This is a genomic window from Actinoplanes sp. NPDC051859 (assembly GCF_044452725.1).
Taxonomy (GTDB): domain Bacteria; phylum Actinomycetota; class Actinomycetes; order Mycobacteriales; family Micromonosporaceae; genus Actinoplanes.
In genome coordinates this window covers 172412-287754 of sequence record NZ_JBITBX010000006.1, presented here as the reverse complement: position 1 = coordinate 287754, position 115343 = coordinate 172412, and the positions used below count along the sequence as shown (strand labels likewise).

The 115343-nt window shown below is 68.5% G+C and carries 100 protein-coding genes, 2 tRNA genes and 2 pseudogenes (2 of these 104 running past the window's edge); 36 read left to right on the top strand and 68 right to left on the bottom strand.

Features of this window, described 5'->3' with window-relative positions; translation table 11 throughout:
• Nucleotides 1–956, top strand: partial view of a hypothetical protein gene (locus ACIA1L_RS18015; protein ID WP_396073856.1) — the end only. 2386 nt of this gene lie to the left of the window's left edge; the window shows 956 of its 3342 coding nt (coding positions 2387–3342); its start codon lies beyond the left edge, outside the window; it ends in the stop codon at nucleotides 954–956.
• On the opposite strand, the gene ACIA1L_RS18010 is transcribed toward ACIA1L_RS18015, so the two are convergent.
• Both ACIA1L_RS18010 and ACIA1L_RS18005 read right to left on the bottom strand, forming a co-directional pair.
• Nucleotides 953–1420, bottom strand: coding sequence for a hypothetical protein (locus tag ACIA1L_RS18010; protein ID WP_396073855.1), 468 nt, complete (start codon nucleotides 1418–1420; stop codon nucleotides 953–955). The two genes, ACIA1L_RS18015 and ACIA1L_RS18010, sit on opposite strands and share 4 nt — an antisense overlap.
• Nucleotides 1421–1586: 166 nt before the next feature.
• The gene (locus ACIA1L_RS18005) at nucleotides 1587–2861 is read right to left on the bottom strand and encodes a CynX/NimT family MFS transporter (protein WP_396073853.1); all 1275 of its coding nucleotides are present in this window, start codon (nucleotides 2859–2861) and stop codon (nucleotides 1587–1589) included.
• Between the two features lie 22 nt (nucleotides 2862–2883).
• On the opposite strand from ACIA1L_RS18005, the gene ACIA1L_RS18000 reads away from it, so the two are divergent.
• A complete protein-coding gene (locus tag ACIA1L_RS18000; protein ID WP_396073852.1) occupies nucleotides 2884–3552 on the top strand; it encodes a FadR/GntR family transcriptional regulator in 669 nt (222 codons plus the stop codon).
• Here the strand turns inward: ACIA1L_RS18000 and ACIA1L_RS17995 are convergent.
• From ACIA1L_RS17995 to ACIA1L_RS17985, 3 genes are all read right to left on the bottom strand, one after another.
• Nucleotides 3549–4862: an MFS transporter gene (locus ACIA1L_RS17995; protein WP_396073850.1), complete on the bottom strand. Its 1314-nt coding sequence runs from the start codon at nucleotides 4860–4862 to the stop codon at nucleotides 3549–3551. The two genes, ACIA1L_RS18000 and ACIA1L_RS17995, sit on opposite strands and share 4 nt — an antisense overlap.
• A gap of 73 nt (nucleotides 4863–4935) precedes the next feature.
• Complete coding sequence (locus ACIA1L_RS17990) at nucleotides 4936–5379, bottom strand: MarR family winged helix-turn-helix transcriptional regulator (RefSeq protein WP_396074079.1); 444 nt, start codon at nucleotides 5377–5379, stop codon at nucleotides 4936–4938.
• A 75-nt stretch (nucleotides 5380–5454) separates the two neighbouring features.
• Nucleotides 5455–6888, bottom strand: coding sequence for an NCS2 family permease (locus ACIA1L_RS17985; RefSeq protein WP_396073848.1), 1434 nt, complete (start codon nucleotides 6886–6888; stop codon nucleotides 5455–5457).
• 241 nt (nucleotides 6889–7129) lie between these two features.
• Between ACIA1L_RS17985 and ACIA1L_RS17980 the strand changes: the two genes are divergently transcribed.
• Complete coding sequence (locus tag ACIA1L_RS17980) at nucleotides 7130–7342, top strand: DUF2530 domain-containing protein (protein ID WP_396074078.1); 213 nt, start codon at nucleotides 7130–7132, stop codon at nucleotides 7340–7342.
• A 252-nt stretch (nucleotides 7343–7594) separates the two neighbouring features.
• On the opposite strand, the gene ACIA1L_RS17975 is transcribed toward ACIA1L_RS17980, so the two are convergent.
• A complete protein-coding gene (locus ACIA1L_RS17975) occupies nucleotides 7595–8470 on the bottom strand; it encodes a DUF3027 domain-containing protein (protein ID WP_396073847.1) in 876 nt (291 codons plus the stop codon).
• 105 nt (nucleotides 8471–8575) lie between these two features.
• Here ACIA1L_RS17975 and ACIA1L_RS17970 point away from each other — a divergent pair, with 105 nt between their 5' ends.
• The 4 genes from ACIA1L_RS17970 to ACIA1L_RS17955 all read left to right on the top strand — a co-directional run bounded on the left by ACIA1L_RS17970 (nucleotide 8576) and on the right by ACIA1L_RS17955 (nucleotide 14148).
• Complete coding sequence (locus ACIA1L_RS17970; protein ID WP_396073846.1) at nucleotides 8576–10723, top strand: MFS transporter; 2148 nt, start codon at nucleotides 8576–8578, stop codon at nucleotides 10721–10723.
• Entirely contained in the window at nucleotides 10720–11694 is a 975-nt protein-coding gene (mqnB, locus tag ACIA1L_RS17965; RefSeq protein WP_396073845.1) for a futalosine hydrolase, read from the top strand. Before ACIA1L_RS17970 ends, mqnB begins: the two co-directional genes overlap by 4 nt.
• 104 nt (nucleotides 11695–11798) lie before the next feature.
• The gene (locus ACIA1L_RS17960) at nucleotides 11799–12608 is read left to right on the top strand and encodes a 1,4-dihydroxy-6-naphthoate synthase (protein WP_396073843.1); all 810 of its coding nucleotides are present in this window, start codon (nucleotides 11799–11801) and stop codon (nucleotides 12606–12608) included.
• 361 nt (nucleotides 12609–12969) lie between these two features.
• Nucleotides 12970–14148: a DNA cytosine methyltransferase gene (locus ACIA1L_RS17955; RefSeq protein ID WP_396073841.1), complete on the top strand. Its 1179-nt coding sequence runs from the start codon at nucleotides 12970–12972 to the stop codon at nucleotides 14146–14148.
• On the opposite strand, the gene ACIA1L_RS17950 is transcribed toward ACIA1L_RS17955, so the two are convergent.
• The 4 genes from ACIA1L_RS17950 to ACIA1L_RS17935 form a co-directional block, all read right to left on the bottom strand.
• The gene (locus ACIA1L_RS17950; protein WP_396073839.1) at nucleotides 14117–14815 is read right to left on the bottom strand and encodes an HNH endonuclease; all 699 of its coding nucleotides are present in this window, start codon (nucleotides 14813–14815) and stop codon (nucleotides 14117–14119) included. The two genes, ACIA1L_RS17955 and ACIA1L_RS17950, sit on opposite strands and share 32 nt — an antisense overlap.
• Before the next feature lie 297 nt (nucleotides 14816–15112).
• Entirely contained in the window at nucleotides 15113–15499 is a 387-nt protein-coding gene (locus ACIA1L_RS17945; protein ID WP_396073837.1) for a cold-shock protein, read from the bottom strand.
• Between the two features lie 61 nt (nucleotides 15500–15560).
• Nucleotides 15561–16172 carry an HAD family hydrolase gene (locus tag ACIA1L_RS17940; RefSeq protein ID WP_396073835.1) on the bottom strand — a complete coding sequence of 204 codons (612 nt, stop codon included), beginning with the start codon at nucleotides 16170–16172 and terminating at the stop codon, nucleotides 15561–15563.
• Entirely contained in the window at nucleotides 16169–16378 is a 210-nt protein-coding gene (locus ACIA1L_RS17935) for a hypothetical protein (RefSeq protein ID WP_396073834.1), read from the bottom strand. The genes ACIA1L_RS17940 and ACIA1L_RS17935 overlap by 4 nt, the downstream gene beginning before the upstream one ends.
• An 83-nt stretch (nucleotides 16379–16461) precedes the next feature.
• Between ACIA1L_RS17935 and ACIA1L_RS17930 the strand changes: the two genes are divergently transcribed.
• Nucleotides 16462–18894 carry a helicase-associated domain-containing protein gene (locus ACIA1L_RS17930; protein WP_396073833.1) on the top strand — a complete coding sequence of 811 codons (2433 nt, stop codon included), beginning with the start codon at nucleotides 16462–16464 and terminating at the stop codon, nucleotides 18892–18894.
• Nucleotides 18895–18944: 50 nt separating this feature from the next.
• Complete coding sequence (locus ACIA1L_RS17925; RefSeq protein ID WP_396073832.1) at nucleotides 18945–20606, top strand: DNA repair helicase XPB; 1662 nt, start codon at nucleotides 18945–18947, stop codon at nucleotides 20604–20606.
• Nucleotides 20607–20610: 4 nt separating this feature from the next.
• Here ACIA1L_RS17925 and ACIA1L_RS17920 read toward each other — a convergent pair whose 3' ends face one another.
• Together ACIA1L_RS17920 and ACIA1L_RS17915 are read right to left on the bottom strand one after the other, a co-directional pair.
• Nucleotides 20611–21099 carry an NUDIX domain-containing protein gene (locus ACIA1L_RS17920; RefSeq protein WP_396073830.1) on the bottom strand — a complete coding sequence of 163 codons (489 nt, stop codon included), beginning with the start codon at nucleotides 21097–21099 and terminating at the stop codon, nucleotides 20611–20613.
• 13 nt (nucleotides 21100–21112) lie between these two features.
• Nucleotides 21113–22018 (bottom strand): Ku protein, encoded by a 906-nt coding sequence (locus ACIA1L_RS17915; RefSeq protein ID WP_396073829.1) that lies wholly within the window; start codon nucleotides 22016–22018, stop codon nucleotides 21113–21115.
• A gap of 92 nt (nucleotides 22019–22110) precedes the next feature.
• On the opposite strand from ACIA1L_RS17915, the gene ligD (ACIA1L_RS17910) reads away from it, so the two are divergent.
• From ligD (ACIA1L_RS17910) to ACIA1L_RS17895, 4 genes are read left to right on the top strand one after another with little or no spacing between them, the layout of a single operon-like run.
• Entirely contained in the window at nucleotides 22111–23058 is a 948-nt protein-coding gene (ligD, locus tag ACIA1L_RS17910) for a non-homologous end-joining DNA ligase (protein WP_396073828.1), read from the top strand.
• Complete coding sequence (gene ligD / locus ACIA1L_RS17905) at nucleotides 23051–23962, top strand: non-homologous end-joining DNA ligase (RefSeq protein WP_396073827.1); 912 nt, start codon at nucleotides 23051–23053, stop codon at nucleotides 23960–23962. The genes ligD (ACIA1L_RS17910) and ligD (ACIA1L_RS17905) overlap by 8 nt, the downstream gene beginning before the upstream one ends.
• A 32-nt stretch (nucleotides 23963–23994) precedes the next feature.
• Complete coding sequence (locus tag ACIA1L_RS17900; RefSeq protein ID WP_396073826.1) at nucleotides 23995–24336, top strand: PadR family transcriptional regulator; 342 nt, start codon at nucleotides 23995–23997, stop codon at nucleotides 24334–24336.
• Complete coding sequence (locus tag ACIA1L_RS17895) at nucleotides 24333–25484, top strand: HAAS signaling domain-containing protein (RefSeq protein WP_396073825.1); 1152 nt, start codon at nucleotides 24333–24335, stop codon at nucleotides 25482–25484. The genes ACIA1L_RS17900 and ACIA1L_RS17895 overlap by 4 nt, the downstream gene beginning before the upstream one ends.
• Nucleotides 25485–25572: 88 nt before the next feature.
• On the opposite strand, the gene ACIA1L_RS17890 is transcribed toward ACIA1L_RS17895, so the two are convergent.
• Together ACIA1L_RS17890 and ACIA1L_RS17885 are read right to left on the bottom strand one after the other, a co-directional pair.
• A complete protein-coding gene (locus ACIA1L_RS17890; protein WP_396073824.1) occupies nucleotides 25573–26112 on the bottom strand; it encodes a type 1 glutamine amidotransferase domain-containing protein in 540 nt (179 codons plus the stop codon).
• A gap of 27 nt (nucleotides 26113–26139) precedes the next feature.
• The gene (locus tag ACIA1L_RS17885) at nucleotides 26140–26610 is read right to left on the bottom strand and encodes a DUF2231 domain-containing protein (protein ID WP_396073823.1); all 471 of its coding nucleotides are present in this window, start codon (nucleotides 26608–26610) and stop codon (nucleotides 26140–26142) included.
• A gap of 507 nt (nucleotides 26611–27117) precedes the next feature.
• Here ACIA1L_RS17885 and ACIA1L_RS17880 point away from each other — a divergent pair.
• Both ACIA1L_RS17880 and ACIA1L_RS17875 read left to right on the top strand, forming a co-directional pair.
• Nucleotides 27118–27558 (top strand): DUF6232 family protein, encoded by a 441-nt coding sequence (locus ACIA1L_RS17880; protein ID WP_396073822.1) that lies wholly within the window; start codon nucleotides 27118–27120, stop codon nucleotides 27556–27558.
• Between the two features lie 528 nt (nucleotides 27559–28086).
• Nucleotides 28087–28284, top strand: coding sequence for a DUF397 domain-containing protein (locus ACIA1L_RS17875; RefSeq protein ID WP_396073821.1), 198 nt, complete (start codon nucleotides 28087–28089; stop codon nucleotides 28282–28284).
• A 57-nt stretch (nucleotides 28285–28341) separates the two neighbouring features.
• Here the strand turns inward: ACIA1L_RS17875 and ACIA1L_RS17870 are convergent, their stop codons facing one another.
• The 6 genes from ACIA1L_RS17870 to ACIA1L_RS17845 form a co-directional block, all read right to left on the bottom strand.
• Nucleotides 28342–29472, bottom strand: a complete 1131-nt coding sequence (locus tag ACIA1L_RS17870) for a geranylgeranyl reductase family protein (RefSeq protein WP_396073820.1) — start codon at nucleotides 29470–29472, stop codon at nucleotides 28342–28344.
• A 38-nt stretch (nucleotides 29473–29510) separates the two neighbouring features.
• Nucleotides 29511–30104 carry a DUF6226 family protein gene (locus ACIA1L_RS17865; protein WP_396073819.1) on the bottom strand — a complete coding sequence of 198 codons (594 nt, stop codon included), beginning with the start codon at nucleotides 30102–30104 and terminating at the stop codon, nucleotides 29511–29513.
• 62 nt (nucleotides 30105–30166) lie between these two features.
• Nucleotides 30167–30367 carry a DUF397 domain-containing protein gene (locus ACIA1L_RS17860; protein WP_396073818.1) on the bottom strand — a complete coding sequence of 67 codons (201 nt, stop codon included), beginning with the start codon at nucleotides 30365–30367 and terminating at the stop codon, nucleotides 30167–30169.
• 183 nt (nucleotides 30368–30550) lie between these two features.
• Nucleotides 30551–30769: a DUF397 domain-containing protein gene (locus ACIA1L_RS17855; protein ID WP_396073817.1), complete on the bottom strand. Its 219-nt coding sequence runs from the start codon at nucleotides 30767–30769 to the stop codon at nucleotides 30551–30553.
• Between the two features lie 30 nt (nucleotides 30770–30799).
• Nucleotides 30800–31669: a helix-turn-helix domain-containing protein gene (locus ACIA1L_RS17850; RefSeq protein WP_396073816.1), complete on the bottom strand. Its 870-nt coding sequence runs from the start codon at nucleotides 31667–31669 to the stop codon at nucleotides 30800–30802.
• 216 nt (nucleotides 31670–31885) lie between these two features.
• Nucleotides 31886–32326, bottom strand: a complete 441-nt coding sequence (locus ACIA1L_RS17845; RefSeq protein ID WP_396073815.1) for a DUF6232 family protein — start codon at nucleotides 32324–32326, stop codon at nucleotides 31886–31888.
• Between the two features lie 702 nt (nucleotides 32327–33028).
• Here ACIA1L_RS17845 and ACIA1L_RS17840 point away from each other — a divergent pair.
• Nucleotides 33029–34120 (top strand): helix-turn-helix domain-containing protein, encoded by a 1092-nt coding sequence (locus ACIA1L_RS17840; RefSeq protein ID WP_396073814.1) that lies wholly within the window; start codon nucleotides 33029–33031, stop codon nucleotides 34118–34120.
• Between the two features lie 77 nt (nucleotides 34121–34197).
• Here the strand turns inward: ACIA1L_RS17840 and ACIA1L_RS17835 are convergent, their stop codons facing one another.
• From ACIA1L_RS17835 to ACIA1L_RS17815, 5 genes are all read right to left on the bottom strand, one after another.
• Nucleotides 34198–35184: a peptidoglycan-binding protein gene (locus ACIA1L_RS17835; RefSeq protein ID WP_396073813.1), complete on the bottom strand. Its 987-nt coding sequence runs from the start codon at nucleotides 35182–35184 to the stop codon at nucleotides 34198–34200.
• Nucleotides 35185–35283: 99 nt separating this feature from the next.
• Nucleotides 35284–36291, bottom strand: coding sequence for a peptidoglycan-binding protein (locus ACIA1L_RS17830; protein ID WP_396073812.1), 1008 nt, complete (start codon nucleotides 36289–36291; stop codon nucleotides 35284–35286).
• A 20-nt stretch (nucleotides 36292–36311) separates the two neighbouring features.
• Complete coding sequence (locus tag ACIA1L_RS17825; RefSeq protein WP_396073811.1) at nucleotides 36312–37301, bottom strand: penicillin-insensitive murein endopeptidase; 990 nt, start codon at nucleotides 37299–37301, stop codon at nucleotides 36312–36314.
• A 36-nt stretch (nucleotides 37302–37337) separates the two neighbouring features.
• Complete coding sequence (locus ACIA1L_RS17820) at nucleotides 37338–37736, bottom strand: hypothetical protein (protein ID WP_396073810.1); 399 nt, start codon at nucleotides 37734–37736, stop codon at nucleotides 37338–37340.
• Between the two features lie 273 nt (nucleotides 37737–38009).
• A complete protein-coding gene (locus ACIA1L_RS17815) occupies nucleotides 38010–38405 on the bottom strand; it encodes a hypothetical protein (protein ID WP_396073808.1) in 396 nt (131 codons plus the stop codon).
• 244 nt (nucleotides 38406–38649) lie between these two features.
• Between ACIA1L_RS17815 and ACIA1L_RS17810 the strand changes: the two genes are divergently transcribed.
• Entirely contained in the window at nucleotides 38650–42024 is a 3375-nt protein-coding gene (locus ACIA1L_RS17810; protein WP_396073807.1) for a TIR domain-containing protein, read from the top strand.
• A gap of 10 nt (nucleotides 42025–42034) precedes the next feature.
• Here the strand turns inward: ACIA1L_RS17810 and ACIA1L_RS17805 are convergent, their stop codons facing one another.
• Entirely contained in the window at nucleotides 42035–43219 is a 1185-nt protein-coding gene (locus ACIA1L_RS17805) for a methyl-accepting chemotaxis protein (protein WP_396073806.1), read from the bottom strand.
• A gap of 210 nt (nucleotides 43220–43429) precedes the next feature.
• On the opposite strand from ACIA1L_RS17805, the gene ACIA1L_RS17800 reads away from it, so the two are divergent.
• Nucleotides 43430–44308: a glutamate ABC transporter substrate-binding protein gene (locus ACIA1L_RS17800; RefSeq protein WP_396073805.1), complete on the top strand. Its 879-nt coding sequence runs from the start codon at nucleotides 43430–43432 to the stop codon at nucleotides 44306–44308.
• Between the two features lie 83 nt (nucleotides 44309–44391).
• On the opposite strand, the gene ACIA1L_RS17795 is transcribed toward ACIA1L_RS17800, so the two are convergent.
• Together ACIA1L_RS17795 and ACIA1L_RS17790 are read right to left on the bottom strand one after the other, a co-directional pair.
• Complete coding sequence (locus ACIA1L_RS17795; RefSeq protein ID WP_396073804.1) at nucleotides 44392–45843, bottom strand: S8 family serine peptidase; 1452 nt, start codon at nucleotides 45841–45843, stop codon at nucleotides 44392–44394.
• 198 nt (nucleotides 45844–46041) lie between these two features.
• Nucleotides 46042–46115: transfer RNA gene (locus tag ACIA1L_RS17790), tRNA-Thr, on the bottom strand.
• A 105-nt stretch (nucleotides 46116–46220) separates the two neighbouring features.
• Between ACIA1L_RS17790 and ACIA1L_RS17785 the strand changes: the two genes are divergently transcribed.
• Complete coding sequence (locus ACIA1L_RS17785; protein ID WP_396073803.1) at nucleotides 46221–46379, top strand: hypothetical protein; 159 nt, start codon at nucleotides 46221–46223, stop codon at nucleotides 46377–46379.
• 716 nt (nucleotides 46380–47095) lie between these two features.
• Complete coding sequence (locus ACIA1L_RS17780; RefSeq protein WP_396073802.1) at nucleotides 47096–47263, top strand: transposase; 168 nt, start codon at nucleotides 47096–47098, stop codon at nucleotides 47261–47263.
• A gap of 1146 nt (nucleotides 47264–48409) precedes the next feature.
• Here the strand turns inward: ACIA1L_RS17780 and ACIA1L_RS17775 are convergent.
• Nucleotides 48410–49228 carry a hypothetical protein gene (locus ACIA1L_RS17775; RefSeq protein ID WP_396073800.1) on the bottom strand — a complete coding sequence of 273 codons (819 nt, stop codon included), beginning with the start codon at nucleotides 49226–49228 and terminating at the stop codon, nucleotides 48410–48412.
• Nucleotides 49229–49764: 536 nt separating this feature from the next.
• Nucleotides 49765–49835 (bottom strand) — tRNA-Thr (locus tag ACIA1L_RS17770).
• A gap of 105 nt (nucleotides 49836–49940) precedes the next feature.
• Between ACIA1L_RS17770 and ACIA1L_RS17765 the strand changes: the two genes are divergently transcribed.
• Nucleotides 49941–51695, top strand: coding sequence for a metallophosphoesterase family protein (locus ACIA1L_RS17765; protein ID WP_396073798.1), 1755 nt, complete (start codon nucleotides 49941–49943; stop codon nucleotides 51693–51695).
• Nucleotides 51696–51699: 4 nt separating this feature from the next.
• Here the strand turns inward: ACIA1L_RS17765 and ACIA1L_RS17760 are convergent, their stop codons facing one another.
• Complete coding sequence (locus ACIA1L_RS17760) at nucleotides 51700–52536, bottom strand: stage 0 sporulation family protein (RefSeq protein ID WP_396073797.1); 837 nt, start codon at nucleotides 52534–52536, stop codon at nucleotides 51700–51702.
• A gap of 714 nt (nucleotides 52537–53250) precedes the next feature.
• Between ACIA1L_RS17760 and ACIA1L_RS17755 the strand changes: the two genes are divergently transcribed.
• Nucleotides 53251–54891 (top strand): hypothetical protein, encoded by a 1641-nt coding sequence (locus tag ACIA1L_RS17755; protein ID WP_396073795.1) that lies wholly within the window; start codon nucleotides 53251–53253, stop codon nucleotides 54889–54891.
• A gap of 3 nt (nucleotides 54892–54894) precedes the next feature.
• On the opposite strand, the gene ACIA1L_RS17750 is transcribed toward ACIA1L_RS17755, so the two are convergent.
• The 5 genes from ACIA1L_RS17750 to tmk all read right to left on the bottom strand — a co-directional run bounded on the left by ACIA1L_RS17750 (nucleotide 54895) and on the right by tmk (nucleotide 59892).
• Nucleotides 54895–55512 carry a hypothetical protein gene (locus ACIA1L_RS17750; protein ID WP_396073794.1) on the bottom strand — a complete coding sequence of 206 codons (618 nt, stop codon included), beginning with the start codon at nucleotides 55510–55512 and terminating at the stop codon, nucleotides 54895–54897.
• Nucleotides 55512–55808 (bottom strand): hypothetical protein, encoded by a 297-nt coding sequence (locus tag ACIA1L_RS17745; RefSeq protein ID WP_396073792.1) that lies wholly within the window; start codon nucleotides 55806–55808, stop codon nucleotides 55512–55514. The genes ACIA1L_RS17750 and ACIA1L_RS17745 overlap by 1 nt, the downstream gene beginning before the upstream one ends.
• 2 nt (nucleotides 55809–55810) lie before the next feature.
• Entirely contained in the window at nucleotides 55811–56134 is a 324-nt protein-coding gene (locus tag ACIA1L_RS17740) for a YbaB/EbfC family nucleoid-associated protein (RefSeq protein WP_396073791.1), read from the bottom strand.
• Nucleotides 56135–56242: 108 nt separating this feature from the next.
• Nucleotides 56243–57433: a DNA polymerase III subunit delta' gene (locus ACIA1L_RS17735; RefSeq protein WP_396073789.1), complete on the bottom strand. Its 1191-nt coding sequence runs from the start codon at nucleotides 57431–57433 to the stop codon at nucleotides 56243–56245.
• Nucleotides 57430–59892, bottom strand: a complete 2463-nt coding sequence (gene tmk, locus ACIA1L_RS17730; RefSeq protein ID WP_396074077.1) for a dTMP kinase — start codon at nucleotides 59890–59892, stop codon at nucleotides 57430–57432. Before tmk ends, ACIA1L_RS17735 begins: the two co-directional genes overlap by 4 nt.
• A 242-nt stretch (nucleotides 59893–60134) precedes the next feature.
• Between tmk and ACIA1L_RS17725 the strand changes: the two genes are divergently transcribed.
• The gene (locus ACIA1L_RS17725; protein ID WP_396073787.1) at nucleotides 60135–61340 is read left to right on the top strand and encodes an amino acid deaminase/aldolase; all 1206 of its coding nucleotides are present in this window, start codon (nucleotides 60135–60137) and stop codon (nucleotides 61338–61340) included.
• A gap of 91 nt (nucleotides 61341–61431) precedes the next feature.
• Here ACIA1L_RS17725 and ACIA1L_RS17720 read toward each other — a convergent pair whose 3' ends face one another.
• Nucleotides 61432–62061, bottom strand: a complete 630-nt coding sequence (locus tag ACIA1L_RS17720) for a TetR/AcrR family transcriptional regulator (protein ID WP_396073785.1) — start codon at nucleotides 62059–62061, stop codon at nucleotides 61432–61434.
• 218 nt (nucleotides 62062–62279) lie between these two features.
• Here ACIA1L_RS17720 and ACIA1L_RS17715 point away from each other — a divergent pair, with 218 nt between their 5' ends.
• Together ACIA1L_RS17715 and ACIA1L_RS17710 are read left to right on the top strand one after the other, a co-directional pair.
• Nucleotides 62280–63593 (top strand): D-arabinono-1,4-lactone oxidase, encoded by a 1314-nt coding sequence (locus ACIA1L_RS17715; RefSeq protein ID WP_396073784.1) that lies wholly within the window; start codon nucleotides 62280–62282, stop codon nucleotides 63591–63593.
• A gap of 105 nt (nucleotides 63594–63698) precedes the next feature.
• Nucleotides 63699–65033: a TolB family protein gene (locus tag ACIA1L_RS17710; protein WP_396073783.1), complete on the top strand. Its 1335-nt coding sequence runs from the start codon at nucleotides 63699–63701 to the stop codon at nucleotides 65031–65033.
• A 6-nt stretch (nucleotides 65034–65039) separates the two neighbouring features.
• On the opposite strand, the gene topA is transcribed toward ACIA1L_RS17710, so the two are convergent.
• From topA to ACIA1L_RS17680, 6 genes are all read right to left on the bottom strand, one after another.
• The gene (topA, locus tag ACIA1L_RS17705; RefSeq protein ID WP_396073782.1) at nucleotides 65040–67865 is read right to left on the bottom strand and encodes a type I DNA topoisomerase; all 2826 of its coding nucleotides are present in this window, start codon (nucleotides 67863–67865) and stop codon (nucleotides 65040–65042) included.
• A gap of 200 nt (nucleotides 67866–68065) precedes the next feature.
• Nucleotides 68066–68896: a hypothetical protein gene (locus ACIA1L_RS17700; RefSeq protein ID WP_396073781.1), complete on the bottom strand. Its 831-nt coding sequence runs from the start codon at nucleotides 68894–68896 to the stop codon at nucleotides 68066–68068.
• Complete coding sequence (locus ACIA1L_RS17695; protein ID WP_396073780.1) at nucleotides 68887–69417, bottom strand: hypothetical protein; 531 nt, start codon at nucleotides 69415–69417, stop codon at nucleotides 68887–68889. Before ACIA1L_RS17695 ends, ACIA1L_RS17700 begins: the two co-directional genes overlap by 10 nt.
• Before the next feature lie 74 nt (nucleotides 69418–69491).
• A complete protein-coding gene (locus ACIA1L_RS17690; protein ID WP_396073779.1) occupies nucleotides 69492–71858 on the bottom strand; it encodes a sodium-translocating pyrophosphatase in 2367 nt (788 codons plus the stop codon).
• A gap of 686 nt (nucleotides 71859–72544) precedes the next feature.
• The gene (locus ACIA1L_RS17685; protein WP_396073778.1) at nucleotides 72545–72985 is read right to left on the bottom strand and encodes an ATP-binding protein; all 441 of its coding nucleotides are present in this window, start codon (nucleotides 72983–72985) and stop codon (nucleotides 72545–72547) included.
• Nucleotides 72982–73353, bottom strand: a complete 372-nt coding sequence (locus ACIA1L_RS17680) for an STAS domain-containing protein (RefSeq protein WP_396073777.1) — start codon at nucleotides 73351–73353, stop codon at nucleotides 72982–72984. Before ACIA1L_RS17680 ends, ACIA1L_RS17685 begins: the two co-directional genes overlap by 4 nt.
• A gap of 141 nt (nucleotides 73354–73494) precedes the next feature.
• Between ACIA1L_RS17680 and ACIA1L_RS17675 the strand changes: the two genes are divergently transcribed.
• Complete coding sequence (locus tag ACIA1L_RS17675; protein ID WP_396073776.1) at nucleotides 73495–75933, top strand: DEAD/DEAH box helicase; 2439 nt, start codon at nucleotides 73495–73497, stop codon at nucleotides 75931–75933.
• Here ACIA1L_RS17675 and ACIA1L_RS17670 read toward each other — a convergent pair.
• The 7 genes from ACIA1L_RS17670 to ssd all read right to left on the bottom strand — a co-directional run bounded on the left by ACIA1L_RS17670 (nucleotide 75891) and on the right by ssd (nucleotide 80889).
• Nucleotides 75891–76262: an Rv3654c family TadE-like protein gene (locus ACIA1L_RS17670; protein ID WP_396073775.1), complete on the bottom strand. Its 372-nt coding sequence runs from the start codon at nucleotides 76260–76262 to the stop codon at nucleotides 75891–75893. The genes ACIA1L_RS17675 and ACIA1L_RS17670 overlap by 43 nt on opposite strands.
• A gap of 17 nt (nucleotides 76263–76279) precedes the next feature.
• Entirely contained in the window at nucleotides 76280–76678 is a 399-nt protein-coding gene (locus tag ACIA1L_RS17665; protein WP_396073774.1) for a TadE family type IV pilus minor pilin, read from the bottom strand.
• Nucleotides 76675–76851 (bottom strand): DUF4244 domain-containing protein, encoded by a 177-nt coding sequence (locus ACIA1L_RS17660; RefSeq protein ID WP_396073773.1) that lies wholly within the window; start codon nucleotides 76849–76851, stop codon nucleotides 76675–76677. The genes ACIA1L_RS17665 and ACIA1L_RS17660 overlap by 4 nt, the downstream gene beginning before the upstream one ends.
• Nucleotides 76852–76939: 88 nt before the next feature.
• Nucleotides 76940–77599 carry a type II secretion system F family protein gene (locus tag ACIA1L_RS17655; protein WP_396074076.1) on the bottom strand — a complete coding sequence of 220 codons (660 nt, stop codon included), beginning with the start codon at nucleotides 77597–77599 and terminating at the stop codon, nucleotides 76940–76942.
• Nucleotides 77600–77738: 139 nt separating this feature from the next.
• The gene (locus tag ACIA1L_RS17650) at nucleotides 77739–78560 is read right to left on the bottom strand and encodes a hypothetical protein (RefSeq protein ID WP_396073772.1); all 822 of its coding nucleotides are present in this window, start codon (nucleotides 78558–78560) and stop codon (nucleotides 77739–77741) included.
• The gene (locus tag ACIA1L_RS17645) at nucleotides 78554–79804 is read right to left on the bottom strand and encodes a TadA family conjugal transfer-associated ATPase (protein WP_396073771.1); all 1251 of its coding nucleotides are present in this window, start codon (nucleotides 79802–79804) and stop codon (nucleotides 78554–78556) included. The genes ACIA1L_RS17650 and ACIA1L_RS17645 overlap by 7 nt, the downstream gene beginning before the upstream one ends.
• The gene (gene ssd / locus ACIA1L_RS17640) at nucleotides 79801–80889 is read right to left on the bottom strand and encodes a septum site-determining protein Ssd (protein ID WP_396074075.1); all 1089 of its coding nucleotides are present in this window, start codon (nucleotides 80887–80889) and stop codon (nucleotides 79801–79803) included. Before ssd ends, ACIA1L_RS17645 begins: the two co-directional genes overlap by 4 nt.
• Before the next feature lie 262 nt (nucleotides 80890–81151).
• Here ssd and ACIA1L_RS17635 point away from each other — a divergent pair, with 262 nt between their 5' ends.
• Both ACIA1L_RS17635 and ACIA1L_RS17630 read left to right on the top strand, forming a co-directional pair.
• Entirely contained in the window at nucleotides 81152–81505 is a 354-nt protein-coding gene (locus ACIA1L_RS17635; RefSeq protein WP_396073770.1) for an STAS domain-containing protein, read from the top strand.
• Nucleotides 81506–81861: 356 nt separating this feature from the next.
• A complete protein-coding gene (locus tag ACIA1L_RS17630; RefSeq protein ID WP_396073769.1) occupies nucleotides 81862–82662 on the top strand; it encodes an HAD family hydrolase in 801 nt (266 codons plus the stop codon).
• A 288-nt stretch (nucleotides 82663–82950) separates the two neighbouring features.
• On the opposite strand, the gene ACIA1L_RS17625 is transcribed toward ACIA1L_RS17630, so the two are convergent.
• Both ACIA1L_RS17625 and ACIA1L_RS17620 read right to left on the bottom strand, forming a co-directional pair.
• On the bottom strand, nucleotides 82951–83424 hold the full coding sequence (locus ACIA1L_RS17625; RefSeq protein ID WP_396073768.1) for a PH domain-containing protein: 474 nt from the start codon (nucleotides 83422–83424) through the stop codon (nucleotides 82951–82953).
• A 64-nt stretch (nucleotides 83425–83488) separates the two neighbouring features.
• Complete coding sequence (locus ACIA1L_RS17620; protein WP_396073767.1) at nucleotides 83489–84232, bottom strand: oxidoreductase; 744 nt, start codon at nucleotides 84230–84232, stop codon at nucleotides 83489–83491.
• Between the two features lie 158 nt (nucleotides 84233–84390).
• Here ACIA1L_RS17620 and acs point away from each other — a divergent pair, with 158 nt between their 5' ends.
• The 5 genes from acs to ACIA1L_RS17595 all read left to right on the top strand — a co-directional run bounded on the left by acs (nucleotide 84391) and on the right by ACIA1L_RS17595 (nucleotide 93105).
• Nucleotides 84391–86376 carry an acetate--CoA ligase gene (gene acs, locus ACIA1L_RS17615; protein ID WP_396073766.1) on the top strand — a complete coding sequence of 662 codons (1986 nt, stop codon included), beginning with the start codon at nucleotides 84391–84393 and terminating at the stop codon, nucleotides 86374–86376.
• Between the two features lie 267 nt (nucleotides 86377–86643).
• Entirely contained in the window at nucleotides 86644–88983 is a 2340-nt protein-coding gene (locus ACIA1L_RS17610; RefSeq protein ID WP_396074074.1) for an immune inhibitor A domain-containing protein, read from the top strand.
• A gap of 215 nt (nucleotides 88984–89198) precedes the next feature.
• Nucleotides 89199–91544 (top strand): immune inhibitor A domain-containing protein, encoded by a 2346-nt coding sequence (locus ACIA1L_RS17605; RefSeq protein ID WP_396074072.1) that lies wholly within the window; start codon nucleotides 89199–89201, stop codon nucleotides 91542–91544.
• 131 nt (nucleotides 91545–91675) lie between these two features.
• Entirely contained in the window at nucleotides 91676–92161 is a 486-nt protein-coding gene (locus ACIA1L_RS17600) for a hypothetical protein (protein WP_396073765.1), read from the top strand.
• 23 nt (nucleotides 92162–92184) lie between these two features.
• Nucleotides 92185–93105 (top strand): alpha/beta fold hydrolase, encoded by a 921-nt coding sequence (locus ACIA1L_RS17595; RefSeq protein ID WP_396073764.1) that lies wholly within the window; start codon nucleotides 92185–92187, stop codon nucleotides 93103–93105.
• Between the two features lie 20 nt (nucleotides 93106–93125).
• On the opposite strand, the gene ACIA1L_RS17590 is transcribed toward ACIA1L_RS17595, so the two are convergent.
• From ACIA1L_RS17590 to ACIA1L_RS17575, 4 genes and pseudogenes are all read right to left on the bottom strand, one after another.
• Nucleotides 93126–93488: a hypothetical protein gene (locus ACIA1L_RS17590; RefSeq protein WP_396073763.1), complete on the bottom strand. Its 363-nt coding sequence runs from the start codon at nucleotides 93486–93488 to the stop codon at nucleotides 93126–93128.
• A 610-nt stretch (nucleotides 93489–94098) separates the two neighbouring features.
• Nucleotides 94099–96555 (bottom strand): annotated as a pseudogene (locus ACIA1L_RS17585) (SseB family protein); the annotation flags it as partial.
• 320 nt (nucleotides 96556–96875) lie between these two features.
• Nucleotides 96876–97172: a WXG100 family type VII secretion target gene (locus tag ACIA1L_RS17580; protein WP_396073762.1), complete on the bottom strand. Its 297-nt coding sequence runs from the start codon at nucleotides 97170–97172 to the stop codon at nucleotides 96876–96878.
• A gap of 17 nt (nucleotides 97173–97189) precedes the next feature.
• The gene (locus ACIA1L_RS17575; RefSeq protein WP_396073761.1) at nucleotides 97190–97519 is read right to left on the bottom strand and encodes a WXG100 family type VII secretion target; all 330 of its coding nucleotides are present in this window, start codon (nucleotides 97517–97519) and stop codon (nucleotides 97190–97192) included.
• Between the two features lie 643 nt (nucleotides 97520–98162).
• On the opposite strand from ACIA1L_RS17575, the gene ACIA1L_RS17570 reads away from it, so the two are divergent.
• The 3 genes from ACIA1L_RS17570 (at nucleotide 98163) to rarD (ending at nucleotide 101439) form a co-directional block, all read left to right on the top strand.
• Nucleotides 98163–99716 (top strand): type VII secretion protein EccE, encoded by a 1554-nt coding sequence (locus ACIA1L_RS17570; RefSeq protein WP_396073760.1) that lies wholly within the window; start codon nucleotides 98163–98165, stop codon nucleotides 99714–99716.
• A gap of 219 nt (nucleotides 99717–99935) precedes the next feature.
• Complete coding sequence (locus ACIA1L_RS17565; protein WP_396073759.1) at nucleotides 99936–100316, top strand: phage holin family protein; 381 nt, start codon at nucleotides 99936–99938, stop codon at nucleotides 100314–100316.
• A 181-nt stretch (nucleotides 100317–100497) separates the two neighbouring features.
• Nucleotides 100498–101439 (top strand): EamA family transporter RarD, encoded by a 942-nt coding sequence (gene rarD, locus ACIA1L_RS17560; RefSeq protein ID WP_396073758.1) that lies wholly within the window; start codon nucleotides 100498–100500, stop codon nucleotides 101437–101439.
• A gap of 24 nt (nucleotides 101440–101463) precedes the next feature.
• Here rarD and ACIA1L_RS17555 read toward each other — a convergent pair whose 3' ends face one another.
• The 12 genes and pseudogenes from ACIA1L_RS17555 to ACIA1L_RS17500 all read right to left on the bottom strand — a co-directional run.
• On the bottom strand, nucleotides 101464–102180 hold the full coding sequence (locus ACIA1L_RS17555) for an anti-sigma factor family protein (protein ID WP_396073757.1): 717 nt from the start codon (nucleotides 102178–102180) through the stop codon (nucleotides 101464–101466).
• A pseudogene (locus ACIA1L_RS17550) lies at nucleotides 102177–102398 on the bottom strand (sigma factor-like helix-turn-helix DNA-binding protein); the annotation flags it as partial. The gene ACIA1L_RS17555 and the pseudogene ACIA1L_RS17550, both read right to left, overlap by 4 nt.
• A 188-nt stretch (nucleotides 102399–102586) precedes the next feature.
• Nucleotides 102587–103381 (bottom strand): IclR family transcriptional regulator, encoded by a 795-nt coding sequence (locus tag ACIA1L_RS17545; RefSeq protein WP_396073756.1) that lies wholly within the window; start codon nucleotides 103379–103381, stop codon nucleotides 102587–102589.
• 225 nt (nucleotides 103382–103606) lie between these two features.
• Complete coding sequence (locus tag ACIA1L_RS17540; protein ID WP_396074070.1) at nucleotides 103607–104599, bottom strand: polyprenyl synthetase family protein; 993 nt, start codon at nucleotides 104597–104599, stop codon at nucleotides 103607–103609.
• A 221-nt stretch (nucleotides 104600–104820) separates the two neighbouring features.
• Nucleotides 104821–106353, bottom strand: a complete 1533-nt coding sequence (gene nuoN / locus ACIA1L_RS17535; protein ID WP_396073755.1) for an NADH-quinone oxidoreductase subunit NuoN — start codon at nucleotides 106351–106353, stop codon at nucleotides 104821–104823.
• 2 nt (nucleotides 106354–106355) lie between these two features.
• Nucleotides 106356–107894 carry an NADH-quinone oxidoreductase subunit M gene (locus ACIA1L_RS17530; RefSeq protein ID WP_396073754.1) on the bottom strand — a complete coding sequence of 513 codons (1539 nt, stop codon included), beginning with the start codon at nucleotides 107892–107894 and terminating at the stop codon, nucleotides 106356–106358.
• Nucleotides 107894–109822 carry an NADH-quinone oxidoreductase subunit L gene (gene nuoL / locus ACIA1L_RS17525; protein WP_396073753.1) on the bottom strand — a complete coding sequence of 643 codons (1929 nt, stop codon included), beginning with the start codon at nucleotides 109820–109822 and terminating at the stop codon, nucleotides 107894–107896. The genes ACIA1L_RS17530 and nuoL overlap by 1 nt, the downstream gene beginning before the upstream one ends.
• A gap of 12 nt (nucleotides 109823–109834) precedes the next feature.
• Nucleotides 109835–110134, bottom strand: a complete 300-nt coding sequence (nuoK, locus tag ACIA1L_RS17520) for an NADH-quinone oxidoreductase subunit NuoK (RefSeq protein ID WP_023357573.1) — start codon at nucleotides 110132–110134, stop codon at nucleotides 109835–109837.
• On the bottom strand, nucleotides 110131–110898 hold the full coding sequence (locus tag ACIA1L_RS17515) for an NADH-quinone oxidoreductase subunit J (RefSeq protein ID WP_396073752.1): 768 nt from the start codon (nucleotides 110896–110898) through the stop codon (nucleotides 110131–110133). The genes nuoK and ACIA1L_RS17515 overlap by 4 nt, the downstream gene beginning before the upstream one ends.
• Nucleotides 110895–111491 (bottom strand): NADH-quinone oxidoreductase subunit NuoI, encoded by a 597-nt coding sequence (gene nuoI / locus ACIA1L_RS17510; RefSeq protein ID WP_396073751.1) that lies wholly within the window; start codon nucleotides 111489–111491, stop codon nucleotides 110895–110897. Before nuoI ends, ACIA1L_RS17515 begins: the two co-directional genes overlap by 4 nt.
• Nucleotide 111492: 1 nt before the next feature.
• A complete protein-coding gene (gene nuoH, locus ACIA1L_RS17505) occupies nucleotides 111493–112881 on the bottom strand; it encodes an NADH-quinone oxidoreductase subunit NuoH (RefSeq protein ID WP_396073750.1) in 1389 nt (462 codons plus the stop codon).
• Nucleotides 112878–115343, bottom strand: the 3' portion of a protein-coding gene (locus ACIA1L_RS17500) for an NADH-quinone oxidoreductase subunit G (RefSeq protein WP_396073749.1). 57 nt of this gene lie beyond the right edge of the window; the window shows 2466 of its 2523 coding nt (coding positions 58–2523); its start codon lies off the right edge, out of view; the stop codon is at nucleotides 112878–112880. Before ACIA1L_RS17500 ends, nuoH begins: the two co-directional genes overlap by 4 nt.

Genomic DNA, 115343 nt, shown 5'->3' with positions numbered 1-115343 from the left:
AGTGCGGCAACTACAGCAACGTATACGCAAACCTGTCCTACACGGACAGCTTGACGAAGTGGTACGGAATCAGTTACAGCTACATGTTCTGCGTGCTGGATGCATCGTGTTCCGACTGGATCCGTATCAACGATCCGCATAGCCCGAAGATCGCTTCCTCCGGCTACCACACCTGCATGGTGGGCGTATCTTCGGCATCGTCGGGCGCGGCATGTTGGGGAGTGGATCACGATACCGGTGCGGCAACGATTCCATCGAGCCTGAGCTCGATACGTGCGATTTCCGCCGGAGTGGACCAAACCTGTGCCCTCGCTTCCACTGGGAAGGCGACGTGCTGGGGGGACACGTCGAACGGCGACATCAGTCCGGGCTCGAGCACGCTTTCGGCCATTGCCGTCGGCGCCGACTTCGCCTGCGGCATCAACGTCGCGGACAACAAGACTCGCTGTTGGGGCCCAGCGTCCACAGCGCCACCCGCCACGCTGAAGTCGACCATCCAGCTGGCAGTCTCGGACCATGTCGCATGCGCGGTCGACGTCTCCGGCTCATTGCGATGCTGGGGAGACGACTCCAGCACCATCGTCAGCGGCACACCATCCGGCACTTTCGTCGCCGTGGCGGTGTCTGACTCCCACGCATGTGCGGTGAAGAAGACGGACGGAAATGTCACGTGCTGGGGCAAAGCGATCTCCGGAAATCCCCAGTCCGTCCCCTCCGGCCTGGGGGTGGTCGCCTCCGTGACGGTCGGCTACTACCACTCCTGTGCCCGCAAATTCGACAACTCGGTGACATGTTGGGGACTCAGCGATCTTCTCAAGCAGCCGTCGGGAATGGGGAGCGTCACCGAAGTCTCCGCGAGTGCCATTCACACCTGTGCCGTCAAAGCGAACGGTCTACCCACGTGCTGGGGGCTCGATGTGGGACAGCTCACCATTCCCAAGTCCGTCTCCGGTTAGCGGAGCCGCATCCCCGCGGCTCGCAGCTTCTCCTCCACCCGGATCCGCTCCAGCTCCCGGTCCATCCCGTCCAGCGTGGTCAGATGCTGAGGCAGGCCGAAGGCCTCGCTGGCCAGCAGCAGCCGGCGGTCGTAAGCCCGCACCACCGCGTCCAGCCATACCGTGGACTGCACGGTGGGACCGCCGCCGCGCTGCCGGCTCAGCCGCCGCAGATCCGCTTCCAACTCAGCGACCGAGGGACCGCACGGTGTGGGTGGCACGGGCGGACCGCCGGAGCTGACGGGCGGACCGCCGGAGCTGAGCAGCCGGTCGAGGCGGCGCAGCGCCCGGGCCTCCTGCCGGGCGGCACGGCCGTGCAGCCGCCCGGTAAGCCCGTCCGCGCAGGCCACAATGGCTACCGCGCAGGGAAGGAACAGCAACGCCAGCAGCGTAGCCGTGACCACGACGAGGTGCGTGATGCCCACCCCGACGACGCTAGGCCGTCCCGGCAAGCCGCGACGAGGGCCGTTCGGATGACCCCTAGTGCCAGCTTTCCCCGCCCCGAAAGCCGCCAGCTTTCCGCGCCCGAAAGCCGCCCCGAGCGCCGAGCTGACCAAGAACCTGACCGCACCAGAACCGGGCCCGGGGTGGTCAGCCGACGCGGCGGTCGCGGCCGGCGAAGTAGCCCGCGATCATCTGCGGCACCATCAGGACCACCATGAGCGTGAGGGGGATCCGCCAGCCTCCGGTGTGTTCGTAGAGCACGCCGACGATGATCGGGCCGGGGATCGACAGCAGATATCCGGCGCTCTGCGCGAAGGCGGACAGTTTCACCACGACCGCGGAGTCCCGCCCGCGCAGCGCGATCATGGTCAGTGCCAGCGGGAACGCGGTGTTGGAGATGCCGAGCAGGACGGCCCACAGCCAGGGCGCCGAGGCGGGGGCAAACGCCAGGCCCGCGAACCCGACCAGGCCGAACAGTCCGAGGGTGACCGCCAGCGCACTCTGCCGCGGCATCCGGCCGGCCACCGCGGAGAGCCCGAATGACAGTGGCACCCCCAGCAGCGCGATCACCGCGAACAGCAGCCCGGCGGTGCCCGCCGAGAGTCCCGCATCTCGGAAGAACTGCGGGAGCCAACCCATGATCACGTACGCGTTGGTGGACTGCAGTCCGAAGAAGACGGCCAACGCCCAGGCGACGGGTTCGCGCCACAGCTTCAGCGCAACCGGCCGGGCCGGCTTCGGGGCCGGGCTTGCGGCGACCTGCGGGGCGGGGTTGCGGGCGAGTCGGAACCACAACGGCAGGGAGACGACCGCCGCCAGCGCCCACACGCCGAGGCCGAGCCGCCAGTCGCCACCGAAGGCACCGGTCAGCGGCACGGTGACCGCGGCCGCCGCCGATGCGCCGAGGTTGAGAGCGACCGAGTACAGGCCGGTCATGGCGCCGACGCGGTCCGGGAACCACTGCTTGACGACGACCGGCAGCAGGACGTTGGCGAGAGCGATGCCGGCGAAGGCGAGCGCGGTCAGGGCCAGGAACAGCGGCGTGCCGCCGGCCCACGGCCGGACTGCGAGCCCCAGGGCCAGCGCCGTCGCGCCGACCGCGATCGCCCCGGCGGGACCCCATCGACGCGCGAGGAACGGCGCGGTCGCACCGACGATCGCGAAGCACAACGCCGGTACGGAGGTGAGCAGCCCGGCAACCGTGGCGCTCATGCCGAGGCTGTCGCGCACTTCAGCCAGCACCGGCGACAGGCTTGCCACGGCGGGGCGCAGGTTGAGTGCCATCAGCACCAGAGCCGCGATCAACAGGCCTCGCCCGCGCAGCGAGCGGCGCAGGGGCGCACCGACCTCCACCGGACCCGCGGTGGGGGTCTCGATGGAACTGCCGCGAACCGCAGTGCGGCCGGTACTGGTCAACGTCATGGCCCCATCATAGAATCATGGGATGAATTTGGGTCCGGTCCCGAGAGCCGAATCACTATCCGGCCGCGTCATCGCTGAGCTGCGCCAACAGATCACCTCGGGCGCCTGGCCGGTCGGCGAGCGGATCCCGACTGAGCCCGAGCTGGTCGCTCAACTCGGGGTCGCCCGCAACACGATTCGGGAAGCGGTCCGGGCATTGGCGCACAACGGACTGCTGGACATTCGGCAGGGCTCGGGCACCTATGTCGTGGCGACCAGCGAACTCGCCGGGGTCATGCAGCGCCGGTTCGCCACCGCCGACCCCGACCACGTCCGCGAACTGCGCGGCACGCTGGAAACCGCTGCGGCGGCGTTCGCGGCCCGCCGCCGCACCGATGACGATCTGGCCCGACTGGAAGCCCTCTATGCCCGGCGCGAGGAGGCTTGGGCCACCCGTGCCCGAGACGCCTTCGTCGAAGCCGACGTCGCGTTCCATCAAGCCGTCGTGGCAGCCTCCCACAACGAGGTGCTCATCGAGCTCTACGCCGACCTCGGCCAGGTGATCCGAGAATCCCTCCGCGGCCACTTCGGCCCCGAACTGACCCCTGAGGGCTACCTGGAGCACCACACGCTGCTGGCGGCGATCCGTGCCGGAGATTCCGTGACCGCTACGGCAGAAGCGTCCTCGTACACATCGACCTGCGAAAGCTAGGCAGCGAGGGCCCGGGGCAGCTCCTGCTCTTCTTCCTCCGGCATCCGGACCAGGGTCAGCCGAGGCCGCGGGTCGATGTGCATGCTGAGCCGGTCACCGGTGCTGCGGAGTTGCCAGAGCAGGGTCGCAGCCGTGGCGATCAGGCAGAGGATGCCGGCCGCCCAGATGCTCGACGGCACTCCGAAGTGCTCGCCCCACCAGCCGGCCAACGACGCGCCGATCGGCGTCGTGCCGAGGAAGACCAGGACGTAGAGGGCCATCACCCGGCCCCGGTAGCGCGCGTCCACGCCCATCTGGACCCGGTGGTTGCACGCCTGCGCCAGATAGATGGAGAAGAAGCCGGTCGGTACGAGCAGGATCATCGCGACCGCGAAGGTCGGGGCGAAGCCCACGGCGATCTCGAAGACGCTGAAGGCCGCCGCGGCGCCAAGCACCCGGTACGCGCCGGGTCGAGTGCGCCGCCCGCTGCCGGCCAGCGCCCCGACCAGCGCGCCCGCGGCCAACGCCGTGGTGAGCAGCCCGAAGGACGAGGGGCCGGCGTGGAAGTGAATCTTCGCGAGTGCGGCCAGGGTGACCGGGAAGTTGAAGCCGATCATGCCGATCGCCGCCATCAGCCCGATGGGCAGGAGCAGGTCTTGGCGCTTCCACACGTACCGAAGACCGTCAATGATCTTGGCATCGCCCGCCTTGACGGGCGTCCCGGAGCGGTAGAGCTCCGCCGGCCGCATCCGCCAGTAACTGAACACCGGCGCGATGGCCAAGGCCGTTGCCAACAGGAACACCGGGCCGGTGCCGAACAACGCGAGGGCAACCCCGGCCAGGGCCGGGCCGCCGATCCGGGCCGTGTTGAACGTTGCCGCGGAGAGCGCGAGCGCGTTCGGCAGCAGTTGCAGCTCCACCAGCTCGGAGACGAACGCCTGCCGGACCGGCGTCTCGATCGCACTCGCGGCGCCGAGCAGCAGAGCGAACAGGAACACGTGCCAGAGCGCCACGACGCCGGCGGCCACGATGCCGGCGAAGACGACCGCGGTGACCGCGAAGACCGCGTTGGCGACGATCAGCAGTGTGCGTTTGTCGTGCCGGTCCGCGAGCTTGCCGCCCCACAGCGTCAGCGCCAGCACCGGCAGGAACTGCAGGGCGGTGACCAGGCCAAGAGCGCCCGGCGAGTTGCCGGAGAGGTCGAGCACGAGCCAGTCCTGCGCCGTGAACATCATCCAGACGCCGACCAGCTTCACCAGCTGCCCGGTCGCGAAGACTCGGTAGTTACGAACTTGCAGGGACTTGAATGTCGTGCTCAGCACTGCCCGCACTCGGCTGCGCCTCCTCCTCCGGTCGTACACGTCATCGCCAGGTGACGGAACGACGGCGGAGGCGGTGCCCGGGTCAGGACCGGGCGACCTGCTGCAGGATCCGCGCTGCCTGTTCGAGCGTGTCGCGTTCCTCGGGACTCAGCCCAGCCAGCTTGCTCGCCAGCCACTCGTTGCGCGCCTCTTCGAACTGCGCGAACACGACCCGGCCCCGCTCGGTCGCCATCAGGAAAACCTGCCGGCGGTCGGTGGGGTGGGGCGTCCGCGCCACAAGGCCGCGCTCCTCCAGCTTGCCGACGATCTTGGTCATCGTCGGCGGCTGGACCCGTTCGACATCGGCCAGCTCACGAGGAGTCAGCGGCCCGGACAGCTGAAGACTGGTCAGCGCCGAGAGCTGGCTGAACGTGAGATCACCGATCGGGCGGGTCTGTCGCACCCGCCGGCCGAGCCGGGTGATCGCCTCACGCAGCGAAACGGCCAGTTGCTCGGCTGTCATGCGCTCCGCCACCGACCGCTCCATCACGTTGGTTAGCTTAACTAATGAGCTTGGCTAACGACATCGCTTACGCCTATGACCGTAGTCACGGGCACCCGCTCACAGAAGCACCGACTCCAGCGGACCCCGAAGGAAGTACAGGACGAAGAGCACGGCCACGCCGGCGAGCAACGGGTGCACCTCCCGGGCCTTACCCACGGCCAGCTTGATCACGACGTACGAGACGATGCCCGCGCCGATGCCGTTCGAGATCGAGTAGGTGAACGGCATCACCGTGATGGCGAGGAAGGCGGGAATCGCGATCTCCGGATCCGCCCAGTCGATCTGCCGCACCGCGGTCATCATCAGGAACCCGACCACCACCAGCGCCGTCGACGCCGCCTCGAACGGCACCACCGTGACCAGCGGGGCCAGGAACATCGCCAGCAGGAACAGGGCGCCGGTCACCAGGTTGGCCACGCCCGTACGGGCACCCTCGGCCACACCCGACGCACTCTCGATGAACGATGTGTTGCTGGAGACACTCGCCGCGCCGCCCGCCGCCGCAGCGACCGAATCGACCAGCAGGATCTCCTTCGTCCGCGGCGGCATCCCCTCGGCGTCGAGCAGGCCACCCTCCTGACCCACCGCCACCATCGTGCCCATCGTGTCGAAGAAGTCCGTGATCAGCAGCGTGAAGACGAACATGACGACGACCAGCCACCCGGCCCGGCTCCACGAATCCAGCACGTTGAACTCGCCCAACAGCGACAAATCCGGCAGACCCACGATCTTGTCCGGCAGCGTCGGCACGTTCAGCGACCAACCGCCCGGGTTCGGTTTGCCATCGACGAACGACGGCCCGACCTGCGCGACCGCCTCCACGAGGATCGCGCCGACCGTGGTCACCAGAATGCCGATCAGGATCGCGCCCTTCACCTTGCGCACGAACAGCACCAGCGTGAACAGCAGACCCAGGCAGAACACCAGCAGCGGCCAGCTCGCCAGCTTGCCCCCGATGCCCAGTTCCACCGGCACGGTGGTGCCCGCCGCGTCCGGCACCCGCCGCACGAACCCGGCATCCACCAAGCCGATGATCATCAGGAACAGGCCGATCCCCACCCCGATCGCCGTCTTCAGCGGCGTCGGCACCGCCCGAAACACCGCCGTGCGCAGCCCGGTCAACACCAAAACCGCGATCACCAGACCTTCGATGACCACCAGACCCATCGCGTCGGCCCAGGTCATCTCCGGAGCGATTTCGTACGCGACCAGCGCGTTCACGCCCAACCCCGCGGCCAACGCCAACGGGAACCGACCCACCACGCCCATCAGGATCGTCAGCAGTCCCGCCACCAGGGCCGTACCGGCGGCCAGGGCGGCCACCGGCAGCTTCGCGCCGGTCGCATCCACGCCCGCGGCCAGGATCAGCGGGTTGAGCACCACGATGTAGGCCATCGTGAAGAAGGTGGCGAAGCCGCCCCTGATCTCCCGGCCCACCGTCGAGCCCCGGGCCGAGATCTCGAAGTACCGATCGAATCCGTTGGTCGTCATCGGTGCCCTTTCACGCAGGGGTGTCCAGCGCATCGAAGCAGACCGACGGGCTCGGCAGAAGATCCGGACTGTTACAACTGTCACGACTCCCCATCAGGGGACGCCCGGGACGTACCCTCATTCCGTGGCAGACCTGTCCCCCGCCCCGCACGCCGCCGCTCCCCGCGTCGAGGAGCCGCACGTGCCCGGCCTGGACGCGGTGACCGGCACCAAACCCCGCCCCGAGCCGCTCGACCCGCCCATGGTCCCGTTCGCTCTGTCCGGCATCGCATCCTTCGCGCTGGCCGGCGTGATCCTGCTCGTGGCCGACGCACCGGACGCCTGGCTGTGGACCTGCCTGTCGGGCCTGCTCCTCGGCATCCCCGGCCTGCTCACCATGATCCGCCACGACGCACACCGACGTCGCCGGCGCGCATTGAGTCACCCCGAGTTCTCGGTCACCGCCGAGAGCTGACGTCCCGCGCGTTCTCTGCAGCCCGGGACCGCCGCTGTCTTCAGCTTTTATTGCTCGGGACCGCCGCTGTCTTCAGCCTTTATTGCTCGCGACCGCCGCTGCTTTCAGCCTTTGTTGCTCGCGACCGCCGCTGCCTTCAGCCTTTGTCGCTCGGGACCCGCCGCTGTCTTCGGCCTTTGTCGCTCGGGACCGCCGCTGGCTTCAGCCGGCTGGGTGTGCTCAGCCGGCACGCTCTACCCGGGCCGGGCTTGCTCAGCTGTGGCCGTAATCCTCGCCGGGTTCGCTGGACTCCACCGAGCCATGACCGCGGCTGACCGCCACCGCCTCGACCTCGCTGTCGTCGTAGACGGTCGGCAACTCCTCGACCGGCTGCTCCGACGAGCCGAGCAACGCCTCGGAGTGGGCACCGCAGCCGTGGTCGGCGCTGACCGCCCGAGCGTCGTCCGGGGCGTAAAGGTTGCCGCAGACGCCGAACATCGACCGCAGCGCACCGGCCAGCGGCAGATAGAAGCCGCAGGTGCCGCAGCGGGCGTTGCGCGGGGCGGCGGTGGCGATCGGGGCTTCCGGGCCGGAGTCGCCCTCGTACCAGCGTTGGGCGGTTTCGATCCGGCCCTCCCGCGACATCACCCGGGACCGGCCAAGGCCGAGCTCCCAGGAGACGCTTTCGACGGCGGCGTCATCGCTGAGCACATAGCCGGGCGAGAGCCGATCGTCGTCGGGCGCGGTCGGCATCAGGTCGCCGACACCCAGGTCGCCCGGCTGCACCCGCTCGTTCCACGGCACCCAGCCCGGCGCCATCAGCGCGTCCGGGCCGGGCAGCAGGACGGTCTCGCACACGGTGACATGCCGGGACCGCGGCACCCGGGTCACCGTGACCGCCCACCGCCAGCCGCGATAGCCCGCCAGGTGGCTCTCAAAGAAATGCGTTACGACCCGGTCACCGTCGGCCACCGCTTCGAGGTGGTCGCCGATATCGGTCGGGTCCACATCGGTGATGGCCCCCCGCGCCACACCGACCGCATCGGCGCAGACCTGGTCGAGTCGGGCGGCACGGTTCGTGGTGGTCCTGGTCGTCACCGATTCATTGTCCCCCACCGACCGACCCGCGTGACAACGACTCCCCCACATCGGGGAAACACCGCACGGCTTCCTGGTGGTCGCGGCGACGAGGTTCGGGGCACACTGCGGGCACGGGAGGCGACGCCGGGTGCTTCGATGCGACAGGATGGGACGATGCCGCTGCTTCCCACGATCGGACGCGCTGTCGGCACCGGAGTCCGGACGATGCGGATGCTGGTGCGCGGCGGGCTGCGCGGGAGCGCCTGGGCAACCCGGCGAGTAGGCGACGCCCGGGCCCGCGGCGCAGCCGGTGAGACCGGCATGATCCGACTTTTCGACCTGCACGCCCTGTCCTGCGCCGGCGACACCCTGATCGCGATCGGCCTGGCCGGCACCATCTTCTTCAACGTGCCGCTAGGCGAGGCCCGCAGCAAAGTGGCGCTCTACCTGCTGATCACGATGGTGCCGTTCGCCCTGCTGGCGCCCGTGGTCGGGCCGCTGCTCGACCACTTCCGGCACGGCCGCCGCTATGCCCTGGCCGCCGCGATGCTCGGTCGCGCCTTCCTGGCGTACGTCATCTCCGACAATTTGCTCGGCTGGGGACTCTATCCGGCGGCGTTCGGCGTGCTCGCGCTCTCCCGGGCGTACGGTGTGGCCCGCTCCGCAGCCGTGCCCCGCCTCCTACCGGAAGGCGTCGGTCTCTCCCAGGTCGGCGCCCGAGCCAGCGTGTACGGCACCTTCGCCGGCGCGGTAGTGGCCCCGATCGGCCTCCTCGCCTTCAAGATCGGTCCGCAGTGGCCGCTGCGCGTGTCCTCCATCCTGTTCCTGGTCGCCATGGTGGTCGCCCTACGTCTGCCGCCTCGAGCCGACTCGGACCCGCCAGAGGAGGTGCCCCGCCCGTTCCGCACGATGCTGCGGCTGCGCCGCGGTCCCGACCGTCCGCTGTCGGGAAACCTCGTGGTGGGCACCCTGATCGGCGCCGCCAGCTTCCGCTGCCTGTACGGCTTCCTCCTGCTCTATCTGGCATTCGCGGTCAAGGCGGGCGGCCTGAGCACCGAAGTCTTCGGCCGCGACATCGGCAGCCAGGGCGCCGTGGCGGTGGTCGGCGGTGCCCTCGCAGTCGGCACGTTCCTCGCCACCGCGATCGGCACCCGCCTGCGCATTCACCGGCCGGCAGCCCTGCAATCCGGCGGCCTGACCGTCACCGCCATCGTGGCCGTTCTGGCTGCGATCTTCTTCACGCTGCCGATGGTGGCCCTGTTCTCCCTGGTGGCCTCGGTATTCAGCGGCATCTCCAAGCTCGCCATCGACGCCAGCATCCAGGAACGCGTGCCCGAACGGCTCCGCGCCAGCGCCTTCGCCCACTCCGAAACCGTCCTCATGATCGCCTGGGTCATCGGCGGCGCGGTCGGCATCATCCCGCTCACCGGACGCCTCGGCATCATCCTGGCCGCCGTCTTCGCCCTAGCCGCCGCCATCCGCGGCGTGATCGCCGCCGGGCGCCTCCGCAAGGAACGTCTCCACGGCCGCCCCGACATCGCCGCCGACGAGAACCCGCCGCCAGCCGACACTGCACCCAGCACCGAAGCCCGACACCAGACCAGCAGCGCGCCGAGCGCCGAGACCGGGACTGAGCGCAGGGCCGGAGCCGGGCACCGCAGCATCCCGGACGCAGGCGCCGATGGTGCACCTCGACCCGCCGCCGAGCCGGTCGACCCCTGGCCGGACTCTCCGACCTCAACCGACGGGTGGCCCGGGCCGGCTGCGCATCCCACTGCTCGACGAAATGACGCGACAGGGAGCGCAGCCGTTAACGGCACCGGACCGCAGCTCGCACCCACGCGAGAATTCCCCGCAACGGCCGAGCCGCCGACCGCGCAGCTGCCCCATGCGCTGAATGAAGCCCGCCCGGCCGCGCCACCGCCGCGCGAGCCGACCAGCCGCAAGCGCCGCTTCTTCTCCCGGTCGCACACCGCGACCGGCGAAGCCGCCGCGCTGTCGCAGCCAGCCCAGCCCCATTCCCGGCCCACCCAACCGCAGCCCAACCAACCGCAGCCGGCCCAGCCCACCCAACCGCAGCCGATGCGGCAGCCGGGGCCGGAGCAAGCGACGAGCCCACACCCACAGGCCGGGCGATCCGGGCCGTCTTCACCGCAGCCTGCGGCCGGGCCGCCTTCACCGCAGCCTGCGACCGCGCCGCCTGCACCGCAGCCTGCGGCCGGTCAGCGCGACGACGACCAGCTCGCCCCGCCGGGCTTCCACATCTATCGGCCGTCCTCCGCCACCAACGACACCACCCATCCCGACGAGGCCAGCCGATGACCGCCCAGCAGCGGCTCCTTGTCGTCACCGCGGTTGAAGCCGAGGCCGCCGCATTCCGGGCCGGTGCCGATCCCACCACCGTCGACGTCGTCCCGGTCGGTGTCGGACCCGCCGCCGCAGCCGCCGGAACCGCACGACTGCTCGCTCTGGCCGAGGCCCGCGGCGTCCCCTACCGCGCGGTGCTCAGCGCGGGCATCGCGGGCGGTTTCGTCGGTCGAGCGGAAGTCGGCGCCACCGTCCTCGCCACCCGCAGCATCGCCGCCGACCTCGGCGCCGAAACACCCCCGCTCACTGACACACCGCCGATCGCCGCACCCGCGTCGACCGAAGCGCCTCCGCCAGCTGACCTACTCCTGCCCGCCGCCGCACCCGCGTCGACCGAAGCGCCTCCGCCAGCTGACCCACTCCTGCCCGCCGCCGCACCCGCGTCGACCGAAGCGCCTCCGCCAGCTGACCCACTCCTGCCCGCCGCCGCACCTACGTCAGCCAAAGCACCCCCTTCACCCCCTCCTGCTGACGCACTCCCGTCCGCGTCCGTCGAACCAGCCCGGACCGGCAGCGCTGAGCAGAGTCATGGGCGTCGACCTCAACCGGCAGACGCAGGCATCGGACAGCCCGGGTTCATACCCATCGAGGAGCTCGGTTTCGGCAGCAGCGTCGCCGAAACCGATCCCACCCTGTTGGCCGCCCTGGTGGCCGCCCTGCCGCACGCCGTCGTCGGGGACGTGCTCACTCTCGCCACGGTCACCGGCACTTCCCCGACAGCCTCCGCGCTGAGCAGCCGTTTCCCGGCCGCCGTGGCCGAGGCGATGGAGGGCTTCGGGGTCGCCTGCGCGGCTCGGGACGCGGGCGTGCCGTTCGCCGAGCTGCGGACGATCTCGAATCCGATTGGCCCTCGGGACCGAGCCTCCTGGCGGCTCCAAGAGGCATTCTCCGCGCTCACCACAGCCGCCGCGAAGGCCTGTGGATAACTCTGTGGACAACCCGCCCGAGTAGCGGAATCGGGGGCGAGTGTGGCGATGCAGACACCGTCCGGTGCGGGTGTCCCGCCCCTGCCGTCGTTACCGTGGCAGGCGTGGCGCTTTCACTCGCGGTATCGCCCTGTCCCAACGACACCTTCGTCTTCCACGCCCTTGTGCATGGACTGATTCCCGGCGCGGCGGCCGTCGACCTGACGTTCGCCGATGTGGATGTGACGAATACCGCTGCCGAGCGTGGCGAGTTCGACCTGGTGAAGGTCAGTTATGCCGCGTTGCCGTGGCTGCTCGACACCTATGAGCTGCTGCCCTGCGGTGGGGCGCTGGGCCGGGGCTGCGGCCCGCTGGTGCTGACCCGGGACGGTCATGACGGCGATCTCACCAGCGCCACCGTGGCGGTGCCCGGCGACCGCACCACGGCGTACCTGCTGTTCCGGTTGTGGGCGCAGGGCAACGCGCCGAAGCGGATCGAGGTCGTGCCGTTCGACCAGATCATGCCGGGGGTGGCCGACGGCACGTATGACGCTGGGCTGGTCATTCACGAGGCTCGCTTCACCTATCAGCGCTACGGCCTGTCGGCACTCGCTGACCTGGGCGAGTGGTGGGAGTCGGACACCGGGCTGCCGATCCCGCTGGGTGCGATCCTGGCCCGCAAGGGCGCGGTGGATCCGCAGGAGGCCGCCGAGTGGATTCGCACCTCGGTGAGCATGGCGTGGGCGAATCCGGCGGCGAGCCGCGAGTTCGTGCTGGCCCACGCGGCCGAGTTGGAGCCCGCGGTCGTCGATCAGCACATCGCGCTCTACGTCAACGAGTTCACCCTCGACCTGGGCAAGGACGGTCTCGCCGCCGCCAATGTTCTTCTGTCTCGGGCGGCAGAAATAGGCATTTCGCCCGCTGTTCGGCTCTAAGTGAAAAAACTCTAGGAACGGATCACCCACCGAACACGTTTCTCAGCCTACTGCGGCGCACCTCCACACCCGGCTGGAAAACGGAAATCCAGGCAGACGCAGCGGCCTGGCCAACGATTCGGCAGAACCACTTCATCGGATTTCGAGTGTCAATTCCTAACGCCAATCTGCTGGCTACCGACGGTTCCGAAAATTCCGTAGCTGACGCTCAGGGGCCTGAACCCTTCGGGCTCTGGGCGGAAGGGCAGCTCGAGCCCAAGAGTGGCTGGCCCCGACATGCGGACGCACCCCAGGGCTGCTGCCCCCGGAGGGTTACTATGGTCCGCAGAACTTTTGAATATAAGCTGAGGAGCGCCGACGCGTGAAGGTAGACGATGCCACCAAGGCACCCCTCCAGGCTTCGCGCAGCCGTACGACCGCGGAGCGCGGCGAATCCGCCACACGAACGTCCGTCAGCGACTCGGCCACTCCATCTTCTACCAGCACTTCGCGCAAACCCAGCCCCACCGTGATCGACCTTTTTTCCGGGGCCGGTGGCATGACCCTGGGATTCCAGCAAGCTGGCTTCCTGCCCGTCCTCGCCGTCGATTCCGACGCCGACGCAATCCGGACGCACGCGGCCAATTTCCCCGGGGAATCGATTTGCACCGACATCCGGACGATCGAAAATTTTCCCGACGCCGACGTGGTGGTAGGAGGCCCGCCTTGCCAGGGCTTCAGCCTCCTGGGAAAGCAGATCAAGCGCGAGCGCACCGAAAACTTTCTCTGGCGAGAGTTCATGAGGTGTGTGGAGCAAGCTCGACCATTCTGCTTCGTCATCGAGAACGTCCCGGAATTCCTGAAGGACGCCGCCTTCGCCGGCGTTCGTGAGGAGTCTGAGCGTCTGGGATATCGGCTGGTCCATCGAGTTCTCAACGCAGCAGACTACGGCGTTCCCCAGAAGCGGCTGCGGACGATCATCATCGGGAGTCGGATCGGGATGCCATCACTTCCCGAACCTACGCATCAGCAGGAAAAAGACCTGTTCTCCGACCTTCCGTCGTGGCGAACCGTCAGGGACGCTATCGGTGATCTCCCCTTGGAGCCGACGGATCGCGATCTCCACAACAGCAGAAACGTGACACCACTTTCCATCGAGCGCTACAAGCACATCCCACTCGGCGGCAATCGCCACAACCTTCCTCCGCATCTTCAACCAGATTGCTGGAGGAACAAGGATCCGCGGGGCGGAGGAAGCGCTGACCTCATGGGAAGAATGCACTGGGACAAGCCGTCCTTGACTATCCGCACCCAGTTTCTCAAGCCGGAGAAGGGCCGCTACCTACATCCGGAAGCCCATCGATCGATCACAGTTCGAGAAGGAGCTCGACTGCAGACCTTCCCGGACTCTTTCACATTCACTGGAAGCACTTTTCAGATCGTCAAACAAATCGGAAACGCGGTGCCCGTGGAGCTGGCCAGAAATGTGGCCGTGGCAGTCCTCAGCCACATCCGTTCACATGGAATGTTCATCGATCCGGCAGTTCTTCCAGCACCCTAGCTATGAATGCTTCGGGCGCCACACCGGTCTGATTGCTCCGATCACGCACCATCCCGGCGGCTTTGGCAGACAACTGCACCACAAAAAAGTCATGGTGTTCTTCCGGAAAAGCGAGCGGGCATCCGCGGCATTCTGTCAACGTGCAGGTCTTGCAGGACTGGCGCTTCTTCAGATTACAGCGGACGCAGAGGGTCTGAAGATTAGCCAGGTCCGACCCGCCACCGCGCTCGGCGGGGACCTTATGGTCGCACTGCGGCTTGTCGGCCGCTCGATCGACATCGACCGAGCCATGACAGAGGGCGCACACCCAACGATCCCGTTCATACACTTTTAAACGGACCGCTCGGGGCACCTCGTATCGAATCTGTTGGGGCCGGATCGGTCCGTCAGACCGACGAACGTACCAGTCGTCGTTTGCGCCGTTGCTGCCGCGCCTACGCTCAATGTCCCAACCATACTCCGAGACTATCTTTCTGATCCTGCGCGCATAGTTCGAGCGCCGATAAGCGGCTTCGATTTGGCTCCGATGAATGGCGACACCCAAGGGCAGAAGATCAACCAACTCTTGGAGATGTCCAGGAAGCGGACGTATCCCTGCAGATGACATGGAAACGTAGCCGAAATCTTCTTCCTCGATGTCGTTCTCGTCCCCGAACAGGGTTGCCATTCAAGGCCTCCTAAGCGCATCTTCGCAACTTCTGGGAACGCAGGTCGCGACCCGCGAAGCCGTGCCCCGGATCGCAGATTCATCATTCAGCCCCGAGGAGTGCCGACGTTTCCGCCCCGGGCTGAGGCGGCGATGACTGAGCCGGTGAGCCAGGCATCCCCTCGAGACGCTTTGGCGGAAGCCCGCGGGCGCAGGTTGCAACATTCGCAACCCTCGACAACGGCTTCCGCCATCGCGCATTTTATTCAGACCGGCGACGCAGATAGACCTTGGTCCAGCCGACGGCCCGGTGCCAACTCAGACTTCGAGCTCGCGAGCCACCGCGTGCACCAGCTGCGCGACCTTCTGCGCTGTCTTCTTGTCCGGATAGCGCCCGCGGCGCAGGTCCGGCTGGATCTTCGCCTCCAGCACCTTGATCATGTCCTCGACCAGGCCGTGCAGTTCGTCGGCCGGGCGGCGGCGCAGCTCAGCCATGGACGGCGGGGCGTCCAGCACCTTGACGCCCATCGCCTGGGCGCCCTTGCGGCTGTCGACCACTCCGAAATCGACGCGCTGTCCGGCTTTCAGGTCGTCGACCCCGGTGGGCAGGGCGCTCTTGGGCAGGAACACGTCTCCGCCCTCGTCGCTGGTGACGAACCCGAAGCCCTTCGCCGCGTCGTACCACTTCACTCGACCCGTGGGCACGCTGACCTCAACTTCACTCAATGGACTGGATTGCTCACGGCTAGGTTAACCAGCGCGCGCGTCAGGGCCCAATCGTTATCCGGTCCAGCAGATCCGGAAGGCCGGTCAGGTCCGGCAGGACGTGCGCCGCACCCGCGTCGATCAGCTCCGCAGCGCTGCACGGGCCGGTGGTGACGCCGATTCCCGGGATGCCGGCCGTGGCTGCCGCGATCATGTCAGCCGTGTGGTCTCCGACATACCAGCGCACGCCATGCTCGGTGAGCGCCGCCGCCTTGCCCTCCGCGAAGAGATCGCCGGCCAACTCGTCGTAGTCCAGACCGAGGTGAGCGAGGTGCAGGGCCGCGAGCCGGCCCAGCTTGGAGGTCACCACAACCACCCGAAACCCGTGCTTCCGTACGCCAGCAAGCGCAGCGACCGCCCCCGGCATTCCAACGGTCGGCTTGATGGCGTAGTCCGGATACAGGCCTCGGTAGGTGGCGACTGCCTCTTCCACATCTGCCTCGGGGAACCACTGCCGCAACTCGGTGCGCAGCGGCGGCCCCAGCCTGGTGACGGCCAGATCGGCGTCCACGTGCACACCGGTCAGCTCGGTGAGCGCCCGGTAGGCAGCGTGAATGCCGGGTCGGGAGTCGATCAGGGTCATGTCCAGATCGAAGCCGACCGCAATTGTCACGGGGTGAGGGTCGGGGTGTACGTCAGGCGCTCTACCGGCAGCGGGAAGGTCTGGTCGTCACCGAACGGCGACGGTGCGGCCGCGCGGTCGCTCACGAGCTCGGAGACGGCGAGGTGCCCCTCTTTGATCGAGGACTCCCGGCCCGGCTTCTGGGTGGCCCGGCCGGCCGGAACCGCCGTACCCGGCATCTTCTTGCTTGCCCCCACAGGTCACTCCCCTTGGTCTCTCGTCGGCCCGGCCACGCCCCGGACCCCCTGCAATGTTCCCACGGCGGCTAGCGTTGACTGCGATGGCCACCGTATTCGCCGACCAGCTCCGGTCGCTCTCCGACGACGCCCTGGGCGCGCTGATCCAGTTGCGCCCCGATCTCGTCGTACCCGTGCCGTCCGACGTCTCTGCCCTCGCGGTCCGCGCCCAGTCCCGGGGTTCGGTGGCCCGCTGCCTGGACGCACTGGACGAATTCACCCTCGCCGTGCTCGATGCGGCACGGGTGTCCCGCGCCGAGGACACTGCGCTGACGTCGGTTTCTGCCATTCTCGCGCTGGCTGGCGGCGCTGATCCCGCCGATGTGCTGGTCGCGGTCGGTCGCCTGCGGGCGCGCTTCCTGCTGCATGGTCCCGAGGACGCCATGCAGGTGGTGGGCGCGGTCGACGAGGTCACCTCACCGTACCCCGCGGGGTTGGGCCGGCCGGCCGACTATCTGGATGCGCAGGCGGCGGCTCTCTGCGCCGACAAAGCCAAGCTTCGGCGTACGGTGCTCGCCGCTCCTCCGGGCGCACGCGCGGTGCTGGACCGCCTCGCGGCCGGTCCCCCGGTCGGCGCCCTAGCCTCGGGCGGCAGTGTCGCGGAGCCGGTGCAGTGGCTGATTGATCAGCACATCCTGGTTCCGGTGACCGAGGCCGGGCGGGCGCCGCGCCCGGACGGAGAGCTGGTGGAGTTGCCGCGCGAGATCGGCCAGTTGTTGCGCCGCGACTCGGGGCCGCTCGGGGAGCTGCGGCCGCACCCGCCGACGCCGGACGGCCCGGTCCGGGACGCGAAGGCGGTCGACTCGGCGGGGGCCGGGCAGGCGATGGAGGCCGTCCGCACCACGGAGACGCTGCTGGAGGCCCTGGGCGCCGAGCCGGCGACGGTGTTGAAGACGGGTGGCCTGGGCGTCCGGGATCTCAAACGGCTGTCCCGCGCGGCGGCTCTGGACGAGGCGTCCACCGCGCTGCTGCTGGAGGTGGCGCATGCGGCGGGGTTGCTGGGCGAGTCCGACGTGGCGGGCACCGGCCGCGGCGTCACGACCAGCCGGGCGACCGGTTCGGTGGACGAGATTTTCCTGCCGACCGGCGCTTATGACCTGTGGCGGGCGCTCAGCATCGCCCAGCGCTGGGAGGCGCTGGCGAACTCGTGGCTGGTCATGACCCGGCAGCCGGGCCTGGTCGGGCAGCGCGACGATCGGGACCGGCCGATCAACGCGTTGGCCCCGGACGCCGAGCGGGCGGGCGCCCCGCAGGCCCGTCGCGAGGTCTGTGCCGCGCTGGCCGGGCTGCCGACCGGCACTGCCCCGCGCGCTGACGACCTGCTCAACCTGCTCGCCTGGCAGGCACCTCGACGGGCCCGCGGCCGAGAGCACGCCCACCGCGACGCGCTGGCTGGGGCGGCGACGCTGGGTCTGACCGGTCTGGGTGCGCTCACCTCGTACGGGCGCCTGCTGCAGACCCAGGACGGTCCCGCCGCGGACGATCCACTCGGCGCGGGGCCTGGCGGCGACCTGGTGCCGGGCGCCTCCGAGGCCGTACGCGCGCTCGATGCGCTGCTGCCCGCGCCGGTCGACCACGTGCTGGTGCAGGCGGACCTGTCCGTCGTCGTGCCGGGGCCGCCCGAGCCGGAGCTGGCCGCCGAGCTCGACGTGGTGGCCGAGTTGGAGTCGGCGGGCGGCGCGAGCGTGCACCGGGTGACCCCGGCCAGCGTGCGGCGCGCCCTCGACGTCGGGTACGCCGCCACGGATCTGCACGACCTGTTCCGCCGCCGGTCCCGCACCCCGGTGCCGCAGGCGCTCACGTATCTGATCGACGATGCCGCCCGCAAGCACGGTGGCCTGCGTGCGGGTTCGGCCGGCTCGTACCTGCGCAGCGATGACGAGGCTCTGGTCGCGGAGGTGCTGGCCGACAAGCGGCTGACGCACGCCGCACTGCGCCGGCTCGCACCGACTGTGCTGGTCAGCCCGTTGCAGCTGGCTCGCCTGCTGGGTGCGCTGCGGGAGGCCGGATTTGCGCCGGTCGCCGAGGACGCGGTGGGGGCGGCGGTCCTGTCCCGGCCGAAGGCGCGGCGGGCTCCGACCCGTACCCCCGTGTCTTTGCGGATCGGCGACCAGGGTGGGCCGCCGACGCTGACCGGGCCGCTCCTGGCTGGCGTGGTGGAGCAGATCCGCCGTGGCGACATCGCCACGCGCGCGGCCCGGCGCGCTCCCGTCACCGTGCGGGCGGCGAACGGGCAGAGTGTGCCCGGCCTCACCTCGGTGCAGGCGCACAGTCAGGCGATGGCGGTGCTGCAGCAGGCGGTCCGGGACAAGGCCCGGGTCTGGGTCGGGTACGTCGACACCCACGGCGCCACGCTGTCCCGGTTGGTTCGCCCGATCTCGATCAGCGCCGGCTACCTGCGGGCGGAGGACGAGCGGACCGAGACGCTGCACACCTTTGCGCTGCACCGGGTGACTGCGGCGGTCCCCGAGGAGTAGCGGACCGTGTCAGACTGGAGGGTCTTCTTGTCTTCGTGGAAGGGCTTCTGGTGAGCGGCGGACCCCTGATCGTGCAGTCCGACAAGACCCTGTTGCTGGAGGTCGACCACCCCGACGCCCAGGCGTGCCGGATGGCTATCGCGCCGTTCGCGGAGCTGGAGCGTTCGCCCGAGCACGTGCACACCTACCGGTTGACGCCGCTCGGGCTGTGGAACGCCCGCGCTGCCGGGCACGACGCCGAGGGTGTCGTGGATTCGCTGATCAAGTTCTCCCGCTACCCGGTGCCGCACGCGCTGCTGGTCGACGTGGCCGAGACCATGGACCGGTACGGCCGCCTGCAGCTCGCCAACGACCCGTCGCACGGGCTGGTGCTGCGCGGGCTGGACAAGATCGTGCTGATCGAGGTGGCGAAGAGCAAGAAGCTCGCGGGGATGCTCGGCGCGCGGATCGACGACGAGACGATCGTCGTGCACCCGTCCGAGCGCGGGCGGCTCAAGCAGGCGCTGCTGAAGCTGGGCTGGCCGGCCGAGGACCTCGCGGGTTACGTGGACGGCGAAGCGCACGAGATCGACCTGGCCGAAGACGGCTGGACTTTGCGGTCCTATCAGCAGGAGGCGGTGGACGGCTTCTGGGCGGGCGGCTCCGGCGTCGTGGTGCTGCCCTGTGGCGCCGGGAAGACGCTGGTGGGCGCGGCGGCGATGGCGACTGCGAAGGCGACGACGCTGATCCTGGTCACCAACACGGTGGCAGGGCGGCAGTGGAAGCGGGAGCTGATCGCCCGCACGTCGCTGACCGAGGAGGAGATCGGCGAGTACTCGGGCGAGCGTAAGGAGATCCGCCCGGTCACCATCGCGACGTACCAGGTGCTGACCTCGCGCCGGGGCGGTGCCTTCACCCACCTCGACCTGTTCGGCGCGCGGGACTGGGGGCTGGTGATCTACGACGAGGTGCACCTGCTGCCCGCGCCGATCTTCCGGTTCACCGCCGACCTGCAGGCCCGTCGCCGGCTCGGCCTGACCGCGACGCTGGTCCGCGAGGACGGCCGCGAGGGCGACGTCTTCTCGCTGATCGGCCCGAAACGGTACGACGCCCCGTGGAAGGACATCGAGGCACAGGGCTGGATCGCCCCGGCGGAGTGCGTGGAAGTCCGAGTCACGCTCACCGACGCGGAACGCATGTCGTACGCCGTGACCGACGCCGAGGAGCGGTACCGGGTCGCCGCCACCGCCCGTACCAAGCTCCCCGTGGTCCGTGCCCTGGTGGACAAGCACCCGCAGGAGCAGGTGCTGGTCATCGGCGGCTTCCTGGACCAGCTGCACGAGCTGGGCGAATACCTGGACGCCCCGATCGTGCAGGGCTCGACCACCAACAAGGAGCGGGAGCGCTTGTTCGACGCGTTCCGCTCGGGTGAGTTGCGCACGCTGGTGCTGTCCAAGGTGGGCAACTTCTCGATCGACCTGCCCGAGGCGGCGGTGGCGATCCAGGTCTCCGGCACGTTCGGCTCCCGCCAGGAGGAGGCCCAGCGGCTCGGCCGGGTGCTGCGCCCCAAGGGCGACGGCCGCCAGGCACACTTCTACACCGTGGTCTCCCGGGACACGATCGACACCGAGTACGCCGCACACCGCCAGCGGTTCCTGGCCGAGCAGGGCTACGCGTACACGATCGTCGACGCGGACGACGTCCTCGGCCCGCCGCTGCCGCAGATCGACTGAGCGGTTATTTCAGGACCATGCGGCCCGTGCTCTCGAAGGTGACCAGGTCGGCGAGGGTCTCGTCGATGATCCGGGAGTGCGGGCCGGGCAGCGCGTCGAGCGCGAAGAAGCCGGCGTCCACCGACTCGTCGGTCACCTTCTGCAGTTCGCCCTCCCAGGTGTGGATCCGGAAGGACATGAGGATCTGCTGGTAGGTGTGCCCCCAGCCGTTCGTGAAGGTGTACGCGCTGTAGAACGCGAACGGGGTCAGGGAGGTCGCCCGCAGTCCGGTCTCCTCCCAGACCTCGCGAATCGCGCATTCCTCCATGCTTTCGCCGAGCTCCATCGCCCCCGCCGGAATTGCCCAGCGGCGATTGTCGGAGCGCTGGATCAGCAGCAGCCGCCCCTCGTCGTCGATGATCACGCCGCGCGCGCCGACGAACAACAGCGTGTCCGCGTCGCCGACGGTGCCCCGCACTTTGCCCAGATAAGACTCAGCCCACGTCAATCCCACGGGCCCACGATAGTCAGGCGGATTTCTTGGCGGGGGTCGTCTTCTTCGCCGGGGCCGCCTTCTTGGCGGGTGCGGCTTTCTTGGCAGCGGCCTTGCTCGCCGACTTCTTGGCGGGGGCGGGCGCTTCCGCAGCCTTCTCGCCGCGGGCCTGCTTCGCGCGTTCAACCGAGGCCTTCAGCGCTGCCATCAGGTCGACGGCGGCCGCCGGGACTTCCTCGGCCTCTTCGGGGGCGACGACCTCCCGGCCCTCCACCTTGGCGTCGATGACTTCTTGCAGCGCCGCCCGGTAGTTGTCCGTGAACTCCTCCGGCTTGAAGCTGCCGGCCATCGAGTCGATCAGCGACGAGGCCATCGCCAGCTCCGCCGGGCGCGTCTCGATGTCGTCGTCCAGAAAACCGAAGTCAGGGGTACGGACCTCGTCCGGCCAGAGCATCGTGTTGAGCACCAGCACGTTGTCGTGCACGCGCAGGGTTGCCAGTTGTTCGCGTTGACGCAGGGCAATCTTCACGATGGCGACCCGGTCTGCCTCGGTCAGGGCGTCGCGCAGCAGCACGTATGGCTTCGCGGCTTGGCCTTCCGGTTCCAGGTAATAAGCCTTCGCGAAGAGCAGCGGGTCGATCTGATCGGCGGGCACGAATTGCAGCACGTCGATCGCCCGGGACGTGGTGAGCGGCAGCTCGGCGAAATCCTCGTCGGTGAGGATCACCATCTCGCCGCCGCCGATGTCGTAACCCTTGGCAATGTCGTCATAGCTGACCACCTGGCCGTCGACCGAGCAGGTGCGCTGGTACTTGATCCGGCCGCCGTCGGTGCGATGCACCTGATGGAAGCGAATGTCCTTCTCTTCGGTGGCCGAAAACAGTTTGACTGCGATCGATACCAGACCGAACGAGACCGCGCCTTTCCAGATCGCCCGCATTGTCGCCTCCAACCCCGTGCGCTGTCGCTCGATCAAGGATTGCATTACTGAGACGCCTGCGTAAGGAGTTCGACTCTGCCTAAGGTGATCGAGTGCCGGGTGCGCCGTTGTCCCCTATGCTCGCCACGGCGGGACCGCTCCCGGTCGGCGCCGGGTGGAGCTACGAATTCAAGTGGGACGGCGTCCGCGTGCTCTCCTCGTTCCAGGGTGGGCCGCCCCGACTGTGGGCTCGTACGGGAACCTCGGTGACCCCCGCCTATCCGGAGATCGCCGCGCTGTCGTTGCCGCCGGATTCGCTGCTCGACGGGGAGATGGTCGTGCTCGATGCGGCTGGCCGGCCGTCCTTCACCGCGTTGGCCGAACGCATGCATGTCCGGGACACCAGCAAGGCCGTCCGGCTGGCTGCCGCGCTGCCGGTCACGTACATGATCTTCGACCTGCTCCGGTACGGCGGCGAGTCGCTGCTCGACCTCCCGTACGCGCAAAGGCGCTCGCGTCTCGAAGAGCTGGACCTGGGCAGCGGACCGTGGATGGTGCCGCCGGCCTTCACCGACGGCGCCGCGACCGCGGCCGCCGCGCGGGAGAACCAGCTGGAAGGCGTCATGGCGAAGCGGTTGGACACGCCCTACGTGCCGGGCGCCCGCTCGCCGGACTGGGTGAAGGTCAAATTCGACCGGACCGGTGACTACGTCATCGGCGGATGGCGGCCGGGCGCGCGCCGACTCGGCGGGCTGCTGGTCGGCGTCCCCGGCCCGGACGGCCTGCAGTTCCGGGGGCGGGTCGGCGGCGGCATCGGCGCCGCAGCGGAACGCGACCTGCTGGCCGCACTGGCGCCGATCGCCCGTCCGGAGTCGCCGTTCGCCGCCGGGGCCGTGCCGCGGGAGGATGCTCGCGGCGCCCATTGGGTACACCCGGAACTGGTGGTCGAGGTGCGCTACGGCAACCGCACGCCGGACAAGCGGTTGCGGTTCCCGCGCTTCCTGCGGCTGCGGCTGGACAAGACGCCTGCGGAATGCGCGGAGGAGGATGACGATGGCTAAACCCGCCGAGCGGTTCGCCGTGCAGATCGAGGGCCGGGACCTGGAGCTGTCGAACTTCGACAAGCTGATGTATCCGGCGGCGGGGTTCACCAAGGGCGAGGTCATCGACTACTACACGCGGCTCGCGCCGGTGCTGCTGCCGCATCTGCGCGGGCGGGCGCTGACCCGGATCCGCTATCCCAACGGCGTCGAGGGCGCGCACTTCTTCGAGAAGAACGCGCCGGGCGGCACCCCGTCCTGGGTACGCCTGGAGACACTGCCCGTGCCCGGCTCGACCAAGTCCCGCGAGACCATCGACTTCGTGGTGGTGGACGACCTCGCCACGCTCGTGTGGGTAGCCAACCTCGCGTCGTTGGAGCTGCACACGCCACAGTGGCGAGTCGGCGAGGATCCCGACCTGCTGGTGGTGGACCTGGACCCCGGCGCGCCCGCGGGACTGCGGGAGTGCTGTGCGGTGGCGATGCTGATGCGGGACCGGCTGGGCGAGGACGGGCTGAGCGCGTACCCGAAGACTTCCGGCAAGAAAGGCATGCAGCTATGCGTGCCCATTTCCGGCACCCAGGATTCCGAGACCGTCTCCGGGTACGCGAAGCGCGTAGCGGAAGAGCTGTCGGCGCAGGTGCCAGGTTCGATCACGGCGAAGATGGCCCGCGCACTGCGACCCGGCAAGGTGTTCATCGACTGGAGTCAGAACGCGGCCGCCAAGACGACGGTCGCGCCGTACTCGCTGCGAGCGCTCGAATCGCCGACTGCCTCTACGCCGTTGAGCTGGGCGGAGGTGGCCGCGATGGCGCTGGGTGACGAGCCCGCGCGGCAGTTCGGCGCCGCAGAGGTATTGACGCGGGTCGAGGCACAAGGCGACCTCCTCGAAGATCTGTTGGAGCCGGGTCCGCCAGTGCCTTGAGGTACCTTGCGACGCAAGGTACCGTGTGCCGCATGGCAGAAGTCGCGAAGCTGTCGACCGGCCTGCGCCGCGGCACCCTCGAGTTCTGCGTCCTCGCCATGGTCGAGCACGAAGACCGCTACGGCACCGAGATCGTCCGGCGCTTCGGCGACGAGATCAACCTCGCCGCCTCCGAGGGCACGATCTATCCGCTGCTGTCCCGGCTGCGCCGCGTCGGCTGGCTCGACAGCAAGTGGAGCGAATCGCCGGCAGGTCCGCCCCGGCGCTACTACGCCCTCACCGACAGCGGCCGCTCGGCGCTCGAGCACTTCCGCACGGAATGGGTGTCCTTCCGGCAGACCGTCGACCGTCTCGTAGGGACCGGTGACCAATGAGCAGCCACGACATCGTCGTCGCCGAGTATCTGCGCGAACTCGAGCAGCGCCTGCACGGCCTGCCCGTCCTGCAACGCCGCGAACTGCTCGGCGACCTCGCCGCGCACATCGAGACCGAATGCTCGGACCGTGGCGTTACGACCGAGGCCGCATTACTTCAAGTCCTGGAGCGACTCGGTGCCCCCGAGGTGGTGGCAGCTGCGGCCTACGAGGAGGCCGGCCTGCCGATACCGCCGGCGCCCGAGCCGGGCGCGGCCGCCGTCCCCGGTCCGTCCGCCGCAGTCGCTATCCCCAGCACGTCCAGCGCGACCGGTCTGACAAGCACACCCGTCGCGACGAGGTCTTCCACCGTGCCCGTTGCAACTGGCGTCGGATCCGCAGCGGTGGGGACGGTGACGGTTGCGGCATCCGCGCGGTTCGCTGGGCGAGCGGAGCGGACAGCGGCGATTGGCAACGCGGACTTCCTGGCGGCTCATGTGCCCCCGGTGTCCGCGCCTATCCCCCCGGTGTCCGCGCCTGTCCCCCCGGTGTCCGCGTCGGTGCTCCCACCGCCCGATGTGCAGCCGAAAGGCCGCCCTGGCCCGTTCCCGCCGCAAGGTCCGTTCGCGGTGGGAACGCCGGCTGGATCGCGTCAGCACGTCGCGGGCGCCAGCTCGGGAACGCCCAGCTCGCGCCCGCACGATCCCGGCTTCGGCCCGGGGCAGCCCGGCGTTGATGCGGCGACGGGTTTCGGGTGGTCGCATGCGGGTCCGCGACTCGATTCCGTTCCCCCGTTTGTGGGTGGGCCGCCCTTCCCACCGCCTCCGCCGAGGAGCACCGACTCCACCACGTGGATGCGGGTGGTCCTCGGCGGGGCTGCTGTGCTCGCGGTGATCGTGATCCTGGGTTGCCTGGGTGGGGCGCTCATGCTGCGCAGCGCCGAATCCGACGCCGGCCCCATCGTGGAACAGCCGGCTCAGCCCATCGCCACGATCTTTCCGGCCGAACCGGAACCACCCGCCGAACGCGCCGATGCCGAACGCGCCGATGCCGAACGCGCCGGTCAGGCCGAAACTGCCGAACGCGCCCAGCCAACTGATCGGCTCGATCCGCTGCAGCCGCCCACCGAGGAGCCACCACAGCCACCGGCGCTGCCGCAAACCCCGTAGAACCGCGGCCCACCGACTCTGCCGACCTCATAGCCGCGGCCGCTGAGCCCTCCGCCCTCGTGAGCCGCGGCCACCGGCCTGCGATTCGTCAGCCGGCGATTGCTTCGATCATCTTGTCGCAGAAGGCGGGCAGATCGTCGGGCTTGCGGCTGGTGATGAGTCCCTGGTCGACGTGCACCTGCTCGTCGACCCAGGTCGCGCCGGCATTGGCTAGGTCGGTGCGCAGGCTCGGCCAACTCGTGAGGGTGCGGCCGTCGACGACACCGGCTTCCACCAGCGTCCACGGCCCGTGGCAGATGGCGGCCACCGGCTTGCCGGCTGCGAAGAAGCTACGGACGAACTGGACCGCGTCCGGGTCCGTACGCAGGAAGTCGGGGTTAGCGACCCCGCCCGGCAGCACCAAGGCGTCGTACTGGTCCGCGGCTACGTTCTTGACCTGCTTGTCCACCGAGTAGGTGCCGGCCTTGTCGAGGTGGTTGACGGCCTGAATCTCGCCGTCCTTGATGGACACCAGTTCGGCCAGCCCGCCGGCCGCTTCGACGGCCTTGCGGGGTTGCGTGTATTCGATCTCTTCCACGCCGTCGGTCGCGAGGAACGCCACGCGCTTTCCCTTGATCGAGGTTGCCATGTCGGTCCTCCTGCTCGGTGCGAAGTGTCAGTAGCTCCGGTTCCCGGCCTGGGGGCGGGCAAACGCGGCGGGGCGGCGATTCACGAGCTCACCGCCGTACCAGGCGCTGAAGACGGCACCGCCCAGGGCGAGGAATTCGATGGCGAGCAGGCCGCCGCTGGCGACTCGTTCAGGGCTGCGCATCCGCACCATCAGGACCACGGCGAACAGGAGCAGCACTCCCATGTTGGCGAGACCGTGCAGAACGCCGATGCGCTTGGCGGGGGTGCCGTGTGGCACGAGCATCAGGTCGATCGCTCCCGCGAGGGCAGCGAGGATGCCGCCGATGAGACCGGCGACGACATTCCAGTAGGCCAGCGAACCGAGGATGGCGGGGCCGCCGAGCAGATCGGCGAGGTCAAAGAGGACTGCCATGGCGAAGAGGCCCAGCGGGAACATGACGAGGACGGGTTGGACCGCCTGGCCGGCGATTCTGAGTCGGCTCTGATGGGGTGGCACTGACCCTCCTTCAGATTGCTGGTGTCGTCCAACCTCACCGGCCCTACCCGGCCCGGCTGGTGACGAAACCGCACTCCATTCTCGGGCAGCGATCGCCCCGGAGGCGGACAGAACGGGTGGGTGCTTCGGCGCATTTTCTCCGGCTACTGCGGGCCGACGCAGGAAATTTTTGCCTCGGGTGTCCCGTGCTGGAGGATTCTGTTCGCGCAGGTCACCCTCCTTACGCACGCCCGCCAGGCACGACTCAGCCGGCAGGCAATCTGCGATATGGCAACTTGAAGTGTGGCGAACAGCCGGGTGGCGTGCTGTACTGAGGAAGGCAACACAGCGAAGCCGATGGCAAACAAGCAACGGCACCCGGCGGCAACCGGGTGCCGTTGACGCCATTCCACTTCGCGACGCACGGATTCAGCTCGGTGACATACGAGCGAGGCGGGGAATTCTCTCTGCGCCAATGGTGGCTCGCCTTCCCTCCTCCTCGCAAGGAGTCGGGAGGGGGAGTTCGTCATGCGCCTCTACTACCGTGGCCCGGACGCGATGGTCACCAGCGAACACTTCGTCCACCGTACGCCCACGACGACCCGGGCATTTCTGATCCGCGACCTCCGCGACGTCTGTATCACCAGCGTCGAGGACCCGGGAACCCCGGCCGTCGCCGCCCTCGCCGCGATGGCGGTCATGCTGGTGGCGGCCATTCCGCTGGGGAAATTGTCGCCCCTGTACGCGGTCGGATTCCTCGGCCTGTCCGGCTTCGGACTCGCTACCGCAGCCCTGCTGCGCCGCAGTCGCCCACGGACGTGGATGCTGCACGCGATCTATCACGGCCAGTCGGTCGAGCTCTACGCATCCCGGGATGCACGGGTGTTCAACCAGGTCAGCCGGGCGCTGCGGCGAGCCATCGAAGACGTCCGGCCGCCATCGTCCTGGGACGACTTCGCCGCCGCCTGAATTCACCCGGGTGGTACCCCTCCCCGTGACAACCCTCTTTTCGATGAAACTTGCAGCCCACCTTGCTCGTTTTGCTTAGGCAGTGGCAGAGTGAGCAGCGACCTCGCTAGCTGCCTAGTGGCAACCAGCGAGGTAGCAGGTTAGTTTCGCCACCGCTTCCACTTCGACGTCGAAGGACCCATGGCTGAGGTCGTCTCGCCACCCGTCGTACGCACCACGGTGCGTCCGGTGCCGCGCGACGCACACGCACTGTGCCACCTCGTACCGTGCGACCTCGCCCTGCGTCAGGTCGCCGATGGCCGGCACCACTTTGTCTTCGCTGACGGGCTAACCGCCGAACCGGCATGCGCGCCCTGCCCGACCCAGCGAGCTCGGGAACAACGGTTGAGGAAGCCGACACGATCGGCTTCGCGTTCCTCACCACCATCCCGTCGCGTCCGCATACGGACGGGCTCGGCGGGAGTCGGCGACACGATCACCATGTGTCACGCAGACGGAACTGACGCGGATGAAGAATCGGAGCGACATTTGAATACCATCGCGGTGCCCCAGTGGCGCAAAAGCACCTACTGCAGTAACGCTACTTGCGTCGAGGTCGCACGGGTCGAAGACAACTACCTGATCCGCGACTCCAAGAGCCCGGCCATCGCCCCGCTGACGTTTACGGCGGAAGAGTGGACGGCGTTCGTACGCGGAGTCAACGAGGGACAGTTCGCCTTCGAGTGATCTGTTGACTCAATAGTGAATGGGTGCGCGCGACCTCGGCAGCGAGGTCGCGCGTCCTCAACTCAACAGGCCGACCGCCGCCCGGACCGGAGCGCGCCGCAACACGTCGGCCATCGACAGCTCGCCCCGGCAGGAAGCCTGGAAGGCGCGCCAGCCCGGCGGGGTAGCCATCGCCGCGTGCATCAACCGCGGATGCTTGGTGAAGAGTCGCAGGAACCGGCGCCCGGCAGCCATCTCCGGCGCCAAGTGCCGCTCCACCAGCCGTTCATATTCGCCAAGGTCAGCGGGAGTCCGGGTGCGCGCCGCCACGTCACCCGCCCAGGTGCCCGAGCGCAGCGCGAAGCTGATCCCCTCCCTGGTCCACGGCTCCAGCAGTCCGGCCGCGTCCCCCACCACGATCACTCGGCCCCGGCGCAGTGGCGCGGCGGCGTCCCGGCACCGGGTCAGGTGGCCGGAGTCGCGCAGCACCGTTCGCTCGCTCAGACCCAGCCCGCGAACGAACTCCGCCAGATATCGCTTGGTCTCGGCTCCCTGCCCCTTCGCCATGATGACACCCACCGTGAGCTGGTCATCTTTAGGGAAGACCCAGCCATACGACCCGGGGATATAGCCCCAGTCGAGCAACACCCGGCCTCGGTAGGAAGCGCGGTCCCCCGGCGTCGCCGCCAACTCCAGCTCCAGGCCAAGATCCTGCTGCGCAAAAGTGACACCGACATACCGCGAGGTAATACCGGCCGAGCCGTCAGCGCCGATCACCGTACGGGCGGAGAGCACTTCTCCGTCGGCGAGCGTCACCCGGGCCGCATCGGCGTCTTGATCCACCGACCGGACTTGCGCGTTCTGTCGCACCTCGGCACCTGCCGTACGGGCGGCCCCGGCCCAGGCGAGATCGAAGTCGTCCCGCCGTACCATCGTCAGCAGCGGGCGATCCGTGGCCCGGCGGGTGAACGACCGGCGGCCCCGATCGGTGAAGGTGATCGCGCTGACCGTGTCGCGGGACGGGACGTCCAGCCGGGCAGCCGCCCAGGACAATGAGGTGCCGATCAGGCCGCCGCCGCAGGTTTTGTAGCGCGGATGTTCGGCGCGTTCCAGCACGATCGTGCGCGCCCCGGCCAATGCCGCCGCATGGGCAGCCGCCAGGCCACCGGGTCCCGCACCGACCACGGCCACATCCCACTGTGCTACCACGGCGGAAGCCTATCCAGCTGATCCGCGGTTCACCCAGCTCAGGTTCGGTTGCGCCCCTCCGGCGCACGCCGGGTCCAGGGCGCCCACCGCACCGCCGCGGCGAAACCCTCCCGCCGGGCTGCCCGGGCTTCCCGGCTGTCGACGGGCTCCTGGCGGCTGGTCCGCAGGTCGCGGCCGATCAGCCGGGTTTCACACCAGGACGACCCCAGGCCGCGGCGCATGCGTTCCCACAGTCCACCTTCGACATGGGCGTCCACCCTGGCCCGAAGGCCGGCGATGAGCCGCTCCGGGTCTTCTTCGCCGTCCTCGCCGGCCGGCATGGCTTCGACGAACCACCGACCGAGCCGCAGCACGATCCCCGGGAAATCGGTAAAGGCCACGGCCAGCGGACCCGCCGCGGGATGTCGCGGAATGAGCCGGACCGTCCGCACGTGTTCGGCGCCGGGCAGCGGACCGGCGGGTTCTTTCGTTTCCCGCCGGTCCACGACGTACTGGTCGGTCAGCTCGTCGAGCAGCACCTCGGCAGCCTCATGCAGCACGTAATAGCGCGCACGACCGGTGAGCGTCACCGGCTCGTCCGGTGCGCTGACCTCGCCGCGGTACAGATCTCGAGGCGGCACAGAGTCCCCCACAGGAAAAGTATGCCGCTATTACCCCTTGATCAGGCAACCTTCACGAGATCGCCGGTGGCCGCCTAGCGATCGAACTCGCCCCGCTTGACCGCGGCGGCGAACGCAGACCATTCCTCCGCAGGGAAACGAAGGTGCTGCTGCTGGGGATTCTTGGAGTCACGAACAGCGAAATCGTGTCCGATCTTGGCAACCTCGACGCAGCTGGTGGTTCCACATCTGCTGGCGCGCCGCCAGACAACCGTCTGCTCCGTTCGGTCACTCATGCTTGCTCCTCCGGGTCGGTTCCGCGAAATCCACGGTAGGCGAATCCCGGGTGGGAAGGCAGCAGGCAAAAATGAGTGAACCACGATGACTATGACGAATCGCGGTTAATTGAACGATATGGGCGGTGGATTTGTCCGACCTGCAGCTACTTTGACACGTCTTCCGCGCCGAGGCCGACCGGCTCAGCGATCGAATTCACCTGCCAGCATGCCCGCACGGAAATCTTGCCACTGGATCGCCGAGAACGAGAGAGCGGGGAGATCAGGCTGCTTCGAATCGCGAATGAGATAACCATCCTCGACTCGGGCCACTTCCACGCAAGTGCTGTTCGCGCACTTGCTGCTCTTGCGCCATGCGGGCACGCCGTTCATCGTTCGCCTCTCACACTGCAACCTGCCCACGTGATCCACTATGAGCACGCGGGCTCATAGTTATCGGGGTTCCCGTTGGCGGACTGTGGCGGCCGCTTCCGAGTCTGTTCTCTTCCGGATGAAGTCGATCGTGTCTGCTTCATCAAGAGCTTCCTGCCACACCCGGTCGTAGCGGATGCGATGCCGCATGGTGGTGGCCTTGGCCTCGATCACCTCGTCGGAGAGGCCGTTCTCGTGATACAGCAGCATTCCCTCGTCGTCGACATCAAGGGACAGAAGATCGAATGACGCGTTATTGGTGACCGGCGCATCCAGCGTAAACGGCACCATGCGAAGCTTGATCGCGCCCTCGGTCGCCAGCCGCTGCAATTCTCGGAGTTGCTCCGTGAAGACGGCGGCCCCACCAAGCGGGCGCATCAACACCGACTCGTCCAGCAGCACGAACAGTTCAACGGATCCGACCCGGGAAAGTAATGCTTCCCCACGGCGCTTACGCGCCTCCAGCACGGCTTCGATCCGCTGCTCGGGCATCTCGCCGACGTACAACTGCATCAGCGCTTTCGCGTACGCCGGGATTTGCAACGGACCGGGAATGAAGTAGATCGAGAAATACCGGATCGCGGTGGCCTCGGCCTCGTACTCGATCAATTTCCGGTGGGCGTCGCTCAACACGTCCCGAAACTGGGGTTTCTGATGCCACGCCTGCCGTTGTCGGGTCCGGGCGATCCGCGCGTCGACCAGCAACGCGGCGATCACCGCCTTGTCCTTCACCGACAGGTAGTTGAGCAGCGGCCGCAGGTCGTTGGGGGCGATCGTCACGTCACCGTTCTCGATCCGGATGACCTTGCTGAGCGACCACTCCATCTCGTCGGCCACCTGCTGCTGGGTCAGACCGGCGTGCTCCCGCGCCTCGCGCAGCGCCAACCGCACGCGTCTGCGTGCGACGGTAGGCGAGACAACCTCAGCCATGAGTCCTTCACCGTCGGAGTCGAAAGATGTCCAGCAGGCAACATGCAACCTCGCTGACTGCCAGCAGGCAGTCAGCGAGGTTGCGCGTCAGCCTAACCATGGTCTTATCAGATAGTGCGATCGGGCGGGCAAGATTCATTGAACTGAGATAAATCACCGGGAGTCAACCGGCGGCATTCAAGCCACTACCAAGCCGCGCAGGTCACGAGGGTGTCGCGAATCCTCCACCGCTCGGCGCAGAGCCCGAGCGACCTGGTTGAACACCCGAGCATCCGCCGCTGAGTAGATGGTCACTCGCTCGCCGCGCAGGTGCGCCTGGAGATACCACAAGCGAGTCCCTCGGCGGCGGGTTGCCGCCACGGATCCAGCAAGGACACTCGCCAAAGAGCCCGCGAGCAAGGCAACAACCACTCCCCCGAGGGTCCAACCGGCGCCCGTAAGAGTGACGACAGCGGCCATCGCCACCAGCGCCTCGACCGGACCCGAGCTTCCGGGCCGACCGCGCACCAACTCGATGTCGCGCAATTCCGCTATGACGAAAACTTTGTCGGAAACGGCTCGCCAAACGAAATACTTTTCGGTCACAACCGCGTCTGGGCCACGATAGTAGGTGCGCATCCGGCCGAACTCCTTCCGCACTGTCGGCAGGGGAAGGAAACGGGCCGCGAACCGCGACCGGAGAGAATTCCCGCCCTGCATCGCACGCCGGAGATTCGGACGACGCGACAGCCGGTTGCCGCCACCTGTCGCGCCTGGTTCCGAACCTCCCCCTGACTGCCTGCGAGCAGTCAACCACAGCCACCAGGCCGACCGCCATAGCTCAAGTTGCTATATGGCAGATAGCGCGGAAGCTCTCTCGACGGACGGCCCCTGACCTGCGAACTGTCCACGCGGACGTCACCCACGCACCCACTAGCCGCCACCGCCGGCCGCTCGAGGCCGGTCCACGCCACGCGAGAAGTGTTCACAATCGCGTACTTCACACTCTCGCCAGCTCCCCGCAGAAACGGCAGGATCCGACATCCGACCTTTGCCATCAATTCGTCCTTCGACGCCGGTGAAATTTCACTTCTGTCCACTATGCAACTCGGACAATCGCCGGGCTCGCGTCCGTCCGCAATGAACTGCACCAGCGATCCACGGTGATGAGTGCGGACCGGGTAGCGCGAGATTCAGGTTGTTCCGTTACAGTCGCCCGCGGCGTACCGCCGTCGGCGGTTTCGCCGGGTTGCGGAGCAACCGCCGGGATGACGACGCGTGGGGGCACCGTCGCCCCTGCCGCCTTCGTAGCCCAACGCTGCTTGACGTGGGGGAACCGTAGTGTCAGTTGATCCCGTTCAGGAATTGGCCGAACTGCTGCAGCGGCTGAAGGGGCGGACCGGGCGGAGTTACGAGGCGCTGGCCCGCCGGGCGAACCTGAGCCGATCCAGTGTGCACCGGTACTGCTCCGGCGCCGCCGTGCCAACCGACTTCGAGAGTTTGAGCCGGCTGGGCCGGGCCTGCGGGGCGACCCGTGACGAGCTGCTGGAGCTGCACCGCCGCTGGGCGTTGGCGAGCGCAATGCCGCGCGACACACCGCCCGGTGGGATGCCGGTCATCACCGTGACCCTGCCGGACAAAGAGCCGGGCGCCGGGGTGAGCACCTTGGTCGTCGAAATGGAAGCGCCTGCCCAGGCCGAGCCCGAAGCCGTTGTCGACAGCGAGGCAGCGACGCCTCCTCGACGCCGGCTACCGCGCAAATACCTGGTGGCGACGCTGGCGCTCGCCATCGTCGGCACCGCGTCGACGGCCGCCGTCGCCGCCAAGCACTGGACCGGCGAGGGCGGCACTCGCACCGTGGGCGCCACCGCCCCCACGGACAGTCGGCTGCTCTTCACGCCGGCTTGCGCCGATCCGGTCAGCATGGGGCAGCAGGACGAATGCGTCCGGGAGGTGCAGAACCTGCTCCTGAAGGCCGGCACCACCATCGGCGTCGACGCGTCGTTCGGCCCGCAGACACTGCGCAAGGTCACCGCCTTCCAGGTGCTCGCCGGGCTGCCCACCAAGGGAGTGGTCGACAACCCGACTAAGGAGGCCCTCTACGCCGGACGGACCTCCATGAAGACCTGGACCCCTGAACAGGTGGAGAAGCGGGTCCGCCAGGTCTTCAAAGAGAAGGAAAACCAGAACCTGGCCGTGCGGATCGCCCGCTGCCAGTCGTACCTGGATCCGCACTGGGTCACGCCGAACACCAACGGGACGCGCAACTGGGGCGTCTTCCAGCTCGCTGACGTCGCGCTCGACCGCTACCAGGGCACGCCCCTCAAGGCATTCGACCCCGAGTGGAACATCCAGATCGCCCGCAAGCTGTGGGCGGAGAACAAAGACTTCCGGCACTGGCCGGCATGTCTCAAGGCCGCGCAACCCGCCTGAGTTTCTTCCGTACGGGTTCGACCGGTCGCCGTGGAAGTCCTGCCTCCCACGGCGACCGGCCACCCCCGTCCGCGGACCTAGGCGGTCCGCCCTACCAACAGCTGCCACAGAGTCGGCGACACGATGCCGTCGGTAGGTAGCTGACTTTCCTTCTGGATGGCGCGAACCGCCGCTGCGGTCCGATCGCCGAACGCACCGTCGACCTCCAGGCCGTACCCGAGCGCGTTGAGTTGGACTTGCACCGCCTTGACGGCGTCGCCGCGGTCTCCCGGGCGGACCGTGCGGATCAGCTTCGACCAGGACATCATGCCGACGATGCCGTCCGCGGTCGCGGAATTCGCGGCCTGGAACGCCTTCACCGCCGCCTCGGTGCCGGGGCCGAACTTGCCGTCCGTGTCGACCGGGTGGCCGGCGGCGGTGAGCAGATGCTGGAGGCTTTGCACGTCCACGCCGCTTGCGCCACGCTCGGTCTTCGGCCAGCTGGCGGGCTGGGTCGCCTTCGTCCACCACGTGGTCTGCTTGGCGGCGCCGGCCCGGCTGAAGCTGAAGTGCACATGGTCGGTGTGGGCGCTCTCCCCGCTGTACGGCCGCCACCCTTCCGCCGCCTTGTACGAGCCCCAGATCCGCTTGTTCCAGATGATGTACATGATCCCGGTACGCCGGGCCATGGCGTGCTTGTTGCCGTTGCTGTCCGTGGCGAGCAGCCAGTTCAGGAACTCGTCGACCCGGGCGCGGTCCGCACTGTTGTTCGCGTTGACCCGCCAGTCCCAGGCGCGGCCTTCCTTGTGCTCGCTGCCGCCCTCGGCCGAACACTCGCGGACGATGCCAGAGTCGCCGGTCATCGGGTACTGCCGCAGGACCAGCTCACGGAAGCCGGCGACGCCCGGCTTGACGCTCGTGTCGCAGGTGTTCTGCGGATCCTCGGTCGCGTACGCGTCGATCGCGGCCGGGAAGACCGGGGTGGCCGGCGCTGCCGCGTGCGCGGAACCGGCGGTGCTGAGCAGGGCGGCGGTCACCAGCAAGGCCGCACCGCCCCAGCGGCGAAAAGTGGTGGAGAGGTGCACATCGGTCCTTCGGGTCTGAGCTGAGGTCTGAGCTGAGGGATCCGGCGGCCGCAGACGGGGGCATGACTGCGGCCGCCGGACGGATTTGCGTCTGGCGAATTACCAGGCGCAGTGGACGTGGGTGCTGTGGCCGGCGCTGCCGGGGCCGAGCACCTCGGTGGCGCCGTACGCGCGGCACGCCGCCATGAAGCCGGAGTGGTCAGCGCCGCTACCCACGCGCCGGCCGTTGATCGTGTCGACGTCGAAGGCCCGGCCGCGGTAGTGCCGCGAGTTGCTGCTGTGGTCGCCGCCCGCGATCGCGGTGACCCGGTAGCTGTAGCCCCGCTCGGTGTCGAGCTTGACCATGCCGCGCAGCATGTTGATGTTCAGCGTCACGCTCTGCACGCCGACGTCGCTCCACGGGCTGGTCTTCGCGGCCCGGCCGGCAGCCGTGTCGACGATGTTGGACCGCGCCGTCGACGCCGAGTGGTTGTTGCCGCTGACGTGCGTGGTCAGCAGGACCGAGTCCGGGTCGTCACGCAGGTGCTTGGCCAGGTCGGCGCGCGTACCGCCGCCACCACCGCCATCGTTGTTGCCATCGCCGGCGTTGTTGACCAGGGCGCGCCAGGTGTTCGGGCCGATGATGCCGTCCTGGTCGAGACCGGCCTTCTTCTGGAACGCCTTGGTCTCCTTCGCCGTGTCCGGGCCGAACTTGCCGTCCACGTCGACGCTGTAACCGTTCGCCTTCAGCTGGGTCTGCGCGGCCTTCACCGCGTTGCCCGAGCCGCCTTCCTTGACCTGGACGACCAGCTTCGCCCAGGTCAGCGGACCGACGTCACCATCGGCGGTGAGGCCCTTGGCGCTCTGGAACTTCTTCACGTTGGTGTCGGTGTTCGGGCCGAAGATGCCGTCGGTGTCGGTCGCGTACCCGTAGTGGTTCAGCAGGTACTGGATCGCCGTCACGTCGGCGCCCTTGTCGCCCTGGTTGACCGTCGGCCAGCCGTCCGAGGCGGCGGCCTGCACTGCCGCGAGGTGGAGGGCGGGGGTGCCGGCCTGAGCCGGAACGGCACCGAGCAGGCCCGGGGTGAGCGCGACCAGGGTGGCCGCGGCGAGGATGGTGCGTCGCATCGTTACTCCTGATTGAGGGGTCAGCACTTGTACATGGCGTTCGGGTGGGCCCGTTCGCAGAACCTGATGTGCAGGTGGTTGTCGTGGTTGTCGTACTTCGAGGTGAGCCCGGCGCTGATCAGCTCGGGATCGTTGAAGTAGATGAACTTGATGTGGCCCGGCGCGGCGGCACGGATTTCGTTGACGAGCTTCCGCGTGGCCGCACGGTCGTATGTGGACGAACGCCAGGTGATCCGGCCGCCGGTGCACTGCGCGTTGTCCGTACGGATGGGCCAGATGTCGATGTCCATGCCCCGCTCGTGACTGGCGTGCCCGTCGATGTCGCCACCGTGCTCGAAGCTGGCGTCGCCGACCGGGAGCTTGCCGTTGCCGGTGCCGAAGTTGCGGGCAGCGGCCTCGAGTTGGGCGACCGCCGCGGCGGTGCCCCAATTGGCGGAGGCGTTGCCGTCGGGGTTCTGGTCGCACATCGTCCCGGCGAAGTTGACCTTCTCGTAGTGCCAGACCAACTGCTTCCACGTGTTCGGACCGACGATGCCGTCAGCACCGATCCCGGCGTGCGTCTGGAAAGCCTTGACGGCACGGTCGGTGCCACCGCCGAAGTCACCGTCGACGCCGAGGCCGGCGGCACGCTTGGCGTTCAACAGCGTCTGAACCGCCTTCACCGCCGGACCCTTGTCGCCCGACCGGACGGTCTTGACCAGCTTCGACCAGGTGTCGTTGCCGACAATGCCGTCGTCACCGAGGCCGGCGGAACGCTGGAAGGCCTTGACGGCGTTCTGCGTACCCGGGCCGAAGACACCATCGGTGTCCACAGTGGCTCCGTGCGCCACGAGCAGATACTGCAGTGCGATGACGTCGGTACCACGGTTACCGACGCTCTGGGGGTGGAAGTACGCGTCCGGCGCAGCGTGCGCGGCAGTTCCGGCGCCCAGCAGCGTGGCGAGGGCGACCCCTAGCGCCAGCGCCAGCCGGACCGGACCGCGACCACGGAAGAGGTGGCGGGACAGCATGAAACCTCTATTCAATGTCTAAAGTGGACATAAAGCCTAGAAAGCGATGCCAACCTTGATCGGCGACTCAGACGGGTCGAACAGCCGCACCTTGAAGCGGGTGCCGTCGCGGACATCCGTCGCCACGGCCTTCCAGCCCTCGCCGACGAACTGCACCGTGTCGTTGCGGTTGCACTTGGTCGTGTGATCGATGAACACGACGCACGCCATGATCTGGCCGCTCTGCAGCAGCCGCACGTTGACGTCATTGCACCGGGAACTCGCGGTGTACGGACCGAACTCCTGCCGCGCCGTACCGGCCGTGTAAGTCACGGTCTTCTGACCGCCGTAGCAACTGGTGGCCGCAGCCGCCGGCGAGGCGGGCGCGAGAGCCACGGCCAGCGCACCAAGTCCCAGCGTCGCGAGTGCCGCAGCCGCCATCTTTCGTCCCGTCACGGGATCCTCCTCGTCACGTCGCGGGGGTGTTCACGAGCGATCCGCAGGGCGTCCGCGACGCCGCCCATATCGACCGCGGCGAAACCGTGCCAAGCGACGGCCGGGCGCCACAACGCCTCCGTTTCGCCCTGGGACGCTGGGACGAGACAGCGACCCTGACCTGCGACGGAAGCGAACAGATGGGAGGCCACTCGGGACAGCGGCCAGCACCCGAGCCCACGAAAAAGCCCCGCGCAGCCGAGGGGCTACGCGGGGCTCGCCGTCCGATCGGGACTAGCAGTTCTCGTTGTCCGAGATCATCAACTTCATGACCCGGCCGGGGTACTCGGTGGGGTTCAGGTGGAAGTACTTCCGCGGCGGGACACACATGGTGTAGCTCGCGCCGGCCAGATCAAACTTGAGCAGGGCGGTGTCATCCCGGCGCGAGTTGAACACGGCGTACGAACCGCGGCTGTTCGGACCCAGATTCTGCCAGTACCCGGCGTCCTTGTAACCCGCGGTCGGGTTGCGCTTGTGACTGGCGTCGGTGCTGTTGCCGTAGAAACAGACGCGGGGGTACTCGCAGCCGTACGTAACCTCAGCCGCAGCGGCGGGCTGGGCGGCGACGAGAACACCGGCCACCAGCGAACCGGCGGCGAGGACCCGTCGGGCGATCGAACTCTTCTGCATGGATGGGCTCCTGATCCACAGGGGTTGGCTGAACAGCCGCGAGCCTGTCCAGCGAACGCCAGAGCGACAACCGTCTGGGACAAAGAGACATACCAGGCGTTCTGACCTGCAGAAACGTACGGCCCCCGGGACGCCGGATGGGATATCGGACTCCCCGCCCGGCCCCTATGACTTCATCCACATCGACATGCGCGATAGTGCTCCGGCAAGATCGACGCGCAGTCGCGCAAGGGGGGCTTGGTCGATGGGTTACGACGCGTTCATCTCCTACAGCCATGCGGCAGACGATCGGCTCGCACCGGCGCTGCAGCGCGGTCTGCAACGCCTGGCCCGGCCCTGGTACCGGCGGCGGGCACTGGAGGTGTTCCGCGATCAGACCGGCCTCGGCGTCAGCCCCGCGCTGTGGACGTCCATCCGGACCGCCCTCGCCGACTCGCAGCACTTCGTCCTGCTAGCCTGCCCCGAGGCGGCGGAGTCGAAATGGGTCAACCAGGAAATCGAACACTGGCTGAAGCAGCATCCGGTGGATCGCATTCTGCCCGTCGTGACGTCCGGGGAGTGGGTCTGGGACGCCGCCCGCAACGACTTCGACTGGGAACGGTCGACCGCTGTGCCGCCCGCCCTGCGTGGCGTGTTCCGCGAAGAGCCGCGACACCTGGACCTGCGCTGGGCGCGTACCGAAGCCGAGCTTGACCTGCGGCACGGCCGATTCCGCGATTCTGTCGCCGAGCTGGCCGCCACCATGCACGGGATGAGCAAAGAAGACCTCGACAGTGAGGACGTCGCCCGGCATCGCCGGGCGATCCGGCTGCGCCGTAGCGTGCTTGCGGTCTTCGGCCTGCTGCTCGTGCTGGCCGGAAGCGCCGGTGCACTGGCCCAACAGAATGCGCAAGAGGCAGCCAGCGCCGCCGCCGAGGCGTCCCGGCAACAGCGGGTGGCCGAACAACAACGAAGCTCCGCAGCAACCTCCGCGGCCGAGGCACAACGACAGCAGCAGATTGCCGGAGCCGAACAGCAGCGCGCTCGACAGGCCGCCGAAGAAGCGCGCCAGGAAAAAGGCAACGCCGCTGAAGCCGCCGAGCAGGCCCGCCGGCAACGAAGCAATGCCGCTCAGGCCGCCACAGACGCCCGTCAGCAACGGAGCAACGCCGCTCGAGCCGCCTCGGACGCCCGGCAACAACGCGCTGTCGCCGACAAGCAGCAGGCCCGGGCCACCACAGCCACCACCGCGGCCGAACGCCAGCGCAACTTGGCCCTCGAAGAGAAGCGCAAGGCGGACAAGGCAGCCGAGGAAGCCCGCAGGCAACGCGGCCTCGCCGAACGACAGCTGGCCCTTGCCACCACAGCAACGGCCGAGGCAGAACGCCAGCGAAACCTTGCTGCAGAGGAGCAACTCAAAGCCAAGGAAGCCGGCGAAGAAGCCAGCAAACAGGAACAAGCGGCTCGCGAGTACCAAAAAACGGCCCACGAGCAGCAGCAAGCGGCCCGCGAACAGACGCGGATCGCCATCGGGCGACGCCTGGTGAACCAGGCCGATTCGTTACGGCAGAACGACCCGCGGACAGCAGTACGGCTCGGCATCGCCGCCGCGCAGATCCACCCGAGCGTCCAGGCCGAAGTCGGGCTGGTGAACGCGCTGACCGCCGGCCGCTTCGCGGGCACGTTGTTCGCCGGATACACCGAATGGGTGCGGGTGACCACCTTCAGCGCCGACGGCACACTGCTGGTCAGCGCGAGCTCGGATCGCACTTTGCGGCTGTGGGATCTGCACGACGTCGACGCGCCGGTGAGCCTGACCCGGCTCACCGGCGAGCACGACATCGTCGAATCCATGGTGCTAAGCCAGGACGCGAAGGTGCTGGCTGTCGACACCATCGGCGGCGGCACCCTCGTGTACGACCTCAGCGATCGCCGGCAGCCACGCTATCTGACTCGGATCACTGAGCAGAGCCCGAACGAGCCTGGTCAGCAGGACGTGATCGCACTCAGTGCTGACGGACGCACCCTGGTCAGCACCGACAGCACCGACGGCGGTGCCGTGGTGTACGACCTGACCGATCTCGCGCAGCTGCGCCCGCTGGCCCGCGTGGCCGACAGCGACGCCCGAGTGTCCGCTCTGGTCCTCAGCGCCGACGGACGCACGCTGGTGACGAGCAGCAGTACCGACACCGTGGTGTGGGACCTGGGTGACCGTGCGAAACCGCAACGGATGGGAGCGCTGCCCGAGCTGGCAGGAAAGGCGGCAAGTCTCGCGCTCAGCGCGGACGGGCGTACGCTCGCCGCCGCTCAGGCCGGTCAATTGGTGTCGATCTGGGACCTGAGCGATCGCGCCAACCCCAGCCCGACAACGTGGCTGAGCACCGGGGTGAGGATCGCACTCAGCGCCGATGGGCACACGCTGGTGACTACCAAAGCCGAGGGATACGCATTGGTGTGGGACTTGCGGCAGCCTGATGTAGCCCGCCGCGTCGACGGCGCGATAATCGGCCTCAGCGCCGACGGACAGACGCTGGCCGTGGGGGGCCGAGGCAACACGGCTCACCTGTGGGATCTATCCGGCAGCGCCGCTCCCCGCAGCGCCAACGTCATCGGCCACAATTTGGAGACGACCTCAGCGGCCGTCAGTGCGGATGGAAAGACTCTCGTCACCGGGAGCCGGGATCAGACCGCGATCGTGTGGGACCTGTCCGACCCCGCGGCTCCGCGCCAGCGGTGGCAGCTGGAGGGGCATCAGGACCTGGTGCAATCCGTCGCCGTCAGCGCCGACGGGCGCACCGTCGCTACCAGCAGCACCGATTCCGTCCGGCTGTGGGACACGGCCGACCTCACGGCAGGCGGCACCGTCGTCCACACGGACGTACCTCCGGCACGGGCACCCGTAGTGGCGCTCAGCAGCGACGGACGGCTGCTGGCCGTCGCCATCGACGACGGGACGGTGCTGCTGTGGGATGTCACCGACCGTCGTGCACCGCGCCCACTGTCCCGGTTCGCTGCAGTCGGCGACGAGCTGTGGGAAATGGCGCTCAGCGCCGACGGCAAGACGCTCGCCGCCACCACCGGCGGGCAGACGGAATTGTGGGACCTGACCAGCCCCACCGCACCCCAGCAGGGAGCGGTACTCAGCGGCTCGGGACGCATGTCGTTCAGCGCCGACGGACGGATGCTCGCCGCTGCTGGCGACGGCGGCGTCGTCCGGCTGCTGGACACGACCGACCCCCGCAAGCCTCGGCAGATCACCCAGGTCGTCGGCGACGACGTCGCGAACGGCTTTGCCACCCTCAGCCCGGACGGACGCACCCTTGCCACCGACAGTCCCGGCATGGGCCTCCAGCTCTGGGACCTGACCGACCGCACCAGCCCACGGCGCCTGCCGCTCCTCGCCGCCGTCGTCCGCAAGTGGGGCCCGGTCACGTTCAGCGCCGACGGGAAAACCCTGGTCACTGTCGGCGGTGAGCAGGAATACGGGGCGCCGAACGTCACCAGCGTGTGGAACCTGACGCCGCTCCAGACGCTCCGCGACCACGTGGTGGCGCGCGCCTGCACGGTTGCCGGCGGCCTGACCGAGAACGAGTGGGCTCAGTACGTGCCCGACCTGCCGTACGAAAGGTCCTGCTGGTAGAGCGGAATCGCTAGCGGAACGAGGCCACCAGGTTGGTCAGCCGGGCGGACATCGCGGTCAGTTCCTCGGCCGCCTGCCGGGTTGCCGCCGACGCACCGCGGGCCTCGCCGGCCACGCCGCGGACCGTGTCCAGTGCAGAGACGATCACCTCGGCGCTTTCGGTCGCGACTCCGGCGCTGGCGGCCATGGTGGCCGTGGTTGCGGTCTGTTCCTCGACTGCCGAGGCGATGGTGTTCTGGTAGTCGGCGATCGCCTGGATCACCTCGGTGATCTCGCCGACCGCGCTGACCGCGCCGTCGGTCTCCTCCTGGATCGTCTCGATCCGGCGGGTGATCTCCTCGGTGGCCTGGGCGGTGGCCTGGGCCAGGTCCTTGACCTCGCCGGCCACGATGGCGAAGCCGCGGCCCGCCTCGCCGGCCCGGGCGGCTTCGATGGTGGCGTTGAGGGCGAGCAGGTTGGTCTGCGCCGCGATCGCCTGGACCGAGCGGATGACCACGCCGATCTCCCGGCCGGAGTCGCGCAGCCGCTCGACGTTGGCGACCGCAATTCCCGCACGCTCGACGGCACCGTGCGCGGCCTGGCTGACGGCTGTGGTGTTGACGCTGATCTCGTTGATCGCCTCGCGCATCTGGCCGGTGCTGGAGGCGATGCCGGAGATGTCCTCGGTGGCCCGCCCGACCGAGCCGGTGACCGCGTCCAGCTGCTCGGCCGTGGCGTCCACCGTCGATGTCATGGTGCCGCTCGCCTGGTTGAGGTCGGCAGCGGAACGGTTCAGCTCCTCGGCGGTCTCGCGCATGCCGCGTACGGTCTCGCCGACCCGCTCCATCATGACGTTGTATGCGGCTGCCATCTGGGCCATCTCGTCCTTGCCCGGGACGTGGATCCGCGCGGTCAGGTCACCCTTTTCGGCCGTGATGATGGCGGTGCTGGCCTTGCCCAGCGACATCATGATCGACTTCATGGATGCCAGGTGGATGTAGACCGCAGCCGGCATGATGAGGACCCAGAGCCACCACAGGGCCGAGGCTGCGAATTCGACGCTCGCCCGCGCTGGATCTCCGGCGGGCAGCGCGGCCGCCGCCTCCGCCAGACCCGGACGAACAATGCCGACAAGGACGCCGTAGACGACCAAGTACAGCAGGACACAAATGCCGCCCATCCGCTTGGCGGGCTGCTTTGACAGTGGCATGGACATGAGTACCTCCGACCGATTATCGGCCGGTTAGCCGGATAAGTGAGGGTTGGGACCCGGCTCACACTCCGGCTCCGAGGCGGCGGGCCAGGGATCAACCATCCGTTCGGCCGTGGACGCATCGACACTTGATCTCTACAGTTCTCTCGACGAAACCGACTTAGATGACCAATTTCATCGGATCGCCGATCGAGCAGCACGAGGAGCATGAAGATGCGCAGCACCCGATCCATCGCAGTGGTAGGGGCCCTGGCCCTGACCTTGGCCGCGGCCGCCTGCGGCGGCAGCGGGGACGACGCCGGATCAGTCGATGGAGAAACCAACTTCGCGGCCGGCTCCACCATGCTCAAGCTCAAGGAGTCGGGGCGTCTGCGCGTCGGCACCAAGTTCGACCAGCCCGGATTCGGCCTCGTCCAGCCCAACGGCAAGCCGGAAGGCTTCGACGTCGAGATCGCGAAGATCATCGCGGAACGCCTCGGCGTACCCGAAGACGGGATCGAGTTCATCGAAACCCCGTCGACCATCCGGGAAGAAGTGCTCGAACAGAACCGCGTCGACATCGTGGTCGCGACCTACACCATCAACGACAAGCGTAAGCAACGCGTCGACTTCGCCGGGCCGTACTACATCGCCGGCCAGACGCTGATGGTGAAGGCCGACAACACCGACATCACCGGGCCGGACGCCTTCAAAGACGGCACCAAGAAGGTCTGCTCCGTCAAGAACTCGACGCCGGCGACCAACATCGAGAAGTACCTGCAGGACACCGCGAAGCAGCTGGTGCTCTTCGACGAATACCAGAGCTGCGTGAACTCCCTGAAGAGCGGCAAGGTCGACGCTGTCACCACCGACAACGTCATCCTCACCGGCTTCGTCGCCGCCAGCAACGACAAGTACGCCCTCGCAGGCACCGCCTTCACCGAAGAGCCGTACGGCATCGGCGTGAAGAAGGGCGACAAGGACTTCCGCAACTTCATCAACGACAGCCTCGAGGCGGCGTTCGACGACGGCTCGTACATCCGGGCCTGGAAGATCTCGGCCGGTGAATACGACGGCCGCGACCCGCGGATCCCCACAGTCGACCGGTACTGATTCAACGCAGCACCAAGCAAGCGGCCCCGGCCGGCAGAGATGCCGCCCGGGGCCGCTGCCATTTCCAGACCTAGCTTCAACGATCACGACCAGGAGCTTCCCTGCCAGCTCACCGAATTCCAGGAGTTGCCCGACCAGGACCGACCGGACCACGAGCGACCCGACCACGACCGGCCCGTCCAGGACGACATACCCGACGGCCCGGAACCGTAGCCCGTCGAAGTCCAGTCGTTGCCCATCCAGGACCCACCCGACCACGACTTCTGCAGTGCGCTGGCGACCGCCCACTTCTTCGTGCTGAAAGCGCCGAAGATGTCGTTCTCGCCCTTGAGCACGACCTTGCCGTCGGTCACGTGCGCGCTGCCCCGCGAGCCCTCGAGCGTTCCCAAGCCGGTCGACGGAATGAACCGCTGCGCGGTGCTCCACACGTTGAAACGCTCCGGCGACCACGAGTACGCGCGCCAGGCCCGGGCGATGTCGAGAACCCGGTACTGCACCCGGTTCGACGCGGTGATGGTCTCCGAACTGTCCCGGATGACAGCCTTGATCTGGTTCGGCGTGAGCTTGGGGAACAGCTGAAGCAGGTCGGCCACCACTGCGCCGGTCACCGCCGCCGCCTGCGAGCTGCCGCTGCCGACGAAGTAGTCGGTGCCGATCCGGGCTTCGGGGTACAGCTTGTCGATGGCCGAACCGGGAGCCCGGAGCGACACCAACGACCGGCCGGACGAGATGACATCGGGGTAGCGGGAGCTGCTGCCACCGCTGCTGAACTCGGCCAGCTTGTCGTCCGACCAGTTGGCGGTGGCGTTGTCGTCCAGGGCACCGACGGCGATGACGAACGGGTCCGTCGCCGGGTTCAGCAGCTTGGCCTTGATCCCGCCGTTCCCGCCGGCCACGACCACCGTGATGCCGGCGCGCCAGGCGTTCTCCACCGCGGCGGACAACGGGTCGATGATGGACGACTGCGTGCCGTCGGTGCCGTACGCGAGCACCATGACCTTGATCGGATTCTTGGGGTCGTCGTTGCGGTGCGCAGTCGCCCAGTCGATCGCGGCGATCACCTGCGAGACGTCAACCGCGCCGTTCGCGGCGCCGACCTTGATCGAGGTGAGCTTCGCGTCGGCGGCCAGGCCGGTGAACCCCGCGGTGCGGGCCGAGATGAGACCGGCCAGGTGGGTGCCGTGCCCCATGCCGTCGACATACCGGGTCGCCGGGTTCTGGCTGTCGAACGACAGGTCAGGACCATTGACCACGTTGCCCGTCCGCAGACCCGGCACCGGCGCGACACCCGTGTCGATCAGCGCGATGCCGACGCCCTTGCCGGTCGGCTTGACGTTCGAGGGCAGGCCCGGGAAGTTGACGTCGTCGCGGACGTTGCCGACCGTACGCGTCGTGCCCTGCCACAGCCAGCCGCCGGACGTCGACTTCGTGACGTCAGCCTGCGCCGGACCAGCTGGTGCCACTGCCGCCAGAGCAACAGTGCAGGCAGCCAGTGCGAGTGCGCCACCACGCCGAATGGCTTTCACCGTACGCATGCCAACCAGCTCCGTCCCTCACGACCCACGACGGCGGATGCCGCCGAACCGGACGAGGCGCACCATCGGCGTGGCCCGATGGCACTTGAGGGGATCCCTACCGGAACTTCAACCAGGCCGCACCACGACCGCAACCCTGAGCTGGTCTTGAGCTGGACAAGATAAAAGCCCAGGTCGCTTGACCTGGGCTTTACTCTGAGCCGCCTGACGGAATCGAACCGTCGACCTACGCATTACGAGTGCGTCGCTCTAGCCGACTGAGCTAAGGCGGCAACGGTCACTGAGTCTACGGCATGCCGCGCCCCCACCGTCCACCGGAGCCCCGGACGCGCCGGAATCGGACGATCATTGTCATACCACCGGTCTAATCTGCGTTCGTGACCGACGAACAGCCCGCCCCGCGCCCCCGGTCCTTCTCCGCCGAGGCCGAGCCGTCCACTGCGCGCCGGCCGGTCAGCATGGATCCGCAACAGCTCGGGTTCACCCCGCAGCGGCCGGTGGGCTGGCTGGCGCCGTTGCTGCTGCTCAACACCTGACGATTACTGGCTCAGGGTCAGCGCCTACGAGATACGGCGTCTAGGAAACGCTTCCGAGACACTCCTAGTTGCCCCTAACGCGATCTCCTGAATCGATGTTGATCAGCGTTCCGGCGCACGGTTCCGGTATTCCGCCAGGTCCGCCTTCAATGTAGGGAGATGCGCACCTGGCGCCGGGAAGTCCGCTTCGGTGCAGTCGCCGACTCTGGCATCCGCAGGAGGCTGTCGCAGGGATTCAGGCACTATGACGAACATGGACGCCACCCCCGAGATGCCTAAGGCTCAGGAGGCTGCCAAACCGGTCACGGTCGAGGCGGACGACCCTTATCCGCAGCTCGAGCCGCCGTTCGCGACGCTAAATGCGGCCGACCGGGCGGTGGAGCGAGGCGAAGTACGCGGCCGCGATCGAGATGTATGCGTCGATCTCAGCAGAGTTTTCCTCGGCAGCTCAACGGGCCGGGATGACGCGGCCCGCCAAGTGGTCCAAGACTTCGCCCCCGACAACGACCACGCCGTGCAGCTGGCACACGGTGCTCCCCCGGGGCCCTGGCCACCGTCGCACCCGCATCGAGCAATACCACGTGATCTGTGTGCCCTATCTGGCAGGCCGCAACGCCCGCACGCCAAGTCTTTGTTCTGCAGGTGCCCCCAACGCGATCTACTGAATCGACGTTGATCAGCGCCTTGAGGTGAAGATCAGTCTCGTTACGTCAGGCATGAGCAAGGCATGGATCGTCGACGACGGCCTGTGGCAGTTGATCGAGCCGCTGCTGCCGCCCTGTCCAACCAAGGTTCCCGGGCCGCGCCCCGTTCCGGACCGCATGCGTCTGCAAGGGTCTTGTTTGTACTTGCATACCGGGATCGGCTGGGAAGATCTACCGTAGGAACTCGGCTTCGGCCCCGGGATGACCTGATGGCGACGTTTGCAGCGCTGGAGCGAGGGCGGGGGTGTTCGACTAAGTCCATCCGGGCCCCCTCGCCGGTGGAACGCGGCGAACCGGATCCACTGGTCCCGTGCGGCGATGAACGGCAGCTACATCGACGCGAAAACGAGGTGCCGGGACAGGTCCGTCGCCGGTTAACCGCGGCGAGCCCGGCTCCAGCACCACCTGATCTGCGATGGCAAACGGCACCCGATCTACGTACTCACCTCCGGCGCGAACGTGCCCGACATCAGCCGCGCCTTCGACCTGCTCGACGGCTACCCACCAATCGCCAGCCACGACGCCGCTTCGCCACGCTGCTGGCCGACAAGGCGTACAGCAGCGCAGCATTCCGCCAGGCATGCCGCGCCCGCGGCACCGAGCCGATCATCCCGAAACCAAAACCCCGGGGATCAAGGTCTTGGACAAGCTGCGCTACTTCGTGAGCAGACCTTCCCCTTGCTGCACCAGTTCCGCCGCCTCGCCGTTCGCTGGGAACGGCGCATCGACGTCCACGACAGCTTCGTCAGCCTCGCCTGCATCCTTATCTGCTGGCGCCGACTGATCAAATGGACCGGTCAGAGATCGTGTTAGGAGCAGTTAGTGAGGTCTGCAACCGTGGGCGGACGGAAAGCACTAACACCTCCGATCCTCTTGCACCGCGCCAAGGGGTTCGGTCCCCACCCTCCCTCATGCACCATGCACCATGCAGTCGGTAGGATAAGGATCGGGCCTGTTTGGAAGTAATCGATGTCGTCGAAGCAGTCAAACGCTGACTCTCTGCTCCGGCGGTGACTTTGGTGTTACGCGTTTCTCGCGTCTGACTGATCCTGCGCTACATCAGTAATGGATGTCGCTTGCTGCTGCCTTTCCGACAGTCCAGCAGCAAGGCAGGTACAACCTACCGCCGTGATCAGTGCAAACAGCATCGTGACAGCCCAGATTCGATGAAGAGGCATGGTGAATATCGCGATGGCGGCGGCGATGAACAAGAAAAGTAAACCCGTGCGTGTCTTTGCATTAGACATAGCGGAATCCTACCATCAGCGTATAGGTAGGCGCGGGTCCGTCGACTTTCGACGGACCCGCGCCTTTGATTATATCGAGTTACAACCAGAGTGGGTCGGTCGACTTCCTGAGCTTGTTGTTGGCCGCACCCCCGTAGCTAACGCTGAAGAATCCCCATCCTGCGCTCGCGCTGAACCCGCTTCCCCCGTCCTGATTATGCTCGTACTGGAACTGTGCACCCATCTTCGCGGAACCGCAACCGCTCGCGTTGGTCTTGTTGTACGTAACCCGGAAGTAGCCGTTGTCCGTCAACATCTTGAAACCGCTTACCCGGTCACGAACACCGAAGATCGGGCTCCCATTAACGCCTCCGTCATCAACGTAGGTGTTGCCGGTGTAATCCTTACCGGTGTAGTCGGCGGCTTTCCGTACCATCGAGCCAGTGCGGAAGCAGCTTCCTAGGTTTGCCTGGACGGTGGCTACATCGTCGGGGTTGCTGCCGTTGACAAAGTTGTCCCGGAAGTTCCACGAGCCAACAACGACGCGGTTCAGATAAAGGTCATAGTTGATCGTCACCGAGACAGAGAACGCGTCGGTCGGAACTGCTCTGATGGAGATTGCCGCAGGCGCCTTGGATTCAGCAGCCTTACGGGCATTCATTTCTTTCTGAGCTTCGGCCGCGGTCAGGTCACGACCGATACCGTCAATTCTGACCTGCATCGGGGGCAGGCCGTACTTCACCAGGAGCCGGTCTCGGCCCACGTAATCCGTCGGGTGCGCGTCTGTGTACGCGTCAATCTCGGCCTGAGCGTCAATCCGCCAGTCCTTCGCCGAAGCTGCTGCCTGCCCGGTTGAGAGAATTGCCGTTGCGCCCAACAATGTGATTGCAGCGCGAACGCTAAAGGTACGGTACTTCAACTCCCCAGTCTCCCTGCTATAGACGAGATGGGGGGCAAGCGTCGAACATGGCAAAGTGCCGGCATGGCGACATCATGCTATACGCATAGACGCCCAATGCCAGATCCCCGCTTAAGTGCCCCGTTGAAGAACACACAATCACATGAATGAATGAGTGTCAACAGCGCTACCCTACGTAATCGCTCACGGCTCATGCCCTGGTTTCGAATCTATCGAAATGCAAGCGACGAGTGGGGGAGGAGCTGGGTGTATCAAAGATGCCTCTGATAATTGTCAAGAGGAATGCGCGTCGCCAATTTGACAGCATGGCCCAATGTAATGTTCGGGAGTGCCGATTGAGGTGGTCTAAGAAATCCTCGGCCACCCAGACGTGTTAACGAACCGCGGCCACGTCCACGTGGCGATCACATTGACAAGCAACGCTACGAAGCGTATCGCTGAGGGCTGCGGAAATTGCACCGGCACCTAAAGGGAAGCAGTAGGGGCGGCAGGGGGCAGCGCAAGCAGGCGCAAACGGACCTTGACCAGGAAGAACGAGCCGACTGCGTTACTCTGGGGCGACTACGCATTACGAGTGCGTCGCTCTAGCCGAGTGAGCTAAGGCGGCAACGGTCCCTGAGTCTACGGCATGCCGTGCCCCCACCGTCCACCGGAGCCCCGGACGCACCGGAATCGGACGATCATTGTCATACCACCGGTCTAATCTGCGTTCGTGACCGACGAACAGCCCGCCCCGCGCCCCCGGTCCTTCTCCGCCGAGGCCGAGCCGTCCACTGCGCGCCGGCCAGTCAGCATGGATCCGCAACAGCTCGGGTTCACCCCGCAGCGGCCGGTGGGCTGGCTGGCGCCGTTGCTGCTGCTCAACACCGGACTGCGGACGCTGCTGGCGATCCTCTTCGGTGCCTATCTCGACAAGCGCGAGCTGCAGAACTCCCTGCCCGGCGAGTCGTTCGAGCAGCCCGGCACCGGCGGCGAGCTGTGGCTGGACTACGTGTCCGATCTCGGCGACGGCTTCGACGCGACCTACTCCGTCGCGTACCTAATGGCGCAGCCGGGTTTGGAGGTCGACGGCCGGATGCTGCCGCGCGGCCAGGTGTTGCTGATGGGTGGCGATCAGGTCTATCCGCTCGCCAACGGCGACGGTTACGAGAACCGCATGAAGGGCCCCTACCGGGCCGCGCTGCCTGAGGCCCCGGCAACCGGGCCGCCGCCCACGCTGTTCGCCCTGCCCGGAAACCACGACTGGTATGACGGTCTCACCGCATTCCTGCGACTTTTCGCCCGCCGCAAGGACGGGCACATCGGCGGTTGGCGCACCCAGCAGCGTCGTTCCTACTTCGCGGTCGAATTGCCGGCGCGGTGGTGGCTGTTTGCGATCGACGAGCAGTTCGAGGCATATATCGACGATCCCCAACTGGTGTATTTCGAGCGGGCCGCGGCCGGGCTGCGGCCCGACGACCGGATCATTCTGATGACGCCGTCGCCGACCTGGGTGAAGGCCGCCGACAGGCCCGGCGCGTACGACAGCGTCGACTACTTCATCCGGACGATCCTGGCGCCGAGCGGTGCGCAGGTTCGGGTGTTGCTGTCCGGCGACCTGCACCATTACGCCCGGTACAGCGGGGAGGATCGTGAGCTGATCACCTGTGGTGGCGGCGGCGCCTACCTGCTCGGGACGCATCAATTGCCGGAAGCACTGACCGTGCCACCGAAGGAAACCTTGACCCGCAGTGCGAGCCGCAGCCGACAATACGAGCTCGTCGCGCGTTACCCGCAAGTGGCGGACTCGCGCCGAATGAGCTGGGGTGCCTTTCGGAAGATTCCCGCGCGCAATCCGGGCTTCGCGACCATGCTCGGCATCATCCATACCCTCACCATGCTCGCCATGGCGGGCGCCGCCGGCCAGGAGGGCATTTTCCAACGACTGTTCAGCATTCCGCTGATTTTCATGATGGTGGTGATCCTGGCCGGCACGGTGTTGTTCGCCCAACCCCCGGACGCCAGTCAGGACAAGCATGCCCGGCATTGGCTCCTCGGACTCGCCCACGGTTTCGCCCAGGTCGGCCTGGCGGCCGCGGGGACCTGGCTGTGGTTGCGCTTGCCGTTCCACGATTGGTCCTGGCCGGGCCCGCTGGTCATCGCCGCCATTGCGTACGGCCCCATCATCGCGTTCCTAGCCACTCAGCTCCTCGCGCTGTACCTGCTGATCGCCAGCCGGTTCGACGTGAACGTGAACGAGCTGTTCGCGGGCCAGGGGATCGAGGACGCTAAGAGTTTCCTTCGCCTGCACATCGCCACGGACGGCACCCTGACCATTTATCCGCTGGGCATCGACAAGATCTGCCGCAAGTGGACGCCGAACCCGGCAGGCGCACCAGACTCGTCCTGGCTACTGCCTGCCGCGCCCTTGAGCGTCACCCCGATCGAGGCGCCCATCGTGTTGTGCGGCCCGGAAGCGGCTGGTTGACGCGCTAGCCGTACTGCTCGTCGTGGGCTTGGCGGGGGCCGCACACCGAAGCGCGGCTGCAAGAGCAGCGGGAGCCGTCCGCATCGAGGCGAACCACGACCGCGTCCTTCGGCACGCTGTGGGCGACCACCCGGCCGTCGCCCTCCGGGGTGGTTACCCGGGAGCCGACCGCCGGGGCTGAGGACTGGAACGTTTGATACAGCGGATGTTCGTATTTCAGGCAGCACATGAGCCGGCCGCAGGCGCCGGAGATGCGGAGCGGGTTGAGCGGCAGGTCCTGGTCTTTAGCCATCCGGATGGTGACCGGTTCGAAGTCGGTCAGAAACGTCGCACAGCACAGGTCGCGACCACAGGAGCCGATGCCGCCCTGGACGCGGGCCGAGTCGCGGGCGGAGAGCTGGCGCAGTTCGACGCGGCAGTGCAGAGTGGCGCCGAGGTCGCGTACCAAAGAACGGAAGTCGACGCGGTGCGGGGCCGTGAAATAGATCGTCGTGCGGGAGCCGCCCGCGCCCGCCTGATCGAGCACGTGGTCCACCGCTACCACCTTCATCGGCAGCTCGTGCGCTTTGATCAGTTTCTTGGCCGCTACCTTCGCCTCCGCCTTTCGTTTTCGCAAGAGCTCGTCGCGGCGCAGATCCTTGTCGTCGGCGAGACCGGCGACCTTGGGGAAACCGCCGGTGTCCTCGCTGACCCATTGCGCCGCCCAGACGCACTCCGCCACCTCGGGGCCGTCATCGGTCGGGACGAGCACGCGGTCGCCCACCCGTGGCGAAAACTCGCCGGGATCGAGGTAGTAGAGGCGGCCGTACCGGTTGAAGCTGACCGCGCACAGCATGCCCATGCACCCACCCTACGGCGACGGACCGGGCGTGCGAAATGGCGCAGAAGTACATAGATCCGCGCAACCCCCCGCATCGAACCTCGTTGGGCAGTCCCGTAAGCGCCGCTCGCCGCGGCGTTCCTTGGGGGAGGACTTTCCATGACGCGTGCTGCACCCGCAACGGATGATCTTGCAGGGACCGCCCGGCCCACCCGCCTGACCCGATCTCGGGCGACCGAAATGCCGGCAATCGTCACGTTCAGTCGAGGATGGCGGCTCGGCCTCCTGGCCGCCGCCAAGCGCACCGCCACCAGCCCAGCCCACGCTGCCGCAGAGCGGGCGAACTTAGCTGCCGCCAGCCCCGCCGCAGAGCGGGCGAACTCAGCTGCCGCCAGCCCCGCCACAGAGCGGGCGAACCCAGCTGCCGCCCGCCCCGCCACAGAGCGGGCGAACCCAGTAGCCGCCAACCCAGCCCACCCCGCCGCAGAGCGGGCGAACCCAGCAGCACGCCCCATCGGCTCAGCCGCCGCCAGCTTGGCCGGCTCCACCGCAAACTTGACGAGCGCGGCGGCAGGCATGGCAAGCGAGGGCGGCATCGGCAAGAGGGCACGTGGCGCCAACTTCCCCGAGACGATTCTGTCCAATAAGGATGCCGTTCCGACAAACCAGTCAGCCCTCGGGCGCGGACAGTTCCCAGCGGGCGGCGAATTGCCGGGAGCACAGTCGCGCAGTGCGATGAGTTCGCGGCGTCGACGGGGGCTGATGGCGGGCGGGGTCGCCGGCGTCGCCGGGCTGTTCCTGGCACCACTGCCCGCAGACGCGGCACCCGCACCATGCGAACAGGCGCAGCGATACTCGGCGCAGTCGGGAAGTCAGATCCTGCGGCTCACCCACCTCAGCACCGGAGCACAGACCTCCGACCAAGAGATCCACATCGGCGAAGCCAAGTCCGCGATGGTCGCGCAGGCCCAGGTCAGTTCCGCGGCTGTCGCGCGGATGATCGACGCCAAAGCCGAGGGTACGCCGGCAGGGCTGACCGAACCGCTGCACCAGCAGGCCCCACCCACCAACGCAAAGGCGACCCACCGCCGCACCGAAGCAGCCGACGTCGGACCGGTGAACCTTGGGACTGGAAAGCTCACCACGCACGCCCAGTGGACCGCCGGAATGGCCTGCGGCGCCGCCGAGGGCGAGGTCACCCACGCGGCAGCCCGACTCAAGGGTGGCGAGATTCTCGACGGGGAGCTTGCGCGCGTACCCGAAACGGTCGAGAGCGTAAGCACCACGAAGGTGGCGGGGCGCGGTGCCGCAGCGACCACCGTGGCCGCGGCCGGGTTGCGCGGCGGCGACCTCGAACTGCTTGATGGTGCCGTCCGCGTGCGGATTGTCAAGCCGCCGGCATTGGTGGCGCGAATGTCCATCAAGGATGGTGGTGAGGTCGCCTACCAGCCTGCGGTGGTGGAGGTGTCCGGGAGTGGGTTCAAGACCGAGCGGCTGAGCACCGCCGGAGACCACCTGGAAATCACCCTAGGCGGCGCTGATCGGGCAAGCTCCAGGAAGCACTCTGGCGATGCGGAGGGCGGCGCAACCGCAGCGGAAGGTGACGCGGCCACGGGGGCCAGCGGGACCACCGCTGCGGGCGATGGCGCCGCAGCAACAGGCGGGCTGGCTACTGGCGAGACGAACAACGGCGAGGTTGCGGGTGACACATCGAATGCTGGCGGCGCGAAGAGCGGTGGAAGCAACGACGGGGCGGCGGACGCTGGCGGGCCGAACAGCGGAGTCGGCAGCAGCGGGGCCAAGGGCGACGGGCCGGACGACAACCGGCCGGACGGTAGCGGGTCGAGCGGCGAGCCGGCGAGTGGCCCGGCCGGTGCGGATGCGGCAGGCGGCGCAAATGGGCTCGGCGGGCTGATCGGCAAGCTGCCGATCGTCGGCGATGTGCTCGGCGCCGGCGGTTCGCTGCCGCTGCCGGAGGTGCCTGGCGTGCCCGAGGTTGCGCAGCCCCAGCCGGAAGGTGCACCGGCGGCGAAGTCGGGGACCACGATCCGTATCGCGCTCGGCGATGTGCGGCAAGCCACTCAGGGACGGGCCATCGCGGCGCGAGCGGCAGCGCTCTCCGTGGCAGTTGCGCACAAGCCCGGGTACGGCGACCGCGCAGCGCTTGCCTTCGACATGGGCATGCTGGAAGCGGCTGCTGTGGCGCCGGAGTCGGTCGACGGTGGGGTGTCTGGCGCGGTCGGGGGTGCCGGGGCGGGGCTGCCCATCACCGGACCACGGGTGGACGTTATTGCGCTCAGTGGCGTCGCGCTGCTGATTGCCGGTGCGGCCGCCATGATTCTCGGCACGCGAGGACGGTCACGCTCCAACGACTGATCGTCAGCGGGCGGGCTCGAGCGCCTCAGCGAGCGGGCGGGTTTCGTGCAGGAGGTCGGCGGCCCGATCGTAGGCGTCGGCCACAGTGCGGAGAACTCGCTCGGCGAGGTCGGCAGCGGCAGCGAGGTCGCCGCGTGCCGGGATGTCGGACCCTTCGGCGAGCAGGGTGAGCGCTTCGGCAGAGGCGATGACCTCGGCCAGGGCGGCGGCCAGGTCGTCGCGGGTGCGACGCATCCAGTGGGCGAGCGCGTCGGCCAGGTCGGCGGTTGCACGGAGTCGATCATCCACACTGGCTCCTCCGCCGCTGATATGCATGGCTGTCCGCACGCGGGCCTGGTCGTAGGCGTCGGCCGCTGTCCCCGACCACTCCTTAGGCGGGGACAGCGAAGCGGCCAAGGTCGCGCAGGAGCGGGCGGAGAACCGCAACTCGGGGCCGGCGTCGCTCAGGTCGACCGGGCGCAGAGCGGCGACTGCGCGGGCAGCGTCGCCCGGCAGGAGGCGTACGCGTCGAAGCTGCGTCCACACCTCGTGGGTGGGCGGGGCACCACCGGCCCCGAGGAGGATGTCGACGCGGCCGAGAAGGGGGCCGGCCGTGTCGAGAAGCTGCGCGAGCCGGTCCATCAGATCCCCCGTCGGATGCGGCGGGCCACGTCACCGTCAGTGTCGCTGTACGCCGTTGTCGTGGTGCGGATGTCGGCGGCAAGGTCGAGCAGGTGCCGCGCGGTGTCGGCAGCTTCCCGGGAGCGGGCGACGAGAACGGCGTGCCAGTGGTGGTGCAGCCGGCTGCCGATACGGCCGGGAAGGCCGATGTCGTCGGCGCCGAACGATCCGGGCGGCACGGCGTGCGCGGCAAGATGGCGGTCCATTGTGGTAAGTGCTTCGGCGGCCGCTTCGAGGCTGTCAGCGAGCTGGTCCATGGTCACTCCCCCAGGGCCCGGAAGGCGCCGAAGATCTCGTCGTGGATTTTCTCCCGAGCCCAGCGGGCGGCCTGTGTCGCCTGGGTGACCGCGGCCCGCATCTCGCGGGCCAGGTCCGGAGCGTCGCGTTGGCGCAGGTTGCCGTGGATCCGGACGTCGGTGACCTCGCCAGCCGCGGTGACCAGCACTTCGACCGTGCCGTCCGGCGAGTGGATCGTCACCACGTGCGCCGCGACGGCTTTGTCGAACTCCGCGCGCAGGGTGTCGAGGCGGCGGTAGCGGTCGATCGCCTCGTCGATCCAGGCCTCGTCGATCTCGTGGGGCATCCGGCAGCTCCTCACGCGGCGTGGCGCCTCGGTAGCGGTACGGCACCGAAGGTACCCCGCGCGGCGGGCACAGGGAATCCCCTGTGGACAGCGCTGTGGATAACGGGTTCAGCCGCGCCAGAGGCTGAGCATCATTGCTTCGACGGCGATCTTCGGCTTGACGTTCTGCTCGATGGCCTCGCGGCAGGCAAGCACCGCTTCGAGGCGGCGCAACGTGCTTTCCGGAGTCCACTTCTCGGCCGCTGCCGAGGTCTGAGCGGCCGTGTCCGTGTGCACGACCCGCACCGGGGCCCGCAGGCCAGTGGTCAAGACGTCGCGGTAAAAGCCGGCGAGATCGACCAGCGCGCGGTCCAGCGCGTCCCGCTGGGCACGGGTGAGGCGGGACTTCTGCCGTTTCTCGAGCTCTTTCAGTTGGCCGGCCGCGCCGCGCATCGCGCCGGTTGCACCACGGCCCGTACCCCCGGCGCCGAGGGCTTGTTCCAGGGCGGCACGCTCGGCGCTGTCGGCCTCCGCGAAGGTCGCGGCGGCTTCCGCTTCGGCCGCGGCGATCAGGGCGGACGCCGCGTCGAAGCAGGCCCCGACGCTGCTCAGCCGGCGCGGCACGGTGAGCACCGCTTCTCGACGGCTACGGGCATCGGGGTCACCGGCCAGCCGCCGGGCCCGACGGACATCACCCTGGGCGGCGGCCGCAATCCAGGCTGCGGCGTCCGGGGCTACGCCGTCCCGGCGTACCAGAGCATCCGTGACGGCCTCGACCGACGGCTGGCGCAACGCGACGACGCGACAGCGCGACCGGATGGTCACCGAGATGTCGTCCGGGTGGGTGGACGGGGTGCAGAGCAGGAACACCGTGCGGGGCGGCGGCTCTTCCACGGCCTTGAGCAGCGCGTTGCCGGCCGCCTCGGTGAGCCGGTCGGCGTCCTCGATCACGACCGCCTGCCAGCGGCCGCCAGAGGGGGCACTGCCGGCGCGCAGCACCAGGGCGCGCATCTCGTTGACGCCGATGGACAGGCCTTCCGGCACGACAAAGCGAATGTCCGCATGCGTACGGCCCAAAGCGGTGTGACAGCCGTGACACTCTCCGCAACCGATGCCGTCCCGTTCGCACTGCAGGGCGGCGGCGAAGGCTCGGGCGGCGACCGAACGGCCGGAACCGGGCGGACCGGTGAAAATCCAGGCGTGCGTCATCGCGCCCGCTCCGGCGGTGTCACCGGCGACAATCCGCGCTGCCGCGGCAGCGGCCAGGCTCAGCGTCTCGACGGCCTCGTCCTGCCCGACCAGGTCGGCGAACACACTCATGGCGTCGATTCTCGCTCGCCGCGCGACGGTCGCCCACCCTCGTCACCCGCCGGCCGCACCACCTGCGTCTCGTCGCTCGGCCGCACGACCTGGGTCTCCTCCGCCGACCGCACGACCTGCGTTTCACCGCCTGGCCGCACCACCTGCGTTTCCTCCGCCGGCCGCACCACCTGCGTCTCGTCGCTGGGCCGCACCACCTGCGTTTCCTCCGCGGTTGGCGAAGAAGCCGCCGAGACCGACGAGGCTGAGATGACTTGGGTGGCGTCCGGGGAGGGCGGTGTGCCCGCGGGCAAGATCACGGCGGTCTCGTTCGGCCCGCTCGGCGCCCGCACCACCATCGTCTCGTCCGGGCCCGCCGACGCCGCACCGGCCCGCACCACCATCGTCTGCTCCGGATCCGAGCCGCCAGGCACCACAACCGTGGCGGAGGGATCCGAGCCACCAGGCACGACCGTCGTGGCTTCCGGGTCGGCTGTCGACGGGGTGTCCTCCGCGCCCTGCAGGGCGGCAAAGCGCGTAGCCACCGCCTCGGAGATTTCCTCGGCGGGGCGGGCGGCGTCCAACACCAGGTAGCGCTTCGGATCCGCCGATGCCAGGTCGAGGAATGCATATCGGACCCGCTCGTGGAAGGAGCGGGATTCGCTCTCCAGCCGGTCCGTGCCCTGGCCGCGGCTGTCCACCCGGCGCAGCCCGACATTCGGGTCGACGTCGAGCAGCACCACCAGGTCGGGCTTGAGGCCGCCGGTCGCCCAGGACGACAGCCAGGAAATCTCCTGGACCGGGAGCGTACGCCCGGCGCCCTGGTAGGCCAGCGACGAGTCGATGTAGCGGTCGCTGATCACGACTGCGCCCCGGGCCAGTGCGGGCCGGACCACCGTTGCCACGTGATGGGCGCGGTCGGCGGCATAGAGCAGTGCCTCGGCTCGCGGTGAGGGCGCATCGGCGGCGGTCTCACCTTTGGTGAGCACCAGGCTACGGATCCGCGCGCCCACGTCGGTGGCGCCGGGTTCGCGGGTGACGACCACGTCGTGTCCGGCGGCGATCAGGTCCGCGGACAGACGGGAGACCTGGGTGGACTTGCCGGCGCCTTCGCCGCCTTCGAAGACCACGAAGATTCCCGTACGCGTGAACGGCTCGGCCGGCGACAGCGGCCGCCCACGGATCGCACCGAGCAGGTCCGCCAGGACCGGGACCCCGTGCTTGTCGTCCATCTGCCGGAAGGCGGTGATGCCGGTCCAGACGCCGACCACACCGGCGACCAGCAGGAGCACCCGGGTGGACGAGATGTCGATGGCGATGTCGCCGGCCCGGATGGTGCGGGAGCTGCCGAGGCCGACCAGGACACCGGCGAGGGAAATGGCGAGCAGCAGCACGAGCCGCGCGCCGATCTGGACGACGGCGAACACCCGGCCGCGCACCTCGTCGCCCACCTCGCCGCCGAGCAGGGTGACCCCGGCGAGGAACGCCATGCCCGCTCCGGCGCCGACGAAGAGCGCCCCGAACAGGGCCATGGAGAGGTGGAAGGCGACCGAGAGGAACGCGACCGAGCCGCTGGCGAGGACCAGGCTGATGCCGAACCAGCGGCGCCGGGACAGTTCGCGGACGATCGCCGGGCCGGCGCCGATGCCGATGGCGAGGCCGATGAAGAGGGTGGCGAACAGCAGGTAGAAGGCCGCGTCGCCGGCGCCGAGGGAGGCGGTGAAGAAGCGGGCGGTGCCGACGACGATGCCGGCGCCGGCAAACGCGCCGAAGATGCCGAGGACCAGACCGCGCACGAACGGGGTACGGCCGATGTACTGCCAGCCCTCGACGAACTGCCGGAACATGCTCTGTTCGGCGTTCTTCTGCTGGCGTTCGCGGCGGCCGGCGCTGATCTCCTTGATGCCGAAGAACACGACGGCGGCGGTGGCGGCCCGGGACAGCGCGTTGATGTAGAGCGCGATCTGCACCGGCGTCGCCCAGAAGGGCAGGCCACCGATCGGGCCCTGCACCACGCCGTCGAGGGCGGCCAGCGCGAGGGCGGCCAGGATCGGGGTCAGGCCGTACGTGGTGATCAGCGTGAGCTGGTTGGACGCCTCGAGCCGACCCTTGGGGATGAGGTTGGGGACCGCGGCTTCCTTGGCGGGGATCCACATCAGGGTGATCGTCTCGCCGATGAAGGTGGCGACGACCGCCCAGGTCACGATGAGGCCGCCGGAGTCGCTGACCAGGGCCACGACCGGGATCGACCCATACACGAAAAAGCGCAGAATGTCGCAGATGACCATGGTGTAGCGGCGGTCGAACCGGTCCGCCATGACCCCGGCGATCGGGCCGAGGATCAGCGCGGGGAGCAGCCGGATGGCAATTGTGCTGCTGAACGCGCTGCCCTGCGCGATGCTGCCGGTGACCTGCTGCGCGGCGAACAGGGCGGTGGCGAGGATGCCGATCCAGTCGCCGAACGAGGCGAGGCTGAGCACCAGCCAGAGTCGCCGGAAGGGCCGGATCCGCAGCACGGAACGCAGCGCGGCCACCCCGGAAAGATCAACCGGGCCGGCGTCCTTGCGTGCCGTACTCGCTTCGGTGTCGATGACCCTTACCTCCAGGTAGTCACTGCCCGAAGCACTCTAACGGGCGGACGTCGGTGGCAGGGGTGCGCTCGAACGGGTGGCGAATAGATGAAGGTATTTCGCATTGGTCGCGGAGCGGATAGGTTGCTGGCGTGATCGCCGACCGCAGCGCTCAGCAGAAACGTCTCGACCGGGCCACGGCCCACCTGGAGACACCGGTGGCCGCGATAGATCTGGCCGCGTTCGACGCCAACGCCGCAGCGCTCAGCCTGCGCTCGGCCGGCAAACCGATCCGAGTGGCGAGCAAGTCCGTCCGGGTCCGGGCCCTGCTGGAACGGGTGCTGCAGCGTCCGGGCTGGTCCGGCGTCATGGCGTACACGTTGCCGGAGGCGATCTGGCTGGTCCGCTCGGGCGTCACCGATGATGTGCTGGTCGCATATCCGACGGTCGACCGCACCGCGCTCGCCGAGCTGACCGCCGACCCGCACCTCGCTGCCGCCATCACGATCATGGTCGACAACCTCGGCCACCTCGATCTCGTCGACGCGGTCACCGCCCCCGATCAGCGGCCATCCGTACGCATCTGCCTGGAACTGGACGCCTCCTGGCGGCCGGCCGGCCCCCTGCACATCGGCGTGCGCCGCTCCCCCGTGCACTCCGCGGCACAGGCCGGGACGTTGGCCCGCAAGCTGGTCGCCCGACGCGGGTTCACGCTGGTCGCGATGATGGCGTACGAGGCACACATCGCCGGCCTCGGTGATGCGCCGCCCGGGCAAGCACTGCGGGCGCAGGCGATCCGGCTCATCCAGCGCCGCGCCCTGCCAGAGTTGTTGAAACGCCGAATCGCCGCGGTACGGGCCGTCCGCGAGCACGCCGACCTGGAGTTCGTCAACGGCGGCGGCACCGGGAGCATGGCGGCAACCGCCGCCGACCCTTCGGTGACCGAGATCGCCGCGGGGTCCGGGCTGTTCGGGCCGATGCTGTTCGACGCATACCGGGCCTGGCGGCCGACTCCGGCGGCGTTCTTCGCACTGTCCGTGGTGCGGCGCCCGACGCCGCAGGTCGCCACGGTGCTCGGGGGTGGCTGGATCGCCTCAGGGCCGACCGGACCATCCCGGCAGCCGACGCCGTGGTTTCCCGAAGGACTGCGGTTCCGCGGCGACGAGGGGGCGGGCGAGGTGCAGACACCGCTGCTCGGCGCGGCCGCAGCGGACCTGCGCCCGGGCGACCGGGTGTGGTTCCGTCACGCCAAGGCCGGCGAGCTGTGCGAACACGTCAACGAGGTGCACCTCGTCGACGATGACACCACCACGCCGACCCCGACGTACCGGGGCGAGGGGTATGCGTTCCTCGGCTAGCCCGTCAGGCTGCGTCTGCTGGGCCTGCCCTCCTGGCCCTCACCGTCGCGGCCGTGGGCCACGAGCGGTGGGAGCAGTTCGGTGCAGTCGGTCAGGCAGGAACGTGGCGGTGCAGGTACTCGCGGATCAGCGCCTTGGCCTCGGTCAGCACGGCCTCGTCGCCGGAGGGGTCGCGGCGGAAGGCGAGCTTGATCAGCGCGTCGGCTGCCTCGACCGCGATCAGCAGTGCGAAGCGCAGCCGCTCGAGGTCCATCAGCTGGAACTGGTCCACCAGCAGCTCGGCGATCCGGTCGCCGATGACCGTGTTGTTGTCCCGCTCGGCGTCGAGCAGGTGCAGGTCCACCACGTCACCGAAGTGCAGCGTCCGGAAGCCCGGCACGCTGCGGTGCATGTGGATGTAGACGTCTATGGCCGCATCGACGCCGTCCCACCAATGGGCAAACGTCTCGTTGCCGAAGCGGGCCGACAGACTCTGCAGGTAGGCGTCCATGTTGCGCATCGCGAGAGCCTGGACGATCGCCCGCTTGTCGGGGAAGAACTGGTACACCGAGCCGATGGCCACTTCGGCCCGCTCGGCGAGCAGAGTGGTGGTCAGGCCTTCGTACCCGACCTCGTCCACGAGCTCCGCGCAGGCGTCGAGCATGCGCTGGACTCGGGCAACGCTTCTGCCCTGCACCGGAACCCGCCGCAGCGGTCCGGTGGTGACGGTTGGTGTCGACACGCGTCGCCACTCCCTCTCAGCACTGATAGCGAGAACCGTCCGCGCCGGCGGAAAGACTCTCGTCGACCTACGTCTAGCGAAGGTCGACTCCGGTCGCGAACAATCCTCAATCGGAACGTTACTCGGATCAACGAGCGAGACGCATCGACGGGACGCGGGGGACGCGCACCATCCCCGGTTTTGTGCGACTGTCCGCTCGTCGGGAGGACAGAACCGTAATGACCAGTGACAAAGCGCTCCCTCTCACCTCCCGCCGCTGGCGGAACTGGGGCGGTAACCAAGAGTCCGTCGCCGTCGACGTCCTTACTCCCGGCACCCCCGACGAGGTGGCGGCGCTCGTCAAGGAGGCCGCTGCCGCCGGCCGCCGGGTCAAGGCGATCGGCAGCGGGCACTCGTTCACCGACATCGCCGTGGCCGACGACCAGCGACTCGTGCTGCACCGGCTGCACGAGCTCGTCGCCATTGACGGTAATCTCGTCACGGTTCAGGCCGGTATGCCGTTGTATCGACTTAATTCCTTGCTGGCCGAGCACGGCCTGGCGATGCCCAACCTCGGCGACATCGACCACCAGACGGTGGCCGGCGCTATCTCCACAGGTACCCACGGCAGCGGACACGCACACTCCACCCTGGCCTCGGTGGTGGAAGCGGTCACCCTCGTCACCGGTTCCGGCGAGATCCTGCACATCGACGCGTCGTCCGAGCTGTTCCCGGCCGCCCGGCTCGGCATCGGCGCCCTCGGCATCCTGGTCGAGGTCACCCTGCGCTGCGTGCCCGCCTTCGTGCTGCTCGCCGACGAGCGGCCGGTAGCGCTCGCCGAAATCCTCACCGGCCTGGACCAGCACATCGCCGAGAACGACCACATGGAGTTCTACTGGTATCCGTACACGGACCGGGCGCAGCTCAAGCGCAACAACAAGGTGGCAGCGTCGGACCAGCCGTTGTCCCGCTTCCGCGGTTGGCTGGACGAGCAGTTCCTGCCCAACACCGTCTTCCAGGGCGTCTGCCGGGTGGGCCAGAAGATCCCCGCGGCGGTCGCCCCGATGAACGCCCTCGCGGCCCGCGCCCTGACGGCCCGGACCTTCACGGACCGCTCCGACCGAGTCTTCTGTACGCCGCGCCGCGTCCACTTCGTGGAGATGGAGTACGAGATCCCGCGCGAATGCGTGCACGAGGCACTGGGCTCCCTGCCCCGGATCATCGAGAACCTGCCGTTCAAGGTGCAGTTCCCGGTCGAGGTGCGCTTCACCGGCCCGGACGACGTCTGGCTCTCGCACGGCTACGGGCGCGACTCCGCGTACATCGCGATCCACCAGTTCTCGGGCAGCCCGTACGAGCCGTACTTCCGGGCGTTCGAGAAGGTGTGCGAGGCGCTGGGCGGACGGCCGCACTGGGGCAAGATGCACTACCGGGAGGCGGAGTCGCTGCGGCGCGCGTACCCGAAATTCGACGACTTCCTGGCCGTCCGCGACCGGCTCGATCCCGGCCGGGTCTTCACCAACGCCTACCTGGACCGCGTCCTCGGCGCGTGACGACCGGCCGCTTGTCAAGATCCTAGTTTTCACCTCTTCCCGGCGGCCGCGGCGGCCCGCACCGTCCATACCTGAATGGGCGTAGCCGCCACACAAGGGGAAAAGATGAAATTCGATAATTGGGCACGGCGGGCGGTTCCCGCCGGCGTCGCGTTGACGGTTCTGGCGACGGCGGTTCCGGCCGCCGCCGCCGAGGCGCCGACCGAGCTGATCAGCATCGCCAGCTCCGGCGCCCAAGGCGCCGGACACGGGATCAAGTACACGCTGCCGCAGGTCAGTGGAGACGGCCGGTTCGTGGCATTCCGCTCGGCCGCCACGGACATCGTGCCGGGCGATGGCAACGGCACGACGGATATCTTCCTGCGGGACCGGTCGTTCAAGGAGACGACGCTGGTCAGCGTGGCCAGCAACGGCCGGCAGGCGAACGGCTGGAGCGATGGCGCCACGCTCAACGCGGACGGCCGCTACGTCGCCTTCCGCTCGGCGGCGGACAACCTGACACCCGGCGGCGACACCAACGACGTCCCCGACATCTTCGTCCGGGACCGGGTCTCGGAACGGACCACCATGGTCAGCCGGCCGGCGGCGGGCGGCCAGGCGAACGACCAGAGCATCGACCCGTCGATCAGTGCGGACGGCCGGTTCATCGCGTTCACCTCGTTGGCCGACAACCTCGTGCCCGGCGACGCCAACCTGTCCGACGTCTTCGTCCGCGACATGCAGACGGGCACAGTGACCCTGGCGAGCGTGTCGAACACCGGGGAGCAAGCCAACGGGAACGCCGGTGAGCCGAAGATCAGCGCAGACGGCCGCTATGTGACCTTCCGGTCCCGGGCGACGAACCTGGTTGCCGGCGACACCAACGGCCGCCTGGACGTCTTCGTCCGCGACCTGCAGGCCGGCACCACCACCCGGGTCAACGTGGCGACCGGAGGCGCGCAGAGCAAGGCAGAGGCCACTGTGTCGAGTGCCGTCATGGCTGGCCGCTACGTCACGTTCTGGTCCGACGCGGACGACCTGGTCCCCGAGGACACGAACAAGGCGGGCGATGTATTCGTCCGGGACCTGCAGGACGGCACCACCAGCCGGGTCAGCGTCTCGAGCACCGGCGGGCAGAGCGAGTCGGAAAGCTGGTCACCGGTGATCAGCGGGGACGGCCGCTACGTGGCGTTCGTCTCGGCCGCGCGGAACCTGGGCGGTCATGACTGGGGCCGCCCGATGAGCCGGCTCTACGTGCACGACCGGCTGACGGGTGCCACGCGGCAGGGCAACCTCACCAACAGCGGCGCCCCCGCCAACGGCGCGGACCGCAGCCCCGCGATCAGCGCCGACGGCAGCACGGTCGTGTACGAGTCCGGCTCGACCAACCTCGTCGACGGCTACGTCGCCAACAGCTGGAACGCTTTCAGCACCCGGATCTCCGCCATCACCGGGAGCTGAACACCGCTATTCGGAGGAGGCCGTCGCCTTGGCAGGGGCGGCCTTCTTCGCGGCGGCCTTGCGCGGCGCCGCTTTCTTGGCCGGGGTCGCCTTCTTCGCCGCGGTCGTCTTCTTGGCCGGGGCCTTCTTGGCGGCTGCCTTCTTCGCCGGCTCGGCCCCGTCGGCGGCCTTCTTGGCCGGAGCCTTCTTCGCCGCCGCCTTCTTCTTCGGAGCCGGGCCCTTGGCGCGCTTCTCCGCGAGCATCTCGGACGCCTGCGCGACCGTCAGCTCCTCGGGCGTCTGATCCCGGCGCAGCGACGCGTTGTATTCGCCGTCCGTCACGTACGGCCCAAACCGGCCGTCCTTGATCACCATCGGCTTGTCGGTGACCGGGTCCGGGCCCATCTCGCGCAGCGGCGGCTTGGCGGCCCCACGCTGCCGGGTCTTCGGGGCGGCCAGCAACGCCAGCGCCTCGTCGAGCGTGATGGTGAACAGCTGCTCCTCGCCCTGCAACGACCGCGAGTCGGTGCCGCGCTGGACATAGGGGCCGAACTTGCCGTTCTTGGCGACGATCTCCGCGCCCTCGGCGTCCTTGCCCACCACGCGCGGCAGGCTCAGCAACTGCAGCGCCTGCTCCAGCGTCAGCGTCTCGGGCGACTGGGTGCGGAAGAGCGAGGAACGACGATCACCACTTTCCACGTACGGGCCGAAGCGCCCGGACTTGAGCACCACGGCCCCACCGGTGGCCGGGTCGTCGCCGAGACTGCGCTCGCCGCCACCGCCGAGGAACAGCTCGTTGACCTTCTCCGGGGTCAGCTCGTCCGGGGCGATGCCGTCCGGCAACGACGCCCGGTCGTTCGGCGACTCCTCGGCACCCTCGGGCTGCTGACGCTGCAGGTACGGCCCGTAGCGGCCGACCCGTACCACGATGAGCTTGCCGTCCTCGTCGTCGAACAGCGGGATCGAGTTGATCGACCGCGCATCGATAGCGCCCAGGTTCTCGGTGACCAGCTTGCGCAGGCCGCCCGCCTTGGCGATGGCGTCGTCCGGGTCGGCGTTCTGGCTGCCGAAGTAGAACGACGTGAGGAAGTCCAAGGAGGCGTTCTCGCCCCCGGCGATGCCGTCGAGGTCGGTCTCCATCGCGGCAGTGAAGTTGTAGTCGACCAGGCGCGGGTAGTGCTGCTCCATCAGGCCGACCACCGCGAAGGCGATGAAAGTCGGGATCAGCGCCTGGCCGCGCTTCTCCACGTACCCGCGGTCCTGGATGGTCTGCATGATCGCCGCGTAGGTGGAGGGCCGGCCGATGCCCAGCTCTTCCATGGCCTTGACCAGCGACGCCTCGGTGTAGCGCGACGGCGGGCTGGTGTGGTGACCGGCCGCGGCCAGCTCCTCCGCGGTGAGCGGCTGGTCCTTGACCAGGTTGGGCAGCCGGCGCTCGGCGTCCTCGGCCTCGGCGTTCTCGTCGTCGGACGACTCGACGTAGGCGCGCAGGAACCCCGGGTCGGTGATGGTCTTACCGGTCGCGGCGAAGTCCGCCTCTTCCTGCGCGGTGGAGACCGCCCGGATACGCACGGAGATCGAGTTTCCGACCGCGTCGGTCATCTGGGAGGCGACCGTACGCCGCCAGATCAGCTCGTAGAGCCGGAACTCCTCACCGGACAGCTCGTTTGCCAGCTCGCCCGGCGCCCGGAAGACGTCTCCGGCGGGCCGGATCGCCTCGTGCGCCTCCTGCGCGTTCTTGACCTTGCCGGTGTAGCGGCGGGGCTCCGGCGGGACGCTGCGCTCGCCGTACAGCTCGGCGATCTGCCGGCGGGCGGCCGCGATGGCCGTCTCCGACAGGTTCACCGAGTCGGTACGCATATAAGTGATGTAGCCGTTCTCGTACAGCCGCTGGGCGGTCCGCATCGTCTGCGCGGAGGACATCCGCAGCTTGCGCGCGGCCTCCTGCTGCAACGTCGAGGTGATGAACGGCGCGTACGGCCGCCGCCGGTACGGCTTCTCCTCGACCTTGGTGACCTTGAACGGCTGCCCCTCCAGACGGGCGGCCAGCCCGCGGGCGCCGTCGCCGTCCAGGTGCACGACGGAGGCGCCGGGCTTGAGCTGGCCGGTGGTCGCCTCGAAGTCCTTGCCGGTGGCGATCCGGTCGCCGCCTAACGCGATCAGCGTCGCCGAGAACGAGCGGGTTCCCTCGTCCTTGCCCTGAATGGCGAGCAGCGCGTTGATGTCCCAGTACTCCGCGGAGCGGAAGGCCATCCGCTGGCGCTCCCGCTCGACCACGATCCGGGTGGCGACGGACTGGACCCGGCCCGCCGAGAGCTTCGGCATGACCTTCTTCCACAGCACCGGGCTGACCTCGTAGCCGTACAGCCGGTCCAGGATGCGTCGGGCCTCCTGCGCGTCGACCAGGTCCTTGTCGATTTCCCGCGGGTTGGCGACCGCGGCCTGGATGGCCGGCTTGGTGATCTCGTGGAAGACCATCCGCTTGACCGGGACCTTGGGCTTGATCGTCTCGACCAGGTGCCAGGCGATAGCCTCGCCCTCGCGGTCCTCATCGGTGGCGAGGAAGATCTCGTCGACTTCCTTGGCGAGCTGCTTCAGCTTGGCGATCTGCTGCTTGCGGTCGGCGGAGACCACGTAGAGCGGGCTGAAGCCGTTGTCCACGTCGACGCCGAGCCGCGCCCACGACTCACCCTTGTACCTCTCGGGGACCTCGTCGGCGTTCTTCGGCAGGTCGCGGACATGACCGAAGGAGGCCTCGACGAAATAGTCGGGCCCCAGGTAGCCGGCGATCGTCTTGGCCTTCGACGGTGACTCGACGATGACCAGACGGGTCGTCCTGGCGTTGCTCGGCACGGCACTCCCCAACTTCGGACTCACTCGGCAGCGACCCGTCGCGGACGACAGGCACGCGGACGTTCAACGTAACGCGCCGGACCAGCTCTCATTACCCGGGCACACAGATGTCGGATGGTAACGGCCCGGCCACCGCACGCATCTGACGGCGCCACCGTACACCGGGAACATAGCGCCGTGTCGCACACAATCGGTGAAGATCACGCAGCGGCGCCGCCCGGCCACAGCCGTTCGGGTGCCGCGACGGGCCGTTCGCCGATCAGCTCGGCGAGTCGCGCAAGACGCCTCCGACCTGCAATCACGTACGCCGGACCGGCTTGAATCGTGCCCATCAGACCGACGTGTGTCAATGCGTCGTGCACCGGGTCGGCAAGAGCCCGGTCGGGATCCAGACCCAGAGCGTAACCCTCCGCACGCGGCGCTCCCGCCGCTGCCACCCACAGTCGCAACCGCGACCCGTCGAGAAAGATCCGGCCGTCCGGCGGCGGCCAGCTCCGCGCCAACCCGTTCAACCGGCTGCTGTACGCCGTCCCGACTTCGAACCCCGCCGGCAGCACCTCTGCCTCGGCGCCGCCAGCCGCTCCCGCACCTTCCGGCTGTTCTTCCTCCAGTGGTGCTGCTTCCGCCGCTGGCCCACCCTCCGTCGACGGCGCTTCTTCCTGCTCTCCTTCCGGTGGTGTCGCTGCCGGATGCGCTTCGTGGATCGGGCGCCAGTTGACCACCAGGCCTCGGCTGACCAGTTCGCTGACCAGGACGTGCACCCGCCAGGCCGCGTCGACTCGGACGGAGACTCGGGCCGTACCCCCGATGCGGCCCAGCCGTCCCGGGCCCGCCAGCAAACCGACCAGGTCAGCCAGCGAGGGGTCGACAGCCTCGACCCCGAAGACCGAAAGCTGGCGCCCTGCCGGACCGGCCGCGGTCACGCGCTGGAGCCGCGCGCGACCGGACCGGCCCGAGGCGGGCTCGACCGGCGCGGGCAGGATTTCGCGCGGAATCAGCGGCCACCCCGGCTCCGCCATGGTCAGCGGCATTCCGGGACCGCGTCGAACGCCTTCTGCAGCTCCACCGACGACAGATTGCTGGTGTCGAGCTCGCTGGCCTTGTACTCGGTGTTGAGCGTGTCCACCACCGTGCCGACCCGCGCGTAGAAGTCCTTCGCCGGGCTGGTCGCGAGGCCCTCGATGCCGGTCTTGGCCTTACCGTAGGCGTCGCGCATCGCGCTCAGTGACGCAGTGAAGCCGTCCGCTACCCGCTTGCCCTCGTCGACGTCGGGCACCCCGGCGTCCTGCACTCCGGCCCGCGCCTTCTCGCTCGCTGACTCGGCGCCGCCGAACAGCCGCATCAGATTCTCCTTCGCCTGGGCGGGAGTCGTCGCGGCGGTCATCTGCTGCTGGGTGCGGGTGGTGAGCGTGCCTATCTCACTGCGCCAGGGCGTGAGCACCTTGCAGACCGACGCGGCCCAAGCGCTCGGTGCCGGGCCGCTGGAACAAGCACCCAGAGTTACCACGAGGGAGCAGACGACGAGTAAGGGGATGGTGCGGGCCGTGCGCATGGATTGCAGCGTACGGCCAACGCAGGGCGGAAGGCACCCGGCGAGTGCCGGGTGCCTTCCGCGACCACTTCGGATCAGGCGCTGACGCGCGTTGGAGCCGGCTTCTCGGCGGGGGTGTCCTCGCCCATGGAGATCGGCTTGCGCTTGCTCCAGACCACTGCGCCGACGATCAACAGCGACGCGACGACCGCGATGCCGACCCGCAGCGGGGTGTTCTGCTCGGTGCCCACGCTCCAGGCCACCACCGCCGGGGCGATGAGCAGCGACACCAGGTTCATCACCTTGAGCAGCGGGTTGATGGCCGGGCCGGCGGTGTCCTTGAACGGGTCACCGACCGTGTCACCGATGACCGTGGCGGCGTGCGAGTCGGAACCCTTGCCGCCGTGCGCGCCGTCCTCGACCAGCTTCTTGGCGTTGTCCCAGGCACCACCGGAGTTGGCGAGGAACACCGCCATCAGCGTGCCCGCGCCGATCGCCCCGGCCAGGTAGGACGCCAGCGCGCCCGCGCCGAGACCGAAACCGACCGCGATCGGCGCCATGATGGCCAGCAGGCCCGGGGTGAGCAGCTCGCGCTGGGCGTCCCGGGTGCAGATGTCGACCACCCGGCCGTACTCGGGCCGCTGGGTGCGGTCCATGATGCCGGGGAACTCGCGGAACTGGCGGCGTACCTCCATCACGACAGCGCCCGCCGAGCGGGACACGGCGTTGATCGCCAGACCGGAGAAGAGGAAGACCACCGCGGCGCCGATCAGCAGGCCGACCAGGTTGCGCGGGTTGGAGATGTTCAGCAGGCCGAGAATCTCGCCCTGGATCCTGTCCGCGGCGATGCCGGCATCGGCCAGCGACGCCGACAGCGTGTTCGTGTACGACCCGAACAGTGCCGTGGCGGCGAGCACGGCCGTCGCAATCGCGATGCCCTTGGTGATCGCCTTCGTCGTGTTGCCGACCGCGTCCAGCTCGGTCAGGATCTGCGCGCCACGCTCGTCCACGTCACCGGACATCTCGGCGATGCCCTGCGCGTTGTCCGAGATCGGGCCGAACGTGTCCATCGCGACGATGACGCCGACCGTGGTCAGCAGGCCAGTGCCGGCCAGCGCCACCGCGAACAGCGACAGCGTGATGGACGAACCGCCGAGCAGGAACGCCCCGAACACACCGGCGCCGATCAGCAGCGCCGAGTAGACGGCCGACTCGAGGCCGACGCTGATGCCGGCCAGCACGACCGTGGCCGCACCGGTCTGCGAGGACTTGCCGATGTCCTGCACCGGACGCCGCTCGACCTCGGTGAAGTAGCCGGTCAGCGCCTGGATGGCGGCGGCGAGCACGATGCCGATCGCGACAGCGCCGATCGCGACCCACTGCGGGTTCTGACCGCTCGCGAGAACTCCGGCGTCCAGGTTCGCGTCCTGGAAACCGGCGAAGGTCTCCGGCAGGTACATGAAGCTCACGACCGCCACGCTGACCGCCGCCAGCGCTGCCGAGATGTAGAACGCCCGGTTGATAGCGGTCAGGCCGTTGCGGTCCGAGGCGCGCAGCCGGGTGATGAAGACACCGACGATGGCGATGACGACACCGATCGTCGAGACGATCAGCGGGAAGACCAAACCGTCCTGGCCGAACGCCGCCGAACCCAGGATCAACGCCGCGACCAGCGTGACCGCGTACGACTCGAACAGGTCGGCGGCCATCCCGGCGCAGTCGCCGACGTTGTCACCCACGTTGTCCGCGATCGTCGCCGCGTTGCGCGGGTCATCCTCGGGAATGCCCTGCTCCACCTTGCCGACCAGGTCAGCGCCGACGTCCGCGGCCTTGGTGAAGATGCCGCCACCGACCCGCATGAACATGGCGAGCAGCGCGGCACCGAAGCCGAAGCCCTCGAGCACGGTAGGCGCGTCGGCCCGGTAGATCCACACGACCAGCGCGGCGCCGAACAGGCCCAGGCCGACGGTGAGGAAGCCGACCACGCCACCGGTGCGGAACGCGATGCCCATGGCCTTCTCGCGACCACCGGTCTCCCCGGCCGCCGCAGCCACCCGCAGGTTCGCCCGGGTAGCCAACGCCATCCCAGCGCCGCCGATGAACGAGCTGAAGACGGCGCCCACGATGAAGAACAGCGACCGGCCGATCTTCACAGTGGTCTCGTTGTCGCCGGAACCGTGCACGGGAAGCAGGAACAGCAGCACCACTGCGATGACGACGAAGATCGCCAGAGTCTTGAACTGCCGGAACAGATAGGCCGAGGCGCCTTCCTGCACCGCGCCAGCGATCTCCTGCATGTTGGTGGTGCCGCGCCCGGCCTTCAGCACGGACTGCACGAACATGGCGGCGAACGCCAACGCGACCAGCGCGAAGACGACCGCAACGATGATGAATGAGACGTTCTCACTACTGAGGGACACCCCGCCGCTCTCCGCGGCGAGGCTCATGGAGCTCCCGGACATCAATGTCCTCCTGTACGACACCGACCGAACCCGGCAGTGGACGGGACCGCCGGGCGCATCCCCGCGAACGGGGAAGACGACAGACCTGGTTCCGCGGACGCGACACCAGGGAGGAGTAGCTGATTACCGGCGTACTGTAGCGGCAGGACGTGGCAATGGTCACACCTGTGTCCGGCCGTGTCGTGGTGATGTTTACCGCTGTGTTAGCAGTTGGCATCGATAGCGGTAAACGTCTAGGCTTCCCGCCAGCGACCTGCGGTTTCCCCGGCCGCCCGCCGCCTGCTGTCCATTTTGTGCCGCGGAGAGTGCGGCACTTCCGTGCGCCCCACGCCCCGCATCGACCCTGACCTTGGGTGATTGCGCCTTGACGTCAGGTCACGGACTTCTCGTGTCGATCAACGCCGGAACCGGCCCCGCGCAACGGGCAGAGCGTCATCCATCCGGGGCTCACAAAGCCGGACGCGAGGAGAACCTTGATCTCCGACGCCGCGTCTCCCGGAATAGCACCGGCCCGGGGAATAGCGGTTCGGTAGGCCGCTTGTCCGGCACAGGGATCCGTAATGGCTACGGGCGATGCACGGGCCGCAGCGCAGGGCCATTCGGCGCGGCGCAGGGCCATTCGGCGCGGCGCAGGGCCATTCGGCGCGGCGCAGGGCCATTCGGCGCGGCGCAGTCCTACCGCGTGGTCAGCGGCGGGCGACCGGCCACACCATGCGGACCTCGGTGCCGGCCCCGTCGTCCACGGGGCGGACTTGGAGATCGTCGACAAAGCCGGCGAGCAGGGCGAAACCGACGCCGGTGGTCAGCGCCTCATCAGTGAGCGACTCGTCGGCGAGTTCGTCCGGGGGCAGCTTGGCCAGGCCGACGCTCGCTTCAATGGGCGCCCGGTCGATCACCCGCACCGTGTACATGTCCGAGTCGGACATCTCCACCATCACCAGGTCGGGCAGGCCGTACTGGTTGTGCAGGGCCACTGCCCGCGTGCACGCCTCGCCGATGGCTAGCCGAACCTCGTCCAGCAGATCCTCGGCAACTCCCGCGCGCCGGGCCACCGCCACGCCGACCAGCCGCGCCGTCCGTACGTGCACCGGAGCCGGCGAGAAAGACAGCCGTACCGTGGCCATCACGCTGCTGGGGGGTTGTCGTCGCGATCGCCGGACGGGGTCGAAGTGGCCGCCTCGACTGAGGAGTGGATCGGAAACACCTGGTCGAGCGCGGTGATCCGGAAAATCTTCAGCAGCGGTTCCTTGGCACAGACCAGACCGAACGTCCCGTGCGCCGCCCGCAACCGCTTCAGGGCACCGACCAGCACGCCGAGGCCGGTGGAGTCGAGGAAGTCGACCCGGCCAAGGTCCACGACCACATGCCGAGAACCGCCGTCGACCAGCTCGACCAGACGCTCCCGCAACCGCGGCGCGGTATACACGTCGACTTCACCGCCAACGTCGAGCACCGTGTGCTCGCCGACGGTCCGCGTCGTCAGCGAAAGCTCCATCGGTCCCCCTCCCTCTGGGCAAGCCCTCAGGCAGCCGATCTCCCCAGCGAATCTAACCACCGACTGTCATCCCCCGACGCGTGGGCACCCACCGTCGTACCCGTTTGGGGTTCGGGCCATACCGATGTCAGAGTGCAGAACGTGACCACGACAGTCCCGGGCATTCCGGCCGCGCGCAGCGCGATCGAAGCCCTCGGACCCGCGGAACTGCTGCATCGCCTGCGGGTGCTGCGGTCGTCCGTCGAGGACTCCCCCATCACCCACGTCGAGTGCGTAGCGGCACGAGTCGGGCGTACCACGCCGTGGCCGTCCTGGGTGCCGCAGGCGCTGCGCGAAGCGTACGGCTTCCAGCCCTGGGAACACCAGGCCGCGGCGGCGTCACTCGCCCACGCCGGTCAGCATGTGGTGCTGGCTACGGGTACGGCCTCTGGCAAGTCGCTCGCGTACCAAATGCCGGCCTTGAGCAGCCTCCTGGCTGACCCCCGGGCCCGGGTGCTGTACCTCTCTCCCACCAAGGCACTCGCCGCGGATCAGCTTCGCGCCCTCGTTCGGCTGGGGATCGACGGCGTCCGCCCCGCCACCTACGACGGCGACACCCCGCGCGAGGAACGCGAATGGGTCCGCCAGCACTCCCGTTTCGTGCTCACCAACCCCGACATGCTCCACCATGCGCTGCTGCCCGGCCACGCCCGCTGGGGCCCCTTCCTGCGCCGCCTCACGTACGTGGTGATCGACGAATGCCACACCTACCGAGGCGTCTTCGGCTCCCACGTTGCCCACGTCCTGCGCCGGCTCCGCCGCCTGTCCACCCAGTACGGCAGCACCCCCACGTTCGTCCTGGCATCCGCCACCTCAGGCGACCCCGCCGATGCAGCCACCCGCCTCACCGGCCTTCCGGTAGTAGCCGTCACCGACGACGCCTCCCCACGCGGCGCGGTGACCTTCGCCCTGTGGGAACCTCCACTTCTTCCTCCGGAGACCCCGAGCCAGGTCCCCACCCAACGCCCCACCCCAGCACCAGCCGCTGTCCCCGCCACCTCGGCCGCGTTTGACGGCGTGGGGGACGGGCGGGCGCGGCGGTCCGCGCTGAGTGAGACTGCAGACCTGTTGGCGGATGCGGTCGTGGCGGGTACGCGGACGTTGGCATTCGTCCGCTCGCGGCGCGGCGCGGAGGTGGTCGCGGCGCTGGCTCGGCGGGCGCTGGAAGAGGCGGTGCCCGGGTTGGGTGACCGGGTGGCGGCGTACCGGGCGGGATATCTGAAGGAGGACCGCCGCGCGCTGGAGCAGGCGCTGTTGACCGGGGAGTTGCTGGCGTTGGCGTCGACGAATGCACTGGAACTCGGCGTGGACCTGGTCGGTCTCGATGCGGTGCTGATCTGCGGATATCCCGGCACCCGGGCCTCGCTGTGGCAGCAGGCGGGGCGGGCGGGCCGGGCGGGCGGCGAGGCCCTCGCGGTGCTCGTGGCCCGCGACGATCCGCTTGACACTTACTTGGTGCACCACCCGGATGCGCTGTTCGGCCGCCCGGTGGAGGCGACGGTTCTGGATCCGGCCAACCCGTACGTCCTGGGGCCACAGCTGTGTTGCGCGGCTGCGGAGGCTCCCTTGCGCCCCGCCGATCTGCCACTCTTCGGTCCCACGGCGCAGATCGCGGTGGATGCTCTCGTCAGCTCTGGTGCCCTGCGGAAGCGCCCCACGGGCTGGTACTGGACCCACCAGGGCCGCCCGGATGTCGACCTGCGGGGTACGGGCGGCACGCCGGTCGCCGTGGTCGAGGCGGCGACGGGACGGCTCCTCGGCACGGTGGATCGGGGCTCCTCGCACGTCATGCTTCATCCCGGAGCGGTGTACCTGCACCAGGGGACCTCCTATGTGGTCGAAGCGCTGGATCTGGACGACGCGGTCGCTCTGGTGCACGCGGAGGAACCGGACTGGTCCACGCACGCCCGCGACGTGACGGACCTGTCAGTGGTGTCAGTCCGCGAGTACGTGGACGCGGGCCCGGTCGGCTTGTTCCTCGGCGAGGTGGATGTGACCAGCCAGGTGGTCTCCTACCAGCGCCGCCGCATCGGCTCGGGTGAGGTCATCGACACTCGGCCGCTCGACCTTCCGGCCCGTGAGCTCCGCACGGTGGCGGTCTGGTTCACAATCTCGTCGAAGGCTCTGCTGGCCGCCGGAGTGGAACCGGGCGATGTCCCCGGCGCGCTGCATGCTGCGGAACACGCGGCGATCGGGCTCCTGCCGCTGGTGGCGACCTGCGACCGCTGGGATATCGGTGGGCTGTCGACCGCAGACCACGCAGACACCGATTGCCCGACCGTGTTCGTTTACGACGGGCATCCGGGCGGTGCGGGCTTCGCGGAACGCGCTTACGCCACGGCCGAGGAGTGGCTCCGGGCGACCCGCGAGGCAATCGCGTCCTGCGGGTGCGACACCGGCTGCCCCTCCTGCGTGCAGTCCCCCAAGTGCGGAAACGGCAACAATCCCCTGCATAAGCGGAAGTCGATCGCGGTTCTCGACGCCGTCCTCGCGGCGCTTCATCCGCGGATCGGCCCGGCCCGGGCGGCCGCCGAGGCGTAGGTCGTCAGGTGCGGCATCGGGGTGACGACCGTCTCGGTCTGGACCACGACGTCCAGGCCTTCGAGGCGGCATGCGGTCAGCCGGGCGCCGTTGGCGGCTACGAGCTCAGCGGCTCGCAGGCATGCGGCTTCCTGACCTTCGATTGCTCGTAGGGCACCCGCGAGTGCACCGAGGTCGGCAGCTGTACGCGCCTCGTGCCGGCCGTTCCTCGCCGCTCCCACGGCCGCGCCGCCTAGACCCCCGGCGACGAGGACAAGCCCGACTGCGAGGACAAAGATCGATGCAGCTCCGCGATCACCATCTCGTGCCCGCAGCAGTCGACGCTGCATTGATGAGGTGAACATAGTCATGGACTGCTCACCGGTTCCCGGGCGGCTACCGCTTCCGCGCGTACGGTGATCATCGGCAGGTGGCCGCCCAGGATCGGGACCGGCACGCGAACCGTGACGGTCACCGTGTCGGCGGTTTCCGTAGTGTCGATCCGTGCCGCTGGTCCGGCGATTCGGGCTGCCGTCTCGGCGGCGCCCGGGGTGCCTCGGGCAGCCGCGATGGCACCTTCTCGTGCGGCATCCTCGCTTCTGCCTTGGGCGGTCATAGCGCCGACCGCGGTGAGGCCGGCAAAAAGCAGAAGCATGAGCGCCGGCAGCCCGGCCGCCAGCTCAGCGGTGAACGCCCCCCGGTCGCCGGCCGCAAGGACGCCGCGCAGGCCGGGAGCTAGGCGACCGGGCTGTCGGCGCGGTCTCACTTCAGAGCCTCGTTGATGACGCCAGCCAGGGCCTGCTGAACGCTGGAGCTGGTGAGGACCTTCAAGAGCAAGCCGGCGAACGCAACGGCGGCCAGGGTTCCTACCGCGTATTCGGCGGTGTTCATTCCTTCATCCGTGCGCGAACCGGTCAGGCGAGCGACGAGTCGATGCATGAGAACTCCTTGATGGGTGGGTGGCACAGGGCATCGCCGGGAACGGCGATCGACACCGGCCGCCGGGGCCGGCGAGCTGGTGGCGGGCTCAGAGAACCTCGCGGAGGACAGCGATCAGGACGGGGGCCAGGCCGGCCAGCAGGAAGGCGGGGAGGAAACACAGACCGAGCGGCAGGACGATCAGGGTGCCGGCGCGCTGGGCGGCTGCCTCGGCGGCGATGGTCCGGTCGGCGCGGAGATCGCCGGCGATGCGGGTGAGTGCCCCGGCCAGGGCGCTGCCGCTGGCGCTTGATCGGACTGCCGCCGTGATCAGCCGTGCCGCGCCTCGGCTGTCGGCGAGGTGACTCCATGCTTCCGGCGGGTCGGCACCGAGCCGCAAGGACCGTCCGACGCGGTCGAGACGCTCGCCCAGTGGCCCGCCAAGCGCCTCCGCGACGGCACGGACCGCATGATCGACCGGAGCGCCCGCACGCAACGCGGCGGCGAGGAGGTCCGCGGCAAGCGGCAGGTCGGCTTCGATCCGGGCCCGTACGGCGCGGACGGCGGCCGGTTCCTGCGTGCGCAACCAGCGGTCGAGCCCATAGGCGAGCAGCAGCCCGGGCAGGACCGCCCACCACTGACCGACGTACCAGGTGACGGTGGTCAGACAGAAGGCGGCGACGGCGATGCGCTTGATCATCTGAGGACCGCCGCCGGCACATCGGCTTCCGCTGGTGTCTGGGACCGCAAGTCCGCGCGCAGCGGACAGGGCGGCTGAGCCGACGGAGCGGCAGGTCGCGTCGAGCCGTAGGCGTGAAGCAGGATCGTCACGCAGCAGGGATGCAGGGGGATCTGCACCGGCCCACCGCTGCGGATGATCGACTGAGCGCCGCAGGGAAAGGTGTCCATTACGCCGGCTGACCTTCGCGCGCGACGCCGTCGATCAGCCGGTCGGCCCACAGCAGACCCGCAGCTTGCAGGAGGGTGGCGCTGATCGCGCAGGCGGCACCAGCAGGGGTGTGCAAGAGGACGTGCAGCGGGTCGGCGCCGATCCCGTAGCCGAAGGCGATGCCGCCAAGCGGCAACGCTGCCAGCAGCGTTGCTGTCGCCTGGGCACCTGCGGACTGTGCGGCAGCACCCGCTCGGGTCCGGCCGGCCGCCCGGGCGTCGGCCTCGATGCGTTCGATCAGCTCGGCACTTGGGGCTCCGGTGCGCTCGGCAAGTCGATCAGCTGCCAGCACCAGCTCGGTCATCCGCCGTTCGAAGACCGCGTTGACTGCCCACCGGGAAAACCCGGACAGCCCCGCACGCAGCTCGGCAGCAAGCGTGCTGAGTGCATCGAGAGTGTGCTCGCGGATCTGAGCGGCGTGGCGGCGAGCCGTTCGCCGGAGGAAGGCGCGGGCGGCGAGGGCCGCGTAGACCCCGATGACGGCTGCGGCCACCGGGCCGGCGCTTAGTGCTCCCGCCACTGCGGCAGCTCCTGCCACAGTGGCGATGAACCGCCGAGGCCTCCGCTCCGCAGCGGCGCCGATGGCCGAGAGATCCGGCAGGCGAGGCCTGCGGGGAGCCGGACTGGACAACCGGCGCAGACCACGCCGGGTCGGCCATGCAGCAACGATGGCCGCACCCGCCAGCAAGGCGGCTGCCAACAACCACGGCCAGGCCACTTCGAGCCAGGCCACTTCGAGCCAGGCCACGTCGAGCCAAGCCGCCCCGGGTCGGGTCACCACGATCGCTCCCCCACGACCGCAGGCGCCGGGACCGACGATGCCCAGGGTGTTGCTGCGACTGCGCCCAGCAGTGGGGGCACGGGCACGCCTCGTTCGGCGAACATGCGTGCGAGGCTAGGCGCCCCGCAACCAAGCCCGCGCTCGCGATCCCAGGCCGGAATGACGGTGGCAAGGTGCTGCTCCCCCGTCGGTAGCAGCACCCCGATCGAGTCCAGGACCCGGCCGCGGTCGGTACGGCGTACCTGGAGGATGACCTGAATCGCGGCGACCGCCTGGGCGTGCAGGGCTGCCCGGGGTAGGCCGCCGAGCAGACCGAGCGCCTCGAGCCGGGCCGGCACGTCGGCCGGGGCGTTGGCGTGCAGCGTCCCCGCGCCACCCTCATGGCCGGTGTTCATGGCGGACAGGAGATCGGCGATCTCCGCGCCTCGACACTCGCCGATCACCAGGCGGTCGGGGCGCATCCGCAGCGCCTGCCGGACCAGGTCGGTGAGGCCGATCGCACCCGCACCCTCCACGTTGGCGGTGCGGCCCTGCAGCGTGACGACATGGGGATGAACTGGGCGCAACTCGGCCGCATCCTCCACGAGCACGATGCGTTCGGTCGATGGTACGAGCCCGAGCAGGGTCGCGAGTAGCGTCGTTTTCCCGGAACCTGTGCCGCCGGTGACCAGGTAGGCCAGCCGGGCGGCGACCACCGCCGCGAGCACCGGGGCGAGGGCTGCCGGGACTGCGCCACGTCCGACGAGGTCAGGCAGGCTGAACGGCCGCTGCCGAAAGGTACGCAGCGACAGGCACGGCCCGTTCATCGCCACCGGCGGCAACACGGCGTGCAGCCGGGTGCCGTCCGGCAGGCGGGCATCCGCGTACGGGTGGCCGTCGTCGAGTCGGCGTCCACAAGCGGCCGCGAGACGCTGGGCGAGCCGTCGGACGTCCTCGGGGCTGCCCAGGTCCGCAGCGGCCCGGTGCAGGCCGGCACCTCGATCGACCCAGACTTCCACGCCGTTGACGAGGATGTCCGTGACTGCGGGATCGGCCAGCAGGGGTGCGAGGGGGCCGGCGCCGACGAGCTGGTCACGAACCCGTCCGGCCAGGTGGAGGACCGCGTTGTCGCCGAGCGCAGCGGCGTCTGCCTCTCGGCGCACGGCGGTCATGACGGCGGCCGGGGTGGCGTCGATGTGTCCCTCGGCGATGTGCCGACGCACCCGTGCGGTCAGCGATGGTGTGGTGCCAGCCGACCGGATCATGACGGCTTACCAGCCGCGGCTGCCGTCAGGCCAGCGAGGAGGTGCTGGCACAACTCGGCGAGTGGTCCACGGCCGGCGGCGGTGGGCGGCTCGCCCTTCTCCATGTTCTGACAGACGGCTGGCTCCGGGCGCAGCGAGCCAGCAAGTGGCAGGCCGAGTGATCGGGCGATTTCCCGGGCTTTCAAGCGGCCCGGTGCGGGACCACGCACGACAACGGACAGGTCGGGGCAGTGCGCCTTGGCCGTTGCCGCGACGCGGGATGCCGCGGCGGTCGCGCGCAGCTCCGCGGGAACGACGAGGATTGCCCGGTCTGCCGCACCGAGTGCGACCGCCGCAGCGTCGTCCAGATGCCTCGGCAGGTCGACGACGGTCAGGTCGGTGGTTGCCCGGGCGGCCTGGATCGTGACCGACATGACGTCTGCGGGCACTGACCATGAATGCGGCTGGCCGGATGCGAGCGGCGACTCCGGCGGTGAGTCGCGGGCGAACGACAGCAGGACCAGGTCGCCGTGGTGCGGGAGGGCTTTGAAGAGCGCCGACGGGTCGATATGGGTGCCGGCCTCGGTCAGTGCCGGCCAGCGCAGACCCGCGGTCTGTTCCCAGCCGAGCACCAGGTCGAGACCGCCACCCAAGGGGTCCGCGTCAAGGAGCAGGGTGCGGAGCTTGGCCCGAACCGCGGTGACTGCGAGGCCCCCGGCGAGGGTGCTCGCGCCTGCGCCGCCACGGCCGCCCAGCACCGCGAGCACCTGGCCGTGCGGTGCCGGTCTGGTGCCGGTGCAGGCGGCGAAGCGGTCAACGAGCCAGGGCTCGGCTGTGGGCAGCAGCGCCACGTGGGCCGCACCGAGGGGCTCGGCGGCGTCCCACGCGGCGGGGGCGATGGGCTCGTGACCGACGACGACCACCTGCGGGCGCCGGGGCAGGCGGGCGCGCAGGCAGGCCTTGGCCTGGTCGGCGCCGATCACGATCAGCGGCGCGTGCGGGAAGCGGACCCGGGCAGCGACCGGGTCCGGGGCCACGTCGACTTCGGCGCCGCCCGCGGCGGCTAGCCGGAGCAGGTCGTCGAGGAGGTCCTGGTCGCCGGTCACCAGCAGCGGCAGGGCGTTCGGTGCGGAGGTGCGGGCGGACATCGTGGCTCCAGCAGGAGGAAGGCGGCGGGCCGGCGGTTGGGCACTCACCGTGGCAGCCGAGCGAGGTGCACTTCCCCCGCGAATCGTCAGCCTGTGGATAACGTCCCTGGCTGTGGATAACCGGTGCCTGGCCGTGGCGGAGTCGGACGCCGGGAGGTGTTAGAGAGCGGAGGTGTCCGTCGTTAGGTATGTTGGCGCCGACACGACCGATGGAGTTGGCATGGAGCAACCGATCCGGAGCGCGGCAGGCGAGGACGGCACCGCCCACGTGACTGTGCTGGGTGAGATCGACTTCTCCAATGCCGACGAGCTCGCACAGACCATCCAGGACGCGGTGGCGCGCTGGTCGCCGGACGAGGTTCGGGTCGACCTCACCGACGCCACGTTCATCGACTCGACCGGGCTGGGCGCGTTGATCGAGGGCTACCGGGCGGCGAACGAGGTGTCGTGCCGGTTCGTGGTGACGAACCCGAGCTCGAGCTTTCGCCGGGTGTTGTCCGTGACCGGCCTGTCCGAACTGTTCGGCATGCCTGAGCAGGAATCCGCCGACCTCAGCCGGGCCACTGGCGCCTGAACAACCCCTGGCCGGACCACCGCCTCAGGCGGATGGTCGCTTGCGTGTGTGCTGGTCCAGCGTTGCGGGTCCCGTACCGAAAAAGCCGAAAGAAGAACGACCCCCGCCGGGGCGACGGGGGTCGTCCGAAGATTCGGCTCCGGGGGGGTCCGAGCCGAATCGGTCTCGATGACCGCGGGGGGCGCAACCATCGAGAAATCTTCACGGAAAGCGACCGCGACCACGAACGTGAATCCCCATCGCACCCTCAGCATGCCCTAGTAACGGGCAACCGTCGAGTACCCACTGTCACCAGAAAACCCACACGTCACGGCGAAAGCGTCACTCCGTGCGTCTTGCGGCTACACTTTCGGCCCGTGGGGCAGAGTGCCGCATTTTTCGATCTCGACAAGACCGTCATCGCCAAGTCCAGTGCGCTGGCCTTCGGACGGCCTTTCTACCGCGATGGGCTGATCAGCCGCCGAGACGTGGTGAAGTCGGCTTATGCCCAGCTCATGTTCCGGTTGGGCGGCGCCGACGAGCAGACCATGGCGCGCACCCGGGACTACCTGGCCGCGCTCTGTAAGGGCTGGAAAGTCGAGCAGGTCCGGCAGATCGTCGCCGAGACGCTGGAAGAGCTGATCAACCCGTACGTGTACGCCGAGGCCGCCATTCTCATCGGCGAGCACCAGGCCGCCGGGCGGGACGTCGTGCTGGTCTCCGCCTCGGGCGACGAGATGGTCCGTCCCATCGGCGCGCTGCTCGGGGTGACCGACGTGATCGCCACTCGCATGGGTGTCGCGGACGGCCGGTACAGCGGCGTGGTCGAGTTCTATGCGGCCGGGCCGAGCAAGGTCACCGAGGTGCAGCGGCTGGCCGACGCTCGGGGGTACGACCTTGCAGAGTGTTACGCCTATTCGGATTCGGTCAGTGACCTTCCACTGCTGGAAGCGGTGGGTCGGCCGAGCGTGGTGAACCCTGACCGAGGGTTACGACGGGTGGCGCTGGAGCGCGGTTGGCCGGTTCTGGAGTTCCAGCATCCGGTGCCGCTGGGACGCCGGCTGCGGGAGCGCCCGGCGGTGCCGCTCACGGCTGCGGCGCTCAGCGTCGGCGTCGGGGTGGCGATCGGCTTCGCCATCTACGGCCGGCACCGGCGCGCCCGCACGGCGAGTGCCTGAGTCCATCGACGAGAGCCACCGGCCAAGCGTCTGACTAATCCGGTTCGCAGCATTTGCCCTGGTGATCAAGGGCCGGGCGGCGTAGAAAGGTCAGTGCGGGACCGCACCGAGAAAGACCAGCAGGTTCCGTGCACGGCCACCGGGAACCCACGCGCGATCAGCCACGGCAGGCACGTTGCGGCGGGACCCACCGGATTCCGGTGGGACTGTCGACAACGACCCAGGTGCACGCTTGATAACCCGGCCGGACGCGCAAAGCGGCGGCGCCTCACCCGTGAGGCGCCGTCCTTATTTTCCGAGGGACAGGTGCCGGTTGCGCAGGTCGTGGTAGACCTCGCGGAACAGCTGCGGACGCCGGTGAAAGTCCACGCCCTGCGCCCACAGCTCGGTGTTCACCATGGACCCGTCGCGCCGCTCGATCAGGACGGTCATGCCGCCCTCGATCTCCCATCGGCCGATCTTGTTGCTGTGCCGGTGCAGTCGGACGTGCGCGATGTCGTCCCACCGCAGGGTTCGGGTCCGCAGCAGGCCGCGGATGCGCAGCGCGTGCGGACTGACGTAGACACCCATCTCGAGGATGCGCCAGCCGCCGAAAAACCAGACCGCTGCCATGAGTACGGCCAGCACGTGCACCCCGGCCCCGGTCAGCTCGAACAATCCGATGCTCGCCCAGCCGAGGAGCCCGAACGCCACCGCCTCCCAGCCGATGACGAGCCAGCGACCAGGTCCGGCCGAGTAGGGGCGAATCCACTCGTTCTCCACCAGAGCGAGTATGCCAACCAGCGCGCGGACGAAATACGCATTCCGCCCAACCGCCCGGCCAGCGCTAGCTACCCGAAGGTGCCAGAACCTCGTTGCCGATCTCGTCGATCTCGGCAGCGCCCGCAGACACCGCCGCCGCGTAGTGGCGCAGCCACGAGCGAACGCCGTCGGGAGTGCCAGTGGCATAAGCACCGGAGGAGCCGACGTACTCGGGCTCGCGGGCAAGATGTCCGCGCTCGACGCCGACCAGCCCTCGGATGTCGAAGCCGCGGGAAATCAGCGTGAGCCGGGCCGCGGCCCGGGCGACCACCCCGGCCGGACCCGCGAACGGACGCAGCGTCAGCAGCTCCGCGTGGACAATCGCAGCGAGTAGCAGGGGTGGCGTGCGCTCATTGCCGGCGACCAGCTCGGCCAGCGCGTCGATCCGCTCGGCGCCGGAGGTCAGCCGGCCGAGATCGCCCTCGGCGACCGCGCCGCGGGCAGCCAGCATGTGCAGCTTGGCGAGGACTTGCCGCGGCGCCTTGGGCCAGAGCGTCGCGAGACCGTCGAGCGATTCGGAGACCCGCAACGCGCCCTGCACCACCGGGTCGGTGACGGTCCCGGCCCGCACCTCGGCGAGCTCGTGGCGATGGTCTTCGAGGGCGGCGCTGGCGACTGCCGCGCGCAGTCCCGCCTCGGCCGCGACCTGACCGCCGTTGCGGCGCAGTGCACGGTGCCGCAGTGCAGCGTCAACCTTGGCGCGGGCATCGAGAAAGGCAGGCTCGACGTCGGCGAGCGCAAGCAGCGGGGCCAGGGGATCGTTCGTCACGGCCTAACGGTAGCCCGAACTGCTTCTGCACGTACGGGCGTGGAAGTGGCAGAATTCGCGCAGTACCGCGCAGGTTCCGCTCGCTGGATGCGCATCGAGCAACGGGCAGAACTAGTGTTCACCTCAAACAGAACGGTCACGGCAGAGGAGCCGCCCTCATGAGTGAGACCCTGGAGAATCTGTATTCGGAGACGCGGCAGTTCCCGCCGCCGGCCGAGCTCGCCGCCGCGGCGAACGTCAAGGCCGATGCCTACGAACGGGCCGCCGCGGACCGGCTGGGCTTCTGGGCGGAACAGGCCGACCGACTGACGTGGACGAAGCGCTGGGACCAGGTGCTCGACTGGTCGAACGCGCCGTTCGCGAAGTGGTTCGTCGGTGGCGAGCTCAACATCGCCTACAACTGCGTCGACCGGCACGTCGAGGCCGGGCACGGCGACAAGGTCGCGATCCACTGGGAGGGCGAGCCCGGCGACACCCGCGCGATCACGTACGCCGACCTGCTCAAGAGCGTCAGCCAGGCCGCCAACACGCTGACCGAGCTCGGCGTCACCGCGGGCGACCGGGTGGCGATCTACCTGCCGATGATCCCCGAGGCGGCGGTCGCGATGCTGGCCTGCGCCCGGATCGGCGCGCTGCACAGCGTGGTCTTCGGCGGCTTCTCGGTGGACGCGCTGTCCACCCGGATCCAGGACGCCGACGCCAAGCTGGTGATCACCGCCGACGGTGGTTACCGCAGGGGCAAGCCGTCCGCCCTCAAACCGACCGTGGACGAGGCGGTCGCGCAGTGCCCGAGCATCGAGCACGTGCTGGTCGTCCGGCGGACGGGCGAGGACGTCACCTGGGGCGACAAGGACCTGTGGTGGCACGAGACGGTCGAGCGGGCGAGCGAGACCCACGAGCCGCAGTCGTTCGACTCCGAGCACCCGCTGTTCATCCTCTACACCTCCGGCACGACGGGTAAGCCGAAGGGCATCCTGCACACGACCGGCGGCTACCTGACCCAGGCGTCGTACACGCATCATGCGATGTTCGATCTGAAGCCCGAGACCGACGTCTTCTGGTGCAGCGCCGATGTCGGCTGGGTGACCGGGCACTCCTACATCGTGTACGGCCCGCTCTCCAACGGCGCCACCCAGGTCATGTACGAGGGCACCCCGGACACCCCGCACAAGGGACGGTTCTGGGAAGTCATCGACAAGTACAAGGTGACCATCCTCTACACCGCGCCCACCCTCATCCGCACGATGATGAAGTGGGGCGAGGACATCCCGGCGAAGTACGACCTGTCCTCGCTGCGCGTCCTGGGCAGCGTCGGTGAGCCGATCAACCCCGAGGCCTGGATGTGGTACCGCGCGAACATCGGCCGGGACAACTGCCCGATCGTCGACACGTGGTGGCAGACCGAGACCGGCTCCGGGATGATCGCGCCGCTGCCGGGCGTGACCAGCACCAAGCCCGGCTCGGCGATGACCGCGTTGCCGGGCATCTCGGCGGACGTGATCGACGACGAGGCCCGCTCGGTCCCGAACGGTGGCGGCGGCTTCCTGGTGTTGCGCGAGCCGTGGCCGTCGATGCTGCGCACGATCTGGGGAGACGACCAGCGCTTCCTCGACACGTACTGGTCGCGCTTCGGCAAGGGCGCCGGCGTGGGCGACGAGTGGATCTACTTCGCCGGCGATGGCGCCAAGAAGGACGAGGACGGCGCGCTCTGGCTGCTGGGCCGGGTGGACGACGTCATGCTGATCTCGGGGCACAACATCTCGACGACCGAGGTCGAGTCGGCGCTGGTGTCGCACCCGTCGGTGGCCGAAGCGGCGGTCGTCGGTGCGACCGACCCGACGACCGGCCAGGCGATCGTGGCTTTCACGATCCCGCGGGGCAATGTGGAGACCGGTGGTGACGCGGGCGAGAAGCTGATTCAGGACCTGCGGGCGCACGTGGCGAAGAAGCTCGGACCGATCGCCAAGCCGCGGCAGATCATGCTGGTCACCGAGTTGCCTAAGACCCGTTCCGGGAAGATCATGCGGCGGCTGCTGCGCGACGTCGCCGAGAACCGTTCGCTCGGTGATGTGACGACGTTGCAGGACTCCACGGTCATGGACCTGATCTCGTCGGGGATGAAAGGCGCGAAAGCCGAGGACTGAGCTAAATCCGGCGGCGAATCCCTCGTGGATTCGCCGCCGTTCCTTTTTGGACTAATTGCCGGTTTGCGCGCCATTGTTCAGCCACCAAGCCAACAACTCCCCGGATCGATCCAGATGGACCCTTCCCGGAGATCGGTGAATTTGCATACGTTCTTCTGAGCCTCAAATCCGAGGCGGTTCACCGCCGTCGCTGCACGACAGCGCGCGGTCATGCCAACGGAGGTATACGTAGTGCGCAAGGTGGTCGCAGGACTGCTCGGCGCCGCGATGGTCAGCAGCGCCGGGGCTCTTTTCCCGGCCGTTGCCACCGCTGCACCGCCGGTTGAACCCGTACCGGCGGCCAAGGCCGCGGCACATGTGGATGATCTCCCCCACCCGCTCGAGGACAAGCGCCGAGCCCTGCGTGAGCAGGCCGTCGCCGATGTCGTCAGCGGCAAGGCGAAAGTCATAAAGCGCAACGGCAGCTCGGTCGTCAAGGTCGGCCGGACCCAGGGCGCGGGCGACACGAACCGCAAGATCGCCAAGTCGGGCGCCGACCAGTACGTCGAGCTGGGCCGCGAGCAGACTGACCGGATCTTCGTGATCCTGGCCGAGTTCGGCAACGACCGGCACCCGAGCTACCCGGACGTCGACAGCAACCCGGCCGTCCCCGGGCCGACGACGTTCGAGGGCCCGCTGCACAACAAGATCCCGGCCCCGAACCGCGCGGTGGACAACTCGACCGTGTGGCAGCCGGACTACAACGCCGACTTCTACCGCGACCTGTACTTCGGTGAGGGCGCGGACAAGGAGTCGGTGAAGACCTACTTTGAGACGCAGTCGTCCGGGCGCTACAGCGTCGACGGCGAGGTCACCGACTGGGTCAAGGTCAACTACAACGAGGCGCGCTACGGCCGCGACCTCTGCGGCAGCAACGTCTGCAACAACACCTGGGCGCTCGTCCGGGACGCGGCGAACAAGTGGGTCGCGGACCAGCAGGCCGCCGGCCGCTCGGACGCCGAGATCGCCGCCGACATGAAGTCGTTCGACCAGTACGACCGCTACGACTTCGACGGTGACGGCAACTTCAACGAGTCCGACGGCTACATCGACCACTTCCAGATCGTGCACGCCGGTGGCGACGCCGCGGACGGCGACCCGCAGCAGGGCGAGGACGCCATCTGGAGCCACCGCTGGTACGCGTACGGCACCGACCAGGGTCGCACCGGCCCGGTGGGCAACCTGCTCGGCGGCACCCAGATCGGCAACACCGGCATCTGGATCGGTGACTACACGATTCAGCCGGAAAACGGTGGCCTGAGCGTCTTCGTCCACGAGTACACCCACGACCTGGGTCTGCCGGACGACTACGACACCTCCGGCGGTGGCGACAACAACAACGAGCACTGGACCCTGATGGCCCAGAGCCGGCTGTCCGCCGCGGGCGACCAGGGCATCGGCACCCGCCCGGGTGACCTGGGCGCCTGGAACAAGCTGCAGCTCGGTTGGCTCGACTACGAGACCGTGGTCGCCGGCCAGTCGAAGACCCTGGAGCTCGGTCCGCAGGAGTACAACACCGAGAAGGCGCAGGGCGTCGTCGTGGTGCTTCCGGACAAGGAGGTCACCACTCAGCTCGGTGCGCCGTTCGCCGGCACCAAGCAGTTCTTCTCCGGCAACGCGGACGACCTGAACAACTCGATGTCCCGCGAGATCGACCTGACCGGTAAGACCACGGCCGGTGTCACGCTCAAGGGCCGCTACGACATCGAGGCCGACTACGACTACATGTACTTCGAGGCGTCGACCAACGGCGGCTCGACCTGGACGCGGCTCGGCGGCACGCTCAACGGCGCACCGTTCCCGACCGACGCCAGTGGCACGCCGGCGCTGACCGGCAGCACCAACGGGCAGTGGGCCGACATCTCGGTGCCGCTGAACGCGTACGCCGGCCAGAAGATCACCTTCCGCCTGCACTACCTGACGGACGGCGGCGTGGCCGACGGCGGCTTCTTCGGTGACGAGGTCACGATCACCGCGGACGGCGCGACCGTGCTGACCGATGGTGCCGAGGGTGCGACCACGTGGAAGCTCGCCGGCTTCACGGTCGTCGGTGCCACCTCGACGCAGAAGTTCGACAACTTCTACATCGCGGGCCACCGCAGCTACGTCTCGTACGACAAGTACCTGAAGACGGGTCCGTACTTCTTCGGCTACAACCCGACCTTCCCCGACAAGGTGGACCACTACTCCTACCAGGAGGGTCTGCTGATCTCGTACTGGGACACCTCGCAGGTCGACAACAACACGAACGTCCACCCGGGCACCGGTCGTAACCTGATCATCGACTCGCGCCCCGCGCCGTTCTACAACCTCGAGGGTCTGCCCTGGCGCTCGCGCGTCCAGGTGTACGACGCCCCGTTCAGCCTGAAGAAGGCGGACTCGTTCACGCTGCACATCAACGGCAAGCCCAGCTACATCCGGGGCCAGGCCGCGCAGCCGTTGTTCGACGACACCAAGAAGTACTTCTACGACGAGATGCCGAACCAGGGCGTGAAGCTCCCGGCCGTCGGTGTCAAGATCAAGGTCGTCGATACAAATAACACTTCGATGAAGATCAAGATCAGCTGATTTTCGGACAAAGGTCGCAGCGCCCGGAGAATTACTCCGGGCGCTGCTCCGTTTACAAAAAAACTTTTTTCTGAGGTCTTCCACACATCCACTTTTTTGCATACGTTCACCGGAGCCCGATCAAGGGCCTGCTAACCGTGAGCTGCGTGGGGCGAGCGGTTTTGTCAACGGAGGTACCTGTGCGCAAAGTAGTCGCTGGACTACTCGGCGCCGCGATGGTCACCAGCTTCGGGGCACTGCTCCCGACTGTGGCTCAGGCGGCGCCCCCGGTGGAGCCCACTGCGAAGGCCGTCAAGGCGGACCCGTCCGACGAGCTCCCCAACCCGTTCGAGGACAAGCGCCGCCAGCTGCGCGAGGAGGCCATCAGCGCCGTCCTCAAGGGTGAGGCAAAGACGCAGAAGCGCGGCGCCAGCACTGTGGTGAAGGTCGGCAAGACGCAGGGTGGCGGCGAGACCGACCGCACCGTCGCGAAGTCCGGCCAGGACCAGTACGTCGAGCTCGGCCGCGAGCGGACCGACAAGATCTTCGTGATCCTGGCCGAGTTCGGCAACGACCGGCACCCGAACTACCCCGATGTGGACAGTGACCCGGACACCGCGGGCCCGACCACGTTCGAGGGCCCGCTGCACAACAAGATCCCGGCGCCGAACCGCGCAGTGGATAACACCACCGTGTGGCAGGCCGACTACAACCGGGACCACTACGAGAAGCTCTACTTCGGTGAGGGCAAGAACGTCGAGTCGCTGAAGACCTACTACGAGGCGCAGTCCTCGGGTCGCTACAGCGTCGACGGCGAGGTCACCGACTGGGTCAAGGTCAAGTACAACGAGGCCCGCTACGGCCGCGACTGCGACGTCAACGGCACCTGCACCGACACCAACATGTGGGCGCTCGTCACCGACGCCGCCAACAAGTGGGTCGAGGACCAGAAGGCCGCCGGCCGCACCGACGCCCAGATCGCCGCGGACATGAAGTCCTTCGACGAGTGGGACCGGTACGACTTCGACGGCGACGGCAACTTCAACGAGCCCGACGGCTACATCGACCACTTCCAGATCGTCCACGCCGGCGGCGACCAGTCCGACGGTGACCCGCAGCAGGGTGAGGACGCCATCTGGGCGCACCGCTGGTACGCGTACAACACCTCCGCGGGTGTGACCGGCCCGAGCACCAACAAGGCGGGCGGCACGCAGATCGGCAACACCGGCGTGTGGATCGGTGACTACACCGTCCAGCCCGAGAACGGCGGACTCAGCGTCTTCGCGCACGAGTACGGCCACGACCTCGGCCTCCCGGACGACTACGACACGTCCGGCGGCTCGAACATGAACAGCGAGTACTGGACGCTGATGGCCCAGAGCCGGCTCTCCGGCGCTGGCGAGGCCCTCGGCACCCGCCCCGGCGACCTCGGCGCCTGGAACAAGATGCAGCTCGGCTGGCTCGACTACGAGACCGTCGTCGCGGGTCAGAAGAAGACCCTCGAGCTCGGCCCGCAGGAGTACAACAGCAGCAAGGCGCAGGCCGCTGTCGTCGTCCTCCCGGACAAGAAGGTCACCACCGACCTGGGCGCCCCGTTCGCCGGCACCAAGCAGTACTTCTCCGGCAACGAGGACGACCTGAACGTCTCGCTGACCAAGTCGGTCGACCTGACCGGCAAGACCAGCGCGTCGTTCGACCTCAAGGGTCGCTACGCCATCGAAGAAGGCTACGACTACCTCTACGTCGAGGTCTCGGAGAACGGCAAGGACTGGACGCCGGTCAACGGCACCATCGACGGTGCGCCGTTCGGCACCGACGGCGCCGAGCCGGGTCGCCCGGCGATCTCCGGCACCAGCGGTGGCGCCTGGAAGTCGATCAACGTTCCGCTGAACGCGTACGCCGGTAAGAAGATCGACGTCCGGCTGCACTACATCACCGACGGTGGTGTCTCGGCGGGTGGCTTCTTCGGTGACGACCTGACCATCAGCACCAACGGTGTTGCCGGCCCGGTCGACGGCGCGGAGGGCACTCCGGAGTGGACGGCGAAGGGCTTCAAGGCGATCGGTTCCTCGATCACCGCGGAGTACGACAACTTCTACATCGCCGGTAACCGCACCTACACCTCGTACGACAAGTACCTGAAGACCGGTCCGTACAACATCGGCTGGGCGAACACCAAGCCGGACTGGGCCGAGCACTTCGCGTACCAGCAGGGTCTGCTGATCTCGTACAACGACACCTCGGTGGCCGACAACAACACCAACGTGCACCCGGGATCGGGCCGCAACCTGATCATCGACGCGCACCCGGCGCCGCTGTACAACCTCGAGGGCCAGCCGTGGCGCTCGCGGATCCAGATGTACGACGCGCCGTTCGGTCTGACCAAGGCCGACTCGTTCAACCTGCACGTCAACGGCAAGACCAGCTACGTCCGTGGTCAGGCCGCGCAGGCGACGTTCGACGACACCAAGAAGTACTTCTACGACGAGTTCCCCGCCACGGGCGTCAAGCTCCCGGCCGCGGGCGTCAAGATCAAGGTCGTCTCGCAGAACGGCACCTCGATCAAGATCAAGATTTCCTGACCCACCGCACCACCAGACCCACCGCACCACCACCAGGCGCCCGGGGGCTTCGGCCCCCGGGCGCCGCCCTTTTCCTCAGCCATCGACGGAACCCAACGCGCGGCAATAGGGTCTTACTCTCGGAGGTACCCATGAATTTCTTCCGTACGGCCGCAGCAACGTCCTTGGTCGTCGTCTTCCTGTCCGCCTGCGCCAGCACGGATTCCGCCGCTCCCGGCAACTCCGTGCCCGCCCCGCCCAGCGCCGCACCCTCGGCGTCTTCCGCTGCCCCGCCCGCGGTCCCGCCCGCAGACGTGACCACTCCCCCCGCCGTGGCACCCACCACCGTCGGCACCGGTGCCCCGCCCGGCGTCCGCAAGCCCCCGGCCATCCCGAAGACCCCCACCGACACCAATCCGTACGCCGGCTGGACCGAGGGCTACATCACCCGCGGCGGCACCGGCCCCTGCTACGGCCTCGCCGACCTCGACGGCAAGCCGTACGCCATCTACTCCGACGCCGGCACGCCCCTGATGAAGGGCGCCCACATCCGCGCCAAGCTGGTCCCCGCCACCCTCCGCATCAACTGCGGCGAGGGCACCCAGGTGCAGATGGAGGCGGTGGAACAGCTCCCCTAGTCGGCTGCCCGTACGCTGAAGACATGAGCTCGCAGGTGGACGAGACGTGCGTCTTGACGGAGGGTCCCTGGACCCACCGGTTCGTCGGCGCCAACGGCAGCCGCTTCCACGTCGTCGAAGCCGGAACCGGGCCGCTCGTGCTGCTGCTGCACGGCTTCCCCGAGTTCTGGTGGTCCTGGCACGACCTGCTGCCGCGGATCGCCGACGCGGGTTTCCGGGCGGTCGCCATGGACCTGCGCGGCTACGGCGCCAGCGACAAACCGCCCCGCGGCTACGACGGCTACACGATGGCGGCCGACGTGACCGGCCTGATCCGCGCGCTGGGCGAACGGTCCGCCATGATCGTCGGATCCGGCGCTGGCGGCATGATCGGCTGGACGGCGGCCGCCTTCCACCCCACGATGGTGAGCCGCCTCGTCGTTCTCGGGGCGGCCCACCCGCTGCGCCTGCGCGCCGCCCTCTTCAACGACCCCCGCGGCCAGATCGCGGCGACCGCCCCCACCCTCAAATTCCAGGTCCCCCGCTACGAACACGTCCTGACCAAGAACGACGCCGAGCTGGTCGGCGAGCTCATCGCCCGCTGGAGCGGTCCGACCTGGACCGAAACTCCGGAATATCCGGAGTACGTCGCCCGCTGCCGCGAAGCCATGCAGATCCCCCAGGCATCCTTCTGCGCCCTGGAGGCCTACCGCTGGGTGTTCCGCTCGGCCCTGCGCCTGCAGGGCTACCGCTTCGTCAAGCTGATGCAGCGACCCCTGATCACGCCGACGCTGCAGATGCACGGCTCCCACGACACGGCGGTCCTGGCCCGCACAGCCCAAGGCTCCGGCCGTTACGTCATCGCCCCGTACGAATGGCGCCTCATCGACGACGCCGGCCACTTCCTCCACCTCGAGCAGCCCGATGTGGTGACCGGCGAAATCCTCCGCTGGCTGAAGACCTGACCACCTGCTGGGCGGGCGGATCAGACGCGGTGCTCGAAGAGGTCCGTGATTTCGTGGACCGGGGCCCACCCCTGGTAGACGCCAAAGTCGAACTCTTCCAAGCCCAGCGACTGAGCGACCGGCGCCCGCCCACCCGTGTACTCCAGGCGCAGCCAGTTGTCAGCCTCGGCCAGCACGATGAACGGCTGCCCACGCCAGGTGCAGGTCGTCCGCACGTAGACCAGGTCGTCGAACTCGCCCGGCTGCAGCACCCGGACAAAGCGTCCCGGCCGCACTTCCTCAAAGCCGCCACCGGGCTCCGGTGCGTAGGCCCGCACGTTAGGCCCGTCAGGAGCGGCGTCGTACTCCCGCCCCTGCCACGTCACGACATATCCATCACGCATCGTCGTCGCCCACCCTGCGCCAGATCGGAGCGTCGCAGTCGAAGACAGCGATCACCCGTTCCCCGCCGTCGGCGTCGAGCCGCCACAACTGCGCACCGTGCGGCAGCCGCACGCTGTCCACTTTGAACTCGGCGATGACGTCGCTGCCCTCTCCCGGAGCAAAACCATTGCCCCGGAACGGCGCGCGTTCGATCACCCAGCCGTCCATGGCGCGCAGCGCCTGCTCGTTCTGGCCGCCGTACGGAATCCGGTAAAGGCTGGGGCGGAAGGCCGGCCAGCGAAGCAGGAAAGCTTCTTTGGCATCGGCCGAATAGGGCGACCCGTCGTGCAGCAAGCCCAAGGCAGCGAACAGCTCATGCGGCGACCGCAAATGCTCGACCTCCGCGGCCCGGTGCACAAATCCCGCCACCCGGTCGTAGCCCCGCTCCAGGTAGTAATCCACCTGCTCGGCCGGAACCATCTTCTGCATCGTCGTGGGCTGCGCCTCGCTCGGCGCAGCCTTGTCGTCCGCAACGTCCGGCGCCGAGTCGGCCGGCTCCTCGCCCAATCCTGCCTCGACGGCCCAGCTCGCCAAGGCGATAACCTGCGGACCGGGATACCTGGCCCCGACCGCAGACCCAGGATTGACGGCGAACGCCCAAGCCGGATCCGGCCAATTCTTAATGAGCTCCACAAACCGCACCGCAACGGTACGGGCCGGCTCGACGTAATGCTCGGCCAGCCGATCCCTGCTCGTGAACACGACCAGGAACCGCTCGCTCCCGAACTCCTCCGTCCGGAACACAAACCCGGATTCCCCAGGAGCGCTCCCCGGCCGCGAATCCGGCCCGACCGGCACCAGCACCGTCGCGAGCAGCAGAGTGGAGAGGAACGCGTCGGTGCTGTGATCGAGACTGGCGTGATAGAGATTCCGCTCTACCTCGTTCGCCGGAACGAATTCGTCCTCGTCCTGCGGTCGTTGAGTATCGCCGTGCGGGTTCCGCACAGCTAGCTCGCGACCGGTTCCGCTCTCCACCGCGGCGGCCTGGCGTTCCGTCTCGTTCGGCTCCGAGCGCGCTTCCCGGTTCGCTGCCGGGATCGTTTCCGCGCGCGCGGCCGGGCTCGAGGAGTCGCTCGCAGCTTGGCTCGAGTTCTCGCTGGCAGCTGGGCTCGAGTCCGGGCTCGTTGTCGGCGGCGGGCTGGTTGTGGCAGCTGGCGACGGCGCTGAGACGGGCCGGGTCGGCAGGCCCCCGGCGTCCGGCGCCGCGGAGCCGCCAGGGGTTCGGGTCGGCAGCTGCGGTTGGCTACCCGACGCCCGCTGAGCCGCCGCGCTCTGGTCTGATCCCGACGCAGCCATCGACCGGTCGGCGCCATCCGCACCCGGAATGACCGGCGGGGCGATGCCAGCGCGCACAGCGCCACCAGAACCCGCCGCCAGTCCTTGCTCCCGAGGCGGCTGTGCTGGGTCCTCCGACGACCCGGGAGCTACCGCGCCGGCTTGGCCCCGAGCAGTCAGCTCCTGCGCAGCAGCGGCCATCGAGACAGGCCGTTCGGCAGGCGACGCGACCTGCCGCCGCGGAAGCCCACCGGGTCCAGCCTGCTCCGCCGGGCCCACAGCTTCGACACTCTCGGAGTCAGCGGCAGCACCCGAAGCTCCGCCGACCACGTCGTCCTGCTCCGGCGACACCATGTGATCAGGCACCGGCGGCGTCTGCGCCATCGGCGTACGCGTCGGCAGCGGCCCGTCCGTCGACTGCAACGGGGGCAGACTCGGGGCGCTGGCCGGCGTGCCGGACCGGCTACCGAGCGAGTCCAGTGCACTGGGGCTACCAGCCGGAGCCGTCGATCCCGACCTACTCGCCAACGCGTCCAACGCGCTGCCCGGCGTGACCGCCGACCGCCCCGCGCCTGAAGAAGCATCCGAGGGTGGCGACACGTGCTGCTGCGTGCCGGGTGCCGACTCTGGTCCGCTCAGCCCGGCAGGCGCGGATTCGGGCCGCACCGGCGCGAACTGCCCCGACGCGGGCTCGGCATCCTGCACCCGATTCTGCGCAGCGCCGCCCGTGGTGAAGCCACTGAAGGAACTGCCACCCGGCCCACCCATTCCCGGCGGCGTCGCCGGCACGCGAGAGGGCAGACCGCTGGGCAGGACACCACCCGGAGATCGCACCGGCAGCCCACCTGGCCCGACCGGCTCGGCACCCCCGCCGCCCGCAAACTGGCCCGCCTCCGCTGCCGGCGCAGCAGTCCGGGAAGGCAGTGCGCCTGGCATGCCGCCGGCGGCTCCGGTGTATTCCCCGCCCTGACCACCGGTCGGGCTGTACTTACCGCTCTGGCCGCCAGCTGTGTCGTAGCCTCCACGCTGCGGCGAAGGGGGCGTCGCGCGCTGGGGCAGGTCAGCAGCCGCACGCTGGGGCTGATCGGCAGCACGCTGGGGCTGATCGGCAGCCGCACGCTGGGGCTGATCGGCAGCCGCGCGTTGGTAGGGGTCGGTTGCAGCGCTCGCGCGCTGATAGGGATCGGCCGGGCTGTCCTGGAAACGATCTCCGGCGCCGTTGGAGCTCCGATCACCATTGCCCTGACCAGCGGAAACAGGACCACCGGAAGCGGGCGAGGCGAAACTTTGGCTCGCGGCCGCAGCCTGCATGCCCATGATGCGGCTGGTCGCGTCGCCGTCCTCGCGGGCCGGTCCACGGGTGGGCAGACGCAGATCTCCGCGGCTCAGCTGGGCGACAAACCAGGCCGGAAGGTAGCCCTCGATCGGCAGGCCGGGGTTGACCGCCAGCCACCACTCCAGGTTGGGCCAGGTCTCGGCAAGCTCGGCATAGGCCACCTGACGAGCAGATCCTGGGTAATCCGACAGGCAAGCTTGCAGCGCCTCGGGCGACGTAAAGGCAAGCACATGCGTACGTCCACCGGTGCTCCACGTGCCCCAACCCATCGGCGCGCGGCCGGCTAGAGCCTCCGCCGAGACGGGCAACAGCAGGTCGACGCCGGCGAGAATGCGGAAGTAGGACTCCTGGTCATCGGTGCGCAGAGCGTTGCGCATCGCGACTTCGGCGTCCGTAGCCGGTTCCCACTCGGTCACGTCCACCTCTCCCTTCGCGGCGAACGGGCCACCTCAACGCGTACAACCTACAAGGTCAGGCCCCGATCACAATGGGCGGCTGCACGCACACTGCGTACCAACCATCCCACCGCCGCCATCGTCGCGCAGCGACACCTCCCAATAACTACAGGTAACTACGTCGTCGAACGTCGCAGCAGACACCATCACACCGTGGATAAAGCTCGCGGGCGCTCTCCACCGTCAGCAGGGGCCGACACCACCTGGCGCGCCCTCGCCGCGGCGGTCGGTGCGGGCGGGGCACTGCCGCGCGCAGCAATGCCCCCGAACCGACGTGGAAGTCAGCCGCCGAAACGCTGCGCCGCGCTGCGCTCGGTCGCCAGGTACTGGGCGTTGGACTCCTCGACCGCGCCGCCGATCTGCCGAAGGATGGCCTTGAGGCTGTCGGCTGCTTTCGTCCAATCCGCCTGACGCTGGACGTAGGCCTGCTGCGCCGCACCGTCCCACGTGCCCATCAGCCTGCGACCCTCGTCGTCCAGTCTCGCAAGCTCGGCATCGAGGCGCTTGACAGCGGCCTGGATATCGGCAGCGGCGGTGGACAGGCCGTTGAAGTTCACACGAAGCGTACCGTCGTTCATCGGATGATCCCTCCCGCTCAGTTCTCGAGCGGCAGGCTGATACCACCGCCGCCGGACTTGGTGATCGCGCTGGCAGCCGCCGAATCGGAACTCTGGTAGCTCGTACCCGAGACCTTGATGTGATCAGCGGTCAGCGCGAGGGCCTTCTGGAGAGCCTGCACATCGCTCTCATATTGAGCCCTGGTCTGCTCGAAAGCCCGGGCGCCTTCTCCGGCCCACGTCGCCTGCGTCGCAGAAAGCTGGCCCATGAGGTTTCTGAGCATGGAAGCCAATTCCTGGCTGCCGTCGTCGAATTTCTGGGCCGTGCCCGCCATCTGCTCGGCACTTACCCTGGTCGCCTCGGTCACCCCGGACGTCACCCCGCTCCTTCTGTCGTCCTTTTTGCGCTGGATCCTGTCTGGATCGACCGCGCTCGCGTGCGGCGCTTCAGCACATTGACGTGGCTTCCAGGCTAGCCCGAACCGCAATGCGGTGGGGGGCACGCCTGAGCAGCCCTTATCCGTCTCAGCCGCGACCGTAACCGGTGCGGCACCGCGAAGGGTAGCTCGACTTCCCCACCCTGTGGATATCGACAGTCGCCTTTATGTCATCGATGTCCGGGTTATCCACAGGCACCTCCGACATCCCGCCGGGAGCCCTACGATGGCTCCCGCAAGCACAACCACGACCGAAGGGCAGCGCGAAGTGACTGCAGAGGTGGCGAGCGGCCGCAGCTTTCCGGAGCTGAGCGGCGGCGGTCAGCGCCCACCCCACGCGCGCGCCTCGCATGTCCGGCATGGACGATTGTTCGGTATTCGCGTCGGTCAGCTGGTCAGCACCCAGGTGGCAACCGTGGCCTTACTTCTGGGGGCCAGTTATGGACCAATGGCGCTGGGTGCGGCCGTTTTCACCTCAATTATCCTTCTTGCACTAACTTGGCTCCGCTTACGCGGTCGGTGGGCATTCGAGTGGTTGAGCACTGCATTTAGATATACATTCCGTCGCCACTCGATGACCATCAGCAGCACGCCGACAGCGCTCCTTGAATTTGTTGCGCCGGGTGCCGCGGTGGAGCAAGTCTCTCTGGCCGGTGACCCCGCCGCGGTCATCGTCGACGGACAGGGCCGGACGGCCATCCTCGAGCTCGGCGACCCGGCCGGTCTACTCGCCGAAGAGCCAGGAGCCGTGCCCTCGCTTGCCGGGCTCCTACCTCCGGCCGGCACTGAACATCCCCCATGTCGACTCCAGCTTGTGCTCACCGGCGCCCCCGCTCCCGCTCTCCGGGCGGGCAACGGAACGCCCGCCAACTCGTACCGTCAGCTGACCGAGGGTCGACTACTCGGCCATAGCCGGGCTTTCCTTGCCGTCCGGGTTCTGAATGCGGAGGGATGGTCCGAGGACGATCTCCGTGTCGCGTTGTCCAGTCTCGTGCGCAAGCTGCTGCGCCGCCTCGCGCCCACTCCGGCCCGGCCACTCGGCGAAGCGGCAGCCCTCCGGGTGATCGCCGAGCTTGCCCACGACAACGGCGAAGGCTCCACCCAGGAAAGTTGGCCCGGTCTCCACCTCGGCGGGTTGGCCCAGGCGACATTCCGGCTTCGACGCTGGCCCGACCTCCGCGTCGAGCCCGCGCAGCGCATCGTCTCCCGCATGCTCACGCTGCCGGCGGCGGCGACCACAGTTGCGCTGGGCGCCGGGCCGCATTCCCCCTTGGGTACGGACACCGCGGTGGACCTGACCATCCGCCTCGCCGCACCGGACTCCGCCACCTTGGGAACCGCATCCCAGGCGCTCCGCAAAATCCTCGCCGCCGAACGAGCCACCGCCCAACGCCTCGACGGTGAGCATCTCGGCGGCCTGGCCGCAACGTTGCCCCTGGCCCTCCCGGTGGCCCCCCTGATCCCCGGTAGGCATACCCCAGACGGCAACCCAGCCGCCGCTGTCGAGAATTTGCAGCTCTCTGTCGGCACCGCCGGCCTGATGGTCGGCGCGAACCGCCACGGAGACCCCGTCATCGCCCGTCTGTTCCGGCCGGAACAGACTCGCTCTCTGCTCATCGGCGGCATCCGGTGCGCACAGCTCGTGGCACTGCGAGCGATGGCACTGGGCGCCCGAATCGTCGTGCAGACCTCCCGCCCCCAGGCTTGGGAGCCCTTCGTCCGCGGCGCAGCCGTTCCCGGCGAGGCAATCGCCGTCATTCCGCCCGGTCGAGCCGTCGACATCCCACCCGGCTCCGCCCTGCACCCCCTTCTTCTGGTGCTGGATATCGGCCCGGTCGGCCCAGACGGCAGCTCGGGATCCGGCTGGCAGACCACCCTCGTCGTCCGAGACGGCTTTTCCCCGGCAGATGCCGACTTCGCCACCCGCGCCGATCTCCTGCTTGTTCAACCCCTCCGCTCAGCAGAAGCCGAGCTCCTCGGCGCAACCCTCGGCTTAGGCGAGACGGCCAGCTGGCTGACGCAGATCCGCGCAGACATGGTCGGCGTGATCAACCGCCGAGCCGTCCGTTGGGCCGCGTTATCCGCCACTCCCATCGAAACCCAGCTGATCGGCCCGCCGAGCCGCTGACTTCCGTTTCATCGCCGGACCGACCCGCGCAGCACCGACAACTCCCAACCCGCAAAGGCGAGGTCGCATGGCAAGGCGGAAAGGCGCTACGACGAAAAGGGGCTAACAGGAAGGGGTGGGTGAATAGGTCCGGCAGCGCGGCGGTTTCTTGGCGAGCTGCTCACAAGATCGCGGAGTGTTGTCGCTTGTAGTGGCCCGGGCGTGGCACCATCGCCAGCCATGGGCATCATCATCCGGCTGGTGATCACCGCCGTATCGCTGTGGATCGCCACTCTGGTCATCGACGGCATCCGGCTCACCACCGACTCAGTCCCCGGGAAAGCCGGAGCGCTACTCGCCGTTGCCGTCATCTTCGGCATCGTGAATGCGGTACTGCGGCCGATCATCAAGATGGTGGGGTGCGGCTTCTACGTACTCACCCTCGGCCTGATCTCGCTGGTGGTGAACGGGCTGCTGTTCATGCTCACCAGCTGGATCGCCGGCCGACTCGACCTGCCGTTCGAGGTCGCCAACTTCTGGCCTAGCGCGGTCCTGGGCGCCCTGCTGGTCGGCGTCGTGAGCTGGGTCCTCAACATGCTCGTCCCCGACGGCGACGACTGACCGACGCTGCCCCGGGGGCCGATGCCTCCGGGGAACCCAGGCCGCCAAAGCCCAGTCCTCGGGGGAGCCTGTGCCGCCAGGATCCCCCGTAGCCATACGAACGACCTGGGCGGGTCGCACGGACTGGTGAGCTTCGACATATGCAAGGAGCGATACCCCAGCCGCGCCTTACGGTGACCTCATGGGCGAAGAACGTCGCGGCTATCTCTACGGGTTGACGGCCTACACCCTCTGGGGCTTCTTCCCGATCTACTTCAAGCGGCTTCAGCCGTCCCCACCGCTGGAAATCCTCGCCCATCGAGTTATCTGGTCGGTCGTTTTCATCAGCCTGCTCCTGGCCGCCGCGCGGAATTGGCGTTTCCTCGGCCGGCTGGCACGGGACCGACGGCTGCTGGGCGGGGTCACGCTGGCTGCCGTGCTCATCGGGGTGAACTGGGCGACCTACATCTACGGCGTGAATTCCGAGCGAGTCGTGGAGACAGCGCTCGGCTACTTCATCACGCCGCTGGTGGTCGTGCTGCTCGGCGTGACGGTGCTGCGGGAACGGCTGCGGGTGTGGCAGTGGGTGGCAGTGGGGATCGGGGCGGCCGCGGTGGCCGTGTTGACCATCGACTACGGGCGGTTGCCCTATATCGCCCTGATTCTTGCGGCGACGTTCGGCTCGTACAGTTTGGTGAAGAAGCGATTGTCGGTGCCGGCCGCTGAGGGGTTGTTCGTGGAGTCGGCCGTGCTGGCGATTCCGGCACTGGGCTATCTGGGCTGGCTGAATGCGGCGGGCGACGCCGAGTTCGGGCACGTTTCGGGCTGGCACACCGTGCTCATGGTGCTGTCGGGTGTCGCCACCGCCGTGCCGCTCATGTTGTTCGCCGGGGCGGCCAACCGGGTGCCGCTGGTCGGGCTGGGGATCCTGCAGTACGTCGCCCCGATCCTGCAGCTGGCCTGCGGAATTTTGATCTTCCATGAGCCGATGCCCGCTGCTCGCTTGGCAGGTTTTGCCCTGGTCTGGACAGCGCTAGTGATCTTTACGGTGGACGGTCTGCGCGCTGCGCGGACCAGAAAGAGGACGGCGGCCGGAGCCGCGGCCGCCACCGCGGAGCCGGCCACCGCCCTACCGCCGCACTGACGATCCTGCGAAAGGAGTCGACCGTCAGGGGACGTCGTAGGAGAGCAGCGTCCGTCCGTCGTTCCGGATCAGTGCCAGGCGAGCCAGCGCGCCGCTGGCGAAGTGCGTGACACCGGACATGCTGAACTCTTTGCCGGGTGCGGCCGTCCACGAGCCCAGCTGCTCGCTTTCCTTGTCCGGCCCGTACGCCATCAGGCGAATGGTGTACGACTCGGACTCGGCATTCACCCGGTTGTACGCGCACCAAAGCTTGATCTTGGTCCCGCCCGCCGCACCCGCGAGGTTGAGCTCGGCGGACACCGGCACCAGGTCGCTCGCCGCTGTCATGGCAACGGTCGGTCCCCAACTTTCGGTTTCCGCGTTGCTCCGACTGCTCCCGGTCCAGAAGACCGCGCCGATGCCGACGACCAGCGCGAGACAGGCAGCGGCCAGCGCCACACCGAGCGTCCGCCACCGTCCGCGTCGGCGCCCCGGCCGCGTGGGGACAGGTGCGGCGACCGCGCTGAGGTCCGGCGTGCTGAGCCGGCGGCGGGGCGGCGGGGGTGCGAGGTCGGGGTCCAGCAACCGTTCGAAGTCGCTGGCGTCGAGACGGCCGAGCAGTCCTGGCAGCACTGCTATGTCCGCTACGGCTTCCCGGCAGAACGAGCAGGTAGCGAGATGCCGTTCGTAGGCGGCGCGTTCCCCGGGCGACAGGGCACCGAGGACATATGCGCCGTCGTCGTGCTCATGATCGCACCTCACCCTGTCACCCCCATTTCCCTCAACACCATGCGCAAAGAGCGCAGGGCATAGTGCGTCCGTGACTTGACCGTTCCCGGCGGTACGCCCAGGCGCGCGGCTGCCTCGGCGGTCGAGCGCCCCCGGTAGTAGCACTCGATGAGGACGTCTCGGTGGCTCACGGACAGCCGGCCCAAAGCTTCGGCGACCGTCCAGTTCTCCACGGCCCGCTCCGCCGCGTCCGCGTTCGGACCAGGATCGGAGAAGCCGGGGCCGTGCTCGGAAAACATGTCGCTGACCACCCCGCCGGCGTCGGTATCCGGGGCGCGTAGCCGACCGGCGTCCTGACTCTCCACGGCTGCCGACCCCCTTCGCGCTCCCGCCGTGTATTACGGGCGGGGAAGGGCGTCGGGTTCAAATCCCGTGCGGGTCAGGCCGTGGCGGCATCTCCGGTGGACAGGGCCTCGGCCACGTTGCGTGCCGCTGCGGTCAGTTTGGCGCGGACGACGCGCGCGGAGGTCAGCATTTCAGCGGCGGGCAGAGCGCAGGCCAGGACGAGTCGCCGTTCCATGTCCCGGTCGGTGATCACGTTCACGGCCGCGCAGGCGAGGCCTTGGCGGAACTGGCCCATCTCGAGTTGCATGCCGCGCCGCTCGCCGGCGGCCAGGTCGGCTTCGAGCGCTTCGGGGGTGGTCATGGTTGCCGGGGTGAAGGCGCGCATGCCCCAGTCGCGCAGATAGCGGGCTCGCTGGTCGGGCGTCAGCGTGGCCAGCAGCGCTTTGCCCAGCGCGGTGGCGTGGCCGCCTTCGTCGAAGCCGGGGACCATATCGTCCATGAACGGTGAGCGGGCGCCTTCGGCGCAGGCGGTCACCGCGATCCGGCCGCCGACGAACCGGCCGAGGTAGTGGCTGTAGCCGGTCTCGGCCGCTGCGCGCCGCAGGGCTTCGCCGACGGTCGGCGGGCCGCGGAACGCGGAGACGAGTTCTCGATACCGGTCGGCAATTTCCAGGCCGACGATGTACGTGCCGTCCTCACGCCTGATCACGTAGCCCTCGTACGCGAGGGTGCGCACCAGGTGATAGGTCGTCGCGACGGTCAGCTCGCATCGTCGGGCGATTTGTTTCACGGTGAGTCCGCGCGGGGCCCGACCTACCGACTCGAGCACACGCAGGGCGCGTGACACGCTCCGGATGAGATCTGACGGCTCCGCCAGGGGGTCGCGCACGACTACCTCCAGCGCCGGGGACTTACACCATATGAATAATCTTCCCCGGACGGAATGCCTTGAGCGTGTCGACCATGACCAATCTCTACGGGATGTACGGGCGCTGACACTCACCGTCTAGATCACGGAGCGAAAGCGCGGCGGCACGGTGCGGCAGAAATGGGTCTTGAGCAGCACAAAGACACACATCGATGCCAAGTGCTTTGTGGACGGTCGCGTACGGAGTCAGCTGGTGCGGTCGGCGATGAAATCGCACAACGATTCCATCGCGCGGCGCGGCGAACCGTCCGGCAGCGGTGCAAGTTGCGCCCGGGCGTCCTCGGCGTAGGTGCGGACGGTCTCGCGCGCCCGCTTCATCGCCCGCGATTCCCGCAGCAGACCGAGCGCTTCGGCGTGCAGCGCGTCGTCCACCAATGGCCCGGAACCGAGCAGCTCCCGCAGGCGTACGGCGGAGGCGTCCGTGTCGTCCTCGGCGAGCGCGTAGAGCACCGGCAGCGTCGGGACGCCCTCGCGGAGGTCGGTGCCCGGCGTCTTGCCGGACTGCACCGACTCGGAGGCGATGTCGAGCAGGTCGTCCGAGAGCTGGAACGCGACACCGATCGTTTCGCCGTACCCGGCTAGGGCTTCGACGTGTGCGGGTGACGCCTGCGAGAAGAGGCCGCCGAAGCGGGCGGACGTCGCGATGAGCGACGCGGTCTTCTCGGCGATGACGTGGAGGTAGTGCTCGATGGCGTCGCCACTGCGCGGCCCGGCGGTCTCGGCGATCTGGCCGTGCACGAGCCGGGAGAAGGTCTGCGCCTGCAGCCGGACGGCCTCGGTGCCCAGGCCCGCCGCGATGTCCGCGGCGCGGGCGAAGAGGTAGTCGCCCACGAGGATGGCGACGGAATTGCTCCAGCGCGCGTTGGCACTCGGCGCACCGCGGCGCACGGCGGCCTCGTCCATGACGTCGTCGTGATAGAGCGTGGCGAGGTGGGTGAGCTCGACGACCAGCGCGGCCGGCACGATCTCGGCCCGGGTGGGGTCACCGAACTGGGCGCCCAACGCCACGATCAGCGGCCGGAACCGCTTGCCGCCGGCATCCATCAGGTGCCGGGCAGCCTCGGCGACCAGCGGATCGGCGCTCGCCACGTTGCTGCGCAGCTGCTCCTCCACCTCGGCGAGCGTGGCCGAGACCGACGCGTCGACCGCGGGGTCGATGTCCAGGCCGAGCGACGTCAGCGCGCTGTCAGCAGTCACTCATTCACGATGCCATACGGATGCTGAGCCGAAGCTTACGGGTCTTCAAGATCAAAATTATTCGATGATACGGCCGCAGAAAGTCCTAGTTACCCACGAACAAAGCAATTGCCGGGTTCTGCCCGCGGTTCACCGCCGGGCTTAGCTGCCTACTCAAGCAAAACAGCCCCGGCCGAAACGGCCGGGGCTGTTGAGAAGAAGACCTATCGAACGAACTGCGCCGCGTCGTTGGTCAGGTCCAGCAGCGGCGCCGGCACCACGCCCAGCGCGAACGTGGCGATCACGCCGATAGACAGGGCCGCCGCGGTCAGGAAGCCCGGCACGGACACCGCAGGGGTGGTCTCGCCCGGCTCCGACAGCCACATCATCACGATGACCCGCAGGTACGGGAACGCCAGCAGCATGCTGGTGATTACGCCCACGATGACGAGCCAGGTCTGCCCGCCCTCGACCGCCGCGCCGAACACCGCGAACTTGGCGGTGAAGCCGCTGGTGAGCGGGATACCCGCGAAAGCGAGCAGGATGAACGAGAAAATCCCGGCGAACACCGGACTCTTCCGGCCCAGTCCGGCCCACCGCGACAGGTGCGTCGCCTCGCCCTCCGAGTCACGGACCAGCGAGACAATGCCGAACGCGGCCAGCACCGAGAAGCCGTACGCGACCAGGTAGAACATCGTGCTTGCCAGGCCCTCCTTGTTGAGCGCCAACACGCCCACCAGCAGGTAGCCCGCGTTCGCGATCGACGAGTAGGCAAGGAGCCGCTTCATGTCGGTCTGGGTGACCGCCAGCACGGCGCCGATCAGCATGGTCAGGATGGCGATCACGCCCAGCACCGGCTGGAAGTTCCACTTGGCGCCGTCGAACGCCACGTAGAGCACGCGCAGCAGAGCACCGAATGCCGCAACCTTGGTGCAGGCCGCCATCAGCGCCGTGACCGGCGTCGGGGCGCCCTGGTAGACGTCCGGCGTCCACACGTGGAACGGCGCTGCCGCGCTCTTGAACAGCAGGCCGATGGAGACCAACGCCAGCCCGCCGAAGAGCAGCACCTCACTGCGGGTCGGGTCGGCCACCGCCGCGTGGATCGATGCGAGGTCCACAGCGCCGCTGTAGCCGTAGATGAGGGCCACACCGAACAGGAAGAAGGCGGAGGCGTACGAGCCCAGCAGGAAGTACTTGAGTGCCGCTTCCTGGCTCAGCAGACGCCGGCGCCGGGCCAGCGCGCAGAGCAGGTAGAGCGGCAGCGAGAACACCTCGAGCGCGACGAACATGGTCAGCAGGTCGTTCGCCGCGACGAACAGCAGCATGCCGCCGAGACCGAACACGGTCAGCGGGTAGACCTCGGTGGCACCCGGCTGGCCGCCGGCCTGCTTGAGGTCCTTCTGCGAACCGACCGTGATCGCCGCCTGGGCCACGAACACGCCGCCGGCCTCGAGCGATCGCTCACCGATCAGCAGCAGCGAAACGACACCGAGCAGCAGGATCGAGCCCTGGAGGAACAACGTCACGCCGTCCACCGCGACCGCGCCGCCGATGGTGACGACCCGGGTGTCCCGGCCCACGATCACCATCACCAGCGCGGCGACCAGCGCCAGCAGCGCGACGCCGAGCTGGATGCCGTGCCGCCGGGTCTTGGGCACCACGGCCTCGATCAGCACGCCCAGGCAGGCAGCGCCGAAGAGGATCAACATCGGCGCCAGGGCACCGTAGTCGATGTCGGGCAGTTTGAGCTCTCCCATGGCTACGGCGCCACCTTTCCGTTCGCGACCGCGGTCCGCGCCGGATCGGTCGAGCCGATGTCCTGCATGGTCGCCTCGACTGCCGGGTTGATCACATCGGTGACCGGCTTCGGATAGAAGCCGAGGAGAAGCAGCAGCAGCACCAGCGGCGCGACGACTGCCTTCTCGCGCCAGGTGATGTCCTTCCGCATCTCGGGAACAGCTTCGAGCGCCGGGTTCAGCGTGCCCTGGGTCGTGCGCTGCACCATCCACAGGACGTACGCGGCAGCCAGGATGATGCCGGTCGTGGCGATGATCGCGTAGACCGGGTGCACGGTGAAGGTGCCGATCAGCACGAGGAACTCGCTGATGAACGGCGCCGTGCCGGGCAGCGCCAGCGAGGCCAGACCGGCGAAGAACAGCACGCCGGCGAGGACGGGGACCAGCTTGCCCGCACCACCGAAGTCGCTCACCAGGGCCGAGCCGCGGCGCGCCACGAACATGCCCACCACCAGGAACAGCAGGCCGGTAGCCAGGCCGTGGTTGACCATGTAGAGCACCGAGCCGGTGCCGGCCTGGGTGGTGAAGGCGAAGATGCCGATGCCGATGAACCCGAAGTGGGCGATCGACGTGTACGACACCAGCCGCTTCAGATCGTTCTGCCCGACCGCCAGCAACGCCGCGTAGATGATGCCGATGACGCCCAGCACCAGTGCCGCCGGGGCGAACCAGCGCGACGCCTCCGGGAACAGCGGGAGGCAGTAGCGCAGGATGCCGAACGTGCCGACCTTGTCCAGCACGCCGACGAGCAGCGCGGCCGCGGGCGCCGGAGCGGCACCACCGGCATCCGGCAGCCAGGTGTGGAACGGGAAGAACGGCGCCTTCACCGCGAACGCGATGAAGAAGCCGAGGAACAGCCACCGGGCCGTGTTCGTCTCGAAGGCGGCCGAGGCGTCCTTCAGGTTGTTCCAGTCGAACGTGTGTCCGCCGACCACCCAGAGACCGACCACCGCGGCCAGCATGAAGAGGCCGCCGACCAGCGAGTAGAGGAAGAACTTCACCGCGGCGTACTGGCGGCGCTGGCCGCCGAACGAGCCGATGATGAAGTACATCGGCACCAGCATGACCTCGAAGAACACATAGAACAGGAAGACGTCGGCGGCCGCGAAGACGCCGATCATCGTGCATTCGAGGGCGAGCAGCAGCGCGAAGTACGTCGGCACCGACCGCTGGGTCTCGTCGACGTCGTGCCAGGACGCCAGGATGACCAGTGGCACCAGCAGCGCGATGAGGATCAGCATCACCAGGGCGATGCCGTCAGCCGCGAAGGTGAACCGCGCGTCCCAGGTCGGAATCCACTGGTAGGACTCGCGGAACTGGAAGCGGTCACCCTTGGCCTCGAAGGCCACCCACATGCCGATGCTCAGCGCGAGCACCACCAGCGACCATGCCAGGGCGATGGTCTTGGCGAGCCCGGCCTTGCTGCGTGGGATGAAGGCCACCACTGCCGCGCCCACCAGCGGGAGCAACGTCAGGATGGACAGGAACGGGAAGTCCTTCATTACGCCAACCACCCCAGCTGGATCGCGAGGAACGCGCCGACGACCAGCACGGCGCCGGTCAGCATGGACAACGCGTACGAGCGGACGAAACCGGTCTGCAGTCGGCGCAGGCGCCCCGAGCTGCCACCGACGGCCGCCGCCAGGCCGTTGACCGCGCCGTCGATGCCCCGGTTGTCCAGGTAGACCAGCGCGCGGGTGAGGTAGATACCGGGCCGCTCGAACACCGCCTCGTTGAAGGCGTCGGTGTAGAGGTTGCGCCGGGCCGCGCGAACCAGGAAGCCAGCCGGCTGCTCCTGCTCGGCGGTGCCGTTGCGGAACAGCGCCCAGGCCAGGCCGGCGCCGAGCAGCGTGACCGCGATGCCCAGGATGCCGACCACCGTGTGCCCGAGGACCGCGTGCGGGTGCTCCTCCTCAGCGGCGCCGAAGACCGGCGTCAGCCAGTCCGGCACCGAGGTGGACATCAGCCAACCCGCGCCGATCGAGCCCACGGCCAGCAGCATCAGCGGCACGGTCATGATGAACGGCGACTCGTGCGGGTGCTTGTTCTCCTTGGTGTACCGCTCGGGACCGTGGAACGTCAGCACGAAGAGCCGGGTCATGTAGAAGGCGGTCAGGCCCGCACCGAGCAGCGCGGCCATGCCGAACAGCCACGGCTTCCAGCCCTCGCCCTCGAAGGCGGCCGCGATGATCGGCTCCTTCGAGAAGTAGCCGGACAGCGGCGGGATGCCGATGATCGCCAACCAGCCCATCATGAAGGTGATCCAGGTGTACTTCATGTACTTGCTGAGACCACCGAAGCGGCGGATGTCGACCTGGTCGTGCATGCCGTGCATGACCGAGCCGGCCCCGAGGAACATGTTGGCCTTGAAGAAGCCGTGCGCCAGCAGGTGGATGATCGCCAGCGCGTACGCCCCGCCGCCGAGCCCGACACCGACGAACATGTAGCCGATCTGGCTGACCGTCGACCAGGCGAGGACCCGCTTGATGTCGTCCTTCGCGGCGCCGATGATGCAGCCCATCAGCAGCGTGAGCGCGCCGACGCTGACCACGATCAGCTGCAGCGTCTCGTTTGCCGAGAAGATCGCGTGCGAGCGGGCGATCAGGTAGACGCCGGCGGTGACCATCGTCGCCGCGTGGATCAGGGCGGAGACCGGGGTCGGGCCCTCCATGGCGTCGGGGAGCCAGGCCTGCAGCGGGAACTGGCCGGACTTACCGGCGGCGCCCAGCAGCAGCAGGATGCCCATGACCAGCACGGTGCCGCCGGACAGCAGCGACACCTGGCTGAACACCTGGTCGTACTGCGTGGTGCCCAGCGTCGCGAACATCAGGAAGATGCCGATGGCCAGGCCGGCGTCGCCGACCCGGTTCATCAGGAACGCCTTCTTGCCGGCGGTGGCCGCGGACGGCCGGGTGTACCAGAACGAGATCAGCAGGTACGACGCGAGACCCACGCCCTCCCAGCCGAAGTAGAGCATCACGTAGTTGTTGCCGAGGACCAGCAGGAGCATCGCCGCGACGAACAGGTTGAAGTACGCGAAGAACCGCCGTCGCCCCGGGTCGTGTTCCATGTAGCCCACGGCGTACAGGTGGATCAGCGAGCCGACACCCGTGATCAGCAGGACGAACACGCCGGAGAGCGGGTCGAACAACAGCCCGAAGTCGACCTCCAGGCCGCCGACGACGATGAAGTCCCACATGCTCAGCTGGGCCGAGCGCGCTCCCTCGTCCAGGCCGCGCAGCTGGAAGAACATCGTCAGGCCGAGGACGAACGTCGACGCCACCGCCAGCACACCGAGCCAGTGACCCCACTTGTCCGCCCGCTTGCCGAGCAGCAGGAGGATGGTCGCACTGGCGAGCGGAATGGCGACAAGTAGCCAGATTCCGCTCAGAAGCCCCGTGGCGGAGGCGTACTCCACTGTCTGTTCCACGTGAAGGCCCCTTTAGTACTTGAGGAGGTTGGCGTCGTCGACGCTCGCCGAGCGCCGCGTACGGAAGATCGACATGATGATCGCCAGCCCGACCACGACCTCGGCCGCCGCGACCACCATCACGAAGAACGAGATGATCTGGCCGTCGAGCGTGCCGTTGATCCGGCTGAAGGTCACCAGCGCGAGGTTCGCGGCGTTCAGCATCAGCTCGATGCACATGAACAGCACGATCGCGTTCCGGCGGACCAGCACCCCGGCGGCCCCGATGGTGAAGAGGATCGCCGCGAGTACGAGGTAGTAGTCAGGAGTCACTTTTCCGTCCCCTTGGGTGCGGCTTCCTGCTCGGTCAGCTCGCGCACCGGAAGGATCGGCGAGATGGTGCGCTCCGAGCCGCTGCCGTCCGGCAACTTGCCCGGGACAGCGACCGACATGGTGTTGGCGTAAATGCCCGGACCCGCCTTCGCACCGGGGTAGTTGCCCGGCCGGAAGCGCTCCTTCATCCGCGTCACCTGGTCTACCTTGTCCAGCGAGCCCTGCTCCACGTGGGCCAGGATCATCGCGCCCACCGCCGCCGTGATCAGCAGCGCGGACGTGACCTCGAAGGCGAAGACGTACTTGGTGAACAGCAGCGAGGCGATGCCCTGCACGTTGCCGGCGGCGTTCGCGTCGGCCAGGCCCACCACGGCCGTGTCACCGAGCGAGCGGGCGAGGCCGGCTGCCACCAGGACGCCGAAGCCGGCACCCAACAGGATCGCGGCGAGGCGCTGGCCGCGCAGCGTCTCGATGAGCGAGTCGGACGCGTCCCGGCCGACGAGCATGAGCACGAAGAGGAACAGCATCATGATCGCGCCGGTGTAGACGATGATCTGCACCGCACCGAGGAACGGCGCCTCGTTGATCACATAGATGAAGCCCAGGCAGAGCATGCTCTGGACCAGCCACAGCGCGGAGTGCACCGCGTTGCGCGCCAGCACCATGCCGAGCCCGCCGATGACGGCCAGCGAGCCGAGGATCCAGAAGCCCCAGGCCTCCGCGGTGCTGACCTCTGCGGCGGCGGCCGCCGCGTGGGCGATCACCGGGCCACCTCCGTGGCGGCCGCGCCGGTCGCGTCCTCGGTGCCGGTCTGCGACCAGGGCGCCCGTTCCGCACCGGCCGACGTGCCCGGGTTGGTCAGCGCGCCGAGGTAGTAGTCCTTGTCGGTCTCGCCGAGGCGCATCGGGTGCGGCGGCTGCTCCATGCCGGGCAGCAGCGGCGCCAGGAGCTCCTTCTTCGTGAAGATCAGGTCCTGGCGGTTGTCGCGGGCCAGCTCGTACTCGTTGCTCATGGTCAGCGAACGGGTCGGGCAGGCCTCGATGCACAGCCCGCAGAAGATGCAGCGGGCGTAGTTGATCTGGTAGATGCTGGCGTACCGCTCACCGGGCGAGAAGCGCTGCTCGTCGGTGTTGTCGCCGCCTTCGACGTAGATCGCGTCCGCCGGGCAGGCCCAGGCGCACAGCTCGCAGCCGATGCACTTCTCCAGGCCGTCCGGGTGCCGGTTGAGGATGTGCCGCCCGTGGTAGCGCGGCGCCGGCTTCGGCGGGGAGAACGGATAGTCGGTCGTGATGACCTTGCGGAACATGTGCGCGAAGGTCACCCCGAAGCCCTTGAACGAGCCCGTGAACGTTCCCACGTCACACCTCCTTGTCTGACGTGTCGTCGGGGGCCGCGTCCGCGCCGCCGACCGTTGCCGGCTTGCGGTCGGCGACGGCGCGCCGGGCGCGGGGGCTGGGGGGAACCTGGAGGTCCATCGGCGGGACCGGGAAGCTGCCCGGCGGCCGCGCCGCGAGCTGCTCCTCGATCGAGAACTCGCGTTGCTTCTTGCTGGCCGGCCACATCAGTGCGATGCCGAGCACGACGACCGCCGCGACCAGGTAGACGACCCAGCGGGCACCACCGTCGACGCGCTCGTTGGTGACCCGGACGCCGGCCAGGAAGAGGATCCAGACCAGGTTGACCGGGATCAGCACCTTCCAGCCGAAGCGCATGAACTGGTCGTAACGCATGCGGGGCAGCGTGGCCCGCAGCCAGATGAAACCGAACAGCAGGATGAGTACCTTGCCGAGCCACCAGACCATCGGCCACCAACCGGAGTTGGCGCCCTCCCAGAAGGAGGTGATCGGGGCCGGGGCCCGCCAGCCACCGAGGAACAGCGTGGTGGCGAACGCCGAGACAGTGATCATGTTGATGTACTCGGCGAGGAAGAACAGCGCGAACTTGAACGACGAGTACTCGGTGTGGAAGCCGCCGACCAGCTCGGACTCCGCCTCGGGCAGGTCGAACGGAGCCCGGTTGGTTTCACCGACCGCGGCGATGCAGTAGATGATGAAGCTGGGCAGCAGCAGGACGGCGTACCAGCTGGGGGCCGTGGGGTTCCAGCCGAGGATGTCGACGCCCGAGGGCGCGTTACCGGCCTGCGCCTTCACAATCTGCGAGGTCGACATCGAGCCAGCAGTCATGAAGACCGCCACGATCGACAAGCCCATCGCGACCTCGTACGAGATCATCTGGGCACTGGACCGCAGACCACCGAGCAGCGGGTACGTCGAGCCGGACGCCCAACCGGCGAGCACGACACCGTAGACGCTCATCGACGAGCAGGCGAGCAGCACCAGCACCGAGACCGGCACGTCGGTGAGCTGCAGCGCGGTCTTGTGGCCGAAGATCGAGACGACCGGTCCGAACGGGATCACCGAGAACGCGGTGAAGGCGCAGGTCGCCGAGATCACCGGGGCGATGAAGTAGACCACCTTGTCGGCGGTCTTCGGGATGATCTCCTCCTTGAACGGCAGCTTGATGCCGTCCGTGAGGCTCTGCAACCAGCCCTTGGGGCCGACCTGGTTGGGGCCCGGCCGGACCGCCATCCGGGCCACGACCTTGCGCTCGTAGTTGATCGTGAACAGCGTCAGCAGCAGCAGGATCACGAACACGCCGAGCAGCTTGATCAGCGTGATCCACCAGACGTCGTCTTCGAACGTCTGCAGCGTCGGATCCTGGGCGGCCGCGAGAACTAGCGAGTTCATGCGTTGACCCCTTGAGCAGCAAGGACCGGGCCGGGGGCGCCGGCGCTGAGCCGGACCACCGCTCCCGAGGTGACGCCGAGGCTGCGGCGCAGCGTCGAGCCCGGCGAGTTCGTGGGCAGCCACACCACCTGCGGGGGCAGGTCCGTGATCGCGGCCGGCAGCGTGATCGCACCCCGGTCGGTGCCGACCGTGACCGGGTCACCGTCAGCCACGCCGAGCGTCTGGGCCAGCTCCTTGCCGAGGCGCACCAGCGGCGGCCGGGCGGTTCCGGCCAGGAACTCGTCGCCGTCCTGCAGCGAGCCGAGATCGAGTTGCTGGTGCCAGGTGGCCAGGACCGCCTCAGTGCCGGTCGGCTTCGGCACGCTCGCCGCGGCCACCGTGGGCAGCGCCGGGCGGTCCGAGCGGCTGGCGGGCATCGCGCCGAGCTCGCGGCGAATCGAGCCGACATCGCCGGTCCCCAGAGAGATGCCTTTAGTCCCGTTTTGGGGGGCGGCGGGGTGGTTGGATGGGACTTCCATCAGGGCCGCGACCGCTTCGAGCACGCGGGCGTCGGTCATCGCGCCGGTCGGCAGCACCGCGTCGAAGGTCCGCAGGCGGCCCTCCCAGTTGATGAACGTGCCGGGCTTCTCGGCCACCGGGGCGATCGGGAGCACCACGTCGGCGCGGCGGGTGACCGCGCTCTGCCGCATCTCCAGGCTGACGATGAACGGCACCGCGTCCAGCGCCTGCTCGGCGAGGCGGGGGTCGGCCAGGTCGGCCGGGTCCACGCCGCCGACCAGCAGGGCGCCGAGCTGACCCGCCGCTGCGGCCGCGATGATCGCGTCACCGTCGCGTCCGGGCGTACCCGGAAGAGCGGAGGTCTCCACTCCCCAGGCCGTCGCCATCTCGCTGCGGGCCTGCGCGTCGGTGACCGGGCGGCCGCCGGGCAGCAGGTTGGGCAGGCAGCCGGCGTCGACCGCACCGCGGTCGCCGGCGCGACGCGGCACCCAGGCCAGCCGCGCGCCGGTCTTCGCGGCCAGCTTGGCTGCCGACGACAGGCCGCCGGGCGTCTCCAGCAGCCGCTCGCCGACGATCAGCAGAGCGCCGGGCTCAGCAAGCGCCGCGGCGACCGTGCCGTCCGTGTCGAGCAGCCGGGCCTCGTCGCCGGGCACGGCCGGCACGAGGGTCGCGCTCAGCTTGACCAGACCGCGAGTCAGGTACGGCGCCACGGCCGTAACCTTCAGCTTCTTCTTCAACGCGCCCTTGCGCAGGCGCAGGAAGAGGATCGCCGACTCCTCCTCGGGCTCGAGGCCGACGATGACCGCCGCGGGCGCGTTCTCCACGTCCTCGTACGTCACGTCGGTGACCCCGGCGACCGAGGCGGCCAGGAAGTCGGCTTCCTCGGAGCTGTGCGGGCGGGCCCGGAAGTCGATGTCGTTGGTGCCGAGGGCGACCCGGGCGAACTTCGCGTACGCGTACGCGTCCTCAACCGTGAGCCGGCCGCCGGTGAGCACGCCGACGCCCTGGCCCTTGGCGGCCTGCAAGCCCTCGGCGGCGGCGAGCAGCGCCTCGCTCCAGGAGGCCTCGCGCAGCTCACCGGTGGCGGCATCGCGGATCAGCGGGTTCATGATCCGGTCGAATGCGGTGGCGTAGCGGAAGGCCCAGCGGCCCTTGTCGCAGTTCCACTCCTCGTTGACCGCCGGGTCGTCGCCGGCCAGGCGCCGCAGCACCTTGCCGCGCCGGTGGTCCGTGCGGCTCGCGCAGCCGCCCGCGCAGTGCTCGCAGACGGACGGGGTGGAGACCAGGTCGAACGGGCGGGCCCGGAACCTGTACTGCTCACCGGTCAGCGCGCCGACCGGGCAGATCTGGATCGTGTTGCCGGAGAAGTACGAGTTGAAGGCGACGTCGCCCTCGCCCTCGCCGACCTGGCCGTCGCCGGTGCCCCGGCCGCCGAAGAAGTCGTCCCGGTAGACGTTGATCTGCTCGCCGGACGAGCGATCCATCAGGTCGATGAACTTGTCGCCGGCGATCTCCTCGGAGAACCGGGTGCAGCGCTGGCAGAGGATGCACCGCTCGCGGTCCAGCAGCACCTGGCTGGAGATGTGGATCGGCTTCTCGTACTCGCGCTTGTGCTCGTGGAACCGCGACTCGGCCCGGCCGTTGGTCATGGCCTGGTTCTGCAGCGGGCACTCGCCGCCCTTGTCACAGGTCGGGCAGTCGAGCGGGTGGTTGGCGAGCAGCAGCTCCATCACGCCACCCTGCGCCTTCGCGGCAACCTCCGAGGTGAGCTGGGTCTTGACGACCATGCCCTCGGCGACCGTCTGGGTGCAGGAGGCGACCGGCTTGCGTTGGCCCTCCACCTCGACCAGGCACTGGCGGCAGGCGCCGGCCGGGGCGAGCAGCGGGTGGTCGCAGAACCGCGGGATCGCGGTGCCCATCCGCTCGGCGACCCGGATGACGAGTTCGCCCTTCTTGGCGGTCAC

What these genes read in the sequence shown, in the direction of transcription:
- ACIA1L_RS18005 (WP_396073853.1), bottom strand. Translation starts at nt 2,861, where the DNA reads ATGACGTTGACCAGTACCGGCCGCACTGCGGTTCGCGGCAGTTCCATC.
- ACIA1L_RS18000 (WP_396073852.1), top strand. Translation starts at nt 2,884, where the DNA reads ATGAATTTGGGTCCGGTCCCGAGAGCCGAATCACTATCCGGCCGCGTC.
- ACIA1L_RS17990 (WP_396074079.1), bottom strand. Translation starts at nt 5,379, where the DNA reads ATGGAGCGGTCGGTGGCGGAGCGCATGACAGCCGAGCAACTGGCCGTT.
- ACIA1L_RS17985 (WP_396073848.1), bottom strand. Translation starts at nt 6,888, where the DNA reads ATGACGACCAACGGATTCGATCGGTACTTCGAGATCTCGGCCCGGGGC.
- ACIA1L_RS17980 (WP_396074078.1), top strand. Translation starts at nt 7,130, where the DNA reads ATGGTCCCGTTCGCTCTGTCCGGCATCGCATCCTTCGCGCTGGCCGGC.
- ACIA1L_RS17975 (WP_396073847.1), bottom strand. Translation starts at nt 8,470, where the DNA reads ATGTGGGGGAGTCGTTGTCACGCGGGTCGGTCGGTGGGGGACAATGAA.
- ACIA1L_RS17970 (WP_396073846.1), top strand. Translation starts at nt 8,576, where the DNA reads ATGCCGCTGCTTCCCACGATCGGACGCGCTGTCGGCACCGGAGTCCGG.
- mqnB (WP_396073845.1), top strand. Translation starts at nt 10,720, where the DNA reads ATGACCGCCCAGCAGCGGCTCCTTGTCGTCACCGCGGTTGAAGCCGAG.
- ACIA1L_RS17950 (WP_396073839.1), bottom strand. Translation starts at nt 14,815, where the DNA reads ATGGCAACCCTGTTCGGGGACGAGAACGACATCGAGGAAGAAGATTTC.
- ACIA1L_RS17930 (WP_396073833.1), top strand. Translation starts at nt 16,462, where the DNA reads ATGGCCACCGTATTCGCCGACCAGCTCCGGTCGCTCTCCGACGACGCC.
- ACIA1L_RS17915 (WP_396073829.1), bottom strand. Translation starts at nt 22,018, where the DNA reads ATGCGGGCGATCTGGAAAGGCGCGGTCTCGTTCGGTCTGGTATCGATC.
- ligD (WP_396073827.1), top strand. Translation starts at nt 23,051, where the DNA reads ATGGCTAAACCCGCCGAGCGGTTCGCCGTGCAGATCGAGGGCCGGGAC.
- ACIA1L_RS17900 (WP_396073826.1), top strand. Translation starts at nt 23,995, where the DNA reads ATGGCAGAAGTCGCGAAGCTGTCGACCGGCCTGCGCCGCGGCACCCTC.
- ACIA1L_RS17895 (WP_396073825.1), top strand. Translation starts at nt 24,333, where the DNA reads ATGAGCAGCCACGACATCGTCGTCGCCGAGTATCTGCGCGAACTCGAG.
- ACIA1L_RS17890 (WP_396073824.1), bottom strand. Translation starts at nt 26,112, where the DNA reads ATGGCAACCTCGATCAAGGGAAAGCGCGTGGCGTTCCTCGCGACCGAC.
- ACIA1L_RS17880 (WP_396073822.1), top strand. Translation starts at nt 27,118, where the DNA reads ATGCGCCTCTACTACCGTGGCCCGGACGCGATGGTCACCAGCGAACAC.
- ACIA1L_RS17860 (WP_396073818.1), bottom strand. Translation starts at nt 30,367, where the DNA reads ATGAGTGACCGAACGGAGCAGACGGTTGTCTGGCGGCGCGCCAGCAGA.
- ACIA1L_RS17845 (WP_396073815.1), bottom strand. Translation starts at nt 32,326, where the DNA reads ATGCGCACCTACTATCGTGGCCCAGACGCGGTTGTGACCGAAAAGTAT.
- ACIA1L_RS17830 (WP_396073812.1), bottom strand. Translation starts at nt 36,291, where the DNA reads ATGCGACGCACCATCCTCGCCGCGGCCACCCTGGTCGCGCTCACCCCG.
- ACIA1L_RS17825 (WP_396073811.1), bottom strand. Translation starts at nt 37,301, where the DNA reads ATGCTGTCCCGCCACCTCTTCCGTGGTCGCGGTCCGGTCCGGCTGGCG.
- ACIA1L_RS17815 (WP_396073808.1), bottom strand. Translation starts at nt 38,405, where the DNA reads ATGCAGAAGAGTTCGATCGCCCGACGGGTCCTCGCCGCCGGTTCGCTG.
- ACIA1L_RS17810 (WP_396073807.1), top strand. Translation starts at nt 38,650, where the DNA reads ATGGGTTACGACGCGTTCATCTCCTACAGCCATGCGGCAGACGATCGG.
- ACIA1L_RS17805 (WP_396073806.1), bottom strand. Translation starts at nt 43,219, where the DNA reads ATGTCCATGCCACTGTCAAAGCAGCCCGCCAAGCGGATGGGCGGCATT.
- ACIA1L_RS17800 (WP_396073805.1), top strand. Translation starts at nt 43,430, where the DNA reads ATGCGCAGCACCCGATCCATCGCAGTGGTAGGGGCCCTGGCCCTGACC.
- ACIA1L_RS17795 (WP_396073804.1), bottom strand. Translation starts at nt 45,843, where the DNA reads ATGCGTACGGTGAAAGCCATTCGGCGTGGTGGCGCACTCGCACTGGCT.
- ACIA1L_RS17780 (WP_396073802.1), top strand. Translation starts at nt 47,096, where the DNA reads ATGAGCAAGGCATGGATCGTCGACGACGGCCTGTGGCAGTTGATCGAG.
- ACIA1L_RS17760 (WP_396073797.1), bottom strand. Translation starts at nt 52,536, where the DNA reads ATGGGCATGCTGTGCGCGGTCAGCTTCAACCGGTACGGCCGCCTCTAC.
- ACIA1L_RS17755 (WP_396073795.1), top strand. Translation starts at nt 53,251, where the DNA reads ATGAGTTCGCGGCGTCGACGGGGGCTGATGGCGGGCGGGGTCGCCGGC.
- ACIA1L_RS17750 (WP_396073794.1), bottom strand. Translation starts at nt 55,512, where the DNA reads ATGGACCGGCTCGCGCAGCTTCTCGACACGGCCGGCCCCCTTCTCGGC.
- ACIA1L_RS17745 (WP_396073792.1), bottom strand. Translation starts at nt 55,808, where the DNA reads ATGGACCAGCTCGCTGACAGCCTCGAAGCGGCCGCCGAAGCACTTACC.
- ACIA1L_RS17740 (WP_396073791.1), bottom strand. Translation starts at nt 56,134, where the DNA reads ATGCCCCACGAGATCGACGAGGCCTGGATCGACGAGGCGATCGACCGC.
- ACIA1L_RS17735 (WP_396073789.1), bottom strand. Translation starts at nt 57,433, where the DNA reads ATGAGTGTGTTCGCCGACCTGGTCGGGCAGGACGAGGCCGTCGAGACG.
- ACIA1L_RS17715 (WP_396073784.1), top strand. Translation starts at nt 62,280, where the DNA reads ATGACCAGTGACAAAGCGCTCCCTCTCACCTCCCGCCGCTGGCGGAAC.
- ACIA1L_RS17710 (WP_396073783.1), top strand. Translation starts at nt 63,699, where the DNA reads ATGAAATTCGATAATTGGGCACGGCGGGCGGTTCCCGCCGGCGTCGCG.
- ACIA1L_RS17700 (WP_396073781.1), bottom strand. Translation starts at nt 68,896, where the DNA reads ATGCCGCTGACCATGGCGGAGCCGGGGTGGCCGCTGATTCCGCGCGAA.
- ACIA1L_RS17695 (WP_396073780.1), bottom strand. Translation starts at nt 69,417, where the DNA reads ATGCGCACGGCCCGCACCATCCCCTTACTCGTCGTCTGCTCCCTCGTG.
- ACIA1L_RS17690 (WP_396073779.1), bottom strand. Translation starts at nt 71,858, where the DNA reads ATGTCCGGGAGCTCCATGAGCCTCGCCGCGGAGAGCGGCGGGGTGTCC.
- ACIA1L_RS17680 (WP_396073777.1), bottom strand. Translation starts at nt 73,353, where the DNA reads ATGGAGCTTTCGCTGACGACGCGGACCGTCGGCGAGCACACGGTGCTC.
- ACIA1L_RS17670 (WP_396073775.1), bottom strand. Translation starts at nt 76,262, where the DNA reads ATGCAGCGTCGACTGCTGCGGGCACGAGATGGTGATCGCGGAGCTGCA.
- ACIA1L_RS17660 (WP_396073773.1), bottom strand. Translation starts at nt 76,851, where the DNA reads ATGCATCGACTCGTCGCTCGCCTGACCGGTTCGCGCACGGATGAAGGA.
- ACIA1L_RS17645 (WP_396073771.1), bottom strand. Translation starts at nt 79,804, where the DNA reads ATGATCCGGTCGGCTGGCACCACACCATCGCTGACCGCACGGGTGCGT.
- ACIA1L_RS17635 (WP_396073770.1), top strand. Translation starts at nt 81,152, where the DNA reads ATGGAGCAACCGATCCGGAGCGCGGCAGGCGAGGACGGCACCGCCCAC.
- acs (WP_396073766.1), top strand. Translation starts at nt 84,391, where the DNA reads ATGAGTGAGACCCTGGAGAATCTGTATTCGGAGACGCGGCAGTTCCCG.
- ACIA1L_RS17610 (WP_396074074.1), top strand. Translation starts at nt 86,644, where the DNA reads ATGGTCAGCAGCGCCGGGGCTCTTTTCCCGGCCGTTGCCACCGCTGCA.
- ACIA1L_RS17605 (WP_396074072.1), top strand. Translation starts at nt 89,199, where the DNA reads ATGGTCACCAGCTTCGGGGCACTGCTCCCGACTGTGGCTCAGGCGGCG.
- ACIA1L_RS17600 (WP_396073765.1), top strand. Translation starts at nt 91,676, where the DNA reads ATGAATTTCTTCCGTACGGCCGCAGCAACGTCCTTGGTCGTCGTCTTC.
- ACIA1L_RS17595 (WP_396073764.1), top strand. Translation starts at nt 92,185, where the DNA reads ATGAGCTCGCAGGTGGACGAGACGTGCGTCTTGACGGAGGGTCCCTGG.
- ACIA1L_RS17590 (WP_396073763.1), bottom strand. Translation starts at nt 93,488, where the DNA reads ATGCGTGATGGATATGTCGTGACGTGGCAGGGGCGGGAGTACGACGCC.
- ACIA1L_RS17580 (WP_396073762.1), bottom strand. Translation starts at nt 97,172, where the DNA reads ATGAACGACGGTACGCTTCGTGTGAACTTCAACGGCCTGTCCACCGCC.
- ACIA1L_RS17570 (WP_396073760.1), top strand. Translation starts at nt 98,163, where the DNA reads ATGACCATCAGCAGCACGCCGACAGCGCTCCTTGAATTTGTTGCGCCG.
- ACIA1L_RS17565 (WP_396073759.1), top strand. Translation starts at nt 99,936, where the DNA reads ATGGGCATCATCATCCGGCTGGTGATCACCGCCGTATCGCTGTGGATC.
- rarD (WP_396073758.1), top strand. Translation starts at nt 100,498, where the DNA reads ATGGGCGAAGAACGTCGCGGCTATCTCTACGGGTTGACGGCCTACACC.
- nuoN (WP_396073755.1), bottom strand. Translation starts at nt 106,353, where the DNA reads ATGGGAGAGCTCAAACTGCCCGACATCGACTACGGTGCCCTGGCGCCG.
- ACIA1L_RS17530 (WP_396073754.1), bottom strand. Translation starts at nt 107,894, where the DNA reads ATGAAGGACTTCCCGTTCCTGTCCATCCTGACGTTGCTCCCGCTGGTG.
- nuoH (WP_396073750.1), bottom strand. Translation starts at nt 112,881, where the DNA reads ATGAACTCGCTAGTTCTCGCGGCCGCCCAGGATCCGACGCTGCAGACG.